Raw genomic sequence first — 112,455 nt, 5'->3', positions numbered from 1 at the left:
TCGTCGATCAGGTCTTCAGCGTCCTCCAGGCCGACAGAGAAGCGCAGCATCCCTTCATCGATCCCCATTTCCAGCCGCGCCGCTTCCGTCATGCTGGCGTGGGTGGTGGAGGCCGGATGCGTCATCAGGCTGCGGCTGTCGCCCAGGTTGTTGGAGATGTCGATGAGCGCCAGCGCATCCAGCAGGGCATGCGCCTGCTTGCGGCCGCCATCCACGTGCATGGCGATGATGGTGCCGCCGGCCTGCATCTGCGACATGGCCAGCTGGTGCTGCGGGTGTGACGCGAGGCCGGGATAGAGGACGCGCGGAACGCGGGTTTCCAGGAACTGCGCTACCTTCAGCGCGTTCTCGCAGGCGCGCCGGACGCGCAGGTCGATCGTCTCCAGGCTCTTCAGCACCACCCAGGCGTTGAAGGGGGAGAGGATCGGCCCGGTGTGGCGAGTGAAGGCGAGATAGGTTTTCTCCATCCACTCTTCGGGCCCCATCACGGCGCCTGCCAGCACGCGGCCCTGGCCGTCCATCAGCTTGGTGGCGCTGTGGGCGACGATGTCGGCGCCCATTTCCAGCGGGCGTTGCAGGATGGGGGAGGCAAAGGCGTTGTCGACGATGACGAGGGCGCCGGCATCATGGGCAATGTCGGCAACGGCGCGCAGGTCGACAATGTCGAGCGTCGGGTTGGCTGGTGTTTCCAGGAACACAGCCCTGGTGTTGGGGCGGAGCGCCCTTTTCCAGGCGTCGGTATCGCGGCCGTCGACGACGGTGGTTTCGACGCCGAAGCGCGGAAGGATCGTGTCCACCAGCACCCGGCAGCTGCCGAAGGCAGCGCGGCCGGCGATCAGATGGTCGCCGGCGGAAAGCGTGCTCATCAGCGTGGCCGACATTGCCGCCATGCCGCTGGAGGAAACACGACAGGCCTCGGCGCCTTCCATCAGGGCGAGGCGCTCCTCGAGCATTTCCACCGTAGGGTTCTGCAGGCGGGAATAGGTCATGCCCTTTTCCTCGCCGCGGAAACGGGCGGCTGCCTGCTCTGCGTTGTCGTAGCAATAGCCCGACGTCAGGAAGATGGCTTCCGACGTTTCGCCAAAGTCGCTTCGTGCCGTTCCGCCGCGCACGGCGACCGTTGCCGGCCGCCAGGTGGAGGTGATGCTTCGATCCTGTCCTGTCTTGCGCTTCATTCGGCCCCTTTAGGACGGGCGATGGCCGCTGGCAAAGTGTGGACCTGCCCTCTTCGTACAGTGGACGCGCGAATCGGATTGGGATAAGGCGCTCAGCTCAAACCTTTGGAGGGTTTTCATGCGTATCTGGCTTCCCATTCTCGGCGCCGCCACCATGCTGGCGGCCACGGGCATGATCGTTTCCGCCGTCCGTGCGCAAACCGCGAAGGCAGCGCCTGCGGCAGCCACGAAGGACGCGCACAGCTTTTATGATTTCAAGATGACGCGGATCGACGGCAAGCCGATGCCGATGAGCGCCTATAAGGGCAAGGTCGTGCTGCTGGTGAACACCGCCAGCTTCTGCGGGCTGACGCCGCAATATGAGGCCCTGCAAAAGCTGCAGACCACGCTGGGGCCGAAGGGCTTTACCGTGATCGGCGTGCCGTCTGGCGATTTCATGGGCCAGGAATATGACGACAACGGCAAGATCAAGGAATTCTGCGACACGAAATTCGGCATCACGTTCCCGCTGACCGAGAAAGCCTCGGTGAAGGGGCCGAATGCGGCGCCGGTGTACAAGTGGGCAAAGGCCGAGCTTGCGACCGACAACGAGTCCAAGTGGAACTTCCACAAGTTCCTGATCGGCAAGGACGGGCAACTGATTGCAGGCTTCGGCAGCAAGCTGACGCCGGATAGCCCGGAAGTTACCTCTGCGATCGAGAAGGCGCTGAAGGCGTGATCCGGGCGATAGCGCTTACCGCCCTGCTGCTGCTGGCGGCCTGCGGGGAGAAGAAGGCCGAGCCGGCGAAGCAACCGGATGCGGCGCCCTTGCCACTGACCAAGGCCAAGGCCATGCGTTCGGTGGCCTATGTCTGCGAGAAGGACATGCCGGTTACCGCCATCTATGGGACGGATGCCGAGGGCAAGGCCGACGTGGCGCTGATCGTGAAGGACATGGACCTGCGGCTGACCGAGGCGACGTCGGACAAGCCCAAGTCGGACAGCGGCCAGCGCTTTACCAGCACGCAGGGGCTGGAGGCCGGGAACGGCGTGATCTGGGTGACGGACGGCGAGACAGCCCTGCTGCAGCGCGCGCCGCTGGACAAGCTGGACGACCCGACGGCCGCCTCCACGGTTCGCAGCTGCAAGCTGAAGAGCGAGCCTTCGCCGGCTCCGAAGACCGGCGGCTGAGCCCACCGATTTTTTGCATAGGGATGACGTTCGGATGATTTCATCGGGACGTAACATGTTCTAGGGCTTGGCAGACTGAGCAGGCAGGAAAGCCTAGAACAATGCCGAGCATCCTGTTGGTAGATGACGATCCCGGAATTCGGGACCTGGTGTCTGATTTCCTGGGCCGACACGGCTATGACGTGACCACCGCGGAAGACGGAAGCACGATGGACCGCGCCATCGGCAAGTCCCAGAAGCCGTTCGACCTGGTGGTGCTGGACCTGATGATGCCGGGCGAACATGGGCTGGAGATTGCCCGGCGCCTTGCGAAGCCCGGCGGCCCGGCGATCATCATGCTGTCGGCCATGGGCGAGGACAGCGACCGCATCGTCGGGCTGGAAGTAGGCGCCGACGATTATCTGCCCAAACCCTGCAACCCGCGCGAGCTGCTGGCGCGCATCCGCGCCGTGTTGCGTCGCCGGCAGGAGCCTGCCGGCGATGGAGCGGGCGTCGTCGCCGAGTTTGCCGGCTGGCGGCTGGACCTGGTGCGGCGCGAGCTTACCTCGCCCGACGGGGTGCTGATCACCCTTTCCGACGGCGAATTCTCTCTGTTGCGCGTGTTCGTAGAGCGGCCGCAGCAGCCGCTGGCACGCGAGGAGCTGCTGGATCTGGCGCGCGGGCGTGAGGCAGACAGCTACGACCGGTCGATCGACGTGCAGATCAGCCGGCTGCGGCGCAAGCTGGACGGCGCCATGCAATCCCCCAGTCTCTCTGGCGCGCATGCGCACGACGAGCTGATACGTACCGTGCGCAACGAGGGATATATGTTCACGCCTGCCGTCGTCAGGCGCTGATGTCCAAGGCGCGGCCAGCGCCGCACGAAATTCCAAGCTCGCTGTTCACGCAGATCTTCGCCCTTGTGCTGGCGACGGTGGCCGTGGCGCAGGTGGTGAATCTGCTGCTGTTCGTGCTGGTACCGCCCGATCCGCCGCGCACGGTTCCGCTGAGCGCGCTGGCGCGGGCGATCGAGGAGCGCAACGAAAAGGCGCTGGTGTTCCGGACGGTTCCGGTTGCGCCTTCGGGCGCGGCGGCCGACGGGCCGGCGGCGAAGCGGCTTTCCGCGGAACTGGCGATACGACTGAATCGGTCGCCGGAGGATGTCGCCATTGCCCTGACGGACATCCAGGGGCGCAAGTTCGTGGAGGTCTATTCCGAGGACGGCGAAGCGCAGCCGGCCCTGCTGGGGCATTTCGAGGTTGGCTTGCGGCAGACGGACGGCTGGACACTGGTGGAGCCGGTTGACCGGGGCCTGTTCGACACGCGGGAGCAGCGGTTCATGCTGCTGTTCCTGGCGAGTGCCTTTGCCATGCTGCCGGTGGCCTGGATCTTTGCACGGCGGCTGGCGCGGCCATTCGAGCAGTTCGCCGACGCGGCCGAGGCGCTGGGGCGCGATCCGCGCGCGCATCCGCCGCTGGTGGAGGGTTCCGCCGAGGTGGAGCGGGCATCCGACGCCTTCCGGCAGATGCAGCAGCGGCTGCAGGCTTATGTGACCGACCGGACGCAGATGCTGGGCGCGATCGCGCATGACCTGCGAACGCCGCTGACGCGACTTGCCTTCCGGCTGGAGGCGCTGGACAGCCGCGAGCGCGACAAGCTGAGGGGGGACGTGGCCGAGATGGAAGCCATGGTGCAGGCGACGCTGGGGTTGGCCCGGACCGACAGCCAGCCGACCGAGCGGCAGCGGCTGGAGCTGGGCTCGCTGGTGGAGAAGGTGGCCGACGATCTTGCCGAAACGGGGCGCAAGGTGAGTGCAGAGGTGCTGGATACGCTGGTGGTGGAAGGCGATGCGTTGGGCCTGCGCCGGCTGGTGTCGAACCTGCTGGAAAATGGCGAAAGCTATGGCGGCAGCGCCCATGCGCGGGTGTGGCGCGATGGCGAGTTGGCGGTGATCGACGTGGAGGATGAAGGCCCCGGCATCCCGCCCGCGGAACAGGAGCGGGTGTTCGAGCCCTTCTATCGCATCGAGCGGTCGCGCAGCCGGGAAACCGGCGGCATCGGGCTGGGTCTGGCGGTGGTCCGCTCCATTGCGCGGGCACATGGCGGCGATGTGGTGATGGAGAACCGCCGATCGGGAGGCCTGAGGGCGCGGGTGACCCTGCCGCTGGCGGCACGCTGACCAACCCCGTTCAGTTTTTCCGTAGTTCAGCTTCCACAGCGGCCCAGAGGCCGGCAAAGGCACGCGCGGCCGGGCTGCGCGGCTGAACCACCGCTACCGGCGCCTGGTGAACCGCCATCGATTCTACGGCGGAAGCATAGGGTATGATCGGCCAGTCGGGGTGCAGCGCGATGCTGTCGCGGTGCAGCTTGCGCCGACCGTCGGCCATGCTCCAGAGCGGCAGGATGGGCGGCTTGCCCTCGTGCGATCTCTGCAGCTCGACGCGCAGCTGGTCCGCGGCGCGCGAGCTGAGCGGAGAAGGGATGGAAGGCATAACGATCAGGTCGACGGCGCGGAACAGCCGGTCTGCCAGCTCGGAAAGGCCGGGCGGGCAGTCGATAATGATGCGGTCATAGTCTGCCGCCAGCGCCTTCAGATGCTTGCGGAGGAGCTTCAGCTTGTCGCTCTGGGCAAGATCGCCCTCCAGCCGGCGCAGGCTCTTGTCCGCAGGCAGCACGTGCAGGTTTGGAAACTCGGTCTGCAGCACCAGTTCGCTTATGGGAACTTCGCCGGAAACGGCGGCGCGGGCCTTTACCCCGGTTTTGGGCAACAGCTTCAGCAGATAGGTAGCCGCGCCCTGGGAATCGAGATCCCAGAGCAGGGTGCGACGACCGCCGGTTGTGGCCGCGGCATGGGCCAGGTTTACGGCAGTCGCGGATTTCCCCACGCCACCCTTGATCGAGAAGACTGCAATGGATTTCACGGGAGCTGTTGTAGCCCGCCGCAGATTAGGTGCAAGTGACGCTTTGACGGCAAGGAACGCATAGCCGGCAAAACGGCGTCAGGACGCAGTTCAGGCGGCCAGCGCGGCTGCCAGCCGGTCGCGAAGGCGCACAAGATCGTCGAGCAGAGCCATGCTCGGGGCGGGCGTGAGCACCCCGCCCTCTTCGACGTCGGGGACTGCTGGGGGCTTGCCGTTGCGTGGCACGGCCGCGTCTCCCTGGGCGATGGCGACAAGGTTGGCGGCGCCATTCTCGGTGATCAGCTTGCGGACGCCTTTCACCGTGTAGCCGTCCTTGTGGAGCAGCTTGTGCAGGGCAGCGGCAAAGGCGACGTCGGCCGGGCGGTAATAGCGGCGGTTGCCGCCGCGCTGCAGCGGCTTCAGTTCCGGAAAGCGGGTTTCCCAGAATCGCAGAACGTGCTGCGGAACATCCAGCTGCTCCGAAACCTCGCGAATGGTGCGGAAGGCCGCCGGGTCCTTACCCGGAGCCTCGCTCCTTGCTGCGGGGGGCATCAGCTGTTGATCTTTTGTCGGAGCAGCTGACTGGGTCTGAAGGTGAGGACGGTGCGCGGTTGAATCGGCACCTCCACCCCGGTCTTCGGGTTGCGTCCGACACGCAGGCCCTTTTTCCGGAGCATGAAACTTCCGAACGACGACAGCTTTACGTTGCCGCCAGACAGAAGTGCCTCTGTGATATTGTCGAGAACCTGCTCCACCAGCTCTGCGGATTCTGCCCGCGAAAGCCCGATGGAACGATGAAGATCGTCAGCGAGGTCAGCCCTCGTGAGGGTGGGGACCTGATGGTTCGCCCCTGATACCGTCTTGCCCCCCGGCATTTGCGAATCGACCATAGCCCCCTCCTTCCGAAGGAACTCTAATCAAAAGCGTGGCTTGGCGAAAGCCCTTCGCATCAGGATAATAGTTAATGATAAGGGGGTTAACTATTCGGCGCCGGCTTGTGGCTTCGAAACTGGGACGAATCGCATCTGCATTCCGGCGCGGGCGGTTAAAGGCCGGCGATTTCGGCACGATTCTCGCACTATTCGGGCCGAAGTCTGCTGTTTTCGCGGCGGATCCACGATGGACCGGATAGCGGCAAACGGCCCTTCAGAAGCGCAGCAGGACTGCACCCCAGGTGAAGCCGCCGCCCATAGCCTCCAGAAGACAGATGTCACCCACCTGGATGCGGCCATCCGTCACAGCCGCGTCCAGCGCCAGCGGAACCGAGGCGGCAGAGGTGTTGGCATGGCTGCCCACCGTCATCACCACCCGCTCGATCGGCAGGTTCAGCTTGCGCGCCGTTGCCTCCAGGATGCGGGCGTTGGCCTGGTGCGGCACCAGCCAATCGACATCGGCCGGCGCAAGGCCGGCATCCTCCAGGACTTCGCCCACGACGCTGGAAAGATTGGCGACGGCGTGGCGGAAGACTTCGCGGCCCTTCATCCGAAGCTTGCCGACCGTGCCGGTGCTGCCGGGGCCGCCGTCGACATAGAGAAGGTCAGCGTGGCGGCCGTCTGCATGCAGCCGCGCCGCCAGGATGCCGCGGTCGCCCGCATCCCGGGCTTCCAGCACCACGGCGCCGGCGCCGTCGCCAAAGAGGACGGCGGTGGTGCGGTCTTCCCAATCGAGGATTCGGCTGAAGAGTTCGGCGCCGATCACCAGCGCCCGGCTGTGCCCGCCCGATTTCAACAGGGCATCGGCGACCGTCAGCGCATAGACGAAGCCCGAGCAGACGGCGGCGATGTCGAAGGCGGCGCCGCGGCGGACGCCCAGCTTTGCCTGCACGCGGGTGGCGGTGGCCGGGAAGGTATCGTCTGGCGTGGCAGTAGCGACAACGATCAGGTCTATGTCAGCCGCCGTCACACCGGCTGCTGCCATCGCCTTTTCGGCTGCCTCAACGGCGAGATCGGAGGTTTTCACCTCTGGGGCGGCGATGCGGCGCTGGTGGATGCCGGTGCGCTCGACGATCCATTCGTCGCTGGTATCCAGCCGGCCGGCCAGATCCTGATTGGTGACGACGCCTGGCGGCAGGGCACTTCCTGTGCCGGTGATGACGGATCTGCGGGGCATCTCAGGCGGCGTCGACGGCGGGGCTGGGCGACGCCGGGGGAATCGCCGGCGGATTGTCACGCCGGTGGGCCGTGAAATTGTCCATGTCGGCGTGAATGCGGGCGTGGATATCCTGTGTCACCAGATCATAGGCGACGCCGATGGCGTTGGCGAAGCCCTTGATGTTGGCGCCGCCGTGGCTTTTCACCACCACGCCGTTGAGGCCAAGGAAGACGGCGCCGTTGTGGTTGTTGGGATCGAGCTGGTCGCGCAGCGCCCGAAGTGCCGACTTGGAAAAGAGATAGCCGAGCTTGGTGAGCAGCGAAGCGCGATAGGCGTTTGCCAGCAGCCCGGTGACCAGCTTTGCCGTGCCCTCTGCGGTCTTCAGTGCGATGTTGCCGGAAAAGCCATCGGTGACGATGACGTCGGTATTGCCCTGCGCGATGCCGTTGCCCTCGACATTGCCGAGGAAATCAAGCGGCAGGTCGACAGCGGCGGTGCGAAGGAGGGCGGCCGCGTCGCGGATCGCCTCGGTCCCCTTCATGTCTTCCTCGCCGATGTTCAGGAAGGCGACCTTCGGCCGATCGAGCCCGAGCACGGTGCGGGCAAAGGCGGCGCCCATCACCGCGAACTGGACAAGGTTTTCCGCGTCGCAATCGGTATTGGCGCCCAGATCAAGCACCACCGAATCGCTTTTCAGCGTAGGCATCAGCGCCACGAGCGCGGGGCGATCGATACCTTCCATGGTGCGCAGCGCAAGCTTTGCCATCGCCATCAGCGCGCCGGTGTTGCCGGCGGAGACTGCAGCGGATGCATCCCCGGATTTCACCGACTCGATGGCAAGGCCCATGGACGTGGAGCGGGCGCGGCGGATCGCCTGGCCCGGCTTGTCGGTGCCCAGCACGACGCCTTCGACGTGGATGATTTCCGCCTCTGCCGCCACGCGGGGGGCCTTTGACAGCGCCGCGCGAACGGGGCCTTCCTGGCCATAGATACGGAACCGCACGTCGGGATAGCGCTCGCGCGCTACCTCTGCACCGGCCACCACCACTTCGGGCCCGACATCGCCGCCCATCGCATCCAGCGCGATAACGGGGTGTCGCCTGTCGGCCTTGCCGACAAGGGCTGTACTTTCTTCTGCGCTGCTCACGTCGCCTGCCTAATCCTCACATTCAGTTGCTGCAAGGAGCGGCTCGCCCAATCATCAGACAGGAGCCGGGCATCAGACACGAGCCAGGCATCAGACACGAGCCGGGCACGCGCGAAAGGCTCAGTCGGCCGAAGCGATGACTTCGCGGCCGTCGTAGAAGCCGCACGACGGGCAGATGTGGTGGGGAAGCTTCAGCTCGCCGCAGTTGCTGCATTCCTGCGGGACTACCGCGGTCAGCGCATCGTGGCTGCGCCGCATGTTGCGCCGGGAAGGCGAGGTCTTGCGCTTGGGGACGGCCATGAGGCACCTTCTTCAATCAAAAGGGCGGGAAGCGCGCACCTGACGCGCCCGAACCGCCCGGACAGTTGGGAATCGAGCGCGCGGTCTTAGCCAAAATTCCCGAAAAGGCAAGAGTGCATAAACGGCGATGGGGAGAGAATGCGATGCAAGTGACCATGATTTCGGCAGCTATCCTCGGCCTTCTGCTAGTTCTGCTGGCGTCGCGCATATCGGCCCTGCGCCGCAGTGGGCAGATTTCGCTGGGTGATGGCGGCAATGCAGAATTGCTGCTGCGTGTTCGTTCCCATGCCAATTGCACCGAATGGGCGCCGATCGGGCTGATCCTGATCTTTCTCGCGGAACAGGCCGTTGGCGCCAGCTGGTATGTGGTGGCGCTGGCAATCGCCTTTGTGGCCGGGCGGCTGATGCACCCGCTGGGCATGAAGCCCGGAATCCCCGGACCGGGTCGGATACTGGGGACGGTCCTTACCTATGTGACCGTCGCCATTCTGGCTCTTGTGGTTTTCGCACACGCGATCACGCGCTGCACGACTTGCGGCATGGTCTGATGCCCGGCATTGGCGGAACATGATTCCCGCCTTCTTCGGCCTTGCCGGCACCCAGCTCTCGCCCTCTGAAGCAGCCCTGTTTCGCGCATGCGAACCGGCGGGCTTCATCCTCTTTCGGCGCAATGTGGAAACGCCGGAACAGGTTCGGGCGCTGACCGATTCGCTGAAGGAACTGGCGGGCAACGCCAACGTGCCGATCCTGATCGACCAGGAGGGCGGACGCGTGGCCCGGTTGAGGCCACCGCACTGGCCCGAGTTTCCGCCGCCGGTGGTGTTCGGCGAGGCGTGGGAGAAGGCGCCGCTGACGGCGATGGCGGCGGCGCGCGCCAACGCACAGGGCCTGGGGGTGATGCTGGCGGAGCTGGGCATCAACGTCGATTGCCTGCCGCTGCTGGATGTGAAGGCCGACGACATGCACGAGGTGATCGGCGACCGCAGCTATGGCCGCGATCCGCACATGGTTGCCTCGCTGGGGCGGGCGACGCTGGACGGGCTGAAGGCGGGCGGCTGCGTCGGCGTAGTGAAGCATATTCCCGGGCACGGGCGCGGGACGCTGGATTCGCACCTGGCGCTGCCGACGGTGACGGCCAGTGCGGAAGAGCTGGAGACCGACCTCATTCCGTTCCGGCGGCTGGCGGACGCGCCAATGGCGATGACGGCGCATATTCTCTACACAGCGTGGGACACGGAGCTGTGCGCTTCGCTGTCGCCGACGATCATCCGCGACATCGTTCGCGGCAGCATTGGTTTCGACAATCTGCTGATGTCGGACGATCTGGGCATGCACGCGCTGGGCACCCAGCCGGGCGGCAACAGCATGGCCGGCCGTGCAAGAGGCGTCATCGAGGCGGGTTGCGACATTGCCCTGCATTGCGGCGGCGACTTTGCAGAGATGCAGGACGTGGCCGGCGCGCTGGGCGAGATCGGGGAGGCGGCGCGGGCGCGGCTGGAGCGGGCGATGGCATGGGCCGGCTCTGCAAGCGGCACGGTCGACGCGCTTGCTGCGCGGCGCGACGCGCTGCTCGCGGCTGCATGAACGAGATTTTCGCCGAGGACCCGCCACGCGCTGCTGAGGCAGCCGATACGCTGATCGTCAGTTTCGCCAGCTGGGAGGGCCCACTGGACCTGCTGCTGTCGCTGGCGCGGACGCAGAAGATCGATCTGGCCGCGATTCCGATCCTGCCGCTGGTGGAACAGTATCTGGTCTATATCCAGAAGGCGCGGGCGCTTCGGCTGGAGATTGCAGCCGATTATCTGGTGATGGCGGCCTGGCTTGCCTATCTGAAATCCGCCCTGCTGCTGCCGCGGGAGGAAAGCCCGGATCCCGATCCGCATGAGCTGGCCGACCGTTTGCGCTGGCGGCTGAAGCGGCTGGAAGCGATGCGGGCGGCTGCCGAGAAGCTGGTGAACCGAGACTTGCTGGGGCGCGATGTGTTTGCGCGCGGGATGCCCGAGGGGCTGCGCACGGTGCGCCAATCGAGCATCGACGCGAGCCTCTATGACCTGCTGTCGGCCTATGGGCAGATGCATGCGCGGCCGAAGGCAGAGCCGTGGACTCCGCATGCGAGGGGGGCGATCCTGACGCTGGAGGATGCGCTGGCGCGGCTTTCGGCGATGCTGGGGCAAGCGCTGGACTGGACCGACCTGAAGCGCTTCCTGCCGGATTCCGAAGACCCGGAGCTCACGCGCTCTACCATCGCCTCCAGCTTTGTAGCGGCGCTGGAACTGACTCGCATCGGGGCTGCGGAGCTTAGCCAGGCATCGGCCTTCGGGCCGCTGATGGTACGGGTGCGCCCGAAAGGCTAGGACGTAAGCCCGGTTAGATCATCGGCCGGCGCTGCGCCCAGGGCACCGCTGCCTCCAGCTCGGCCGCCAGTTGCAGCAAGGTCAGTTCATCAGCGAAGGGAGCCATGGCCATCACGCCGATGGGCAAGCCGTCGTGCGAGGTGCCGAGCGGCAGGCTGATTGCCGGGCAGCCGGTCATGTTGGCGAGGCTGGCATAGGGGCAGAATTGCTGGAACTCGCGGCCGAATTCGGATGGGTCGTCGGTGTCGAGATCGAGCAGGCCCAGTTCGACCGGCGGCTTGGCGAGGGTCGGCATCAGCAGGATGTCGTAAGAATCGAAGAAGCTGTCGATGGTGACCGCTGCCTGTTCGAACGTCGCCAGCGTCGCCTGCAGATCAAGCCCGGTGCGGCCGTTGCCGATGTGGCGCCACATGGCGGTGATCTTCTCGATCGATTCGGCGTCTGCCTCGTGACCTGCGGCGGCGGCGTGGGCGGTCAGCGTCCGGGTGACGCTGATGGCGATGTTGCACACATTGGCGTCGGACAGGGCCCCCATGTCGATGGTTGGGCGCGCTTCTTCGATGCTGTGACCCATCCGGCCCAACAGCAAAGCGGAATCATGCACGGTGGAGCGGACGTCGGGGTCGACGCGCTCTCCGGTGAGCGGCTCGATCATCAGGGCGATACGCAGACGGCGGGGGGCGACGGCATGTGCGGCGAGGTAACTGGCGGGGCGCGCCGGGCGCACCCGGTCTCCGGCGGCGGGAACTCCGAACAGGTCGAGGAACGCGGCAGCATCGCGGACGCTGCGGCTGATCGGTCCGATGCCGGAAAGGCCGTTCCAGTCCTCGACCTTGCCCGGCCCCAGCGGGATGCGCCCGCGCGAGGTCTTGAGGCCGAGGAGGCCGCAGCAGGAGGCCGGGACGCGCACCGATCCGCCCCCGTCGGACGCCTGCGCCATAGGCACCGCCCCGGCCGCGACGGCGCAGGCAGCGCCCCCCGAGGAGCCGCCTGTCGTGCGTTCGGTATTCCAGGGATTGCGGGTGCGGCCGGTGGCCTTGCTTTCGGTGGTGACGGTGAGGCCGAGTTCGGGCGTGGTGGTCTTGGCGAAGATGAGGAGGCCGGCGGCGTCGGCACGATCGACGAAGTTGGAATTGGTTTCGGCGATATGGTTCAGGAACAGGCTGCCGGAGCCGGTGCGGACTCCGGCTATGTCGATGCCGAGGTCTTTTACAAGGAACGGCACACCCGCGAGCGGCGACTCGGGCATCGGGCCATCGGCGAGGGCGAAGGCGCGATCCTCGCAATGCTGGGCGATATAGTTGAACTCGGCATTGGTGGCGCCGACGCGCTCGATGGCGGCCTCCAGCAGTTCGCGGGGGCTGACGTCGCCGCGCTTCACATGCTCGGCTAGACCTACGGCGTCCGTTTGGTGCAACAGTGTCGCGACGTCACTCGTCCAAGGGGCGGTCATGCAATTGCTCCATGCGCTTCAGGGCGGATGACAGGTCGTCGAGAAGATCGGCGGGGTCTTCCAGGCCGATCGAGAAGCGGAGCGACAGGCCCGCTGGCTTGTAACCCGGAAGTTTGCGCAGCTTTTCCGGGCTGGTGGGGATGCAAAGGCTTTCGTAGCCACCCCACGAGAAGCCGATACCGAAATGCTGAAGATCGTCGCAGAACAGCCCGGCGTCCGCGCGGCTGCCGACGTTGAGGACGACGCCGAACAGGCCCGAGGCGCCGCTGAAATCGCGCTTCCAGATTTCGTGGCCGGGGCAATCCGGGAAGGCCGGGTGCAGCACGCGATCGACCAGCGGATGCGCCTTCAGCCAGGAGGCGATTTCCATGGCCGACTGCTGGTGGCGCGCCATGCGCAGCGGCAGGGTGCGGAAGCCGCGCAGCGCCAGCGCCGCTTCGTCGCCGGAAACGCACTGGCCGAGCTGCCAGGCGGTTGAGCGCAGGCGGGCGAAGAAGGGCGCGGTGGCGCTGACCGAGCCCATCATCAGGTCGGAGTGGCCGCCGACATATTTGGTGATCGCCTGCATGACCATGTCGCAGCCGGCGGCGATACCCTTGAAGAAGTGGCTGGCGGCCCAGCTGTTGTCGAGGAGCGTGGGGATGCTGGCGGCGCGGGCAGCCGCCGTCATCGCTGGGATATCCTGCACCTCGAAGGTGAGCGAACCCGGCGATTCGAGGAGGAGAAGGCTGGTGTTCGGGCGGAACAGCGCGGCGATGCCGGCGCCGATCAGCGGATCATAGGGTTCTGCCTCGACGCCCAGACGCTTCAGCACGCCGGTGGAAAAGGCGGTGGTGGGATCGTAGGCGCTGTCCGGGAGGAGGATATGGTCGCCGGGGCGGGCGACGGAGAGGATGGCGCCGACGATGGCGGCAACGCCCGATGGATAGAGCATCGTACCGGCCGCGCCCGGTTCGAGCCCGGTCAGGGCTTCGCGAAGTGCCCATGTGGTGGGCGTGCCCTTGCGGCCATAGAACAGGGTATCGTCCTGTTTCGTGTTGGCCGCGTCCATGTCGGCGATGGTCGGGTAGAGAATGGTGGAGGCGCGCCAGACCGGCGGATTGACGATGCCGCCGGTCCGTTCGTGGTTATGCGTCCATTCCGGCCGCCGTCCGGCAGACGTCGACCAGGTCTCTGGCTTGTGGCTGTTGCCCACTTCCCCCGTCAGGCCCGGTCAGGGGCCGGTGACGACAGGTGTATCGGCCTGAGAGCCCCATTCTGCCCAGCTGCCGTCATAAAGCGCGGCGTCCTTCAGGCCCAGGACATGCGCTGCAAGGACAATCGAGGCCGCCGTCACGCCCGAGCCGCAGGTGGCGATCAGCGGCTTTTCCGGATCGATCCCGGCGGCTGCGAACGCAGCCTTCAGGCCGTCGGCATCCTTCAACTTGCCGGCCTCGTCATAGAGGGTGGTGGCAGGCAGGTTCTTGGCACCCGGCATGTGGCCGGGGCGGACGCCGGGGCGCGGTTCCGGCTCGGCGCCGGCAAAGCGGCCGGCGGGGCGGGCGTCGGCCACCTGCACGGCACCGGTCTTCAGATTCTCGCGCATGGCATCGAGATCGCGCACCGAAGAGGTATCGCCCCAGACGGTGAAGTGGCGGTGGCGGACGATGGGCTTGCCGCTTTCCAGCTCGCCGCCGGCCGCCTTCCAGGCTTCAAGTCCGCCATCCAACACGGCGACCTGATGCGCGCCGAAGACGCGGAACATGAACCAGGCGCGGGCGGCGGAGCGCAGCGGGCTGTTGTCATAGACTATGATGCGCGAACCGTCGCCGAGGCCCAGCGCCTGCGCGCGGCTGGCGAACTTTTCCGGGCGCGGCAGCATCAGCGGCAACCCGGAAGACGGATCGGTGACTTCCTCAAGGTCGAGGAAAACGGCGCCCGGGATGTGGGCGGCTTCGAACTCGGCCTTCGAATTCCGGTTGTGTTCTGGCAGGAACAGCGTGGCGTCGACGATGCGCACGTCGCTCTTGCTGAGTTCCGACTTCAACCACTCGGCGCTGACGATTGCGTCCATCGAAACCTCATCTCCTTAGGCCCATTCAGGCGATGTCCGACCTCTTAAACGCGGCTTTGGACGCCGACAAGCATGTCAAAAAATTGACACGCCATGGCACGCAAATGGGCACGCAAGCTTGCCGGAACCTTGCCGTTACAAGTGCGGGTCGGTCGGGTTGTTGAAGGCAGAAATCATGGAACAACTGTCGAGTAGCGCGATCAGGCAGCTTTTGCAGACGGCGCGGGAGAGCGCCGGCGGCGCGGCGCCGGGATTGCAGAAGGTGCAGCCGTGGGCAAAGCGGGAAAGCTATGAGATGGGCCGCCCGGAGCCCATTCTGGGAAGCCACGCTGCGTTGGCACCGCGCATGGGCAGCGGCCAGGTCGCGCCGGGCGGCATCGAGCGACGTCTCGTGCGCCGGGCCGAGACCATGTGGCTGGGGATGAAGCCGGAGGGCGAGCTGCCGGTCGCTTCGGCAGCGCTGCAGTTTGTCGCCGCGGCGATGGCCGGCCAGGCCCTGCTGCTGTCTTTGCCGGAGGGCGGGGATCCCGAGCTGCTGTTTGCCGGAGAGGCAATTTCCGCGCTGGCGCGGATCGAGCCCGGCCTGGCGCGCGCCGATTCCCGAAGCAATGCAACGCTTGCCGAACGACTGGTAGCGTTGGCAGTTCGCGCCGTGGCTACGGGTGCACCTGCTCTGATGGACAGCGACGGTGAAGCCGATGCAGGCGGCCGCGGGCGGGCGCATCTGCTGCTGCGGGCCATCGCCCTGCCCTTCCGGCCGGACAACGCTGCTGACGGGGCGCCGGCCGCCGTGGTGGTAGCGAGCTGGCGCAAGCTGCTGTCGGCGCGGGAGACGGCAGCGCTGCACCGCGAGCTGGCGGCCGCCATCGACTGGATGCACGGCAGCATGGAAGGTGGTGCGGGGCGCTGATTGGACTGCTACCTCTGTAACAAGCCCTTCGCTTGAAGCGCGCCGGAAGCTGGCGCATATCGGGCGAAAATGGAGGCGGGTGACCCGACCTCCGGGCGAGACACAGCGGGAATTTCCCGCACCGGAACGAGGTGGCTGATGCCGAGCACGGCGCAGAAGTCTGACGCAGAATCCAAGTCCAGCGGTGTGAAACAGGGGGCGGCAATTGATCCGACGAGCTTTCCGCCGGCGTTGCGGAGCCAGTTCCGCGAGTTGCTGTTTGCCACGGCCACCCCGGCGGAGATCGAGGGGCTTGCAGAAGCAGACCTCGACCGGATGGCGGATTTCGCCTTCCAGGCCTTTGCGGTGCGGCGAGCAGGCGCGCACAATATCCGCATCGGCGCCGGCGAGGGCGAGGTGGGGCATCGGCACATGCCGGTGGCGCTTTCCACCGACGACATGCCCTTCCTGGTGGACAGCGCGACAACGGCCATCGGCCGCAACGGGCTGGAGATCCAGCGGCTGCTGCACCCGATCCTGGGAGTCCGGCGGGACGGCGACGGCCGCGTGGTGGCGCTGGGCGAACCGGATGCACCGCGCGAGAGCCTGATCCTGATGGATGTGGAGCGGGCGCCGGCCCGGCTGCGCAGTGTCATCGCGCAAGAGCTGGACCAGGTCTATGCCGATGTGCGCAGCGCGGTGAACGACTGGCAATCGATGCTGAAGGACCTGCGTGGCGCGGCACGGACGCTGAACGACAGTCCGCCGCCGATCGCCCCGCATGTGCTGGCCGAGAATATCGCTTTCCTGGAGTGGCTGGCGGCCGACAATTTCACCCTGCTGGGGGCGGCTGATGGCGCACAGCGGCTGGGGCTGCTGCGCGACAACGCCCACTGGCCGGCGCCGGAGGAAGAAGGCGGCGCCGACGAGCCGGTGAGCATCCACAAGTCGCCGCTGCGGTCCACCGTGCATCGCTCGGTGCCGCTGGACGTGATTTCCGTGCGCCGCTTCGACAGCCACGGCAAGGTTTCGGGCGTGACGCACTTCGTCGGCCTGTTTGCCAGCGCCGCACTGCGGGAGAGTCCGCGCCGGGTGCCTCTGGTGCGGCGCAAGGTGGCGGAAGTGACCGAGCGGCTGGGCTTCACGCCACGCAGCCATGCCGGGCGAGCGCTGACGCATGTGATCGAGACCTTCCCGCGCGAAGAGCTGTTCCAGATTGACACCGAAGAGCTGCTGGGCATGGCGAAGGGCCTGCTGTCGCTGCAGGATCGGCCGCGTCCGCAGCTGTTTGCGCGCCGCGATACCCGCTCGGGCAAGGCCTCCATCCTCGTTTACATTCCGCGCGAAACCTATTCGGCCGACCTGCGCGTCCGCGTGGGCGACATGCTGGAAGCGGAATATGGGGGGAAGCTGGGCAAGTTCGACGCGGAGCTGCGCGCCGAGGGGCTGGCACGCGTGCATTATGTGGTGGAGGAGACCACACAGGATCCGGACAGCGAGCGGCTGAACCAGCGGCTGGTGCAGCTGACGCGCGGTTGGGACGACGACCTGGAGATGGCGCTTGTGGGCCGTGCGGGCGCGATCCGCGCGGCACGGCTGGCAATGACGCATGGCCGGGCCTTCTCGCCCGGCTATAGGTCGGAATTCACGCCGGCCGAGGCAGCCGACGATATTCTGCGGCTGACCGAGCTTTCGACGCCGGACGACCGGCACGTGGCGCTGTATCGGCGGGCGGGCGACCCGGATTCGACGATCCGGCTGAAAATCTATCGACTGGGGGAAATCATACCGCTGTCGGATTCGGTGCCGATGCTGGAGAATTTCGGCTTCCGGGTGATCGAAGAGGTTCCCTATGATCTGGCCGACGGCGAGATCGGCTGGATCCACGACTTCAAGCTGGAAACCTCGATCCCGCCGGCCGACCTTCCCGCATTCTGCAAGGTGGTGAACCCGGCGTTGGATGCAGTGCTGACCGGCGTTCAGGAGAACGACCCGTTCAACGCGCTGATTCCGGCCGCAGGGCTGACCGCCGAGGAAGCCAATTGGCTGCGCGCCTGGTTCCGCTACCTGCGGCAGACGGGCACCTCCTATTCGATCCAGACCGTGGTCGACGTGCTGCGGCGGAACCGGCCGGCGACGCTGGCGCTGATCGCGCTGTTCCGCGCGCGGCATTCCGCCAAGGGTACGGACGCGCAGGCGAAGGCGGCGGAGGAAGACTTCCGCGAGACGCTGGACGAGGTGCAGGCGATCGACGACGACCGTATCCTTCGGCTGTTCCACGGGCTGCTCGCCGCGATGCTGCGCACCAACGCCTTTGTGCCGGGCGGTCCGGCGGCGCTCGCCTTCAAGCTGGAGTCGGCGAAGGTTCCGGGGCTGCCGAAGCCGCTGCCCTGGCGGGAAATCTGGGTCTATTCGCCGCGCGTGGAGGGCATTCACCTGCGCGGTGGGCCGATTGCCCGGGGCGGGCTGCGCTGGTCTGACCGGCGCGACGATTTCCGCACCGAGGTGCTGGGGCTGGTGAAGGCGCAGATCGTCAAGAATTCGGTGATCGTGCCGACCGGCGCCAAGGGTGGATTCTATCCAAAGCAGTTGCCCGACCCGGCCGTGGACCGCGACGGCTGGGCGAAGGAGGGGCAGGAAGCCTACAAGATCTTCATCCGCACGCTGCTGTCGATCACCGACAATCTGGATGTCGAGGGCAAGGTGGTGCCGCCGGAGAATGTGCGGCGTCTGGATGCCGACGATCCCTATCTGGTGGTGGCAGCCGACAAGGGGACGGCGACCTTCTCCGATACCGCGAATGCGATTTCGGAGGATACCGGCTTCTGGCTGGACGACGCCTTCGCTTCGGGCGGGTCGGTTGGATATGACCACAAGGCGATGGGCATCACCGCGCGCGGTGCCTGGGTGTCGGTGACGCGGCACTTTGCCGAAATGGGCGTGGACGTGCAGACGGATCCGGTGACGGTGGCCGGCGTCGGCGACATGTCGGGCGACGTGTTCGGCAACGGCATGCTGCTGTCGAAATCGCTGAAGCTGGTGGCGGCGTTCGACCATCGCCACATCTTCCTGGACCCTTCGCCGGATGCCGCGAAGAGCTGGAAGGAGCGGGCGCGGATGTTCGCCCTGCCGCGCTCCAGCTGGGCGGACTATAATCCCAAGCTGATCTCGGCGGGCGGCGGTGTATTCCCGCGTTCGCAGAAATCGATTCCGCTGTCGGCGGAAGTGCGGGCCCTGCTGGGGGTGACGGCCGAGGCGATGGCGCCATCCGAGCTGATGACGGCGATCCTGAAGGCGAAGGTCGACCTGCTGTGGTTCGGCGGCATCGGCACCTATGTGAAGGCAGCGTCGGAAACCCATGCCGAGGTCGGCGACCGCGCCAACGATTCGCAGCGGGTGGACGGTGGCGAGATTCGTGCCCGGGTGATCGGCGAGGGCGCCAACCTGGGGGCGACACAGGCCGGGCGGATCGAATATGCGAGCCACGGTGGGCGGCTGAATACCGATTTCATCGATAATTCGGCAGGCGTCGACACCTCTGACCATGAGGTGAACATCAAGATCGCGCTGTCGTCGGCCACACGCACCGGCAAGCTGGACATGCCCAAGCGCGACGCCCTGCTGGCAAGCATGACCGACGAGGTGGCGGCGCTGGTGCTTTCCAACAACGCGGCGCAGACTCTGGTGCTGTCGGTGGCGGAATCGCACGCCGCGCCGCGGCTGGCCGACCATGTGCAGTTGATGGAGATGCTGGAAGCCTCCGGCCGGCTGGACCGGGTGGTGGAGGGTCTGCCGGGGCCGCGCGAGATCGAGGAGCGCAAGCGGCTGGGGCGTGGCCTGACGCGGCCGGAGCTGGCGGTGCTGCTCTCCTATACGAAGATGGAGCTGAAGGACACGCTGGTGCAATCGCCGGTGGTGGGCGATCCGCTGCTGGAGGAGGATCTGTTCCGCGCCTTTCCGCCTGCCATGCGCGAGGATTTCGCCGGCGAGATCCGCGGCCACCAGCTGCGGCGGGAAATCGTTTCCACCAAGCTCGCGAACCTGCTGGTGAACCGGGGCGGGCTGACGCTGGGGCATGATCTGGCGGCGGAGCTTGGCTGCCCGCTGAGCACGATCGCCGCTGCCTTCGTTTCGGCTCGGACGCTGTTTGATCTGGAGAGCCTGTGGAAGGCGATCGATTCGGCACAGGTGCCGGCGCAGGTCGCGCTGGGGCTGCATGCGGAGGCGGCCAGGATCACCCGCACGCTGGTGGGCGATCTCGCCCGCCGCAGCGGCGCTGAAAGCCCGGCGCGGCTGTCTGCCCGCCTTGCGCCAGGCCTGAAGCGGTTGCTGGGCAAGCTGGACAATCTCCTGCGGCCGGAGCCGCGGGCGCAGGTGGAGGCGGTGCGGCAGCGGCTGACGACGGCTGGTGCACCGGCCAATGTCGTCGACTGGATCGCCACGCTGAACGCGCTTTCCGGAGCGGCGGGCGTGGTGGCGCTCGCCTCTGACCTCAACCTCGACGAGGGCAAGACGGCGCAGGCCTATACGCGTTTGGGCGAGGCGCTGGGGATCGACTGGGCGCAAGGAGCCGCACAGGCCCTGAACCCGGCCGACAACTGGGAGCGGCTGCTGGCCGCGACTACGGCGCGCGGCTTTGAATCCATGCGGCTGGACCTGATCCGGCGGCTGGCGGCTGATGGCGGAGACCCGCTGGCGGATGCGGAGGCGTGGCTGAAGTCGCACGACGCCGATGTTTCCGCGCTGGCCCGGACAATCCAGGCGGCGCGGCAATCCGGTGCGCCGACCTTGCCGATGCTGGCGCATCTGGCGACGATCGCCCGCCACGCGCTTTCGGAGTGAGCGCAGGAAGGTGAACGGGGTTGAAGTCGGGGCGCGTTTCCGCTAGGGGCGCGCCTCCCGAAGAAAGCCGGAGGGGCCAGCGGAATTCGCCGCAGGCCAGCCGATCGGCAAGAGAGAAAGAGACATCATGCCGTTTTACGAGCATGTGTATCTTGCGCGTCAGGATCTGGCGCCCGCGCAGGTGGAGGCCCTTACCGAGGCCTTCAGCAAGATCATCACCGACATGGGCGGAACCGTTGCCACCACCGAATACTGGGGTCTGCGCAACATTGCCTATCGCATCGCCAAGAACCGCAAGGCGCACTATGTGCTGCTGAACATCGACGGCCCGGCGCCGGCGATCCTGGAGCTGGAGCGCCAGGTTGCGTTGAACGAAGACGTGATCCGCTATCAGACCATCCGCGTGGATGCGCTGGAAGCCGGCCCGTCGGCGATGATGAAGAAGTCCGACCGCGCCGAGCGTGGGGAACGCGGTGACCGGGGCGAGCGCGGCGAACGTGGTGATCGCGGCCCCCGTCCGGATCGTGGTGACCGGGGCGACCGCCCCGAGCGCGCCCCGCGCGAGCGCACTCAAGAAGGAGCCTGGTAAGCCATGGCACGCCCGTTTTTCCGTCGCCGCAAGAGCTGCCCCTTTTCGGGCAACAATGCGCCGAAGATCGACTACAAGGACATCCGCCTGTTGCAGGGCTTCGTCTCTGAGCGGGGCAAGATCGTCCCTTCGCGCATCACGGCGGTTTCCGCCAAGAAGCAGCGCGAACTTTCGCAAGCCATCAAGCGCGCACGCCACCTCGGCCTGCTGCCCTACCTCGTCAAGTAAGGAGCATATTCGATGGATGTGATCCTTCTCGAACGCGTCGAAAAGCTCGGCCGCATCGGCGATGTCGTTTCCGTGAAGCCCGGCTTCGCGCGGAACTTCCTGCTGCCGCGCGGCAAGGCCCTTCGCGCCACCGAAGCCAACAAGTCGAAGTTCGAAGCGCAGCGCGCAACGATCGAAGCCGACAACGCCAAGCGCCGTGAAGCCGCCGAAGCGCAGGCGAAGACGATGACCGACGTGTCGGTTGTCCTCATCCGCCAGGCCTCGAACGCTGGCGCGCTTTACGGTTCGGTCTCGGCCCGCGACGTGGCCGAAGCCATCAGCGAAGCTGGCCACAAGATCGTCAAGTCGGCCGTGGTGCTGGACAAGCCGATCAAGCTGCTGGGCATTTCCGAAGTGAAGCTGGTGCTGCACCCGGAAGTGACGCTGACCGCCAAGGTCAATGTCGCCCGCTCGCCGGAAGAAGCCGAGCTGCAGGCCAAGGGCGTCGACGTGACCGCCGACCTCTTCGAGCGCGAAGAAGCTGGCTTCACGGAAGACTTCGATCCGAACGCCGAACCCGGCGCGACGGCGGAAGTTGCAGCCGACGAAGCTGGCGAAGAAGCCGCTTCGGAAGCCTGATAGCCTCAGGTTTGCAGATTCAGGGGCGCCCACTGCGAGGTGGGCGCCCCTTTCTGTATCGGGTCCGTATCGGGAAACGGTCAGCCGCGGTTGGCGGCTTCAGCCACGATCAGCCGCGCCTCGGCAGCGTGGCCCACGGCGGTGAGCGCGGCAGCGATGCGGCGAAGATAATCTGGTGGCACGTCGCCCCAGCTTCCCTGCAGTCCGGTGGCGGCAATTACCATCACTTCACCCGTGCGGCGGGAGGCGACAGCGCGATCCAGCGCCCGCGTCCAGTCGTTGGTGATGGGGGTGATCTCGGCGCCCACGCTGCCCCGGCCGAGGCCCTGCAGTCCGGCCGCAAGCAGCTGTGCCCGGTGCGGCGAGACCTTGCCCGCCCACTTGTCGTAGAGGCCCGAATCGAGCGGCAAGGTCGAAACCGCGACCAGCTGCGCCCAGACCGCTGCGCGCACGTCGCTGTCGGCGTCCGCCGTTGCCGCCCACCAGCGGATGGCACTGGGCGTGATGCCGGCGCTGACAAGCGAGGCGACAATCGCCGGCGCATCCGGTGCGAGGCCGCTGCTGGCGGGAATCCGGGCGGCAGCAGGTGCCGTGGAGATCTGCCAGCCATAATTTTCCAGTGAGCCTGCTGGTGCGCGGCCCCAGAGCGACTTCATTGCGTCCAGCCGGTCGCCGATGTCGGCAGCCAAATTGGCCGTGCGCAACTGGCCGCCCGGGCTGTTGCCGGCTTGAGCCGGATCGAGCCCGGCGGCTTCGGCGGCAAGGATGCGGTTCAGCTCAGCGGTGCTGACGGCTCCGGTCGCGGCGGCTGCCGGTGCAAAGCCGGCGCGCTGGCCGATACTTTGTGCGGGCAGGCGGACGATCCAAGCCCGCTGTGCAACAGTGGCATTGCGCAGAAATTCTTCGGGCAGCTCAAGCCCGGCGGCGCTGGAAAGGCCGATTCGCCAGGCGGTAAGGCCGCCCTTCACTTCGCTCCACTCCGGGTTCGCTCCGCGCCGGCTGCCGCCTGTTGCAGAGGCCACCCGTTCGGCAAGCCCGATATCGAAGGCGGAGACATCCCCGTCCTTGCGCAGCCGGTCGAACATGGCTGTGGCGCCGATATCGTCGCCCAGGATCGCCAGGCACATCGCATCCATCAGCGTCCATGTCGGCGTGGCCGTCAGCACCCGGGCAGTGGGCGACAGGGGGCACAGCGCCATCGGATCGGCGGTCGCCAGCGAAGCCTGCGCGGCCGCCGCGTAGAGCCGCTCGGTGTAGCTGTCGATGGTGATGGAGGAGGCGAGCCGGTGGGCGTCGGCTGCATCGCCCATTGCCGTCAGTGCCGAGCTGCGGGCAGCAACCCAATCGGCAGGAGCCAGGGAGGCGGGTGCCGTGGTGCGGCTGACCAGCGCCCGCTGCAGCATGACCTGCGCCCAGCGGCTGGCGAGCGGTGCGTCGAGGCGGTTCAGCAGCGTGGCAAGGAAGCGTCCGTCGGCGCCGGAGAACAGATCGGCCGGATAGCCGCCGATGGCAGGCGTCAGGAAGCCGGCGAAGTCCGGCGAGACGGTGGGGCCGGCGAGAAGCGCCAGCGGATCGACCTCTTCCGTCTCCTGCGGCTTGGGAAGTTCGGCGGTCTGCTGCTGAGCCGGCAGGGGGTCGAAGCCCGGGATATCCGTTGGCCCGGCCGAGATTTCCGGCGTGTCGGCCTGAACGGTGCCGGCGGGCGGCGGCGGAGGCGTGGCTATATCATCGGGTAGCAGGGACTTCGGCGCCCCGCCCGACGTCGGTGGCGCTGCGTCCTGGGCGGCAAGAGGCGCTGCAAGGAGCAGCGAGGCAGCGAGCAGCAGGCTCGCACGCGGGTTCCGGAGAGGATTTGCACGCAAAGGCATGGCGACCCTATAGCGGCGGCGATGAAGCAAGCGGAAGCCCCCTCCCCTGCGATTGCCGCAACCGACGGCAAACGGCTGCGCCCCGACTGGCGGCGGCGGCCGATCGTGCTGGTCGGGCTGATGGGATCGGGCAAGTCCACGGTGGGCAAGCGGCTGGCGGCCCGGCTGCACTGGCCGTTCGTCGACGCCGACGCCGAGATCGAGACGGCGGCGCAGATGCCGATCTCCGACATCTTCTCGCGTTTTGGCGAGCCGCATTTCCGCGACGGCGAGCGGCGGGTGATCGCCAGGCTGATGGAGACGGGCCACAAGGTGATTGCCACGGGGGGTGGCGCCTTTGTCGATGCCGCGACGCGCGAGCTGATCCTGCGCGATGGGACGGCGGTGTGGCTGGATGCGGAGATCGATACGCTGGTGCAGCGCGTCGCCAGGCGGGGACATCGCCCCTTGCTGGTGGATCGCGATCCGAAACAGGTTCTTACCGAATTGATGGCGGTGCGTGGCCCCTGCTATGCGCAGGCGCCAATCCGCATTCTGTCGGCAAACGGTCCGCACGAGGAAACGGTGAATGCCATCCTTGACGAACTGCGCCGGCGCGACCCGAAAGCGCATACATGATCGATGTACCTGTTGCCCTGAACGACCGAAGCTACAGCATTTCCATAGGGCGGGGATTGCTGGCGCAGGCGGGGGAGCGGCTCGCGGCGTTCACCAGGCGCAAGCGTGTTGCCATCATTACGGACGAAAGCGTGGCCGCACGGCACCTCCCGGCGCTGGTCGCCGGGCTTCAGGGGTTCGAGCCGACGCCCATCGTGCTGCCGGCGGGCGAAGGAACCAAGAGCTTTGCCCAGCTGGAGCAGCTGCTGGACCGGTTGCTGGCGCTGGACCTTACGCGTTCCGACGTGGTGCTGGCGCTGGGGGGCGGCGTGATCGGCGACCTGACGGGATTTGCCGCTGCGATCCTGAAGCGCGGGACGAATTTCATCCAGATTCCCACCACCCTGCTGGCGATGGTCGACAGCTCGGTGGGTGGGAAGACCGGCATCAATACCAAGGCCGGCAAGAATCTGGTCGGCGCCTTTCACCAGCCGCTGGCGGTCTGGGCGGATCTCGATTGCCTGACCACACTGCCAGCGCGTGAAATGCGGGCAGGCTATGCCGAAATCGTGAAGTACGGGCTGATTTCCGATCCGGCATTCTATGAATGGTGCGAAGCGAATGCCCCTCGGCTGCTGGCCGGAGACGCGCAGGCGCTGGCGCATGCGGTGGCGCAAAGCTGCCGCGCGAAGGCCGCGATCGTTGCCGCCGACGAGCGGGAGACCGACGATGTTCGCGCCCTCCTGAACCTGGGGCACACCTTTGGCCATGCGCTGGAAGCGGAGACGGGTTTTTCCACCAAGCTGCTGCATGGCGAGGCCGTGGGCATCGGCATGGCGCAGGCGTTTCGTTTCTCGGCGCTGCGCGGGCTTTGCCCGCAAGCGGATGCCGAACGGCTGACGGCGCATCTGCAATCGCTGGGCATGATGGCCTGGCCGGCAGAGGCCGGAATTTCTGCCGACGCGGCCGCCCGGCTGGTAGCGCACATGGCGCACGACAAGAAAAAGACGGCGGACGGCCTGCCCTTTATCCTGGCGCGCGAGATCGGCGACGCCTTTGTTGCCAAGGGCGTGCCGCTGGAGGCAGTGACGGCCTTTCTGCAAGCCGACCTGAGCGGATCGAGCGAACGGAGGAGCGCTGCATGAGCGAATTCCCATTCCAGCTGAGCGACGGAGAATGGCGGCAGAAGCTGACGCCGGAACAATATCAGGTGATGCGCCAGCACGGCACCGAACGGCCGGGCAGCTGCGACCTGCTGCGTGAAAAGCGGGCTGGCCAGTTCGTCTGCGCCGGCTGCGGGCAGCCACTGTTCACATCGGGCACCAAGTTCGAAAGCGGAACCGGATGGCCGAGCTTTGATACGCCGGTAGAGGGTGGCATTGAAACCTCGCGCGATACCAGCCACGGCATGGTGCGGATGGAAGTGCATTGCGCCAACTGCGGCAGCCACATGGGGCATGTGTTCCCCGATGGTCCGCCGCCAACCGGCCTGCGCTATTGCATCAACGGGGTCGCGCTGGACTTCGTACCCGACGCCTAGACGGCGCACCGGCCAGCCGCGCGACCCCTGACGCGCCTCTAGACCGCCGGGGCGGACAGGAGCGCCGTTCGCCGAGACCTGCGCAGCGCGAACCCGGTTGCCCCGAAGCCGGCCAGCATCAGCGCCCAGCTCGCCGGTTCCGGAACGACCGCCGGGCCGCCGAAGCCGCCGCTGAAGCCGAAGCTGCCGAAATCGCTGTCGCAGCTGTTGGTGATGACGTTGGTATCGAGTGTCACGGCTGCGGTCGTCACCAGCGCGCGGCCGCACAGTATCTGCGCGCCCGTGTTCATCGTGATGCTGGCGGTTGCCAGGATGTTGCCGGCAAAGACCGTGGTGGTGCCCAGCGTCGCCGAGCTGCCGACATTCCAGTAGAGCTGGGTGTCGCTGTCGCCATTGATGACTGTCACCGACGATGCGCTGCTTGTGGTCAGCGTGGAGCCGATCTGGAAGACGAACAGCGCATCGGGATTGTTCTGCGCGTCCAGTACGAGGGCGCCGTCCAGGAAGGCGGAGCTTGCGAAGCTGTAGACCCCGGGCGTGAGCATCAGGACGGTGCCGCCGGACCCGAGTGTTACCCCGGTGAGGTCACCTGTGGGGGCAAGCGCCGCCAGACTGAGCTTTGCGGCGGTGAGATCGGCCTGGGCGAGCAATGCGACGGCGTCGGTCTGGTGCACCGCTCCGGTGAGCGTGATGTCGGCAAGGCCGGTGATCGACGTGCCCGGGCTCACCCCCAGATCGCCGACGATAGTGGTCGGCCCGGTGTTGGTGACGGTTTCGGCCCCGAGAACCGCAAATTCCTGCGCAGTCTGCAGAACGGTGGCGGCCTGGGCGGGGATTGCCACCACCGCCAGCGCTGCGATGGCGAAGAGAAGTCGCGCTCGGGACGGATGAGATGGACCTCGGTCGTGGGCTGGAGACAGCATAGAATTCATCCCTTTTCGATGGAGTCAGCGCATCGTATCCGGACTATTTCCGAATATTTTTGCACATATTTTTGGAAAACTTTCGTCAGTTCCGCAGCGAATTCTGAATTGCCCTTCAGTCGATTCGCAAAACTACACTTAAACAATTTTCAAAGTCATACAATCGATTATTTAATAATATTGAAATCGATATTTTAGGACAAATTCCGAACTATTGCCTTTGCTGTGCCGGTAATTTCAGAAACTGGTGCCCGAAGTGCGGATTTCCCATCGTGGCAAGGATGCCGCGGTGCTCCTCGCAGCACCTGAAACGCGCTTCGACTGCGCCGGATCGGCGGCTACGACAGTGGAGCGGTCAACGCCTGCTGGCAAAAAAGACCCTGAGCAGAGCGGCCGCCTCGGCCTCGGCAACGCCGGATACCACCTCGGGCCGGTGGCGGCTGTGGGTGAAGATGCGCGGCCCATGCTCCACACCGCCACCCTTCGGATCGGAGGCGGCATAAACCAGCCTGGCGATCCGCGCCTCCGCGATTGCGGCGGCGCACATCGGGCAGGGCTCCAGCGTCACCCACAGCGTGCAGCCGGTCAGCCGTTCGTTGCCGAGTACCCGGGCCGCCTCGCGCAGCACCAGCATTTCGGCGTGCGCTGTGGGATCGGGCAGTGTCCGGGTGAGGTTGTAGGCCTCGGCGATCAAGGCGCCGTCCGGACCGGTCAAAACCGCCCCCACCGGAACCTCGCCTTTTGCAGCCGCCTCGCGGGCGAGCGAGAGCGCCCTGCCCATCTCCGACTTGAATCTGCCTTGCATGTCGATCGACTAAACCAAACTACGGGGAGATGGTATCAGCCAGACTGTCAAAGCCTGAAATCCGGCTGCACTCCGGTTTGGCGCCAATAGTCGGCAAGCCCGATCTCGTCGCACAACAGCTCGAAACGGGAATCGCGCCGCAGCACCTCCGTTACCGGGATGAACAGCGCTTGCGTCACCTTCCGGTGCTGATCGGTTGCAGACCAGTCCTCCGAAGTGTGGTGGGGGCCCACTGTCACTGGCCCGCGACGAAGATAATAGCCGCGTGCAACATCGAAGGCTGCGTCCACTGCGCCGATTGCGCTCAGTTGCTGGAGCGCGGCCAGTGCCTGCGCTGGGCCTCGCGTTGCGCTTGAAACAACCGCGCGCACGGCATCGCCCTCCATGGCGGGCGCGATTTCACCAAGCTGTCGCTGTGCGATCACGGAAGTCGTCAGCCGAAGCGTGGTGAGCGCGGCGGGTGGGATTTCGGGCCGGGTAGCGGCCTCATCCACTTGCGCCAGTGCCGATATCGCCCGTCCGGTGCCAATCAGGCTGAAGAGTCGGGCCAACCAGATCGCCGTATGGCCGGGCCACAGCTGCATGGCGCGATCGGCAACGCGATCCATTTCATCCAGCCGACCCAGTGTCCACAGATGATAGATGCGCTTGTAGAGCAACATGGGTGCGAACGGGTCCCGTTCCAACAAGGCTTCGATGATAGGCGCCGCCGCGCTGGGCCGTCCGGTGGCCATTTCCAGCATGGCGAAATCATGCAGAGCCGCCGTGCTCTCGCGATTGAGCGCCAACGCCTGTTCCAGGCGCCGCCGTGCGTCCATCCATCCGCCGAACAGAGGTGCGAGCATGGCGCTGGCTGCCATGGCATCGGCATTGCGCTGGTCTATCCGAAGCGCGTGGGATGCCGCGCGCTCGCATTCCATGACGAACCCGGCACATTCCTCCGGGGGGGCATATTCGGCTGCCTGCCGACATAGCAGCGCAAGTATCCCCCACGCTTCCGCGCTCTCTGGATAGCGCTTTACGGCAGTGCGCAGGGTTTCGATTGCAGCCATATCGGGCGCCGCCTTGCCCATCCGCCAGGAATTGCGGCCGGCCCTGAGCGCATCCTCGAGATCCTGATCGGTCTCCATCAGCACGGCCGCATCAAGCCGATAGCCGACCCGGCTTATTGTGCTGACTCCGAATGCACCGGGAGCAACCCCGCGCGAGAGTTGGCGAAGCTGCGAAATGGCGCGATGGATTGAATCCTCGCCCACCAGGCGCCCGCTCCAGCACTGTTGGATCAGGTCTTCCCGGGAAAGGGTGGAGCCGCGCGCACGCGCCAGCGCCACCAATACCTGCATAACGCGAGGTTCCAATGTGCAACTGCCGGCCGAGCCGGCAAGCTGGCAAAGCGACGGGCGGACGGTCGCGCTACCCAGCCGAAAATCCCGTTCGTCAGACAGCTTGATTACACCAGCCATCACTGTCCTCGACATTGCCGCCCAACGGGTGGTTACCGCTGCGACTGTTCCTAACGTCGGAAAATCATCAGAATTTCATCATTTGAAGCAGATGCATCTCAAATGCAACACTGCTGAAATATCCACTAACAGGAGGATGTTATGCAAAAGCAGGTTATGGCAATCGCCATTCTGGCGCTGGGCGGAGCTGCTTCCACGGTTGATGCGCGGGTTGTGTCTTTCAGTGGCAGCATCAGCGCGATCAATTTTGCTGCGGGCCCGGTCCCGCCCTGCGGCGGGCCGTTGGGCGGCCATGTTCAGCTATGGGATGGTGCAGGCGGCGTTGGCCAGGCCAGCGGCGCATCGAACCTGGGGCTGTTCGAGCCGGTGCAAGGACACTGCGTGAGTGCCCCGGTGATGGGCGTACGAACGCTTGCGAACGGCTTTTTCGATTGGACTTTCGAAAGCGGCGACCAGCTGGAAGGCACCTACTCGGGACTGATCTATCCGACCGCCGATCCGCAAGTATATAATCCCATCATCACCGTGCTGGTGACAGGCGGAACGGGAAAGTTTTCAAGAGCATCCGGCACACTCGACGCCAACGCCCTTATCTACCAATACTCTACCCCTTTTCGGACCGAATGGACCATGAACGGCAAACTCAACCTGCCGGCCATCCCTGAACCGGGCAGCTGGGCGCTTATGCTGAGCGGGTTCGCCGCTGCAGGGGTGGCGCTCCGGAGAAGACCAATGCTCAAGCCTGCCTGACCACCGCCTTTCGACGCACCATCGACCCCACCAGCCCGTAGCCGGCGATCATCCTTGCCCAGGTCGCCGGCTCCGGAACCACTCCGTCGCCTGCTTCCACCCAGGCGAGGTTCACGCCCCGGACTGAAGGGTGTCGGGGCGTCGCTTCAGCTTGCGGCCTTCAGCGAGCGCGAGTGGCGCTTGCGCTCGTGCGGGTCGAGGTAGAGCTTGCGGATGCGGATCGACTTCGGAGTCACTTCGACCAGCTCGTCCTCATCGATGTAGGCGATCGCCTGCTCCAGCGTCAGACGCTTCGGCGGGCTCAGGCGCAGGGCATCGTCCTTGCCGCTGGCGCGGAAGTTGGTGAGCTGCTTCGACTTCAGCGGGTTCACTTCCAGATCGTCCGACTTGGCGTTTTCGCCCACGACCATGCCGGCATAGATGGGTTCGCCCGGAACGACCATCAGCTCGCCCCGCTCTTCCAGATAGCCCAGTGCATAGCCGACGGCCTCACCGGTTTCGGTGGAGATCAGAACGCCATTGGCACGGCCGGCAATCGGGCCCTTCCACGGGCCGTATTTGTCGAACAGGCGGTTCATGATGCCCGTTCCGCGCGTGTCGGAAAGGAATTCGCCATGATAGCCGATCAGGCCGCGCGACGGGGCGATGAACGAGAGGCGGACCTTGCCGCCGCCCGACGGGCGCATGTCGGTCATCTCGCCCTTGCGGCCGGCCATCTTCTCGACGACGGTGCCGGAATAGGGCTCGTCCACGTCGATGACGACGGTTTCATAGGGCTCGGTGCGGTTACCCTGCTCGTCCTTGCCGAAGATCACGCGCGGACGGCCGATGGAAAGCTCGAAGCCTTCCCGGCGCATCGTTTCGATGAGCACGCCCAGCTGCAGTTCGCCACGGCCGGCGACGTCGAACGAATCCTTGTCGTCGCTCTCGGTCACCTGGATCGCCACATTGCCCTCCGCTTCGCGCATCAGGCGATCGCGGATCATGCGGCTGGTGACCTTGGAACCTTCCTTGCCGGCAAACGGGCTGTCGTTCACGGCAAAGCGCATCGACAGGGTCGGCGGATCGATGGGCTGTGCAAACAGCGGCTCCGTCACCGAGGGATCGGCGATGGTGTTGGCGACCGTGGCGACCGTCAGGCCGGCGATGGAGACGATGTCGCCTGCCTGCGCTTCTTCAACGGGAACCCGCTCCAGGCCGCGGAAGGCCAGGATCTTGGTGGCGCGACCTTCTTCCACCGTCTTGCCGTCGCGGTCGATGGCGCGGATCGGCATGTTCAGCTTCAGCGTGCCCTGCGCGATCAGTCCCGTCAGGATTCGGCCAACGAACTGGTCGCGGTCCAGCAGGGTGACGAGGAAGGCAAACGGCAGGTCGGGATCGGCCTTGGGCGCGTGGAAATGGCTGACGATCTTCTCGAACAACGGCGTCAGCGTGCCTTGCCGCACGTCGGCGTCGGGGCCGCAATAGCCGTTGCGACCCGAAGCGAAGAGAACCGGGAAGTCCAGCTGCTCGTCGTTGGCGCCCAGTGCCACGAACAGGTCGAACACTTCGTCCAGCACTTCCTGCGGACGGCCGTCCGGACGGTCGATCTTGTTGACCACGACGATGGGGCGCAGGCCCAGCGCCAGCGCCTTGGCGGTCACGAACTTGGTCTGCGGCATGGCGCCTTCGGCGGCATCCACCAGCAGGATCACGCCATCGACCATCGAGAGGATACGCTCCACCTCGCCGCCGAAGTCTGCGTGACCCGGGGTGTCGACGATGTTGATGCGGGTGTGCTCGCCATCGGGAGCAGCCCATTCGACCGACGTGCACTTGGCAAGGATGGTGATCCCGCGCTCACGCTCGAGGTCGTTCGAATCCATGGCGCGTTCGGCGACACGCTGGTTGTCGCGGAAGGTGCCGGACTGGCGGAAAAGCTGATCCACCAATGTGGTCTTGCCATGGTCGACGTGGGCTATGATCGCCACATTGCGCAGTTGCATCTGGATTCCGTGTACGGGAGGGATAGGCGTTCTATTCGCGAACGGGCGCGCCCATAGCGCATCTGCTGCGTTGCAACAAGCTTTGTGGGCGTTGCAGGGCGCATTTGGCCCGCGTTGCCGTGCTTTTGGGAGGCGCGGTTGACTTTGCAAGGGGCCACGGCCTATCCCCCCAAGGGGATCGACAATATGGGCGCGCGAGGCCGTTCCAAGGGCCGAGCCGCTCTTGAGCAAGCAGGCCAGCATGCCGGATCGCCGGTGTCGAAGCCTGTCGCGAGGGATAGTTTTGGACGACGCGAACGGCGTGCCTCAGGATGAACCGCAACCCACCGGCCGGCGCCGCGCCGCATCGGCTGTGGCAGAACCCCAAACCATCGGCGCCGAGCTGTTGCTTGCGCGGGAAGCCGCCGGCCTGAGCCTGGAGGAAGTAGCCCAGCGCACCAAGGTACGCCCCGGAATCCTGAAGGAAATCGAGGCGGACGCGCACGACAAGCTGCCGGCGCTGACCTACTCGCTGGGATTCGTGAAGGCCTATGCGCGCACCGTAGGGCTGGATCCCGCTGCCGCTGCGGAGCGCTATCGCCGGGAATCGCAAAAGGGCGATCCGATCCCGACGATGGTCGACCTGCAGCCGCTGGAGGAAAAGCGGCTGCCTTCGCGCGGGCTGGTTTTCGGTTCGGTGGTGGCGCTGCTGCTGGCGCTGGCCGGCTTCTGGGCCTGGGGTGCCGGCTGGCTGAGCCCGGCGCCGCCTGCCTTGCCTGCCCGGGAATCGGCTGCGACCGAGGCCTTGCCGCCCGAACCCGGCGCCGTCGAAGTTACGCCGACCGCGCCGGCCGCCGACCCGGCCGCGCCGGTGACGGTGACTGCCAAGGAGGAAGTGTGGCTGCGCATTTCCGACGGGCAGGAAAGCTTTTTCATGGGCACGATGACCCCCGGACAAACCATGACCCTGCCCGCCGGACGCGCGTGGAAACTGCGCACCGGCCGCGCCGGCGCCTTGGATGTGAAGGTGGGCACCACCCAGGTTCCGCCTTTGGGGGCCGCCGCCGAGCAGGTGCGCGACCTGTCGCTGGCCCCGGCCGACCTGCTCGCCCGGCAGCAGCCGGTGACTGGCGGACTGGCGCCGACGGCGGTCATTGCCCCGCCGCCCGCTGCGGCAGCGGTAGCTCCGGCCGTCCCACCAGCGGGCTGATTCAGCTTGCGGCAAGGAGGCCGGCGCTTGATTACGCGGGTCAAATGAAGCCAAGGCCTTTTGCATGATCTCGCGCAGTCTTTTTGTTGTCGTCCTGCTTTCCTCCACCGGAATGGTTTTTGCCCAGACGCCCCCTGCCTCGCAGGCGCAGGTGAGCCAGATCGACAAGCGGGTGGGCACGCTGGAAAGCCAGATGCGCGCCGTGCAGCGGCAGGTGTTTCCGGGGGGGGACAAGCGCTTCTTCGCGCCGGAAGTGACGGTGGAGCCGCAGCCGGTGACGCCGGCGGGAACGCCCGCCACCGCTCCGCTGGTGGATCTGACGCAGCGCGTCGAGGCGCTGGAGAACCAGCAGCGCCAGCTGACAGGACAGGTGGAAACCCTGCAGTTCCAGATGCGGCAGCTGGAAGAGGCGATGAAGAAATTTCGCGGCGATACCGAGTTCCGGCTGGATGCGCTGGAGGGCAAGGGCCCTGCTGCAGCGACGACAGCTGCTTCGGCTTCGGTTCCGGCGCCTGCGGCGACGCCGGTTGTCGTGCCGACTCCGCAGAAGCCGGCTGCTGCCAAGCCGGCGCCTGCCACCGTGCCACCGGCCGCTGCAGCGCCTGCGCCGCCGACGACGGATGCCGCCGAGGCGCAGTATCGGGCCGGTTACCAGCTGTATGTCGATGGGAAATATGCCGAGGCGGCGACGGCGCTGAATCAGTTCGTGACGGAAAGCCCCAAGCACGCCCGCGCTTCCAACGCCCAGTTCTGGGCGGGACGTTCGCTGCTCGCCCAAGGGAAGACGGCGGACGCCGCCAAGGCCTTTCTGGCCGGATACCAGAAATATCCGCGCGGCGAGCGGGCACATAACAGCCTGTTGTGGCTGGGCAAATCGCTGATCGAACTGAAACAGCCGAAGGCGGCCTGCCAGGCTCTGGATCAGCTGAAGACCGCCTATCCGGACAAGCTGACCGGGCAGTTCGCGGCGGATGCGACCGCGGCCCGCGCGCAGGCGAAATGTGGCAGCTGAACGGCTGACGCCGGAACTGTTCGCCGCCGAAGTGCGGCGGTTGGCCGGGCCACAGTTCGGAAATGAGACGCCGATGGCGCTTGCCGTTTCCGGCGGGCCGGATTCGCTGGCGCTGTTGTGGCTGGCGGCGCGGGCCTTTCCACAGCAGGCGCATGTCCTGAGTGTCGACCACGGCCTGCGCGCCGAGGCTGCAGCGGAATGTGCGATGGTGGCGATGCACGCCCGATCGATGGGACTGCCGCACACCAGTTTCACGCTTGCCATGCAGAAGGGCGCGAGCCTGCAGGCTGAAGCGAGGGGTGCGCGCTATGGGGCGATGGGCAACTGGTGCCGGGCAAACGGCATCGGCCTGTTGCTGACTGCACATCATCTGGACGATCAGGCCGAGACGGTGCTCCTACGGCTGGCGCGCGGAAGCGGCCCCGGCGGGCTGGCGGGCATCCGGCGCAGCGCCTGCATCGCCGGGGTGTGCGTGCTGCGGCCGTTGCTGGGGTGGCGGCGGGCGGAGCTGGCGGAAGTGGTGCGAAAGGCCGGCTGGGAGGCCGTGAGCGACCCGTCGAACAGCGATCCCCGCTACGACCGGACGGCAGCGCGTGCGTTGCTGGCGGCAACGGACTGGCTGCATCCCGAGAGGCTCGCCGCGAGCACGGAGCATCTCGCCGAGGCCGAGGCGGCGCTTGGCTGGGCGGCGGAGCGGGCCTGGGAATCGCGGGTGGTGGAAGACGGCGATGCGCTGCTGATCGATCCGGAGGCCTTGCCTGCGGAGCTGAGGCGGCGCTTGCTGGCACGCGCTGTGGAGCAGCTTGGCGTCCCTGCCGAAGGTCCGCCACTGGCCCGGCTGCTCGCTACTCTGGACGGTGGTGGGACCGCCACCCTTTCGGGCGTGCAGGCACGCTATGTCGCCGGGCGCTGGCAGCTTTCCCGGGCCGCCCCTCGCCGGCACTGAACCCTATTTCAGCGCCGCCGCCACGTCGCGCGCGAAGTCGGTGATCTGGAACTCCTTGCCCGGGCCGTCGAAGCCGCGCCGCACCACCACCAGGCGCTGCGAGGGCACGATGATCGCATATTGCCCGCGATTGCCGAAGAAGCCGTAGCTGCCCTCGGGCAGGCCCGATGCCGGCCCCAGCAGCCAGATGGCGCGGCCATAGCCTTGCCCGCGCTCGGCCGGCGGTTGCGGGCCCAGGGGCGTGGTGGCGTCCTTCACCCAGCCTTCCGGCAGCAGCTGCTGGCCGCCCCATTGGCCGTCGTTCAGGTGCAGCAGCGCCAGCCGCGCCATGTCGCGCGCGGTCATCCACACCTGCGAGGAGAGGATCGGATTGCCCTGCCAGTCGCCCTCGATCGTGGTGCGGGTCATCCCCAGCGGCCAGAGCAGGTGCGTGTAGGCAAAGGTCGGAGCCGCTTCGCCCAGATCGAAATTGAGCGCCCTTACGGCCAGCAGCGTATCGTTGTTGGCATAGGTGAAGCGGGTAGCGGGCGGCACTTCCACCGGCGCTGTGCCGGCAGTTTCGGGGACGGTCGCGCCGCCATAGTAAAGTGCGTCGGTGCGGCTTCCGGGGCCATTGGTCCAGAGGCCGGACTGCATCCGCAGCAACTGGTCGATGGTGATTGCCGCGCGCGGATCGCCGGGCGTCTCCCATTCCGGCACATGCGCCGGTTTCATCGGATCGATCACGCCAAGCGCCGCCGCGCGGCCTATCAGGGCCGAGCTCAGCGATTTCGCCACGGAGAAGGTGCGTTGCGGGGTGTGGACGCCAACACCGCGCGCATAGCGCTCGGCAACAATCTTGCCGTCCTGCACCACCAGCAGCGCCGAGGTTCGGCTGCCCTTGCCAAAGCGGTCGCCTGTCAGGCCGTCAGCCATCACCGCTTCCAGAGCCTTTTTGCGGGCGGCCGGCAACGAAGCGGTGGCCATGCTGTCGCCCTGCGGCCAGGGTCTTGCATCCATCGCCTTGCGATCCGGCCCGCCGATCAGTTCGGCGGGCATTGGCACCTGCCCGGCCTTGCCGCCGATGGGCAGCTGCACACAGCCGCGGCCTTGCACATATTGCGCCACGCGGGCCGGCGCATCCGGCCCGGCGCTTACCTCCACGCGGCGGGCGGCGCGGTCGATCTTCGCCTCAAGACCGGCGAGAAGCGGCTGCAGATTGGTTTGCGCATCTTCCAGTTCGTTGGAAATGACGCTCTTCTCGTCCATGCCGCCGACGAAGATGTCGGAGCAGAGAAAGCTCGCCTTCCAGCCAGCCGCCAGCGCCAGCGTGCGGGCATCGGCCGCAGCGCTCTGTGCGGTAGCGGGGGCGGCGAGCAGCAGCAGCGCCGCTAGAAGATGAACTCGTCCGGCATAGGGCACGCGCCTGTCAGCCTTCGATGCTCGCGGATGGCGAAGCGATCCGTCATGCCCGCCACATAGTCCCCGATTGTCCGCCCGCGCCATATGCTGTCGTCTCCTTCATTTGCCAGCCGCTCGCGCCAGCGTTCCGGCAGTTCGCCCGGCCTGGCCTCCAGCGCCAGGAACAACTGCTCCACCACCTGTTCGGCCGGCTGCCGCAGCTGCTTGACCGAGGGGTGCGTGTACATCGCCTGCATCAGATGCGACCGGAGCGGGGCGATTTCAGCGAGCGTTGCCGGCGTGAAGCCAACCAGCGCCCGGCCGGACATGCGCACCTCGTCCGCGGATTGCGGCGCTGCTTCGGCAAGCAAGCGGCGGGTTTCGCTGAGCAGGCTTTCCACCAGCACGCCGATCAGGTCGCGGATCAATTGCGGGCGCAGCGCGCGCTTGCGCTGCTCGTTCGGCCAGCGCGCCTTCACGTCGCGCCAGATGGCATCCACCAGCGGCACGGCGGCGCAGACCTCGTCCAGATCCAGCAGGCCGGCGCGCAGTCCATCGTCGAGATCATGGGCGTTGTAGGCGATATCGTCGGACAGCGCCGCTACCTGCGCCTCGAGGCCCGGCCAGCTGAAAAGCTCCAGCGGCCAGAGCGCCTCATGCGTGGAGAGCGCCCAGCCGGGGTTAGCGACGGGTCCGTTATGCTTTGCCAGCCCTTCCAGCACTTCCCAACTGAGGTTCAGCCCGTCGTAGGCGGGTGTCCGGCTTTCCAGCAGGGTGACGATGCGGATGGCATGGCCATTGTGGTCGAAGCCGCCATAGGGGTGCATGGCGCGGCCCAGCGCGTCCTCGCCGCTGTGGCCGAAGGGTGGATGGCCGAGATCGTGGGCCAGGGCGACGACTTCCGCCAGATCCTCGTCCAGCTCCAGCACGCGGGCGATGCTGCGGGCGATCTGGGCGACTTCCAGGCTGTGGGTGAGGCGGACGCGGAAATGGTCGCCATCGGGGGCCACGAACACCTGTGTCTTGTAGCGCAGGCGGCGGAAGGCGGTGGAGTGGATCAGCCGGTCGCGATCGCGGGCGAAGGCCGTGCGCAGCGGGCTTTCGGGTTCGGCATGGAAACGGCCGCGCGACTGCGCGGGGTCGGTTGCAAATCGGGCTGCCATCAGAGGCTTTTCTGCAGGACGGTCACTTCGGACAGCGCATAGCCCTGCGCGGTGTAGAAAGCGATAACTGCCTTGTTTTCCGTGCGAACCATCAGATTCAGCTTCGGCAGGCCGCGTTCCTGCAGCCAGGCTTCCGCTGCCGCCATCAACTGCGCGCCCAGCCCGGCGCCTCGGGCAGCAGGCGCGACCGCCAGATAATAGACCCAGCCGCGATGGCCGTCCTCGCCCACCATCACCGTGCCGAGCAGTGCCGGGCCTTCACAGAACCCCAGCACAGCCGCGTTGTCCGCGGAAGCCGCGCGGTCGAAATCGGCGCGTGGATCGTTCCACGGCCGCGTCAGCCCGCACGCTTCCCACAAGGCGGCCGCCGCCTCCCGCTGCCGGGCGTCGAGCAGCCGGACTTCCATCGCTATGCGATTGCACCTGCCGACTTCAGCGCCGCGAGCTTGCCCGCATCATAGCCGAGGCCCTGCAGCAGCGCTTCGGTGTCGTTGCCGGCCTTCGGGGCGGCCGTGGGAACGGCGGTGGGGGTGCCGGAATAGCGGGGCGATGGCATCGGCTGCATCATCCCGCCGATTTCCCGGAAGGCGCCACGTGCCTTGTTGTGCGGATGCCCGGGCGCCTCGGCCATGGAGAGGATCGGCGCGAAGCAGACGTCGGTTGCCTCCATCAGCTGGCACCAGTGATCGCGCGGCTGCGATTTGAACAGCGCTGTCAGCTTGGCCTTCAACGCCGGCCACTGGCTTGAATCCATCTGCGCGTCGAAATCGGGATCGGCATCCAGACCGGTCAGCTTGCGCAGCAGGGCGTAGAATTGCGGCTCGATCGAGCCGATGGAGATGAACTTGCCGTCGGCGCATTCATAGCTGTCATAGAAGTGCGCGCCGGTATCCAGCATGTTGACGCCGCGCTCGTCCTTCCAGGCGCCCATGCCGCGGAATCCCCAGATCATGCCCATCAGCACGGCGGCGCCCTCGGTCATCGCACAGTCGATCACCTGGCCTTTGCCGGTCGTCTTTGCCGACAGCAGCGCCGAAACCATGCCGAACGCCAGCATCATGCCACCGCCGCCGAAGTCGCCGACCATATTGATCGGCGGCGTTGGCTTTTCGCCCTCGCGGCCATAGGTGTGCAGCGCACCGGCAAGGGAGATATAGTTGATGTCGTGCCCGGCGGCTGGCGCATAGGGGCCGGTCTGGCCCCAGCCGGTCATGCGGCCGTAAACCAGCTTCGGATTGTCGGCGAGGAGCGTTTCCGGGCCAAGGCCAAGGCGCTCCATCACGCCCGGGCGCAGGCCTTCGAAGAATCCGTCGGCGGATTTCACCAGGTCGCGGACGATGGATATGCCCTCGGGCGTTTTCAGGTCGACGACGATGGACTTGCGGTTCCGTCCCAGCACCGGCTCGGGCGACTGATGGCCGGGGCGATCCACCCGAATCACTTCGGCACCATGATCGGCCAACATCATGCCGGCGAACGGGCCGGGGCCGATGCCCGCCATTTCGATGATCCGGATACCTGCGAGCGGTCCTGCCATGCGTCTTGCCTTCCCTTGAGATTTGGGAGGCTTTTGCGGCCGGGTTGTGACCGGCACAACCTGCCATAGACGCGGGGGTAGGCTCAGCCCCTGCCGCGATAGGGGGGCACGCCCTGATCGGGTAGCCAAAGCCCCGCCGGCGGCGCTCCGGTCTGCCAGAAGACGTCGATGGGAATGCCGCCGCGCGGATACCAGTAGCCGCCGATGCGCAGCCAGACGGGCTTCATCTCGTCTGCCAGCCGCTTGCCGATGCCCACGGTGCAGGCCTCGTGGAAGCCGGCGTGGTTGCGGAAGGAGCCGAGGAACAGTTTCAGCGCCTTCGATTCGACGATGGTCTGATCCGGCACATAGTCGATGACGATATGGGCGAAATCCGGCTGACCGGTGACGGGGCATAGCGACGTGAACTCCGGCGCGACGAAGCGAACGAGATAGACCGTGCCGGGGTGCGGATTGGGCGGATAATCGAGCACGGCCTCTTCCGGAGAGGCGGGAAGGCCGCTGCTATGGCCAAGATGCGCGGGTGTGTAGGACATGGCACGGGCTTTAGACGGATGGGCCTTGTAGGGGAACCGTCATGCTGCTAAGGCCGCGCCCCTGCTGGTTCGCCGCTTTAGCTCAGCCGGTAGAGCACATCATTCGTAATGATGGGGTCAGGTGTTCGAGTCACCTAAGCGGCACCAGCAGTTTCAAGAGGTTACCGGTAATATCGCCCAGAACGCCAGCCCGGCAGCATGTTCTGGGCTACATTCTGGGCTACAAATGCGGCAGCTTAATCTGCTGCCGCGCTCTTGGTCGTCTCGTGGGTCAACGATTCGAGCTTGTGGCAACAGAGCAGTCGGCTTCGACCTACTTCCAGCCATCCCGCTCGGAATCTGCCGCTGCGTGAATTCTCGCAACGACCTTTGCCATTTCCAGTTCGGTCAGCAGGTTGCGCTGGAAATACCAGGAATTCATGAGGCGGTAGCCGGCGGCGAGCAGGCGCTGCGCGTGGCATATTCCTCGGGGCCATAGCCATCGGTCATGTCGTTGGAAATCCGCCCGCCAGAGCTGCTCAGCGGGCGATTGTACATCACCCGCTCGCCATTGGGTTCGTCGACCCACAGGTCGATGTCGGCGTCGGCTGCGGTCCAGGCGATCACGATCCGGGCATCCGCGTCCAGCCGGGCCACCAACCGCGGATCGAGAGACCATTTGCCGCCAACCGCCTCGATACGCGGGATGAGCGCATTGGCTTCCATAAGGGCAATCACCTCGATCCCTTCGAAAGCGCCCGATGCTGGATTGAGCGCGGTATCTGTGAGCAGGGCGAAGGCGCGTTCCAGATCGCCACGCCCGGCAGCACCGCTGTTCATGCCGCGCGCGATCAGGGCAAGGGCGAGATCGCGCCCCGGTTGCGGCCGGAAATCGGCGTTCACGGTTGCCAGCCGCTCCGCCACTTCGACCGCGCGATCAAACTGGCGGTCGCGTTCCAGCCGGAAGGCCACGATCTGGCGCGTCTCGTCGTCGGCACTGTCGAGATCAAGAGCCGAAAGCAACAATTGCGCCGCCGTTGCCGTATCACCTTTCAGGCGGAACCATTCGGCGGTGTCGAAGTAGAAAGCCGGCACCTTGCCGTAGGCCGCTTCCTGCTCGGCCAGCACGCGCAGACGATCAGCGGGGGCGGCGCTGTCGAGTGCGTCGATATAGGGGCGCTTCGCGATCATGTCGGCGAAGTCCACCTTGATCTCTGCACTGCGCTCGACAGAGGCCGGCTTTGTCGCGTGCGCGCCGGAAACGACGATGCTGTCGGCTACCATTGCCGCGGCAGCGGGGGGCGCTGGCGCGGGTGCTCCAGGAGGCGGCGGCGCGGGAGGCGGCGGAGGGGGCGGCGCGGGCGCGGGGTGAGATGGGGGGCGTGGAGGGGGTGGAGGAGCATACATCACATCCGGCGTTGAAATCATCGCTGGCACGGCACGGCGTCCATCGGCCCGACTGTCCACGCCGTCGCGCTTTCGGACCTGGGCTGTTGTCAGCGGCGTAAATTTCTTCTCCCACCACGTCTTTCGTTCGTTCCATTCCCAAAGGACATAGTCGAACCGCTCCTGTTTCTCGCTGGCTCTAGAACCGGCTTGTTGTTCTCGCGCCTCTTTATACTGCGCCTGCCATTCCGCGTTGAAGCCGGGCGGCGGCGTCAGATCGGCTTCCAGATACTGGTCCGGGCTTTCCAGCACCAGAAACGCCATGCCCGGCGCCGCCACCTGATATCTGTTGGCCAGCCGCACCATTTCTGCATGGCGGACGGGATCGTCCGACAGGGCGCCCAGCCGGTCCGCCGCCCAGAGTGCGCCGGGGGCGTCGCTGGCCACGGCAACAGCCTCTGGCCGATAGCGCCGTTCGCCCCCGTCGCTGAGCCGCAGCACGATCTCGCGCGCATTGCCCTGCGGCCCTGTCAGCAGCCATTCGCCACGGGGGGCTAGAAGCGCGCGGAAAGCCAGCCGCCGCCCGACTTCGTCGCGCACATCCCGCACGCGGACGCCCGGCGTGGCCAGCGCCACGGCCGCCTCGGCCTCGCCGCCCGCAACGGCCCGGATCAGCACGCCGCCATTCCCATGGGCCATCCGACCCAGCCGTGCACCGTCGGCATCGGGCGCGGCGGTCAGTGCGCTGAGGGCGCAATCGGGCGAAAATGCCTCGCTCCGGTCGATCGTAATCCTGCCGTCGGACACCAGAACGCAATGCGTTGCCGGCGGCAAGGTCAGGCCGTCCAGGCCGGCAAAGGAGGTTGCGCCGCGATAGCTCATCTTGCCAAGGGCAGCGCGCAGCGCAGCGGCATCGCGTATTTCGCTGACCTGCGGCTGGTCGCTGGCAAAGGTCACGAGATCGATTGTCGCAGGCGCCAGCTTGTCCGCCAGTCGTGTCAGCACCTCTGTCTCGATGGCAACCCCGGTTTCCGCGCGCGACCGCGACCGGTCCCAATAGATGCGCAGCCGGGGGCGTTGTGCCGTCGCCATGGATTGTCCGACCGCTTCCTTATTGTCACGGTCGGCGATCACGAAAAACGCCTCGCCATTGTTGTGCTGGGCAATGGCAACGGGGGCTGCCTGTCCGCCGGAGATCGACAATCCGTCGCGCAGCTGCAAATCCCTGAAGTCGGCGGATGCGCTCCACCCGGCGCTGTTGTCGACGAAATCAAGCGCCCGACCCGCGAAAACCACCTTCGGCTTCTTGGTATAGCCAGCGGCCGTTACGCGGAGAGACACGTTTCCGATCGTGCCATCGCGCGCCAGCGGCAGCAGGAAGCCTTGGGCGGTGTCCAGCGGCGCGACAAAGCTGACCCGGAAGCGCCGCGGGTTTTTCGCGTCGATTGGGAAAATGCGGGTGGTGAAGCGGTTCCCGCTGATTTCGGCAAGGCCGGGATCGATGCCGTGCCGCAGCTGGTTTTCATACAGCTCTCGCGCCTTTGGCTGCTCGATCAACAGGCCAGGGATCATCGCATCTCCGACATTGAGCGCATAGCCTGTGACGACGGCGTCAGCGGGGAGGCGCAACGTCAGATCCGCTTCGTGCGGGGCCCTCGAGTCAGCGGCGATCTGCATCTCCAGCGTCACTGCAGCCGTGGGCCCTGCCAGCACGGCCTCGATCGACAAGGTTTCGATCTTCAGCGTGGCTGCTTCCGAACCTTCATCACTTCGAATGCCGCGCTCGTTCTCTACAAGGGTGGGGTTGAGCGTGTTGGCGACATTGCGAGCGGCAGCAGGGAGGGCCAATGCAAAGGTCAGCAGGAAAACGATCAAACGCAACAGCAACTCCCCAAGCTGGCCGCATATCACTGCGGAATTTGCAAACGACCTTTTCCTGCAACAGAGCGTGTTTGGCTGAATGTGTCCAGCGGCTGACGCACCCTCATCTGAGCCTGCAGACGATCAAAGCCGCGCCAAGGTTCCGCTAAACGATGTAACTGGGTCGCACCCGCTCTCCGTTTTCTCCGTTTTGTCATAACCGCCAACTTTCCTGACGTTCCCGCTTGGCTATGGTCGACCTAGACCTGCCGTTCGTTGAGATAACTTCTTACGGGAGCGAGGAACCCAGTTACCGGATTTCTGTGCGTTCCGAACCCATCGGTGCGTCGTGGACCTCGATACCAAGATGGCGAACGCTATTCGTGGACCTGCTGTGGCCAAGCGCAATCTGCACAGCGCGTTGGCTTTTCCTCATGCCTGTAGAGACCAAGCGGCAAATGCAGGAGGCCAATCACCAACGTGCATTCGGATCTGTCACATCAGGCTCGTGAGAGTGTCGTCATTTTTGGCTGCATATCCTTGCCACATTTCGAATATCATGCGATATCTGAAATATGATGATTGCAATCCGTGTACCGAATTTGTGAAGGGTGACTCCATGCGGCCGACGCGAAAAGACGCGCAGCGCCAGACCCGCGACCGGCTGATCGCGGCCGCCCATGCCTCGATCGTCGAGGAGGGCGTTGCCGCCATGTCGATCCGCAACATCTGCAGTGCAGCGGGCCATTCACAGGGGGCCTTCTATTCGAATTTTGCAAGCAAGGATGACCTTCTCGTCGATATCCTTCACGCCCATATCCGGGATGAGGTCGCGCTGTTGCGCAATCTGGTCACGCACACGGCCAGCGACGACATCGAAAACATCCTGCGGATGCTGGTCGACCGGCTGGCGATGCTGGCCGATGAACCGCAATGGTCGCTGCTATCGATCGAACTCCAATTGCACGCGCGGCGGAATCCCGATTTCGCTGCGCGGCATCGCGAGGGCAAGGCCGCCTGCTACCGCGCGTTCGCCGACCTGATCGCAGATCTCGTGCAGCGCTTCGGACTCACCCCCGCGCTGCCGCCGATGCAGGCGGGCATCGCGCTTTATGCGCTATGGGCGGGCCTTTCCGTGCAGGGATATACGGCGGATGCCGTTCCGCGCGAACAGATGCTGACGGTTTTCTTCCGCGCGCTGTCCGGCCTTCCGGCCCCGCAAGCGGGACGAGACAGGTTGTGAACGCGGCGTTCGGACATTGCCGGCGTATCGGCTGCGACGAGAATGGCGAGCCCTGGGCCGGGCATATCGATGACAATCGTCGGTTTCACGCCCGCTTCCGTGCCCAGGACGAGGACATCGACGAACTCGGACATGTCAACAATGCGGTCTGGGTGAAATGGATTCAGGAGGTTTCCGTCGCGCACTGGCTGGTTGCGGCGCGAGTGCAGGATCGCGACCGTTTCGTTGCCGTCGTGATGCGGCACGAAATCGACTACCGCGGAAATATCGCAGCCGGAGACGAAATCAGCGCAATCACCTGGTTGGATGGGGCTCCGCGCGGCGCCCGTTATCAGCGCAGCGTGGCGTTTCTTGCGGCAGACAGTCGGGTCATTGTCTCCGCGCACTCTCGCTGGGCGCTGCTCGACCGGGCAAGTCTGAAGCCGGTCCGCATTCTTCCGGAGGTGTCTGCCCCCTTTCTCAATCACGACGAAATAAGGGACTGTTCCTGAATGACAAACATCCGCAATGTTACCGTGCTTGGCACCGGTGTGCTGGGAAGCCAGATCGCGTTCCAGACAGCCTATAGTGGTTTCAACGTGACCGCCTATGACATCGGCGAGGCCGCGCTGGCACAGGCCCGCGGGCGGTTCGGTGCGTTGGTCGAAACCTACAGCCGGGAGGTCGAAGGTGCGCCCGACGGCAAGGCCGCCGATGCCGTGTCGCGCATCCTGCTGACCTCCGATCTGGCGGCGGCTGTGGTGGACGCGGATCTCGTGATCGAGGCGGTTCCAGAAGTTACGGCGATCAAGCAGCAGACTTACCAGAAGCTGGCCTCACTCGCCCCGGCGAAGACCATCTTCGCCACCAATTCCTCCACCCTTCTGCCCAGCGACCTGAAAGCCTTCACCGGCCGTCCCGACCGCTTTCTGGCGCTGCATTTCGCCAACAATATCTGGAAGTTCAACACGGCCGAGGTGATGGGCACGGATGAGACCGCCGCGGCGGTGTTTGATGCGGTGGTGGCATTTGCCGCCGCCATCGGCATGGTGCCCATCCCGATACACAGGGAAAAGGCGGGCTATGTCCTCAATTCCCTGCTGGTTCCGTTCCTGAACGCCGCTGCCGGTCTCGCGGCGGGCGGCTATGCCGAGCCGGAGGATATCGACAAGGTCTGGCGGATCGCGACGGGAGCGCCGATGGGGCCGTTCCAAATCTACGACATCATCGGGCTTACCACCCCTTACAATATCCTTTCGCAGGGGGATGAGAGCGCCCGCGCACTCGCGGCCTGGCTGAAGGAAAATTACATCGACAAAGGCAAACTCGGCATCGCCTCCGGTGAGGGCTTCTACCATTACAAGCCCGCAAACTGATCCTGAGCACAGGGAGAAACGGCATGGACTATACCAGTGGAAATTTTGCGGCCTTCGCCCGCCCGCGCAAACCCGAAGGCGTGGAGGGAAAGACGGCCTGGTTTGTCGGTTCCGGTCTTGCCGCCCTCGCCGGGGCGGCGTTCCTGATCCGCGATGGGCAAATGGCTGGCGATAGGATCACCATTCTGGAGCAGCAACTGTTGCCCGGCGGCGCCCTCGACGGCATCGAAGAGCCGGAGAAAGGGTTCGTCATCCGCGGCGGCCGCGAGATGGAAAACCATTTTGAGTGCCTGTGGGATCTCTATCGGTCGATCCCTTCGCTGGAAATCGAGGGCGCCAGCGTGCTCGACGAATTCTTCTGGCTGAACAAGGATGATCCCAACTATTCCCTGTGCCGCGCGACGGTGGAGCAAGGCAAGGATGCCGAGACCAACGGTCTGTTCACGCTGACAGACACTGCCCAGAAAGAGATTATCGCGATCTTCCTCGCCACGCGCGAGGAGATGGAGAACAAGCGGATCAACGAGGTTTTCGGCGCCGATTTCCTGAAGAGCAATTTCTGGCTCTACTGGCGCACGATGTTTGCCTTCGAGGAATGGCATTCCGCGCTGGAGATGAAGCTGTACCTGCACCGCTTCATCCACCATATTGGTGGGCTGCCGGATTTCTCCGCGCTGATGTTCACGAAGTATAACCAGTATGAATCACTGGTTTTGCCGCTGGTGAAATGGCTGGAGGACCATGGCGTTCAATTCCGCTATGGCGTCGAGGTGACGGATGTCGATTTCGATATCCGTCCCGGCGCCCGGCAGGCAACGCGGATTCACTGGATCGAGAATGGTGCCGAAGGCGGAGTCGATCTGACCCGGAACGATCTTGTTTTCATGACGATCGGATCATTGACGGAAAATTCGGACAATGGCGACCACAAGACGCCGGCTAAGCTGAACGAAGGCCCGGCGCCGGCCTGGGATCTGTGGCGGCGGATCGCGGCAAAGGCCGATGATTTCGGCCGTCCCGATGTGTTCGGCGCGCATATTCCCGAGACCAAGTGGGAATCTGCGACGGTCACGACGCTGGATGCCCGTATCCCCGAATATATTCACAGAATCGCAAAGCGCGACCCGCTGAGCGGCAAGGTCGTGACGGGCGGTATCGTGACGGCGAAAGATTCCAGCTGGCTGATGAGCTGGACCGTGAACCGCCAACCGCATTTCAAGAAGCAGCCGAAGGATCAGGTTGTCGTCTGGGTCTACGCGCTGTTCGTGGACACGCCCGGAAACTATGTGAAGAAATCGATGCAGGCGTGCACGGGTGAAGAAATCACACAAGAATGGCTCTACCACATGGGCGTTCCGGTGGAGGATATCCCCGATATGGCTGCGACCGGCGCAAAGACGGTGCCGGTCATGATGCCTTATATCACCTCTTTCTTCATGCCGCGCCAGGCCGGTGACCGGCCGGATGTGGTGCCAAGGGACGCGCTGAACTTCGCCTTCATTGGCCAGTTCGCGGAATCGAAGCAGAGGGACTGCATCTTTACCACTGAATATTCCGTGCGCACCCCGATGGAGGCGGTCTATACCCTGCTGAACGTGGAGCGTGGTGTCCCCGAAGTGTTCAATTCCACCTACGACATCCGTAGTCTGCTGGCCGCGACCGGCCGGCTGCGCGACGGCAAGGCGATCGACATTCCCGGCCCGTCCTTCGTGCGCAAGATGCTGATGAAGAAGCTGGAGGGAACCCAGATCGCCGAACTGCTCGGAGAGTTTGGGCTGGTTGCGAAATAGCATTCGCCCGGTGATCCCGTCTGTGCTGGAAGAAAGCGCGGACGGCATCACCCGGGGTGGAGCCCGCGATTGCGAAGATGGTGCTGGCGACTTTACGATTCTGCGAGAATCATCGCCGGATGGAATTTACCCTCAATCTCGATTTTCGGACCAAATCCGGACCACCTTTCGCCTGAATAGCCGCCGTTCAACGGCTTAAAGTGGCGCTCTAAAACCGGCCTTTCGGCCACAGTGCCATTGCCGGCCAGCGGGCGGATCAACCTAGCAGCAATACGCGGCGGCATTGGTAACATACCGATCGTCTTGCCTTCAGGCCACTTCGATACCCCATTTCTCGTAGAGGATTCTGAGCAGGCGGTGCTGGCGGGCCTCGACGATCTCGGGCGTCCATTCATCCTCCGCCATGACTTGGCTGGTCAGCGCGTAAGAGGACACGTTCTTGGTGCCCGAGAAGTAGATGTCGCACTTTGGGCCGAAATCGTAATTCTGCGCCGACGAATTCTTCTTCTTGTTGAGCGGCACGAGGTTGGCGAGCCGGTGCACCCAGGCCTTGCGCTCCGATGCGTCGGACCACCAAGTCATCCATTCGCTGTTCGCCGGGACGGTCTGCGGCAGGACATGCTCGATCGTAAGGATCGAGGGATCATAGCTCGCCGCGCCATCGGAGATGAAGGAATCCAGCCTTAGGATGAGATAATTGCGCCGACGCGGCGTCAGCTCATAGATGTCGCCGTCCAGCGCGTCGCGGAACGCTTCGTGATCGTCATCCCTGAACTCGAACTGCGTCATGTCGTCCGGTTCGGCGCCCGACTGGATATCGTTGATCAGCTTAGCATAGGCATCGATACGATCATTCACGTTCCAGCGGCAAATGTGCATGTAAGCGGCGAGACGCTCGAGCAACTCGAAGAAGCGCGCGACCCGTTCCGGCTTGTTCCGCTGTTCCTTGAGGTACAGCATCGCTGGCGGGATCCAGTCGGAATTATCGATCCGATGAAGCCATCGGATGTAATAGTTGACCGTCTCGGCGTGTGAGGTCGCGGAATAGGATGCGTTGCGGATCGCATCCAGCGCATCCGCAAACGGCTCGAGCACATCGTCGATGAAGATCTTCGGATCGGGGTTTTTCGGAAGGACGTGGGTCCGAAACTCCTCGAGCAGTATGCGCTTAGCTTTCTCCTTGGCATAGACCATGCGGATATAGGTGAAGAGATCCCGGAAGCCGTCGCGCGTTAGCTCGACCTCCATCTCCTCCCATCTGTCGTTATAGAGCTGCCGATCGTTCTCGCTCTTGAGCTTGCCGATCGTGTCGGCCTTAATGATATCGGTCGGCTGAAGGTCGAGGCCGCGACTATTCATCACCGAGAAGACGCGGAAAGCTGAGTCCTGGCTGGCTGTGGAGACAGCCACCAAATAGCAGCGCGTCAATAGAAAGGTGACGAATTCCTGAAGCTTCTCCGGCGTTGGCAGCGCCTCGGCGACGGCCTGCACGAAATGCTTTGCATTGGCTCGGATATTGACCTGGGATTCGTTGTCGAGCGACGCGGGGTCGAGATCGATCAGGGCTTCAAGCTTCAGGTTCTGGACGTATTTCGCGAAAAAGCCCTTGTCGCGTTCGCGCAGCGCAAGCCGAGGCTTGGTGAAACGCATGCTGTTGTTGCCGGCAGCGTCAATCAACCGACGGCCTTCACTCAGATCGCTGCCGACGACCTCGAGCGCCAAGTCGCTCCCGGGGACAAGGTGGAGGTCATGCTTGGCTTTGGCCAATGCCCGGTGGGAAAGTTTGGCAAGCGCTTCGGCGCAAAACTGAAGCAGCATATGGCAGCCGCAGGCATCTGGCATCCGGGCCAGCTGGTCAGGATTTCCTACTCAGACCGCTACCTCAATGCCCCGCTGCCGATGCTTCTGTTCCTTCGGACCTGCGAGACTCTTGCCGCAGAGCTGAAGGCCGGCGACACTATCGAAGTCGACATTGTTGTACAGCCGTTGAAGAAAGACCGTGTGCCGTATCGGATCTTCAACGACTGGGATCATGAGGTAGACCGGGAGGACGTGGCGCAGTTTCTTGGCGAAAAGTTTGGTCTCGATGTCGCACTCGAGGTTACCGATAGCGCCATTCACGGGCGGAAGCTTGAGTTGGAGTACGCAGACGGGCGCAAGGCCCTCGTCCTCCTCGATCAGGGGTTCGGCTACTGGCGCATCATAGGCACCCCACCGAGGCACGACTTCCGCGCTGCACCGGCTGCACAGGCGAGTGACCTATATCGGTCAAGCGCCGCAGTGTCGGGGACTGGAGAAAGCTATTTTGCTGTGACCAAGCAAGGAGGCTGAACGACTGGCGGCTCCAACGGGTTGCCGACCGCAAGCGGACAGACCGGACTGCCCGACTTAACGGACGATCGTCTGTCCGATTGCCTCCAACATCCAAACTTTGCGGCCGGTCGCTGGGGGAAGCATGGCTCCCGGACGCTAAGTGGCTATCGCGGCAAGGGCGTATCTCGGGTCGGTATTCACTCGTGTTTCTCGACAATGCGGCGGACCTTCCGGGCAAGCCTTCTCAATGCATTTGCCCTGTGCGGCCGATAGGTAAACTGGTCATAGATGCCCTCAACTCCGGGTATCGAATGGCCTAAGACGCGTTCGGAAATATCTGGCCGAACGCCGGTGGATGACATCAGGGTTTTGGCCGTCCGCCTCAAGTCGTGAATGGTCCAAGGCTGGATCTCATGCCCCAAGTGTTTGACCATCGCTTTGTCGAAAGCCGTCTTATATTTTGAGAATCCCGCGATATGAGCGCCGCTTTTTCCTGCAAACACGTATGGATTTTCCGAAATCACCGGCTGATTTCTAATTACGTCGAGCGCGAATGTGGGCAGCAGAATATCGCGAGGAACTCCTTTCTCTCTTGGTTCACAGGGAATTTCCCAGTTGCCGTTCTCATCGACATCCACCCACTTCATGGACGCAACTTTTGCCCGACGCTGGGCCGTCAGAAGTGCAATCTTGATGAATGCGCCAAATGTGCCTGACGTCCCCGCAACCTGCCACAATGCCCATATCTCTTCGTCATTCAGATTCCGTTTGCGAACCCTGTCCTTGGGTCGTGTCCGATTCATTCCGCGCACAATCGGTGAACTGAAATCGTCTTCACGGGTCTCGTGCCAGTTGAAGATTTTTGACAGAAAAGCGAGCAGCTTGTCGGCTGCCACCGGACCCGAATCCTCGGCAACTCCGTCCAGCAATCGCGTAACATCCCGGCGGCGAATTGTGTCTATTTCCTTATCTCCCCACTCCGGCCTGACCTTCTTATCGATGGCCCGCCGGATCTCCTTTGCAGATCTAAGCTGCAGCTCCTCCACATGCATCGCAAGAAACTGATCCGCCACCGCGTTGAAGGTATGAAGCTTTGGTTGGGATTTAGCTTCGGCCTTCGATACCGCTTCGGCAGCCATTCGAGCCTTTGGATCTACTCCACGCTCAATCTCTGACTTCCAGTCGCGAGCTATCTCCCGGGCGTCGGCAAGTGAAATGGCGGGATAAGATCCCAGCGTTCGCCTGGTTGGCTTCGTAGAAGGTGGAAACCGATCATAGAGCACGAATGAAATGCTGCCAGCTCGTCCATTCTCACGGGTTCGATCAGACACGCGAATCCTAAGGCCAGGCAGACGCGCATCGGCAATTTCGTACCGCGTGGAGACCGGTGCTGGCGCAAGGCCGCGCAAATGCTTGTCTGTCAAATCCACTCGGGCAGCTGTCATAGCGTCACATTCCTTGCCGTTCCTGGGCTACGTCTGGGCTACAAAATAGCCAAACTTAAGGAAACGCTGAATATCAGATATCAACCTCAGATTCAAATACATGTATATTTTTCTGATAGTTAAGAAACATGTATGGACCTCAGGCAACAACCGGAAACCTTGAAATCTGTCATTCGTAATGATGGGGTCAGGTGTTCGAGTCACCTAAGCGGCACCAGCTTTCCTCCTTGGTGGGCCCGGATGTGGCCACCAGGCGCCCGGCGCTGCGGCGCACAAAAATCTGTCAAGAAATTAACGCTTTCTGCATAAGCCTAGTGTTGCTAACAAGGTCCGTCGGCCCTGTTGGGCTGCCTGCCTTGATCGGAAGGGGTCGATGCAGGGCGGACTGAAATTGTTCTCGGTCCGTTCATGCTGTTGCGTTGAATGTCTGCTTCACATCGTGGCGGGGCCCTGGAATGCTGGGACGTGCACATATCTGGCAAGGCCTTCCTCAGCTGGCGGCGCGGGGCCGGGACACGCTTGCCCAGACCGGCTGGCTGGCATCCACCCCGGCGGATTTTCGCGAGGCCATGCTGGCGGCGACGATCTTCCGTACCGCCGATCCAGGCGTGGAATTCATGCATGGCGGCGATGCATATGGCGGGCTGGAAGGCATTGCCGAAGGATCGGCCGAACTTTCCTTTTTAAGCGGCCATCCCGATACCCGCGCTATCCACCTGGCCCATGCCGGCTTCTGGGCCGGCTACAAGACGCTGCTGGGCAGGCAGAAGTTCCTGTCGTTGATAGCAAAGACGCCGGTTGTGTGGGCCCTGATACCGCAGCATTCCCTGGAGCGGCTATTGTGCGAGAACCCGCGCTGGTGGCGGGAAATCTCCCTGCTGGCCGACATGATGAACGATGTGGCCGGCCAGATCATTTCCGACCTGTCGCGGCAGAACAGCGAGATTCGCGCCGTCGCCGCCATTCTCCGGCTTGCCGGCTGTCGCCTGGATTACCTGCCGGATCCCTTGCCGCCGGCCGAACTGCATATCAGCCAGAATGAGCTGGCGTCTATGGCGGTGATGTCGCGCAACACGCTGAACGGGATCGTCGGTCGGCTGGTCGATCGCGGCCATGTGGAGCTGGGCTATCGCTGCATTCGCATCCGCAACGCGGCTGCGCTGCGGGCAATGGTGAACGCCGACGAATGACCCGCTGCCTGGTGCGTCCAGGCGCTCAGACGTCCTTCACGCAGCGGAATCCGATATGGCTGGTTGAGCTGTCGATCGCTTGCGCATGGCGCGCGGCCGGGCGATAGCGCCGGCAATAGCTGAGAGCACAAAGGTGTGAGCCGCCCTTCAGCACGCGGCGGGGAATGCGAATGTCCGGCATTGCCGGGTCATAGCTTGTTTCCAGTGCGGCGCCGCGCGGATTTTGCGGAACGCAGCAGGCCTTGCCCGGATTGGCGGCGTGGCGGTCGGCATACCAGCTGCTGGTCCATTCCCACACATTGCCGATCATATCCGACAAGCCGAAACCGTTCGGGGGAAAATGGCCGACCGGAGAGGTGCGGAAGTAGCCATCCGCAACCGTATTGCCGTGCGGGAATTCGCCCTGCCAGATATTCGCCATGTGCCGGCCTCCGGGTTCCAGATCGTCACCCCAGGCGAATTCATGGGCGGAATTGCCACCCCAGCCAGCATATTCCCATTCGGCCTCGGTCGGCAGCCGCTTGCCGGCCCATGCAGCATATGCTTCCGCATCCGAAGGGGTCACCTGCACCACCGGATGATCCTCCAGCCCGTCGATGCTGCTGCCGGGGCCTGTCGGATGGCGCCAGTTGGCACCCGCTGTCCACACCCACCACTGGCTCCAGTCATTCAGCCGCACTGGGCCGGTTGTGGGCTGGAATACAAGGCTTGCCGCGACCAGCATTTCGGGCAGTGCGCCGGGATAGTCGGCTGCGTTCGGCGCCTGTTCCGCCAGGGTCAGGTGGCCGGTTTCAGCGACGAAGGCGGCGAACTCGCGGTTGGTGACGGGGGTCCGGTCTATCCAGAAGCCCGAGACATCTACCTCGTGCGCGGGCGCTTCTTCGCGATAGTGGACATCGGAGCCCATGCGGAACCGTCCTCCCGGAAGCAGGATCATCCCCTCGCTCTTGGTCTCCGCCGTCAAAACACCCATCGTTACCTCACTTGCAGCGTGCCGATTTCACTCCCCGCATCGACCCTGTCCAGCCCTGACAATGGGCGGCTTTTCAGCCGCGCAAGCCCTGGTCGAAAGCATGCTAGCCGCACACGGCATGGCGCACTGCGCAGTTTCGGACAATGCACGAGGCCATCCGTTGCTGCCTGGTCGATCCTGAAGGCCGCCTTGAGCTCTCCGTATTCGGATGATGTTGGGACGTGAACCCCGGAAACTGTGGCGCACTCGGCGCTCAGACGGCGATGTGCCAGTGGCGCATTGCCATTCCGACTGGCAATCGCCGCGGACCGACCGGATGAAATCCCTTCGCGGTCAGCCCACCTTGTCCTTTTCGGTGCGGCCTTCGTTGTAGGATTCGATGTCGCGGACGAGGAAGAAGTTCAGGAACGTGCGGATTGCGGCAATGGCGGCCAGCTGCCCGATCGATTCCCACGTAGGCGCAATGGCGGAGCGGATGATGTCGGCCGCAAGCGCGAACTCCAGCGCCAGGATGATCCAGAGAGCAAAGCGGAACCAGACTTCCCGGCGAGCGCCGGTGGAGATGCCGCGGTGCCCTATCGCCTTTACCATGCCCAATATGGCTTCCCCGGCCGCATACAGCAGCACGATCACGACGACGGCCTCGATGCCGAGGGCAACATAGGATGCAATCTCCTGGAAATTCTCCTCCAGCATGCTCACTCCCTCTCTTGTGAAGTCGGCTTTGGCCCGTCGCAGGCGACATAGGCTAGATCGGCAGCTCGGTCAGCATTGCCTCAAACTGGGACGATCGCCTTTCGATCGGTCGCCTTTGGAATGAAAAATGGCCGGGCGGATTGCTCCGCCCGGCCAAATCCGGTCAGTTCGCCAACTCAGGCGCCGCCAGTGGCACCCTGGGTCATGCTGTCCATCACCTTCTCGAGGTTGAAGCTGCCGGCCTTCTGGCTCGGCGGGAACTCCCTCAGCGTCTCGAGGAACTCGCCGATGATGCCTTGCATCGGAACGAGGATGAACGCGCGGTCGAGATACCAGTCCCAATAGGAGTTCGACGTGATGTCCGCGAACTCATAGGGGTCGGTACGCAGGTTGAACAGCTTGGGAATGCGTCCGGTAACGAATGGCTCGCCCCAGATCTGCAGGGTGCCCTGGCAGCGCTGCTCCATGAACACCGCCTTCCAGTTGTCCACCCGCAGCGCGGCCACCTCGCCCTCGTCGGTCCAGTAGATGAAGCCCTGGCGCGGCGACTTCTCGCCCTTGGTGATGTGGCCGACCATGCTGTGACCGTCGAGATGGACCTTGAACTTCTCGCCGTTGAGCGTGGCCCCCTTCTTGAGCTTGCCGGAGATGTCGTCGATCCCCGCCATCTCGGCAAACGTCGGCAGCCAGTCGAGGTGCGAGACAATGTCGTTCGACACGCTGCCCGGCTTGATGTGACCTGGCCACTTGACCATGGCGGGCACGCGATAGGCGCCTTCCCAGCTGGTGTTCTTTTCCGAACGGAACGGCGTGGTGCCGGCATCGGGCCAGCTGTTGCAGTGCGGGCCGTTGTCGGTGGAGTACATGACGAAGGTGTTGTCGGTGACGCCCAGCTCCTCGAGCAGGGCCAGCATCTGGCCGATCGCCTTGTCATGGTCGATCATCACATCGTGATATTCCGACTGCCAGCGTCCGGCCTGGCCGCGGCTTTCCGGCTTCACATGGGTGCGGAAGTGCATATGCGTGGTGTTGAACCAGACGAAGAACGGCTCGCCCGATGCGACCGTCTTGCGGATGAAGGCGCTGGCCTTGTCGACTACCTCGTCGTCGATCGTCTCCATGCGCTTGCGGGTCAGCGGGCCCGTATCCTCGATCTTCTGGCCGCCCTTGCCGTCGGCATGGCAGTGCAGCACGCCGCGCGGACCGAACTTCTTGCGGAAGTTGGGGAAGTCCTCCGGCTTGGGATAGTCGACGTTCTCAGGCTCTTCCTCGGCGTTCAAGTGATAGAGATTGCCGAAGAACTCGTCGAAGCCGTGCATCGTGGGCAGATGCTCGTCGCGGTCGCCCAGGTGATTCTTGCCAAACTGGCCTGTGGCATAGCCGGCCGATTTGAGCACGGTGGCGATGGTCGGGTTGACCTTGAGCATACCCTCCTTGGCGCCCGGCATACCCACCTTGGTGAGGCCGGTGCGCACACCGTTCTGGCCCATGATGAAGCTGGCGCGGCCTGCGGTGCAGCTCTGCTCGGCGTAATAGTCGGTGAACAGCATGCCCTGCTCGGCGATGCTGTCGATGTTGGGCGTGCGATAGCCCATCATGCCCTTGGTGAAGATCGAGAGGTTCGACTGCCCGATGTCATCGCCCCACAAGATCAGGATATTTGGTTTGCTGTTTGGCATGTTGGTCTCGCCTCCTGCGTTTAGGAGGCGCAAGGCTAATGTCAGATTTCGGTTCACCTAGCCCATATTTGGGCAATTGCGTGGCTGGCGAGCGCCGCAATCCGATATTGCCCCGACGGCGCAGCACCAAGCCTGCGGTCGAGTTCAAGCTGCGCCATCTCTCCGCAGCCCGGAGCGCACCTCCGCGCTGTGTTGCCCCAGATTCGGCGCCAATCGCCCCGGCTCGGGCGCGAAGTCGGAAAAGCGGACGGGTGGGCGCATGTCGAGAACGCCGCCCTCGGTCGGATGTTCCCGGCGACGGAAGAAGCCGACTGCCTGCAGGTGCGGGTCCTCCGTCACATCCTCCAGGTCGCGGACGGGCTGCGCCGGGATATCGGACGCCTTGCAGCGGACTACCAGTTCCTCAGTTGTAAAGTTCGGCGTCAGTCGGCCGATCTGGCGATACATGTCCGCCATGTTCTCCGCCCGGAGCTTGCGCGTCTCGAAGCGCGGATCATCGAGGAACTCCGGCGCTTCCAGCAGCTTGAAGACACGGGCCCAGCTGTCGTCGGTGTAGGGGACGATGCTGATATAGCCATTCTTCGTCGGGAAGGGCTGACGGTCGGGATCGAGCTGGCGGGAATAACCGGCCGGGGCATTCGGCGGATCGAATGTCTTGCCGGCCAGATGCTCCACCATCATGAAGTGGGTGAAGGTTTCCAGCATCGGCACCTCAACCTTCTGGCCGCGCCCGGTCTTCAGCTTGTGGACGATGGCCGCCAGCACGGCATAGGCGGCATGCAGCCCGGCGACCTTGTCGGCGATCAGCGACGGCAGGTAGCGGGCGCGCGGATCGCCATCGACCCGGCTGAGCAACGAGGCCGTGCCGCTGGCCGCCTGAATCACATCGTCATAGGCCTGCAAGTCGGCATAGGGGCCATCCTGCCCAAAGCCGACACAATGGACATAGATGATTTCGGGATTGATCGCCTTCACGCTCTCGAAATCCAGCCCCAGCCGCTCCACCGCCTTGCCGCGCACGTTCAGGATGAAGACGTCGGCGTCCTTCAACAGCTCGTGAATCACCTGCAGGTCGTCCGGTTTCTTCAGGTCGAGCGCAATCGAACGCTTGCCGCGATTGAGCGACATGTAGCCCGGGCTCATGCCCGGCGTGCGCGCAGCTTTTGCCGACCAGCGATAGAAATCACCTGCTTCCGGCGATTCCACCTTGATGACGTCGGCGCCCAGGTCGGCGAGAGTCTGCGTGGCATATGGTCCGAATACCACGCTCGTCAGGTCGACGATGCGGACGCCCTCCAGCATGGGCCGCGCTTCCTGTTCACTGCTCGTCATTTCGCAACTGCTCCAAGCTTGACTGGCGGTTTGGCCGGCGTCAGCGCCGGCCCTGCAATCGTTCAGGCCGCCATCCGATGCAGCGCACACAGCTTGTTGCCTGCCGGATCGCGTAGATAGGCGAGATAGAGGTCGCCCATGCCGCCCTGGCGCACGCCCGGCGGATCTTCGCAGGTGGTTCCACCATTGGCGACACCGGCCGCATGCCAGGCGTCCGCCACTTCCGGCGAGGAAGCCGCAAAGCCGACGGTGGAGCCATTGCCCCTTGAGGCCGGCTTGCCGTCGATCGGAACGGAAATCGAAAAGATGCCGGTGGGGGTGATCCAGAACACCCGGCCCTTGTCGTCCTGAACGCCGGCTGGAGCGCCCAATGTGCCCAAAATCGCGTCGTAGAATTTCTTGGAGGCTGCCAGATCGTCGGCGCCCACCATGATATGACTGAACATGTCGCTCCTCCCGCAAAGGTAGCGGCCGCGTTCCTGCAGCTCGCCCGGCGCATCGATGCCGCTGCCGGCCAACGCCGGCAACTGTTCGTTCGGCCAAGGTGCGCAGAAAATTGCAGCCCGCAACGCCACGGTTGCGGCGTTCTGAAATGCCGGTTGACACCGGTTACCAAATCTTCGAAAACCGCCGCGAAGAAGGGCTGGCATCAAGCCGATCGCCCCGGGGAGATAGCGTGAGCAACCGAAATTTCTGCCGCAGCATCGCGTTCGCCCGCCTGTCGTCCCTGGCGGGAGAGCTTGCCTGATGTCTGCCCACCGTTCCGCTGCAACCGCCGCGCAACTTGATGCCATTGCCGAGCGTTTCGTCGGCGCGCGTCGCGGACGCACGGCGATCGTCGCCTATCCCGGCCTGCCACCCGTCACCGAGGCTGATGCCTATGCCATCCAGCGCCACGCCATTTCATTGTGGCCGGATCGCGTCGCCGGCTGGAAGGTTGGGCTGATCCCGCCACCGTTCAGCCAGCAGCTGGGCCGCACCCGGCTGTTCGGGCCGGTGTTTTCGAAGTCCGTGCAGACCGCCGGCGAAGACATTATCGAATTTGTAGGTATTGCCGGAGGATTCACGGCGTTCGAGGCGGAATATGTTCTGGCGCTGGGAACCAATGTCCAGCCCGCCACTGGCTGGACGGCCGAGCGCGCAGCGACCGTTGTCGGGGCCGTTCATGTCGGCGTGGAGATCGCCGGCAGCCCCTTCGCCGGCATCAACGAGCATGGTCCGCTGGTGACCATCTCCGATTTCGGGAACAACGCCGGACTGTTGCTGGGCGCGGAAATCTCCGGCGGGATAGCCGCCCTTGCCCATGAGGCCTGCACCGTCCGCATCGATGGTGCCGAGGTCGGGCGCGGCACGCCGGCCAGCGTTCCCGGCACACCGCTTGAATCGCTTGCCGAATTGCTGAACCACATGGGCAGGTCGGGGCAGACGCTGGTGGCCGGCACTCTCGTTTCGACCGGCGCCGCCACCGGTGTCCATCAGGTTTTCAACGGGCAGTCGGCGGTTGCCGATTTCGGCCCGCAGGGCAAGATTTCCGTCCGCATCGTGGAGGCCTGACGATGTTCGATCGCCGCATGCTTCTGTTTGGCGGGATGGCGGCTGGTGTTGCCACCATGCTGAGGGGGGCGGACGGTACGATTCGGCTGGATGCAGTCGATGTGCACCCGCCCGGCTATCCCACGGTCGAGGCCGTCAAGTGGATGGGCGAGGAGCTGCAGCGGGAGACAGGCGGCCGCATTCACATTCGGCAGTTTCCGTCGGGCCAGCTTGGCGCCGAGGACGACTCGCTTGGCTTTGCCCGCTACAAGGCGGTTGCCTTTTGCCGGGTGGCGGTTGCAGCGTTGAACAATGCGTTTCCCGAGACCCGCCTCCTCTCGCTTCCCTATTCCTTCCGATCCGTCGATCACATGCGTCGCGCGATCGATGGCAAGGTCGGCGATGATCTGCTGAATGTATTTGATCGTCGAGGGTTGGTGGGGCTCGCCTATTATGACGCCGCGCCGCGCAGCATCTACAACATCCGCCGCCCGATCAACGTGCCGGCCGACCTGCACGGGCTGAAAATCCGCGCGCCACAATCCGACATCTTTCTTGAGACGCTGATGGCCATGGGCGCGAACCCCACCCCTCTAAGCTATGGCGGGGTGTTTTCGGCGCTGGAAACGCATCTGATCGACGGCGCCGAAAACAATATGCCCAGCTTCGAATCCAGCCGCCATTTCGAGACCGCGCGCTTCTGGTCCGAGACGGACCACAGCCTTAGCCCCGACGCACTGCTTATGTCGAAAGCGATTCACGACCGGCTCGCCCCGCGCGACCAGGAGCTGATCCGCGATATTGCCCGGCGGTCGGTGCAGGTGATGCGCGAGAGCTGGGACAAGCGCGTCGCCGACGCGCGGGCGGAAGTGCTGAAGGCCGGCGTGCAGGTGAACCAGCCGGATGTTGCGGCCTTCATCGCCGCGACACAGCCTGTTCGCGACCGGTATCTGCAGGATCCGCGTCTGGCCGCGCTCTATCGCCGTATCGAGGAGGTTGCCTGATGCTGCGTCCCGCTTTCAGTCGCCTGCTCGATCCCGTCGAGCGCGCCAGCCTGCTTGGAGCTGCCGGCACGCTGATAGCGATGGCGCTGGTGCAATTCTGGCAGGTGTTCGCGCGCTATGTGCTCAATGCCTCGCCCGGTTGGACCGAGCCTGTCGCGCTGGTGTTGATGAGCCTTGCCGTTATGCTGGGCTCTGCCGTTGCGGTCCGCCAGGAAATGCATTTCCGCTTCGCCATGGTGGCAGAGGGCGGCACGCCGGCGCGCCAGCGATTGCTGGCGCAGTTTGCCCGGCTGGTGGCGGCCGGTTCCGGGCTGTTGATGGCTCTGTTGGGCGGGCGGCTGATGCTGGATGACTGGCATGTGCAGATGGCCGGCGCGCCGCTGCCGCTGGGGATGCGCTTCCTGGGGCTGACGGTCGGCGGTGTGCTGATCCTGCTGTTTGCTGCCGAGCGTCTTTTGGGCGGTGCGCCGCTGCCGGTTTCCGAAGAAGAGGTCGACTGATGGCACTTGCCCTGCTCTTCGGCGTGTTCGCCCTGTTGCTGTTGATGGGCGTGCCGGTCGGCTTTTCGTTGCTGGCGGCCTGCGTCGCCACCGCCCTCTCGCTGGGCCTGCCGCTCATCAATGTGTTCCTGAAAATGGGTTCGGACGTCAGCTCCATCGCGCTGCTGGCGATTCCGCTGTTCATCTTCACCGGCGAACTGATGCTGCGCGGCGGTCTCTCTGACCGGATGATCGCGCTTGCCTCGTCGCTTGTCGGGCATGTGCGCGGCGGGCTGGGGCAGGTGACGGTCGTCGGCTCCACGTTGTTCGGCGGCGTCTCCGGTTCGGCCATCGCCGACGTCTCGGCCATCGGCGGGACGATGATCCCGCAGATGCAGAAGCGCGGCTATGGATCGGATTTCGCCGTCAATGTCACCATTTCGGTGGCGCTGGTGGCCCTGCTGGTTCCGCCCTCGCATAATATGATCCTCTATTCCGCGGCCGCCGGCGGGCGGATTTCCATCACCGATCTGTTTGCGGCAGGCCTGATCCCGGCGTTGCTGCTGGCGCTGGTGCTGATGGTAACGACCTATCTGGTGGCCCGCCGTCGCGGCTACGCGAAGGAGGCCTTCCCCGGCCTTCGCACCGTTGCCCGCACTGCCGTGGCGGCCATTCCGGGGCTTATGCTCGTCATCCTCATCTTCGTCGGCATTCGGGCCGGCATCTTCACGGCAGTGGAAAGCGCCTCCATCGCCGTCGTCTATGCCAGCCTCATCACCGGGCTCGTCTATCGCCAGCTTTCCGGCAAGGCGTTTCTGCAGGCGGCAACGGGGGCGGCCCGAACCGCCGCGCGCGTGCTGTTCGTGATCGGCGCCGCAGGTGCGTTCGGCTGGCTGATGGCCTTCCTGGAGGTGCCCGCCGCGATGGTGGAAATGTTGCAGGGGCTTACCGACCAGCCGGTCGTGGTGCTGCTGCTCATCATCCTGGTGCTGCTGCTGCTGGGCACCTTCATGGACATGGCGCCGCTCATCATCATCGGCACACCGATCTTCCTGCCGGTGGTAAAGGCCTATGGCGTGGATCCCGTCCATTTCGGGGTGATCCTGCTGCTGGCCTGCGGCATCGGCCTGATCACGCCGCCGGTCGGATCGGTGCTGTTCGTCGGCACCGGCATTGCCCGGGTGCCGGTGGAAACAGCGATGAAGAGCATCTGGCCCTTCTATGCTGCCTGCATGTTCGTGCTGATGCTCGTGACCTTCATTCCGGCCCTGTCGCTTGCGCTACCGTCTCTCCTCTAGCTTCGCCCTTGCGCTGATGCTTGTGGGCGCCGCCTGGGCAGCGCCGGTCACGCTGGGCGCTGCGGGCGGCCTGCAGGCGACACTGGTGGGGGATGGGCCTGCCGATTCGCGCCTCGCAGCCGCCGGAAGCAACCCTCCGGGCCATTTCCTGCATCCCCTGCAGACCGCTTCAGGGAAGATCCTGACCGAGCTCTATCCGGCCGACCATATCCACCACCGGGGGCTTTTCTGGGGCTGGCGGCAGGTGCTGCTGAACGGCAAGCCGATTGCCAACAACTGGCTGATGCAGGGCATGCGCATCCACCAGACCTCCGCGGTGACCTCGGCGGACGGCGGCGTTACCTCTACGGCGATGTGGCGGGTGGACGGCAAGGACATATTGGAAGAGCGGCTGACTGCACGGATCGAAAGCAACCGACTGGATATGCAGGTGGAGCTGCGCCCGAAGGTTCCCGGCCTTTCGCTGGGCGGAAGCTCCGACGCCAAGGAATATGGCGGCGTCTCGTTGCGGCTGGTGCAGTCAGACCGGCTGAACTTCGAAAGCGGCGGCAAGCAGGTTCTGGCGACCGTTGGCCCCGTCGATGCGGGCCGCAGCATGCGGATGACATGGGACGCAGGCGTCGATGCCCCGGCCACGTCTGTCACCCTTTCCTGCACAGTCGACGGCAAGCCCATCACCCGCTGGATCCTTCGGCGTGAGACTTCGATGCAGAATTGCGTCTGGCCGGGACGCTCCCCCATGCTGCTCTCCATGCGCGAGCCGGTGAAGCTGGGCGCGACGCTGCTCGTCGAACCGTAACGCGCGGATTGGCGCGAGTCCGCAGGAACCGCTATGCCCCCGCAGATGAGGAAAACCCAGCAGCCCACGATCAATGATGTGGCGCGCGAATCGGGCGTCTCGAAGAAGACGGTCAGCCGCGTCATCAACCAGTCGCCGCTCCTGAACGAGGAGACGCGGCAGAAGGTGCAGAATGTGATCGCGGAGCTTGGCTATGTGCCGAACCCGCAGGCCCGCGCGCTGGCGCTGCGCCGAAATTTCCTGATCGGGTTGGTGCATGACAACCCGAACGCGCAGACCGTGCTTTCGGTGCAGAGCGGCATCCTGGAGGCGCTGCGCGGCACCGATTTCGAGCTGGTGGTGCGGCCGGTGAACCGGGGATCGCCGACCATGCTGGAGGATATCCGCGCCTTTCTGGAACGGCAGCGGCTGTTCGGCGTTGTGCTGTTGCCGCCCATTTCCGAGAATGATGCGTTGGCGAAGCTGTGCGACAGCATCGGCTGTCGCTATGTGCGGATGGGTTCGGCCGCGCTCGACGACGATCAGCACATGGTCGCCTCCAACGACCGCGAGGCGGTTCGCGAGGCGGTGAGCTATCTGATCGAGATGGGACACCGGCGGATCGGGCTGGTGGCCGGGCCGCACGGCTTCCGTTCGGCGCATGAAAGGCGCCTGGGCTTCGAAGATGCGCTACGGGAAGCCGATATCACCGTGCCGCGCAGCTATTTCACCGATGGCACCTATCGCTTCAATTCGGGCCAGCAGGCGGGCGAGCGGCTGCTGGATCTGCTGCCCCGCCCGACGGCGATCTTCTGTTCGAACGATGAAATGGCCGCCGGCGTGCTGCACATCGCGCGGCAGCGCGGGCTGGACGTGCCGGGCGATCTCTCCATTGTCGGCTTCGACGATACCACCATCGCCTCGCATATCTGGCCGCCGTTGACGACGGTGCGCTGGCCGATCGCCTCGATGGCGCATTCGGCGGCACTTAAGCTGGTCAGCGCTGACGAGGGAACGAGCGCCCGGGAGCCTTCGATGTTCCTTTCGACGCTTATCCGCCGCGCCTCTGCAAGCCCGCCGAAAAACGGAGCTGCTTAAGACTTGAGTATGTAACTGACACCGGTTACCTGATGTGCAATCAAATCATCCACCGGGAGGTTTCCATGTTCGAGAAAGTCTATCACGCCACCCATCCCGACATGATGGAGATGGTCGACAACGACGAACTGCGCGACCGCTATCTGGTCGGCGGCATGTTCGTCGATGGCGAGATCAACCTGAACTACGCGCACAACGAGCGGTTCGTGATCGGCGGCGCCGTGCCCAACGGCGGCACGCTGAAACTGCCCGACCAGACCGAGCCGAAGTCGGCAGCGGGTCACCCCTTCCTGGAGCGGCGCGAACTGGCAGCCGTGAACATCGGCGGCAGCGGCGCCATCACGGTCGACGGCCAGCGCTTCGAGATGCAGAACAAGGAGTGCCTTTATATCCCGATGGGATCGAAGGATGTGACCTTCGAGGGCGCGACGGCACGCTTCTATCTGGCCTCGCTTCCGGCGCACAAGGTCTGCCCGCTGAAGCATATCACGCTGGCGCAGGCGAACCCGCTGGCGCGCGGCGACCTCGCCAATTCGAACCAGCGCACCATCTATCAGCTGGTGATTCCCGGCGTCTGCGACAGCGCGCAGCTTCTGCTGGGGCTGACCGTCCTGGAGGAAGGCAGCGTCTGGAACACGATGCCGCCGCACCTCCACGACCGCCGCAGCGAGATCTACCTCTATTTCGACCTGCCGGAACCGAATGACCGGGTGTTCCACTATATGGGCGAGCCGGACAACATGCGGCATATCCTGATCGCCAACGAGGAAGCGGTGATTTCACCGCCCTGGTCGATCCACATGGGCTCTGGCACCAAGAAATATGCCTTCATCTGGGCGATGGGCGGGGAAAATCTCGACTATACCGACATGAGCGTGCTCGACATCTGCCAGCTGAAGTAGGAGCCTGAAACCATGGCGATTTCCTTCAGCCTGGAAGGCAAGGCCGCGCTTGTGACCGGCGCCAACACCGGCATCGGGCAGGCCATTGCCGTGGCGCTGGCCGAAGCCGGCGCGGATGTCGCGCTGGCGGGCCGTTCGGAGCCGACGGAGACGCTGGCGCTGGTCTCGGCAACCGGACGCAAGGCCGTGAACATCAAGGCCGATCTGTCCAGCACCGAGCCGGTGCAGCGCGTCGTCGACGAAGCGCTGGCCGGGTTGGGCCGGATAGACGTTCTGGTGAACAACGCCGGCATCATCCGCCGCGACGATCTGCTGAACTTCAGCGAGGCCGACTGGGACGCGGTGATGGACACCAACCTGAAGACCCTGTTCTTCCTGAGCCAGGCAGCGGCCCGGCACATGGCAGAGCGCGGATCGGGCAAGATCGTCAACATCGCCTCGCTGCTCACCTTTCAGGGCGGCATCCGCGTACCCAGCTATGCGGCGGCCAAATCGGGCGTTGGCGGCGTGACCAAGGCGATGGCGAACGAGCTGGCGCCGAAGGGCGTGCAGGTGAACGCGATTGCGCCGGGCTATATCAGCACCAACAACACCGCCGCCCTGCAAGGCGACGAGACGCGGAACCGGCAGATACTGGAGCGTATCCCGACCGGCCGCTGGGGTGATCCGAAGGACATCGCCGGCGCCGCGGTGTTCCTCGCTTCGCCGGCTTCGGACTATGTGACCGGCCACGTGCTGGCCGTTGACGGCGGCTGGCTCGCGCGATGACCGCGCGGAACGCTGGAGCTTCGCGGTGAGAACTGTCTTCCTCGGCGAGCTGCTGGTTCGGCTGTCGGCGCAGGGCAGGCAGCTGCTGGCGACCACCCCTGCCCTCGATGTGCATGTGGGCGGGGCCGAGGCAAATGTCGCTGTCGGCATGGCGATGCTCGGCTGCGAGACGTCCATGGTTTCCGCCGTTCCCGACAATGATTTCGGGCGCCGGGCGATCGCGCATCTGGCTGCAGCCGGTGTCGACGCCACCGGTGTGCTGACCACGCCCGGGCGGATGGGCCTCTATATCCTGACGCCCGGAGCCGGGGTTCGCGCCTCCGATATCGTCTATGATCGCGCCGCCAGCAGTTTTGCGCTCCTGGGGCCGGGGACGTTCGATTGGGATGTTCTGCTGGCAGGCGCTGGCCGTCTGCATCTGTCGGGCATCACCCCGGCGCTGGGCCCGAACAGCGCCGCTCTGGCGCTGGAGGCGGCCACTGCCGCCGAGCGGCGGGACGTGCCGATCAGCTTTGACGGCAACTACCGCGCCCGGCTGTGGGAAGCGTGGGACAGCAATCCGCGCGCCATCCTGAGCGAGCTGGTGGGCAAGGCGGACATATTGTTCGGCAACCATCAGGACATCGGCCTGCTGTTGGGCAAGCCCATTGCCGGCGATGGCGAAGCGCGGCGGCGGGCTGCGGCAGACGCGGCCTTTGCTGCGTTCCCCAAGCTGAAGCTGATGGCCTCCACGGCACGGCGGGTGATCGATGCCGATGCCAACGCCATCGCTGCCCGGCTGGATAGCCGAGACGGCGTGGTGCAGACCGAAGACGTGCTGATCGCCGGTATCGTCGACCGGATCGGCGGCGGAGATGCCTTTGCCGCAGGGGTTATGGCGGCGCTCGGCAAGGGCTTGCCCGTTGCCGAGGCGGCGGAATGGGGGCTGGCGCTGACGGCGCTGAAACACAGCCTGCCCGGCGACGCGAGCCTGTTCCGCGAGGCCGATATCACCGCCTTTCGGGCCGGCGCCCGCGATGTCCGTCGCTGAGATCAGCCGCCGCGCGGCGCTGGGCCTGCTGGCGGCCGCACCTGCCATATTGCATGCAAGGACGGGGGCAGTGGCAGCCCCTGCGGGACGTTTCACCGGTGTTTCCGAGGCTGGCGTGCACGCCTTCAAGGGCATTCGCTATGGCCTGAAGCCGGAGCGATTCCAGCCGCCGACAGCAGCCCCCACGTCGGGTGAAACGGTGAGGGCCGAGAGCTTTGCGCCATCCGCTCCGCAGGCGGGCAAGCTGACGCCCACGTCCGAAGACTGCCTGTTCCTGAACCTGTGGACGCCGTCCGCCGATGCAGCCAGGCGGCCAGTGCTCGTCTATTTTCACGGCGGCGCCTATTCGGGTGGCACCGTTGCCGAAGCGCAGGTGGAAGGCGCGCAGCTGGCATCGCGTGGCGATGTGGTTGTGGTGACAGTGAATCACCGCCTGAACGCACTCGGCTATCTGTATCTGGCGCGGCTGGATCCGCGCTTCCCCACCAGCGGCAACAATGGCCAGCTGGACCTGATTCTGGCGCTGCAGTGGGTACAGTCGAACATCTCGGCCTTTGGCGGTGATCCAGCGAACGTCACCGTTTTCGGGCAGTCGGGTGGCGGCGCCAAGATCGCCACGCTGCTCTCCATGCCAAGGGCACGCGGCCTGTTCCACAAGGGGCTGACGATGAGCGGCCAGCAGGTGACGGCTTCGGGGCCGTTGAATGCGACCCGCCGGGCGCAGGCCTTTCTGGATCGGCTGAACGCCACACCCGCCGAAGCCGCGAGGCTTCCCGTCGAGTTGTTGACGGAGGCGCTAGCCGCTACCGATCCTGTCCTTGGTGGTGGCGTCTATTTCGGCCCGGTGCTGGATATGGAGGCGCTGCCCCGCCATCCCTTCTATCCGGATGCCGACGCGGCCGGGCTCGGCATTCCGCTCATGCTGGGCAATACCGTCGCTGAAACGCGCGCCTTCTTCCCGCCGTCGCATCCAAAGCTGCAGGGGCTGAACTGGGACAATCTCGCCCAGCGGATGGGGCCTGAGCTGCGAATCGACATCAAGCCGGAATGGGTGGTGCAGCAATTCCGCGCGCATGACCCGTCGCTGACGCCCGAGCAGCTGTTCATCCGCGCCACCACAACAGGGCGTAGCTGGCGCGGGCAGCTGATCGAGGCGGAGGAGCGCGCCGCTGCTTCCGCACCCGCGTTCGTCTATCAACTCGACTATCGCAATGCCGCACACATGGACGACATCCCGCTGATGTTCGGCACGTTCGGCGATCCTGCCGACCGCTCGATGAGCGAGCGGATGATGGATGCGCTGCTGCGCTTTGCCCGTACCGGCAATCCGGGTTGGCCAGCCTATACCCTTCCCGGGCGCGAGACGATGATCTTCGACGCGGAAAGCCGGGTCGAACAAAACCCGCGCGCCTTCGAGCGCGAGCTGTTCGCCCGGGTCCCTTATATTCAACCGGGAAGCTAGGACGTGAACCGGCGCGTATCGGAAACTGCGTCGTCGGCCGCAAGCTGCTGCATCTGCAGGACGGCAATCGCCGTGCGGCCGCCCGGCAGGTTGATCGGATGCGTCAATACAAGTTCAGAGGCCGATGCCGTGGGCTTCGACCGCCCCGCGGGCCGCGCGAACTGACGCTGTCGGCGGCGAGGCCTGGTGCGCAGCGATTGCCTTTCGCCACGCAAAACGATGGTCACGCCCGTCAGGATCAGCATCGCGATGCCCAACGCAGCCAATTGTTCCAACATCTCAAGACTGCCTTCCTATCGGCCGACATATCTGACCGGGGGCAAACCCCGTTCGGCCTGCCCCTGATATAGGCTGGAAGGGAATTAGGATTCGAGACGGAAGACGCCTCCGTTCCGTTGAGATTTCATATGTTTCGCGTCCCCGGTCAGCGGTTCTGCTGCTCTCGCATCGCCCGGTCACGGGCGGAAAGCGACTCCTGGATCGGCGCCTTCTGGCCCGGATACAGGCCCGATTTCGGCTCCATCGTATCGAGGTTCCAGTCGGCCTCGACGAACATCGCGCGGGTTTCCGGCAGCTTCGGGAAGCCGCCGACCTGCTTTTCGCTGTCGATGATCTCGCCCCGCCCTTCGGCGACGAAGAACAGCACGCGGATATCGTTGGCGTCGCGGTCCCACGGCCGGGCGCCGGCATTGCTCAGCAGATGCGTTTCGACGTCGCGGGCGGGAAGGATCGGCAGGTCCGCGGGCCAGGCGACCGGCGTTGCCGATTCGATGAGCTTCGCCCGCGTTTCGCCATAGCGGCCGAACATCGGCAGCGGCGCCCCCGTCCAGTCCACGGCGATGTTGTCGCGGGCATGATAGCGCAGGTCGCCATCCCCGCCGAGCATCAGGAACGGCAGGCCTGCTGCGGTTGAGGGGCCTCCCCGCAGGACGTTGCCGACCGCCGACAATTCGCCCGTCTGGTAAGCCTCGCCCACCCATTCCAGCGCCATCAGATTGTAGTGGAGTGCGCGCCGGCCCGGATCATAGATCAGGTTATTGGCCACAGCCGCGTGCACGCCACCCTTCAGCAGCGGATTGCGTTCCACATTGTGCGCATAGATGTTGCGCCAGATCACGATGCCGGTGGCATTGTCGTGGATCAGCGTGCCCTTGCTATGCTCGCCTTTGGGGTGGCTGGAATTGGCCAGCCCCTCTGCCAGCAAATTGTAGCTGAAGGTGATGTTGTTCGATGTCGCCCTGCGCCATTCCTCAGGTGTCTTGCCGTTGAAGCGCGGACCGGATGCGGAGAGATTCTCGTCCACCGCCCAGGTCATCGTGCAGTGATCGACGATCACGTTGCGGGCCGCGACCGTGGAGAGGGAATCGGCTTCCCAGCCCGATTCAGGCCCCTGGCCGTCGGCGCCGGAGCGGATGCGGATGTGGCGCACGATCACGTCGTGGGTGCGAACATCGATCCCCGTGCGAATGAGGGTGATGCCCGGCGAGGGCGCCGTCTGGCCGGCGATGGTCAGGAACGGTTCCTTGATGTCGAAGGCCTTGAAACCGAAGTCGATCACGCCGCCAACTTCGAAAACCACGATGCGCGGACCCTTGGCCTCGATCGCGGCCTTCAGGCTGCCTGGGCCGTCGGGGGCGAGGGTGGTGACGCGGATGATGCGTCCGCCGCGTCCTCCCGGGGTTTCCGAAGCCGGGCCCACCGCGCCGGGGAACGCCACCGAAAGGGCAGGAGTCGCGATCAGCTGCGCTCCGGCCAGCAGGCATGCGGACAACAGCAAAGACACAGTTCGCATCAAAAACCTCCCCGGCCATTCCGGCCCATTCATGTTGTCGTCATCTGCCTTGACAGCAGCGGCGAGCTGTAACAAGGTTCTTATGACACCGGTTACTTCAAGACAATCGGCGATGGTAAACAACTCGTCGCAAGTGCCGGAAAGACCGCCAGCCAAGGCGGCGCGAGGGAGGAAATCGGGCAAGCCGGGTCACACCGGCAGGCCGAATCGGCAGGAACGACGCGTGAAATCGCGCCAGTTCCCTTTCCCTCGCAGCTTTGGCAGGTCGGTTTTGGTTACCGGTGTCATGCCCTGTTTCAACAGGGTTCGGGTTCATGGGGAGAATGAGAATGACACGTCCCGCCACCTTCCGCGCTGCCGCCCGCTGGAGCACTGCGCTTGCCTTGGTTCTGTCTGCCAGCGCCGCCTTCGCCCAGACCGCGGGCGAACCCGCTGACACACAGGCGGCCGAAGACATCATCGTCACTGGCTTCCGCGCCTCGTTGGGCGCTGCGCTGGACATCAAGCGGGATTCGGTGACCGCCGTCGACGCCATCGTTGCCGAAGATATTGCCAAGTTCCCCGACCAGAACCTTGCAGAATCCCTGCAGCGGATTCCCGGCATCACCATCCAGCGTGACGGTGGCGAAGGCCGCGCCATCACCGTGCGCGGCCTCGGCCCGCAGTTCACCCGCGTCCGCGTGAACGGCATGGAGACCATCGCCACCTCGAACGACGGCGCCTCGTCCAACCGCGACCGCTCGTTCGACTTCAATGTCTTTGCCTCGGAACTGTTCAGCTCCATCGTTGTGCACAAGACGGCTGAGGCCTCGCTCGATGAAGGCTCACTGGGCGCCATCATCGACCTCAACACCGGCAATCCGATGGGCGGCAAGGACGGGATCACCGTCGTCGGCGCTGTACAAGGCGCCTATAACGACCTCTCCAAGAACGTCAGCCCGCGCCTCTCCGGCCTGCTCTCGTGGAAGTCGCCCGACGGCACCTTCGGCGCCTCGGTTTCGGCTGCCTACCAGAAGTCCGACACCCTCGAGCTCGGCAACAACACCGTCCGCTGGGCGCAGGCCCGCTTCGACAGCGTCAACGGCCAACCCTGCTTCTTCAACTCGAACACAGGAACCACACCGGTCCGCAACTCCGGCGGTTTCTATCAGCCGAGCGCCATCTGCGATCAGGCAGCACTCGCCTTCCACCCGCGTATTCCGCGCTATGGCGAAGTGCGCCACGAACGCGAGCGGCTGGGGATGACCGGCAGCCTGCAATGGTCGCCCACGGAAGCAACCAAGGTCTCGATCGACGGCCTCTTCTCCAGCTTCAAGGAAACCCGCACCGAGAAGTGGGGTGAAGTGCTGCTTCGATCCAACGAACGCTCGATCGACGTGGTGAACTTCAAGGTCGACGACAACAACAACATGATCGCGGCGACGCTGAACGACGCCTGGGTCCGAACCGAGCATTTCCAGAAGGTCAGCAAGACGAAGTTCTACCAGGTGGGCGTAACCTGGGACCAGGACCTGAGCGATACCTTCCGCTTCACGGCGATGGGCGGGATTTCGCAGTCCGACGCCGACGTGCCGAAGGAAACCACTTTCGTCTTCGATGATCGCGACGCCCAGAACTACCAGTATGATTACACCGACATGCGCCGGCCGCGCCTGACGTTTGGCACCAGCGTCACCGACGCCTCCAACTTCCAGCTGGCGGAAATCCGCGACCGTCCTTCCAACGTCACCAACAAGTTCCGCACGGCGCAGCTGCGCACCGAGTGGGATCTGGCGGAAGACTTCACCGTGAAGACCGGCGTCGTCTGGCGGAAGTTCACCTTCGACAGCACCGCCTTCACGCGGGACACGGTGGTCTGCCCAACCGGCGGTGGCAAGGATCTGGTGCTCGGTACCCTCACCTGCACGGCATCTTCGGTGTTCGGCCCAACGGCCGTCTACGGCTTTGCAGCTAGCGGGCTTGAGGAAAGCTTCAAGCTCGGCAACGCCGGCCAGCCTTCTGGCACCACGAACGAGTGGCTGATCCCGAACCTCGACAAATCTGCCGACTTCACCAAGCTCTATGATCGCACCCCGGTCGTCGACGCGGGCAACACCCGCAGCGTCAGCGAGGAGGTCTCCGGCGGCTATCTGCAGTTCGACATGAAGGGCTCGATCTTCGGGCTGGAGTATCGGGCGAACGCCGGCATCCGCTATGTGAAGACGTCACAAACCTCGACCGGTCTTTCCAGCGGCACGCCCGTCACCGTCGACCGCACCTACGAGGATTGGCTGCCGTCGATGAACGTCGCACTGTTCCCGGCTGAAGACCTTATCATCCGCGGCTCCATTGCAAATGTCATGACACGCCCGACCCTCGCCAACCTCACGCCCGGCGGCTCGGTCGACGGCTTCAACTATCGGGTGAACTTCGGTAACCCGTTCCTTGATCCGTTCCGCGCCACTGCCTATGACCTTGCGGTCGAATGGTATTTCGCGCCGGACTCGATCTTCTCGGTCGCGTGGTTCCGCAAGGATATCTCCAGCTTCCCGATTGCCGATGTGCGCAGCGGCACGTTTGCTTCCACCGGTCTTCCGACATCGATCATTCCCCCCGGATCGCCTGCGGCGCAAAATCCCGAGGGTCAGCTCTGGACCATCAATTCTATCGTCAACGGCACGGGCGGTTGGTTGCAGGGTGTCGAGCTTTCCGCACAGGCACCTTTCACATTCCTTCCTGGCTTCCTCAGCCGCTTCGGTGGGATCGTCAACGCCACCTTCATCGGTTCTAGCGCGACTTACAGCGTAGCTGGGCCAACCATTGTTCCTTGCGTACGCAATCCTACCAATCCCAACGCAGCCTGCACATTCGGGGCGAACGTGAACGACCCGGCGAAGAAGGGCGATCTGTTCAACCTGTCCCAAGTGGCCTGGAACGCCACGCTCTATTACGAAGATGCCAAGTTCAGCGCCCGCGCCAGCCTCGCAAAGCGCGGCGGCTACAACGACGCGAACAGCGGCACCGGCAACATCTTCGAAGGCTATGCCAGCCAGATCAACGTCGATGCCTCGATGCGCTACAAGGTCACGGAGAACATTGAGCTGTCGCTGGAAGGCAATAACCTGACAGACGCCTATCGCAACCGCATCAGCGATGCGGAAGCGCAGCGCAACTACGAGAGCAACCACTTCGGCCGCACGATCACCTTCGGCGCCCGCTTCAACATGTAGCCTTGCCGTTCGACAAGCTTCAACCCTGGCGCCGGCAACCCTGTTGCCGGCGCCATTTTGCTGGGCGATGAAAGCATATGCAGATGGAACTGGATCGCAGGGGCGCCATCGGCCTCGCGCTTGCACTTTCCGCCAGCGGCGCCAGCGCTTTTTCCGAACCTGCCGACACCATCCGGCTCTGGCCCAATGGCGCTCCGGATGCACCGGCCAAACTGCCGGTGGAAGTGGTAACGGAGCGCGGCAAGGCCGATTTCCGCGACCGGGCGGTAAGCGGTATTTCCGATCCACGCCTCGTCGTCTTCCGCGCTGCAAATCCAACCGGTGCGGCCATGCTCATCTGCCCCGGCGGCGGCTACAAACATGTCGTCGTCGACAAGGAGGGCTTCGAGCTGGGCAATTGGCTGGCGGCGCGTGGCATCACTGCCTTCGTGCTCTTCTACCGGCTTCCCGCAGACGGCTGGAGCCGCCGATCCGACACGCCGCTGATCGATGCACAGCGGGCGATGCGGCTGATCCGCTCCCGCGCGGCAGAATTCGGCGTCGATCCTGTCCGGCTCGGGGTGATGGGCTTCTCTGCCGGCGGACACCTGGCAGCAGATCTCGCCGCGCGCTTTGCCTTTGCCGCGCGCCCCATATCGGATACCGTTGACAGACTTTCTGCAAGGCCTTTCCTGGCCGCGCCCATCTATCCGGTGATTTCGATGACCGCGCCGATGGCGCACGCCGGCTCGCGCGACCTGTTGATCGGCAAGGAGGCCGGGCCAGAGCTGGAACGCGCGCACAACCCCGCCGCCCATATCCCGGCCGACGCTCCGCCGCACTTCCTCTGCCATGCGGAGGACGACGGCGCCGTTCCGGTAGCCAACACACTGCTGTTGCGCGAGGCGCTGGTGGCGCGCGGCATCGTCACCGAAACGCATCTGTTCCCCACCGGCGGCCACGGCTTCGGCCTGCGGCAGGTGGTGGGAACGCCCACCGCCGAATGGCCGAACCTGTTTCTTGCCTTTGCGCGCGCCAGAGGGTTGTTCGGCAGCAGCTGACGCGGTCAGGCGGCGATCCCTTGCCCCATCGACAAGGCACGTCAGCGACATCGGGGGCTGCAGGCACTGCTTCGGCGCGAACTTTCCGCCGCGCCGGAGCCTGCAACGCTCGCGCTTGCGCCGGAACTCGCCCGCCGAAGCCGCCGCCGTCGCGCGCGGGTGCTGACGATGCCCACCGCACATTCCGCTGACGGCCTCTATGGATCGGCTCTACTCGGCGCCCTCTCCTTCGGAGAACATGCACTGGCGGACCCCTGCATCAAGTGGCTCGAATTATTTCTGCTGGGCGAGCCTGCCCCCTGGGTGGCCGCCATGCTGGAGTTCGGCCGGACTTTCCTTGCACTTTCAAAGGGTGACGCCAGGGTGATCCCGGCGGCCGCGCGATTCCACGCGCGGGCGCCGCACGAACCTGCGTTGAACTGGCTCAGACCGACCATGCGGGCAGTTGAAAAACGTGCGCTCTCCAGACAGGGATAGAACCAACGAGTCCGGAAAGGGTACGTCTTGCCTTCAACCTGCCGCCGCCTGAGATCCGCCATCTGCACGGAAGCCATTCGGTGAAAGACCGCTGGACCCTTGCGATCCACGGCGGCGCCGGGGTGAAGCCCGGGCGGGACTATTCCGAAGTGGTGGCCCACATGACGCAACTGGTCGCGACCGGCGAGGCCCGGCTGGCCGGTGGGGCCAGCGCCCTCGATACCGTCGAGCAGGCGGTTGCAGACATGGAAGCGTCGGGGCTCTACGTTGCCGGCCGGGGATCGCCGCCAGGGCTTGACGGTTCGGTGGAGATGGATGCCGCCATCATGGACGGCGCCTTGATGCGCGCCGGGGCGGTGGCCGTGATCCGCGATGTGGAAAGCCCGGTGGCGGCTGCACGCGCCGTGCTGGAGAGAACACCGCATGTGCTGCTCGCGGGCGAAGGCGCCATTCGCTTTGCGCACCAAGCAGGCGTTCCGCCGATCGGCAAGCGGCCGGATTTCTTCCGCCTGCCGGTGGGCGTGCAGCAATCCGAAGTCGATGTCGGCCCCGATCGGCTGGGCCACGGCACGGTCGGCGCCGTAGCGCTGGACCGCGAGGGGCGGCTGGCGGCGGCCACCTCGACCGGTGGCATCTATGGCAAGCGGCCTGGCCGCGTCGGCGATGCGCCGGTGCTCGGCGCCGGAACCTGGGCGGACGACATCCTCGCCGCCAGCTGCACCGGCATCGGCGAGATGTTCATCCTGTCCGGCGGCGCTCGCGATGTGTCGGCCCGCATGCGTTACGGCGGCCAGCCGCTGGTGGAGGCCTGCGAGGCCATGCTGGCCGAGGTGGCGCGGCTGGGCGGCGATGGCGGCATCATCGCGATGGGGGCCGACGGTATCCCCGCCTTTGCCTGGAACTCGGCCGGTCTGAAGCGCGCAGCCGCCGGATCCCACCTCCAGCCCATGGCCGCGATCTGATGCCGAACTCGCTGCTTCCAGCTGTTCCCGATCCCACGGCGCTGTCCGGAAACGAGCTGGCAAAAAGCCGGAGCACCCGGCGGCGGATCCTGGAGGCAGCTCGGGACATATTGGCCGAACAAGGCTACCAGCGCTTTTCAACCGGCGCCGTCGCGGCGCGGGCCGGCCTCACCCGGCCGGCGATGCTCTACCATTTCGGCAGCCGCCGAGAGCTGCTGACCGCCGTTATCCACCACCTCGCCCGTCGGCGCATGGAGATGCTTCAGAAATCGGTGGCGGAGGCAAGCTTTTCGGGCGGCTTCACCACGCCCCAATTCCGTTCGGTTGTGGCGGAGATCAGCTGGAAGCAGCTGGAGACACCCGAATTCGCAGCCTTTTCGGAACTTGCGATGGCGGCGCGCACCGACCCCGAGCTGGCAGAGGTGATCCGCCCGGCACTGGAAGCATTCGACCGCGGCCGCAGCCGGCTGGCAGAGCAGTCGCTTCCCCCGGAGCTGTTCGCATCGATGGATTCTCAGCTGGCGAGTGATGTCGTGCGTTTTCTTACGGAAGGCGCCATGCAGATGGGCAATATCGTGGACAATCGCGAGGAACGGCTGGCCGATCTCCGGCACTTCGTAGCCAGCCTCGTTGCCACGCCCGAGGGCCACGCCTTTCTCGCCAGCACGCTCGCCGGGCGCAAGAAGGAGGCCGGCGCGGAAAAACAGGCGGCCGAATAAGCTTAGGACGTCCTAGTCTGCCCGGGTGACCCGCAGCACCTTGCCGGCCGCATCGTCCGTCGTCAGCCAGACACTGCCGTCAGGCGCCACCCGCACATCCCGAATCCGCTCGCCCACCTGCTTGAACAGGCTTTCCTGCCCCAGCACCTTCGCATCGGGCGACAGGTGCACGCGCCGCACTTCCCGGTCGACCAGCGCCCCCACCAGCAAGTCGCCCTGCCATTCGGGGAACATGGCGCCGCGATAGACCGCCAGCCCCGAAGGCGCGATCGACGGTACCCAATGGACGATCGGCTGTGTCATCCCCTTATACTCGGTGTAGGGAGAGATCGTCGCGCCGGAATAGTCCATGCCAAAGGTGGCGACCGGCCAGCCGTAATTGGCCCCCGGCTTCAGGATGTTCACCTCGTCGCCGCCCTTGGGCCCATGCTCATGTTCGAACACGATGCCGCGCACGGGATCGAACGCCAGCCCCTGCGGGTTGCGGTGGCCGCGGGTGAAGATGCTGCCCTGCGCCCCCGGATTGCTGACAAAGGGGTTGTCCGGCGGGACCTTGCCGTCAATTGTCAGCCGCATCACCTTGCCAAGCGGGCTGTCCAGCTTCTGCGCCCGCTCGCGCCAGTCGAAGCCGTCGCCGGTCGCCAGCAGGAAGGTGCCATCCGGCAGGAAGGCCATGCGCGCACCGAAATGCACCGGACCGCTCTTCAGCGGCAGCGCGGTGTAGATGGGCGTCACCTCGATCAGGCTGTTGCCCACCAGCTTGGCGCGGGCCACGCGGGTGCCGTTCGCCTGCTTGGCTCCATGCGCATAGCTGAGGAAAATCAGCCCGTTGTTGTTGAAATCCGGGTGCGCCACCACGTCGAACAGGCCACCCTGCCCTTCGTTATAGACAGCGGGAACCCCGGTCACGGGAAAGACCTTGCCGCCTTCGATCCGCTTCAGCTTGCCGTTACGTTCCGTCACCAGCACGCTGCCGCCGGGCAGGAAGGCCAGGCTCCACGGATGGTCCAGCCCGCTTGCCACCACTTCCACGCGCGTTGGCACCGGCGCGGCGATTGCAGCCGTCCCAAGCGCGACAGACGCCAGAAGTGCCAGAGTGCGCAACATATTCTCTCTCCCCGAACCGGCAATTGCCCGCTAGGCTAGCAGGAACAAAGGCGGGAGGAACAGGCAAATGCACAATTGGGGCAGGCGGATAGTGGCTCTCCTCGCGGCGGCGCTTGTCACCACTGCGCTCGCCAGCCTGTCGCACAGCCTGTTCGTGCAATCTGCACTGGCGGAACTGGGCACCGAGCTGCCGTTCGGCATCCGGCTGAAGACCATCTTCCGCGATTTCTTCGGCCTGTTCCCCACCCTGGGGCCGGTGATGCTCGGCTCGCTGCTCATCGCCTTTCTCGTCGCGGCCGTGTTGAAGCGCCGTGCCGGCATGCTGGCACCCTTCGCCTATGCGTTGGCCGGCTGGGCCGCCGTCTTCCTTGCCCTCTTCACCATGCGCCTCGTCTATGGTTTCTCGCCGCTCGCCGGCGCGCGGACGGGAATGGGGATGTTCGTGATGACGCTGTCGGGCCTGATCGGCGGCTTCGTCTTCCAGTGGCTGACGCGGAAAACCAGAGCTTAGGAGTTCACGTCCTAGACCGCCCGCACCGGCCACAGCTCCGGAAGCGCCGTCGCCATCCACTGCACCAGCGCCGCGCTCACCTCGCGCGGGCGCTCCTGCGCCAGAAAATGTCCTGCCGAGATCACTCGCTCGGTCAGCTGCGCACAATTGGCCCGCATTGGCTCCGTCAGGCGCGACTGCAGCGTTTCGCACACGGCGTCATATTCGGCGTGCAGGAACAGCACCGGCATCTGCAGCTTCCACTGTCCCTTCGCCCGTGCGGCAAAGGCGGCATTCGCCTCCCTGTTCATGTACCAGCTGTCCGGCCCGAAGAAGCCGTTGCGCTGCAGCCCCTCCACATAGCGATCCTCGTCTGCTTGCGTCAGCACGGCTTCGTCGCGCGGCAGCAGCGGCGCGGCCATCCCCGGCCCGAACCAGCCGCCCCGCGCCCGGACGCCTGCGGTGATGGCAGGCTGCCCCTTTGACGATGGATCGGCCGTGCGGAAGCACAGCCGCACCATCGCCCGCGGATCGGCATCGAAGGCCGCGCAGGCGGCGGCGAAATTTTCGCGGTAGAACAGATGATAATCCCACTGCGCCGCAGGGTGCTCGCCTTCCGGATAGAGCGCCCTGTCGGCAAGTGGCAGCGCCGCCTCGATGCTGAAACCCTCTGGCAGATACGGCAGGCACATGGCCGCTATCCCATGGCAGCGGTCCGGATGCTGCTGCGCGATGGACCAGACCACGGGCGCGCCCCAGTCATGCCCCACCCAGATCGCGCGCTCTGCCCCCAGATGCTCCAGCAGCTCGATCATGTCGGCGACAATCGCCTCCAGCGCATAGTCGGAATGCGCCGGATAGACGCCGGACCGGCCATAGCCCCGCATGTCCGGCGCCACGGCATGAAAGCCAAGGCCTGCAACCAGCGGCAGCTGATGCCGCCACGAGATCGACAACTCCGGCCACCCATGCACGAAGATCACCGGCACACCCTCAGGATCGCCACAGCTCAGGTAGAAGCTGCTGTGGCGCTCGGTCTTGCAGATCAGCTCGCGGATTTCGTGCATGTTGCTCTCCCGCCTCAGAACGCCGGCAGTGCGGCAACCGTCTGCCGATACTCGGCCATGATCCCGTCGAGAATATCCTTCACCGGCCGCACCTCGTCGATCCGTCCGGCCACCTGCCCGGTGAGCGCCAGCGCCGCCTCCATATCGCCGCCGAAATACAGCTCCTTCGCCCCCGCCATCTCTCCGAAGATATTGTCCGAAGGCTCCACTTCCAGCCGCGTCGAGCGCGCCGTGCGCAGCGCCCTGAGCGCCGGCCCCGGCCCCTGCCGGTTCAGGAACACCGTATCGGTTTCCTTCGCGGCAACGATGGCGTCCTTCCAGTTGCGGTGCACCGGGCTTTCCGCCGCGCTCACCATCCGCGTGCCCAGCTGGATGCCATCGGCCCCCAGCGCAAAGGCGGCCGCCATCGTCCGCCCGCAGAGCATGCCCCCCGCCGCGACGATCGGCTTGTCGGTAACGCTGCGCACCAGCGGCAGCAGCACCATCGACGCGACATCGCGCGCGTTCTTGAAGCCGCCGCCCTCGCCGCCTTCCACCACCAGCCCGTCGACGCCCGCCTCCAGCGCCTTCAGCGCCCCGGCGAGGTTCGGCACCACATGGAACACGGTCAGCCCGGCCGCCTTCAGGTCGGCGCAATAGCGGTTGGGATCGCCCGCCGAGGTGGTCACGAAGCGCACGCCCTGGTCGATGATGAAGCGGACGATGTCGGGGTCGCGCACAAACGCCTGGGCGATATTCACGCCAAAGGGCTTGTCCGTCAGCTCGCGCATGCGGGCGATCTCGATGCGGATATTGTCCAGTTCGCCCGAACTCGTTTCGATAATACCCAGCCCGCCGGCATTGCTCACGGCAGATGCCAGTTGCGAGCGCGCGATCCAGCCCATCGGCGCCTGGATGATCGGCCGTTCGATCCCCAGCATGTCGCAAAGCCGGTTGCCACCCATCCGCATTCTCCCCATCTTGTGGCCACCATCAAAGACCTGACCCGCCCGCCGCCGCCAGCTGTGTTTTTTTGGGAGCGGGGGGTTTTGTGGCAAAAATGTCACACTACATGTCAGGGCAAGAAGTGGAAAACTGGGCATGAACATCGAAAAGTTTACCGACCGCGCAAAGGGCTTCCTGCAGGCAGCCCAGACCATCGCCATGCGGGAAAATCACCAGCGCGTGACCTCCGGGCACCTGCTGAAGGCGCTGCTCGACGACGAGCAGGGCATGGCCTCCGGCCTCATCCGCAACGCCGGCGGCGACGCCAACCGCGCCAAGCTGGCGGTCGATGCCGCCATCGCCCGCCTGCCCAAGGTGTCGGGCAGCGGCGCGCAGCTGCAATGGGATCAGGATGTCGCCCGCCTGCTGGATCAGGCGGAACAGATTGCGGAAAAAGCCGGCGACAGCTTCGTCACCGTCGAACGGCTGCTGCTGGCACTGGCCCTTTCCGGCGAGACCGAGGCCGGTCGGGCGCTGAAGGACGCCGGTGTCACCGCACAGAGCCTGAACGAAGCCATCGAAGCCCTGCGCAAGGGCCGCAACGCCCACTCGGCGTCGGCCGAGGAAAGCTATGACGCGTTGAAGAAATATGGCCGCGACCTGACGGAAGTGGCGCGCAGCGGCAAGCTCGACCCGGTGATCGGCCGCGACGAGGAAATCCGTCGCACCATTCAGGTGCTCGCCCGCCGCACCAAGAACAATCCCGTCCTCATCGGCGAACCCGGCGTCGGCAAGACCGCGATCGCCGAGGGCCTCGCGCTGCGCATCGCCAATGGCGACGTGCCGGATGGCCTGAAGGACAAGGTGCTGTTCGCGCTCGACATGGGCGCGCTGATCGCCGGCGCCAAATATCGCGGCGAATTCGAAGAGCGCCTGAAGGCCGTTGTCGACGAGATCAAGGCCTCCGACGGGCAGATCATCCTCTTCATCGACGAAATGCATACGCTTGTCGGCGCCGGGAAATCCGAAGGCGCGATGGATGCCTCGAACCTGCTGAAGCCCGCCCTTTCGCGCGGCGAAATGCATGTGATCGGCGCCACCACGCTGGATGAATATCGCAAGCATGTGGAGAAGGACGCCGCGCTGGAGCGGCGCTTCCAGCCGGTGTTCGTGGGCGAGCCAGGCGTGGAGGACACCATTTCCATCCTGCGCGGGCTCAAGGAAAAATATGAACTGCACCACGGCGTGCGCATCACCGATGGCGCGCTGGTGTCGGCGGCGACGCTATCCAACCGCTACATCACCGACCGTTTCCTCCCCGACAAGGCCATCGACCTGATGGACGAGGCGGCGTCGCGGCTGCGCATGGAGGTGGAATCCAAGCCCGAGGAAATCGAGGCGCTGGACCGCCGTATCGTGCAGATGAAGATCGAGCGCGAGGCGCTGAAAAAGGAATCCGATGCGGCATCGCGCGATCGGCTGGCGACGCTGGAAACCGAGCTCTCCCGGCTGGAGGGCGAGGCGGCCGAGCTGACCTCCCGCTGGTCTGCCGAAAAGGAGAAGCTCGCAGGCGCCACGCGCATCAAGGAGCAACTGGATCAGGCGCGCGTAGAGGTCGAACAGGCGCAGCGGCGCGGCGATTTCGCCCGTGCCGGCGAGCTGACCTATGGCGTGCTGCCCGATCTGGAAGCGAAGCTGGCCGAAGCGGAAAAGGCGTCGGGCGAAGCGATGGTGCGCGAGGAAGTGACCTCGGAGGACATCGCCGCCGTCGTCTCCCGCTGGACCGGAATCCCTGTGACCAAGATGATGGAGGGCGAGCGCGAGAAGCTGCTGCACATGGAGGACGACCTCGGCAAACGGGTTATCGGCCAGGCCGATGCCGTGCACGCCGTTTCAAAGGCCGTCCGCCGCGCGCGAGCCGGGCTGCAGGATCCTGGCAAGCCCTTGGGTTCGTTTCTGTTCCTGGGGCCGACGGGCGTCGGAAAGACAGAGCTGACCAAGGCGCTGGCCGATTTCCTGTTCGACTCGTCGGAGGCAATGGTTCGCATCGACATGTCGGAGTTCATGGAGAAGCATTCGGTCGCCCGCCTCATCGGCGCGCCTCCGGGCTATGTCGGCTATGACGAAGGCGGCGTCCTCACCGAGGCTGTCCGTCGCCGCCCGTATCAGGTGGTGCTGTTCGACGAGGTGGAAAAGGCCCACCCCGACGTCTTCAACGTGCTGCTGCAGGTGCTGGACGATGGCCGCCTGACCGACGGGCAGGGCCGCACGGTGGACTTTTCCAACACCCTCATCATCCTTACCTCGAACCTCGGCAGTCAATTCATTGCCGCGCTGCCCGACGGCGCTGACGTGAAGCAGGCCGAGCCGCAGGTGATGGAAGTGGTGCGCGCGCATTTCCGCCCCGAGTTCCTGAACCGCCTGGACGAGATCATCCTGTTCCACAGGCTGGCGCTGGAGCATATGGGCGCGATCGTCGACATCCAGGTGGCGCATGTCGGCAAGCTGCTGAAGGACCGCAAGATCACGCTCGATCTCAGCGACGGCGCCCGCCAATGGCTGGCCCGCGTCGGCTACGATCCGGTCTATGGCGCCCGGCCGCTGAAGCGCGCGATCCAGAAGCATCTGGTCGATCCGCTGGCTGACAAGCTGCTCGCCGGCGAAGTGCCCGACGGTTCCACCGTCGAGGTCAGGGACGGCGATGGGGCGCTTGCCATAAGCGTCGCCTGACGCAGAATCCCCGCCGTCCGGATGCCCGGGCGGCGGGGGGCTGCAATTCGAAAAATCAGTTGCTGGGGTTCATGCCCGCGCGCGACCGATCGATGAGGTCGGCGCCGTCACGCCGCTGCTGATCGGAGATCTTGTTCCACTCCGCGTTTGTCTTGCAGACTTTTTCCTTCTTCACCAGGCTGCCCGTCACCTGAATGCGGCGGCAGCGGATGGCATCAGGATCCTTGGCATCGGGGTTCGCCGCAGGCGCGGGCGAAGTCGTATCAGCGGCGGCCGCGGGCGCGGCCACCAGAAGCCCGAAGGCCAGCAGAGGAAGTATCGTCTTCATTGCCATCTCCAATGGTACGACACGCCACCCAATCCCGGTACTTCCGTGCCTACGCACGTCCCGCAGGATTGTGGCCACTCGCGTCCGCCAGAGCATAGAATTGCCCTATCAATTGCTGCTCTGCAACAGAGAGATGTGGATTCCACATGTCAAAAATCAGCACCACGCGCAGTTCGTCGCTATTGTTCCAGGCTTCGTGCTCGATGGTATCGTCAAAGGCAAAGATTTGCCCCGGAATCCACGGCCGCGTTTCGCCCCCCACACGAAACCCGCAGCCCGGCGGTACCACCAGCGGCAGGTGAACGGTGCAACGTGTATTGGTAACCCCCGTGTGCGGCGGAATCCGCGTATGCGGCTTCAGCAACGAGAAAAAGGCTGAAGGCGAGCGGCCTGGAACCTCGCTGCGCGGCAACGCCTGCAAGGCTGCAGCGGTGATCGGGCAGCGATCGAGCACACTCGGATTCGGCACCCCATATTCCCACATGAAATAGGCGCCCCAATCGAGACGGTTGTCCAGCGGCGTCCACTTGTTGGCAGGCGTCCCCAATTCCTGCCGCACATAGGGGCGAATGCTGGTGTCGGGATCTGCATGCAGGGCCAGAAACTCGTCTCGTATCGCCTCCCAGCGGTCCTCCAGCCCGTCCATCCACGGGAACAGCGAACGTTCGAAAAACTCGTCGGCCGGAAGGAACGGGACATGCAGTCCGGAGCATTCATTGGTGAATACCCGGCTGCGCCTCCCCAGTACAACATCTACCGCAGCGTCGAAGCGGCGCGTCTCGACCGCTCCGAAACCGGCACGCGCTGCCTTGAGGCCGGTGTCGAGGAAGTCGGAAACCTCGCGCGACTGCGCCGCGAGATAGCTGCGCGCCTGCTCGAGCTGCTGGGCCAGCGCTGGCGGCAACTGCTGGTCTGATGGAACAAGCGCAAGCGCCGCCCGCCAGTGACTTGTAGCCGAAGCAACCCGGCCATTGCGCTCGTGCAGCTCGGCAATGCGGAACTGGCCCATGAAATAGGTCTGGTCGATGGCCAGCGCGCCTTCCAGCGCCAGCTGTTCACCTGCATCGTCGCCGCGTGCCCGATGCGCCGACGCCAGGTTCATCCACAAGCCGATCTCGCGCGAATCCGCATGCACCGCCGCTTCGAAATTGCGGGCGGCCGCATCGGCATTGCCCGCCGCCAGTTCCTGCATGCCCAGCGCATTCAACACCAGCGGATCGCCCGGCGCCGCGCGACGCGCCTGTTCCAGAAGGCGCCCTGCTTCCGGCAAATTCCCCTGCTGGCGCGCATGGGCAGCGCGCCCTACCAGTTCGTCAATCTCCATCCTTGGTTCTTGCCGCAAGCAATGGAGACATGCAATCAGACCCCATGTCTTCCCCTGTCCACAACCCGGCCAAGGATCCGATCTGGCTGGCCCACCGCTATGACGAGCAGGCCGATCTGATCCATTTCCTGCGGGTGGAGCGGGACGAGCATCGAAGCGTTCCCTTCTTGACGGATGAATATCTCCCCGGGCGCCAGGTCCGCTCGATGCCGCGCGCCGAAGCCTTGCACCATTTGCCGCCGGCAGCGCCCGTTCACTTCATTTTCCATTCCGCTTTCTGTTGTTCCACTCTGCTTGTGCGGGCGCTGGACGTTCCGGGCCATGCAATGGGCCTTTCGGAGCCTGTGCTGCTGAACGACATCATAGGCTGGCGCCACCGGACGAAGCCGGACGGCCGGCGGGTCGCCGGGCTGATCGATCAATCCCTCAACCTGCTCGGACGTCCGTTTGGACCCGGCGAGGCCGTGGTCCTGAAGCCCTCGAACCTGCTCAATCCTCTTGCCCCGGCAATGATTGCGCTCAGGCCCCAGGCCCGCGCGCTGCTGTTGCATGCACCGCTTGAAACCCATCTCGGTTCCATCGCCCGCAAGGGCATGTGGGGTCGCCTGTGGGGTCGCGACCTGCTCAGCAAGTTCCTGCGGGAAGGTGGAGTGATCGAATTCGGCCTTTCAATCGAGGACCTGCTGCGACTGACCGACCTGCAGGCAGCAGCGCTTGGATGGCTGGCCCAGCACAGACTCTTCACGGACCTGGCCAGGCGCTTCCCTGACCGCGTTTCCACGCTGAACAGCGATATCCTGATGCGCGATCCGCGTACGGCCATTTCGGCGCTTTCAAGCCAGATGGGGTTAGGGCTGGAGACGCAGATAGACATGATCGTCAACGGGCCCGCCTTCACCCGACACTCGAAGTCGGGCGGCTCCTTCGATGCCGGCTCCAGGGATGCCGAGCGGGCGCACGGCCTGGAAGTGCATGCCGAGGAAATCGGAATGGTCGCGAAATGGGCGGCCGAGCTGGCACGCGTCCACGGCATAGAGATGGATCTGCCCCGCCCGCTCTTCTGAAGCATCCGCCGTTCTTTTGAAGCGCTGCGCGCCGCAACTCTATCGCGGTTCTTCCGGATAGGCAGACATGAAAAAGGGGGCGACCTTTCGGCCGCCCCCAATTCTCAGTCGATCGTTTCGGATCAGAAGCGCAGGCGCGCCGTGATCGCGAAGCGACGGCCCAGAGCGTCGTAGGTCGACGGATAGACGTTGCCGCTGTTGTACGAGGTCGAGCCAACAGACGCACCAACCACCTTCGGCTGCTTGTCGAAGATGTTGAAGGCCGAGAACGTCATGATCAGGTTCTCGTTGATGTTGGCGCGGAGCGAGAAGTCGAAGTAGCTCGCCGCACCAATGTTGCGGAAGCGTTCGTCAACCATGCAGCCGTCAGGATCGGTGCCTGACGGATCCGGGCATCCCAATTCGGTAGCAGCTTCCAGATCGTCCGCCAGTTGCTGCGGCTCGAATTTGACACTGCTGATGTAGCGCCAGTTCAGAGAAAAGTCCAAGTCACTTACAGACAGCGTGGTCCGCTGGTTGAAGGAGAACTCGGGCTGGATGGAAGCGCAGTTGACGCTGAAATATCCAACACATTCGCGGTCGAGACCAGTCGGTATCGATTTAAACTTAGAGCTATTAGTCCAGTTACCCTGGAAGCCAAGGGCGAGGCCCACAGTATCCGAGAATTGGGTAGAATAGTTCATCGTGAGATCGATGCCGTCCGTCTTTAGCTGGCCGCTGTTGGTGATCGGCAAGTACAGACCAGCTGCGTCGCCATCGAAGCTGCCCGAACCCGGGTTTCGCCGAATGACTGTGCAAGCGGTATCGGTGGCGCTGGATGCCGTAATATTGCCGAAGCAAGCCGAGATGGCATCGCCCGGCGTCGGAGCGGTGATCGCATTCTTAATTTTGATATTATAGTAGTCCAGCGTTGCGCTGAAGCCCGGCAGGAAGTCAGGCTGTGCAACAAGGCCTACTGTCCAGCTGTCCGAACTCTCGGGCTTCATATCCACGCTACCCAAGGTGGTTGCGTTGGCCTGAGCGGCGCTCGGCTGGCCAATATTTCCGATAACTTCAGCAGATGCCCCTTGTGCAAGGCAGACAGCATACAAGTTAGCATTGTTTAGCGGGGCTTCTCCCGCGCACGGATCGAGCGACAGGCTGGTAAGGCCAGTCGTAAGTGGGTAGAACAGTTCGTAGATATTTGGCGCGCGGACAGCATGGGCGTAGTTGCCGCGAACCTTGAACCCGGCGGCGATATCCCAGGTTGCTTCGCCCTTCCAAGTAAAGGTATTGTAGGACGGGTTACCGGGAGCATCGACCGAGTAGCTGGAGTAGCGAATACCACCACCAACGGTCAAGCTCTGCACGCCGGGCAGATCCTGGATCACGGGAACCAGAATTTCACCGATGCCTTCCACAACTTCATAGGCGCCGAAGACATTCGGAGCTGCGCCACCGGCGCCTCCGAGATCGTTTGCCTGGGACAGCAAATCCGATTCCTGCTTGGCTGTATACTTGCGATACTCGGTTCCGACGGCGAACGAAACGCCATCAGCCGCCCACGGCAAGCCGAAACCGGAATCGCCGGTGATCATGCCCTTTGCCTGAAGCAGTGAAGTTCCAGTGGAGACGGTCGAGTTCCCCGTCAACTGCTGGTTCATGGCGTCGGTAATCGAACCCTCCGGACCGAAGAAGTTTACCGAACCATCCAGCAAGGCTGAGCGGACCCGGGAGTTCAACCAGTATCCATATTGGGTCTGGCGGTTCTCGCTTTCCCCATAAGCGATGCTTACATCCCAATCGATGTTGTCGGTAATGCCGCCGCGGGCACCGCCGGTGTAATCGAAGTAGGTTGTGATAAACTCGGAAACACGGGGACCGAACTCAGTTGCCCGGCGCCACATGGTGCTGGAGGCCTGACGATAGTTGGGATCGTTCGAACCTGTTGCCGTTGCGGCAGCAGTACACTCTGCAGGTGTGAGTGACTGGATACCCGACACGTTGGGATTGAAGTCAGAGTTGACACAGAAAGCATTGCGCTGCGCAGCGGTCAGATAGGGGTTGTTCATGGGCACCTGAACGGAAAGCGCAAAGGCGCCCGACGGAGCGATGATCGTGCTGACCGAGTTCCGCGAGAAAAGGCCGCGGGCGTAAACTTCAACTGCGTCATTAATTTCATACCGACCGGCGCTGTAGATGTTGAAGCGCTTGAAGGGCGTTTGGAAGATGTTCCAGGGGTTGAAGTTGTACGGCGCATACAGGCTGGAACCGGAGAAATCCGTGCCGGCCTGGTTCATCTGGCGGGTTCCGATACGCGCCAACGTGAAACGCGTAGGAACCGACGTGCCAGAACCGCCTACGATACCGGAGTAGGAATCAAGGTTGAACACCGAGAAATCGCGGGCACCCTGATAAACCGGATCGACTTCCTGGTAACCCAGCGAAATCACCACATTGCCGCGACCATCGTCGAGGTTGGTGCCGATGGTAAGGTCGGCGCGGAAGTTGGAGCCGTCACCCTTTTGCGTGATGCCGGTGTTGGCCGAAAGTTCGACGCCCGAGAAATCGCGGCGGGTGATGAAGTTGACAACGCCCGAGATGGCGTCGGCGCCGTAGGTGGTGGAAGCACCGCCGGTCAGCACGTCGACGCGCTCCAGCAGGGCAACCGGAATGTTGTTCAGATCGAACTGGCCACGCAGATCGGCGGGCACCAGGCGATTGCCGTCCAGCAAAACCAGGTTGCGGTTCGAACCGAGGCCGCGAAGGTTGACGAACGACGAACCGCCGTTGCCGTTGTTAACCGCCGAACCGATCGACGGCACAACGCCCGGGATTTCCCGCAGGATCGCTTCGGCGTTGTTGGTGGCGCGAAGTTCGATGTCCGAAGCCGTCGTCACGGAGACCGGCATCGCCCGCTCGAGGTTCGGGTTCTTGATGAGCGAACCGGTAACGACGATGGTTTCCGTATCGGCCGCGCCAGCAGCCGCCGCCGAATCCTGGGCATAGGCCGCAGGGCCAGCAAGCAGGGCGATGGTGAGAGCAGCGGTAGCAGCCGATCCCTTCAAGGCTGCACGCCTTTGCCAGTTGAAATTTGTCACGGTTGTCAGTCCTTCCTTGATCAGGCTCTGCATGGCCCGGCTTGGCTGCCGGTTTATCCCCCCATGCAAAACCCTCGGTGTTTTCGGATTGTTGCCCAAACGATACAACGACCCTTCCGCAGAAGGTCGCCTAACCGGACAGGGCAGCAATCTGATCGCCTTGTGGCTTGGTTCAAACATTCACCAAAAAGCCGTCAAGCTGTAAAGCCAAGGTTCACCCCCGTGACATCTTGCTTAGATGTTGTTGCCTTGCAGCAACAGAATCTGCCGTTCAGCGGCCAAGGACGATCCCAACCGTTCGTCCTTCGCCGCGCAGGGGCTGTTCTCGCCGGCCGGCAACTTCGCTGGCGCCGGTGCCGGCAACGGCGCCCTCAAGCCGACGACAAACACTTTCACCTTTGGCACGGGCAATGTGCTGAAGGCCTATGAAACGGCGAATATCGACGGCTACAACCGCAACGCCGACCGCTATCTCAGCGTCCCTGTCCGCCGTTACCTCGGTGCCGCCAGCGCCCACTATGACGTGAGCGATGCCCTGACCTTCTATGCCGAGGGCCAGTATGCGCGTACGGAGTCGCGCTCCAGCCTGGAGCCGCAGGCGGTTGCCAACACCGACCTCACCAACGAAAACGGGACGGGCTACGCAGGCATCCCGATCACCAACCCGTTCATGCCGCAGCAGATCCGCGATGCGGCCATTGCTGCCGGCAAGACTTCGGTCGCCTTCCGCCGCCGCTCGAACGACATCTTCGATCGTTCGAACGTCGCCGAGCGCGACACCTGGCGGATCGTCGGCGGTGCCCGCGGCGAGTTCGGCGGCGGCTTCAAGTACGACATCTATTACACCCATGGCGAAACCAAGGATCACACCCAATCGGAAACGATCCTCGGCCCGAACTATCGTAACGCCCTGAATGCGGTTGCCGGACCCAACGGTCCGGTCTGCTCGATCAACGTCGACGCCGATCCCAACAACAACGACCCGAACTGCGTTCCGTTGAACATCTTCGGCGCCGGCACGGCGAGTGCCGCGGCTGCAAATTATGTCACCAACGGGGGTCAGCTTTCCACCTATGACGCGCATCTGAAGCAGGATGTGATCTCGGGCTCCGTTTCCGGCGATCTCTTCCAGCTCCCCGGCGGGGCGCTGGCAATGGCCGTCGGCGCGGAATACCGCAAGGAACAGTCGACGGAAGATTTCGACGAAGCCACCAACCTCGGACTGACGCTGGGCAACATGCTCTCCGACACCCGCGGCAGCTTCGACGTGAAGGAAATCTTCGCCGAAGTTAACGCGCCGATCCTGTCGGGCGTGCCGTTCGCTGAATCGCTGTCGGTCGGCGCTGCCGCCCGCTATGCCGATTACTCGACGGTGGGTGGGGTCTGGAGCTGGAAGATCAGCGGCGAATATGCCCCGATCCGCGACATCCGCTTCCGCGCAGCCTATGCCGAAGCGACCCGCGCTCCGAACATCTCCGAGCTGTTCTCGGCCCAGTCCGAGACCTTCCCGGCGGTGGTCGATCCCTGCGACCAGAAGCTTGGCGGCGGCGACACCGGCGCCATCAAGCAGACGACGCTGTCGGCCGCCTGCATGGCCATCCCGGCAATCGCCGCTGCAATGGCTTCGAGCGGTTTCAGCTACACCACGGCGGACATCCAGACGATCAACGGCTTCCTCGGCGGCAACCCCGACCTCAAGGAAGAAACCGCCAAGACGTTGACGATCGGCGGCGTGTTCCAGCCAAGCTTCGTTCCGCGTCTGTCGCTGTCCGTCGACTATTATAACATCAAGGTCGAGAACGCGATCGGCATCATCGGCCAGCAAACCTCGCTGGACGAATGCATGACCGGCAGCGGCGAAGCGATCTTCTGCGACAACATCATCCGCCTCGCCAACGGCAAGGTGGAGACCGTCAACGCGATCAACCTGAACACCGGTTCGTTCGAAGTCGAGGGTATCGATGTCGCCGGCCGCTACAGCTATCCCTGGGGCGACCGGAACTCGGTCGATCTCTCGGTGCTGTGGAACCACCGCCTGAAGCAGCAGCAGACCAGCTATCCGGGCGGCCCCGTCCAGGACGAACTGGGGCAGCTGGATTGCTACAGCTGCGGCCGTCTGGGCACGGGCTTCAAGGACCGTGTGAACGTCTCCACGACCCTTAACCTTGGCTCGTTCATGGTGAACTGGCGGATCAACTACATGGGTCCGGTGGTCGATACACTGGGTGAAGGCTCCATCCGCGTGGGCGCCTACACCTACCATGACCTGCAGTTCCGCTATAATCTGGGCGAAAACCAGAGGTTCAGCTTCTATGCCGGTATCGACAATGTCGGCGACAAGAAGCCCCCGGTCTTCGGTGACACCAACCTCGTCACCTTCCCGGGTACGCAGACGTCGGCCACCACCTACGATCTGTATGGCCGGATGATGTACGTGGGTGCCCAGTTCAAGTTCTGAACCTGAGCCAACCTACGGAAAAAGGAAGGGCGGCCCGGCAACGGGCCGCCCTTTCCTTTTGGGCCGTCCAATCGAAAGCGACTCAGCCCACAGGGCTGCTCAGGCGCTACAGCAACCCCTTCGCCTTCGCCTCTGCATAGCGCTTCCCGGCCACCTCTGCCGAGGCATAGGGCTCCTGCAGCTCGTGGCTCCAGTAGCGCAGCGCCGGAAGTGGGATCTTCTGCCCGCTCACCGCGCAGATCACATGGTCGCCGTCGGCGATCAGCTTGTAGCTTCCGGAAAGATAGCGGATGCGGGCCGGTCGCCCGGCGGAAAAGTTCAGCATGACTTGTCCCTTACAACAATGTGCCCTGGGATGCAGCCGGCGCGGAAGCAGGGCCGGCTTCCCGGCGTGGCGGCCTGGCGCCGGTGTTTGCAGCAGTGGGCTGAACCGCAACTTCGCCATCGACGAACACAAGATCAAGCCTTGGCGCACCGGCTGCGTCCGCTGACCGTCGCACCAGCTTGCCGTCGGCATTCTTCACCAGCACGAACCCGCGCGCCAATACCGCCTGCGGCGACAGGCTTTCGGCCAGCCGGAAAGTCGCGGCAAGGGCAGCGCGGGCAGAGCCTATGCGCGCCTTCAGCAATGCCGGGTTGGGCGTCGCGCGTGGAGAGCCCAGCAGCGCCCGCTCCCGCGCTACATGATGCGTCAGCAGTCTCGGCGTAAGCCGGTCGCCACTTGCCGACAAGCGCGCCCTGAGCAGGCGTGCACGCCCGCCAAGCGCCCTCGGCAGCCGCTCCCCCGCTTCGTCGAGCCGTTGTCGCGCCAGTCCGGCGAGCGCGGCCGGCCGCGGCAACCGGCTTGCCAGCGCCGCCAGCCGCTCCCGACGCAGTTCCCGGGCCCGCCGCTCACCCCGCTGCGCCCGCAGGGACAATTCCGCCAGCGTATCCAGCAGGTCCGCCCGCACCGGCACCGCCAGCTCGGCAGCAGCGGTCGGCGTCGGCGCCCGCAGCGCCGAGGCATAGTCGATCAACGTCGTATCTGTTTCATGCCCCACAGCGGAAATCAGCGGGATGGCACTCGCCGCCGCCGCACGCACTACCACTTCCTCGTTGAAAGCCATCAGGTCCTCGATGGAGCCGCCGCCGCGCGCCACGATCAGCAGATCGGGCCGACGCCCTTCGGGCATGGCGTTGAAGCCGGCAATGGCGGCCGCGATCTTCGCCGCAGCCCCGTCTCCCTGCACCGGCACCGGCCACAAGGTGACCCGGCGTGGAAAGCGATCCGACAGGCGATGCAGGATATCGCGGATCACCGCCCCGGATGGCGAGGTGACGACGCCGATGTGCCGGGGCAGAAACGGCCGCGCCGGCTTGCGCGCCCTGTCAAACAGGCCCTCCGCCTCCAGCCGCCGCCGCCGTTCCTCGATCTGCTTCAGCAGCGCGCCGACCCCGGCCACTTCCATCCGCTCGACGACCAGCTGATATTTCGAGCTCTTGGGATAGGAAGAGAGCTTGCCGGTCGCCACAACCTCCAGCCCATCCTCCGGCCGGAAGTTCAGCCGCGCCAGATTGCCCTTCCACATCACCGCCGCGACATTGGCGTCGGCATCCTTCAGATCGAAATAGCCGTGGCCAGAGGCATAGGCCTTGAAGCCGGAAATCTCGCCCCGCACCCGCACCAACCCAAAGGCATTCTCCAACGTGCGGCGGACGCTCCCGGCCAGTTCGGAAACCGAATATTCGGGGATGTTGGGCGCAGTGGAAGCCATGCCCGCCAGATAGCCCTGGCGTGTGCCGGATTCAAACCCCGCTGGCGGCGGAAGGCCTGCAAGGCTATGCCGCCGGCATGAATCCCTTCCCCATCCTCCTCCTTGGTTCCGGCGGGCGCGAACATGCGCTGGCGTGGAAACTCGCCCAGTCGCCCCTGTGCGCCCAGCTGTTCGTGGCGCCCGGCAACCCCGGCATCGCTGCCTCTGCCACGCTGCTGCCCGGCATCGACATCCTGGACGGCGTGGCCGTCGCCGACTGGGCGCTGGGCAACGGGATCGGTCTGGTCGTTGTCGGCCCCGAAGCGCCGCTGGCCGCAGGCGTCGCCGATGCCGTGCGCGCGGCCGGAATCCCGGTTTTCGGCCCCTCCGCCGCCGCCGCCCGGCTGGAAGCCTCCAAGGGGTTCACCAAAGAGCTGTGCGACGATGCGAACATCCCGACCGCCGCCTACGCCCGCTTCTCCGCCTTGCAACCGGCGCTCGCCTATCTTGCCACACAGCCCGTCCCGATCGTCGTCAAGGCCGACGGACTGGCGGCCGGCAAGGGCGTGACTGTCGCAACCACCCGCGCCGAAGCCGAGGAAGCGCTGCGCGCGCTGTTCGCGGAACCCGGCGCAGAGGTCGTCATCGAGGCGTTCCTCGAAGGCGAGGAAGTCAGTTTCTTCGTGCTCGCCGATGGTGCAACCGCCCTCCCCCTGCTGGCGGCGCAGGATCACAAGCGCGTCGGCGACGGCGACACCGGCCCCAACACGGGCGGCATGGGCGCCTATGCCCCGGCCCGCGTCTTCACGCCCGAGCTGCAGGCCCGCACCCTGCGCGAAATCGTCGAGCCGACGCTGGAGGCGATGGCCCGGCGCGGAACGCCCTTCACCGGCGTGCTGTTCACCGGCCTGATGCTCACCGCCTCCGGCCCCTCCCTCATCGAATACAACGTCCGCTTTGGCGATCCCGAGTGCCAGGTACTGATGAGCCTGTTCGACGGCGATCTTGCCGCCCTGCTGCTGGCGGCCGCGAAGGGTCAGCTGTCGGGCGAGGAAGCGCGCTGGAAGCCGGGCGCGGCAGCGACGGTGGTCGTGGCAGCCCGCGGCTATCCCGGGACGCCGGCCAGGGGCGGCGAAATTTCGGGGCTGGATGCGGCGCAGGCGGATGGCGCCATCGTCTTCCATGCCGGCACCGCGCACAACGCGGCAGGCGCCCTTGTCGCCAGCGGTGGACGGGTCCTTGCTGTCACCGCAACCGGCTCGACGGTGGGCGAAGCTGTCGAAAAAGCGAATGCCGCCGTCGAAAAGGTCAGCTTTGCCGATGGGTTCCATCGCGCCGATATCGGCTGGCGTGAAATAGCCCGGGAACGGGCTGAGAGCTGAACCCCGGGAACGGGCTGAGAGCTGGATCCCGGGAACGGGCTGAAAGCTGAGTATCGGAAGGACGAGTAAATGAGCGCCGAGGCAAGCCGACAGGAACAGTTTTCCGGCACAAGCGAGGTGCGCGACGCCCACAAGTTCGACGAAGCGAAACTGGAAGCGTGGATGCACGAGAATGTGCGCGACTTCGCGGGACCGCTGGAGGTGCGCCAGTTCAAGGGGGGCCAATCCAACCCCACCTACAAGCTGATCACGCCGAAGCGCTCCTATGTGATGCGCCGCAAACCGCCCGGCCTGCTGCTGAAATCCGCCCACGCCGTCGACCGCGAATACAAGGTGATCACCGCGCTCCACGCGCAGGGCTTCCCGGCTGCGGAGACCTTCGGCCTTTGCACCGACGAAAGCGTCATCGGCACCTGGTTCTACATCATGGACTGCGTGGAGGGTCGCGTCATCTGGGACGGCACCTTCCCCGACGTCCCGACCGCGGATCGCCGCGCCTATTTCAACGCCATGAACGACACCATGGCGCAGCTGCACATGTACGATCCGGCCGCCATCGGGCTCGGCGACTTCGGCAAGCCGGGCAATTATTTCGCCCGTCAGATCGGCCGCTGGTCGCAACAATATCTGGATGACGAGGCCGCCGGCCGCGTGCCCGAAATGGACAGGCTGGTGGAGTGGCTGCCCAACAACATCCCCCCCGGCGACGAAGTGGCGATCGTGCACGGGGACTATCGCTGCGACAACATGATCTTCCACGCCACCGAGCCAAGGGTGCTCGCCGTGCTCGACTGGGAACTGTCGACGCTGGGGCACCCGCTCGCGGATTTCTCCTACCACCTGATGATGTACCGCATGCCGCCCACGGGGATTGTCGGCCTCGCAGACGCCAATCTGTCCGAGCTGAACATCCCCAGCGAACGCGAATATGTGGACCGCTATTGCAACACCGTCGGACGCAACCCGGACGACGTCAACGCGAACATGGATTTCTATGTTTCCTACAACATGTTCCGCCTCGCCGCGATCGTCCACGGCATCCGCGGCCGGGTGATCCGGGGCACGGCCTCCAACGCCCATGCCAAGGCATCGGCCGCCACCGTAGAGCCGCTGGCGAAGCTGGCGTGGGAGCAGGCGCTGAAAGCCGGCGCCCGCTGACCTGTCAGGCCGGCCCGTCGCCTTCGGGGCGGGCCGTCCGCGTTGCGCCGTCGGCGCGGGTAACAGTCTTCGAGCGGAATTCGCCCTCCAGCACCGGCCCTGCCCCATAGCCGCGCTCGCGGTTCACTTGCCGCGCCGCCTCCTCGGCAGAATCGATCGCGCGTCCGCTCATCCAGCCGATCAGCAGCAGCACGACAGCGCCCAGCAACCACACCGCGACAACGAGCCACTGGGCAAGTCCGCCGGCCATGGAAAGCCCATCCGCCAGCCACTGCGTGCTGGAAGGCTCCAGGTCGAACCATCGCGTCAGGGTAACGACCAGCGGCCCGCCGGCCCCCGCCAGCCCGTGCAACAGCCACGCCAGCCCGGACCAGGCCAGACCCAGCACCCCCAGCACCGCCCAGATCAAGTTCTTCATTTGTCCTCCACCCGCGACACGATCAGCTTGTCGATCTTGCGGCCATCCATGTCCACCACCTCAAAGCGGAAGCCCCATGCAACAAATCCCTCGCCTGTGGAGGGGATGTGCCGCAGTTCCGCCAGCACCAGCCCGGCCACCGTCTGGAAATCGCGTTCCTCGTCCAGCGGAAAGCCCAGCCGGTCGGCCAGCTCGTCGGCAGGCAATCCGCCGGAGACCAGCAGCGAGCCATCCTCGCGTTCCACTACCGCCGGGTCGTGGCCGTCGTCCATATCCGATCGGAACTCGCCGGCAATGGCTGCCAGCAGGTCGGCCGGCGTCACCACGCCTTCGAAATGGCCATATTCGTCGATGACGACCGCCATCGGCACAGCGGCGTCGCGAAGCGCCGCAAGCGCCACCGTCGCGTCCGCCACGTCCTGCACCACGGGCGCCTTCCGCACCAGTCCCGGCAGGTCCAGCGCACGGCCTTCCAGCAACGCCGCCAGCGCATCGCGCGCCTGCAGCACGCCCACGACCTTGTCGATCGAGCCCTCCCCCACCAGCAGCCGGGTATGCGGTGTGGAAACCAGCCGCGCCCGCACATCCTCGGCAGAGGCGCCAATATCCAGCCAGTCCACCTCGGGCCGGGGCGTCATCACGCCGCGCACCTGCCGGTCCGCCAGCCGCATGATGCCAGAGATCAGCTCGCGCTCCTTCCCTTCGATGACTCCGGCTTCCTCGGCCTCCTGCACCACGTGACGCAGCTCTTCTTCTGTCACCGTGCTGTCGCCTTCGCGGCTCACCCGCAGCAGCCTGAAGATCACCGCCGTCGAGGCATCCAGCACCGTCACGAACGGGCTGGTCACGCGGGTCACGATATCCATAACCGGCGCCACCACCACGGCGATCCGCTCCGGCGCCCGCAGCGCCAGCTGCTTCGGCACCAGCTCGCCGATGATCAGCGAGAGATAGGTGACGGCGACGATCACCAGCGCAAAGCCCGCCTGCGGCGCCCAGTTTGCCGGAACCCCAAGGCTCAAGAGCCATGCCGAAGCCGGCCCGGCCAAGCTCGCGCCCGAAAAGGCGCCATTGGCAACCCCCACCAGCGTAATGCCGATCTGCACGGCGGAAAGGAACCGGCCCTGCTCGGCCTGCAGCTTCAGGGCCGTCCGGGCGCCCCGCACATGCGCACGCTCCATCACCGCAAGCCGAGGCTTCCGAGCGGAAACGATGGCGAGTTCGGCACCGGCGAAAAAGCCGTTGAGCGCAATCAACGCGACGATGATCGCGACGTCCATCCAGGGAAAGTCCATGATTGCCGTCCTTATGCAGGGAACGTCAGCTCTTCTCAAGTGTTGGAAATGGCGCTGCTTGTGGCTTTCAACGCCGACAATCCCGGTCTAAGCTCGCGGCGCAGGGGCGAGCATCAACCGGCCCGGACAAAGGAGGACTGAACCGATGCACAGAAATTCCAGGATCGTTATGGCGGGCGCCATGACCGCGCTGCTTCTCACCAGCGCGTGCACAACCGACCCGGTAACCGGACAACAGACGATGACGCGCGGCGGCAAGGGCGCCCTTGCCGGCGGCGTAGGCGGCGCTCTTCTGGGCGGCCTGATCGGCGGCAACACCGGCGCCCTTATCGGCGCGGGCGTCGGCTCCATCGCCGGCGGCGGTATCGGCAGCTATATGGACAAGCAGGAACGCGAGCTGCGCCAGGCGACGCAAGGCACCGACATCCAGGTCGAGCGTCATGGCGACGAGATCAAGCTTACCTTCCCGGACACCATCACCTTCGATTTCAACTCCTACACGGTGAAGCCGGAAATGCGCGGCTCGCTGCAGGAAGTGGCGAAGGTGCTGAACCAGTATCCCTCGTCGGTCATCGGCGTGTTCGGCCACACCGACAATGTCGGCTCGGCCGCCGCCAACCAGACGCTTTCGGAGCGCCGGGCAGAAGCCGTCGCCGGAAGCCTCGAAAGCTTCGGCGTGCAGCGCGCGCGCATGCAGACGCGCGGCTTCGGCTTCACCCAGCCGGTCGCCAGCAACGATACGCCGGAAGGCCGCGCGCAGAACCGCCGCGTGGAAATCCGCATCGTGCCGGTCTCGCAAGAGCAGATGCAGCAACAGCCACGCTAAGGGCAAGCCAAGGGAGAGTGCGGCGGGCCACCCGGCCCGCCGCGCCCCGATCATCCGCGCAGCACCGCGCCCAGCTTGGCCGCAGCCGCCACGACAGCCTTGCCCACGGCCTCGATCTCGGCGTCGGTCAGCGTCTTTGCCAGTGGCTGCAGAGTCACCGCCACCGCCAGGCTAAGCTGTCCTTCCGGCACCCCCGCACCCTCAAAGCGGTCGAACAGCGCCACCTCGGCTATCAGCACCTTGTCTGCGCCCCTCACCGCGCGCAGCAGCGCGTCCGCCTGCACCGTCACCGGCACCAGGAAGGCAAAATCGCGCCGAACCGGCTGCAATGCCGGCGGACTGAACGCCGGCCGTGCCCGCTTCGCCTTCACCGGCGGCAGCGCATCGAGGAAGATCTCCGCCGCAACCGCCCGGTCCAGATCCCCCAGCACATCGGGGTGCAGCTCGCCGAACTCGGCCAGCACGGCCTTGCCCAGCACCAGCTTCGCCGACCGGCCCGGATGATAGTGGGCGCTAGCCGGCTGCACCGTCTGCACGCGATCGACAGGGGCATTCGCCGCCGCCAGCGCCGCCACGACTTCCGCCTTCACATCGAAGGCGTCGAACCCGCGCGCCTTGCCGGTGCGCCAGTCGCGCGGGGTCGCATCGCCCGCCAGCAGAACCGCCAGCGTCGGCCTTTCACCGTCCGCCAGATAGCGCCGGCCATGCTGAAACAGCCGCACCGACTGGCTGCCACGCGCCATGTTCCGCTCGGCCGCTGCAACCAGCCCCGACAGCAGCGACGTCCGCATGACCGCCAGCTCGGCCGAGATAGGGTTCTCAATCCGCCAGTAATGGCCGCCGAACCGCGCGGCTTCCTCTTCCGCAACAAAGCTCCAGGTCACTGCTTCGTCCAGCCCGCGCGCCGCCATCATCCGCTTCAGCTTGCGTTCCAGCTTCTGCGCAGGCGTCGCCGTCGGCTTCGCAACCCCCTCTGCCCGCGGCAGCGCCACCGATCGCACCTTGTCGATGCCGACCAGCCGCACGACTTCCTCGACCAGATCGGCCGGGCCGTCCACGTCGCGCCGCCAGCTCGGCACGCTGACCTTCCAGGGAATATCGCCCGTCACGACAAAGCCCAGCCGTTCCAGGATCAGCCGTTGCTCGTCGGCCACCACGTCGATGCCGCCAAGCCCCAGCGTCAGCGCCGGATCGAAGACGACAGTCTTGTCGGCAACAGGCGGCGAGCCGCTCTTCGCGATCTGCGAAACCTGCCCGCCGCACAGATCCACCACCATTGCCGCGGCCAGATCGAGCCCGGCGGCAACGAAGGCCGGATCGACCCCCCGCTCGAACCGCGCTCGCGCGTCGGAGGTCAGCCCCAGAGCGCGCCCCGTGGCCCCGATGCGCGCCGGATCGAAATAGGCCGCCTCGATCAGCACATCGGTGGTGTTCTCGGAAACGCCTGAAGCCATGCCGCCCATGATGCCGGCGATATCGTGCACATGTGCGTCGTCGGCGATCACCGTCATGCTGGAGTCCAGCGTGTAGGTCTTGCCGTTCAGCGCCTCGATCGACTCGCCGTACACTGCCCGGCGCGCCACCAGCCCCCCTTGCAGCTTCGCCACATCATAGACGTGCAACGGCCGGCCGAAGCCGATGGAGAAATAGTTGGTGATGTCCACCAGCGCCGAAATCGGCCGCAGCCCTGCCTTCGTCAGCAGGGCCTGCATCCACTCCGGCGAAGCGCCGTTCGAAACGCCCGAAACCGAGCGCGCGAAGAATGCCGGGCAGCCCTCCCTATCGTCAGTGCGGACGGAGACGATGGGCGCCCCCGCCTCGGTCAGCACGGATTCGACCGGCGCGATCAGGCGCCCCAGCCCCGCCGCCGCCAGATCGCGGGCAATCCCATAGACGCCCATGCAATCCTGCCGGTTCGGCGTGATCGCGACTTCGATAACCGGGTCATCCAGACCCTTCCAATCGGCATAGCGCGTGCCCACCGGCGCGTCGGCGGAAAGGTCGAGGATGCCGTCATGCTCCTCGCCCAGCTGCAGTTCGCGCGCCGAGCACATCATGCCGTTGGATTCGACCCCGCGGATGGCGGCCACCTTCAGCGTAACGTCCAGCCCCGGCACATAAGCGCCGGCCGGCCCGAACACACCCAGCAGGCCGGCGCGCGCGTTCGGCGCGCCGCAAACCACCTGCAGCGGCTGGCCGTCGCCCTTGTCCACCGTCAAGACCTGCAGCTTGTCCGCCTGCGGGTGCGGCGCGGCGGTCAGCACACGCGCAATCACGAACGGTGCCAGCACGGCGGCGGGGTTCTCGATCCCCTCCACCTCCAGCCCCAGCCGGGTCAGCGTTTCCGCCACCTCGTCTGCAGTCGCAGTCGTCTCCAGATAGCGCTTCAGCCAGCTCAGCGGGAACTTCATGCGCCCACTCCTGCCGAGAGCGTCGGCACGTCCAGCGCGCCGAATCCGAAATGGCGGGTCCAGCGCAGGTCGGCGTCAAAGAAGGCGCGCAAGTCGGTCATCCCATATTTCAGCATCGCCAGCCGGTCGATGCCGCAGCCAAAGGCAAATCCCTGCCATTCGGCGGGATCGAGGCCGCAATTCTCCAGCACCTTCCGGTGCACCATCCCGGCGCCCAGGATTTCCATCCAGGAGCTATTGCCGCCGATCTTCAGCGTGCCATTCTCCCACGAGCAGCCGACGTCCACCTCGACACCCGGCTCGGTGAAGGGGAAGAAGCTGGGGCGCAGCCGCAGCGTCACATCGTCCACCTCGAAGAAGGCCTTCACGAAGGTCTCCAGCGTCCACTTCAGATGCCCCAGCGTGATGCCGCGATCGATCACGAGACCCTCCACCTGGTGGAACATCGGCGTGTGCGTGGCATCCGAATCCGAGCGATAGACGCGCCCCGGCGCAATGATGCGGATGGGAGGCTTCTCGCTCATCATCGTGCGGATCTGCACCGGCGACGTATGGGTGCGCAGCACCATGCGCGAGGCTTCGTCACCGCCTTCCGGACGCGCATAGAAGGTATCGTGCATCGCCCGCGCCGGATGCTCGGGCGGGATGTTCAGCGCAGTGAAATTATACCAGTCCGTCTCGATCTCCGGCCCCTCGGCAACAGCGAAGCCGAGATCGGCGAAAATCTCCGAAAGCTCGTCCATCACCTGCGAAATCGGATGGATGCTGCCGGGGGCCGAAGGCGAGACCGGCAGCGACAAGTCCAGCCGCTCGGAGGCCAGCCGCGCTTCCAGCACGGCACGGCCAAGACTCGCCTTTTTCGCTTCGATGGCAGACGAGACTTCCTCGCGCAGCGCCTGAAAGGCGGGAGCCACTTTCAGCCGCTCGTCCGGGGCCATGCCGCCCAGGCTCTTCATCAGCTGGGTGATGCCGCCGGCCTTGCCCAGCGCGGCCACGCGAACGGCTTCCACCGCATCGGGGGTAGAGGCCGCATCGAGGGCCGCCAGATATTCGCCCCGCAAGGCGTCGGTATTCATCGGTCACATCCCCAGGGAAAGCTTGTCGGGCCGGGCGTTAGCCGGGCGCGGCCCAAAACGAAAGGGGCGCGGAAGGCATCGCCCTCCGCGCCCCTGATCGGTCACGCACGAAAGCGAGGGCTTGGGCCCCCGTCTTCTTAGGCTCGGCCGGCCATCACCTGCTCGACGATCGCCTTAAACGCTGCCGGCTCGTTCATCGCGAGATCGGCCAGCACTTTGCGGTCGAGCTGCAGGCCCGTTTCCGTCGCGGCGTGCATGAACACGCTATAGGTATAGCCCATTTCCCGGACGCCGGCGTTGATGCGCTGGATCCAGAGAGCCCGGAACGACCTCTTCTTAACCTTGCGGTCGCGATAGGCGTATTGGCCGGCCTTCTCGACGGCCTGCCGCGCAACGCGGATGGTGTTCTTGCGACGGCCATAATAGCCCTTCGCCTGTTCCAGAACGCGCTTGTGACGCGCACGGGCGGTTACGCCCCTCTTAACACGTGCCATGTATCCGCGCTCCTTACTTCAGGCCGTAGGGGGCCCACGCCACAACCCGCGCCGTATCGGCTTCGGAGAGGACGCTGGTTCCGCGGTTCTGGCGAATATATTTGCCGTTATGGCTGATCAGGCGGTGGCGCTTGCCGGCCACGCCGTGCTTCAGCTTTCCGGTTGCGGTCATGGTGAAACGCTTTTTCACCCCGCTCTTGGTCTTCAGCTTGGGCATTTCGGTCCTTTCGTCCCCACTCAAGGGGATTGGGGCGAGTTCATGACCAGCCACGGCAGCCCTGGTTCGCCGGGCGGGTCGTTCACGATCTCGCGATTGAAGCGCGGGCCTCTATTTGTTTTCGCGGCCTTTGGCAAGGCCGCCCCTCAAACGCCGGACGCTCCGCATCCGCTCCGCTTGGCTTCCTCCGCTACGCTCCGGGCGGCCGGTCGGCCTTGCGGCGCTTCGCGCCGGAGTGCCAAGACGCGGAGTTCAGTCCTTCTCAAGCGTACACTGCAAAGGATGCTGGTGTTCTTTCGCGAAATCCATCACCTGGCTTACCTTGGTCTCCGCCACTTCATAGGTGAAGATGCCGCAGATCCCGACGCCGCGCTGATGCACATGCAGCATCACCCGTGTCGCGTCCTCGATGCTCATCCGGAAGAATCGCTGCAGCACATGCACCACGAATTCCATCGGCGTATAATCGTCGTTCAGCATCAGCACCTTGTAGAGCGCCGGCTTCTTCGTTTCGGTCTTGCTCTTGGTAGCGACACCGGCGCCCGTGCCGTTGCCTCCGGCACCGGCGCCGTCGTCGTCCCCAACGGGCCCGTTACCCATAGGCCGGGCGCCGGCAGGCCCGCTCACGCCCAAGTGCTCCTGAACCATTGCCATCCCGGCACACCATCCAACCTGTTGCTAACACCGCCGGAGCACAAAGGCAGTCCGGCCATCTGAACGTGAATATAATATGCGAAACATGCGGTCAAAGGGGTAGACCGAACGTTGCGTCCGTGAACCGCACCATGCCCGCGATATTTCGCCGCCCATTGCCCTCGGCCTGAAAGATGTTCATCAGCCAGCCATCTTCGTCTCCGATAGAAGCTAGCATCCACACCTCCATCTATACGTCCCGGGAGCCGCGCGCTTGATCCGCCTTGCAACTGTCCTTGCCCTGTCTCTTGCCATGCTGTCGCTTCCGGCCTGTTCGCTGCTGGGCGATTCGGCGGGTAAGGGCAGCAGCAGCAGCGCAAAGGGCTCGGAAAAGGGCGGCGCCGGAGGCCCTCCGCCCAGCGTCGTCGTCAGTGGCGTGGAAAGCACGCAACTCGTCGACTCCATCGAAGCCGTCGGCACCGCCCGCGCCAACGAGCAGGCCGATCTCAATTCCACCGTGACCGAGCGCATCGAGCGCATCAACTTCGCCGACGGCCAGCATGTTCCGCGCGGCGCCGTGATCGCCGAACTGGTCCGTTCGGAACAGGGCGCCACGCTGAGGGAAGGCGAGGCCCGCCTGCGCGAGGCGCAGCTGCAGCTCGCCCGCCTGAAGCAGCTCCAGGAACGCGGCTTTGCCACCCGCGCCCGCATCGATGAGCAGCAGGCGCTGGTCGACATCGCCCGCGCCGAAACCCAGCAGTCCAGCTCGCAGATCGCGGATCGGGTGATCCGCGCCCCGTTCGCGGGCTGGCTGTCGCTGCGCCGCATTTCGCCGGGCACGGTCGTGAACTCCGGCACCACCATCGTCACCATCGTCGATCATTCGAAGATCAAGCTCGATTTCACCGTTCCGTAGACCTTCCTCTCCTCGATGCGCGTCGGCAGCGAGATTTCCGCCAGCGCCGCAGCCTTCCCCGGCGAATCCTTCCGCGGCAGGATCGCCACCATCGATCCGGTGGTCGACCCGGTCACCCGCTCCATCACCGCGCGCGCCATCCTCCCCAACCCGGATCTGCGCCTGCGCCCCGGCATGCTGATGACGGTGAACGTCAATGCCGCCCCCCGTCAGGCACTCACCGTGCCGGAACTGGCGGTCATCGGCGAAGGCTCCGGCGCCTTCGTCTGGAAGCTGGACGCAGAAAATTCCGCCACCCGCGTGCCGGTCAAGGCCGGCGCCCGTCGCGACGGCCGGGTGGAAATACTTTCCGGCCTTGCCGAAGGCGACCGTATCGTCGCCGAAGGCACAGTGAAACTGCGCGGGCCCGGCCCGGTCAAACCCGTCGAGCGCACAGCATCCCGGACGCCGGCGGCAACGCCTGCTGAGGCGCCAGCGGCATGATCCTGTCCGACATCTCCGTCCGCCGCCCCGTCTTTGCGGCGGTCCTGTCGCTGCTGCTCCTCCTGGTCGGTGCGGTCTCCTTCACCCGTCTCCCCGTCCGCGACCTCCCCGCCATCGAGCCGCCCATCGTTTCGGTCGACACCGTCTATCGAGGCGCAAACGCGCAGGTGATCGAAAACCGCATCACCCAGATCATCGAGGACCGCATTTCGGGCATCGAGGGCATCGACAACATCTCCTCCCGCTCGCGCGACGGCCGCTCCGACATCACCATCGAATTTTCCGCCACCCGAGACATAGACGATGCCGCCAACGACGTGCGAGACCGCGTATCGGGCGTCGTCAACCAGCTCCCCGAAGAGGCCGACCCGCCGCAGATCAGCAAGGTCGATGTCGACGCCCAGCCGATCCTCTGGATGAACGTGATCCAGCCCAACTGGACACCGATGCAGCTCACCGACTATGCGGACCGCGTCCTTGTCGACCGCTTCGCCTCGGTGAACGGCGTCAGCCGCGTGCAGATCGGCGGCGAGGCGCGGCAGGCCATGCGCGTCTGGCTCTCGCGCTCCCAGCTCGTCGCCATGGGCCTCACCACCACCGACGTCGAAAATGCCCTCCGGCGGCAGAATGTCGAGCTTCCCGCCGGCCGCATCGAAGGCCCCAACACCAACCTCACCGTCCGCGTCACCCGGCAGTTCTCCACGCAGGAGCAGTTCGAGCGGCTGATCGTGGGGCGAGGTGCCGACGGCTATCTGATCCGGCTGGGCGATGTCGCCCGCGTCAGCCTGGAGCCGGAAAACCGCTACAACTTCTTCCGCTCGAACGGCGAGCAGGCGATCGGCCTCGGCATCGTCCGCCAGTCGGGCGCCAACACGCTGCAGGTCGCCAACGACGTCAAGGCGCAACTGGCCGAGGTGCAGAAAACGCTCCCCGAAGGCATGCAGCTCGCCGTCAGCTTCGACAGCTCGCTCTTCATCGAGCGCGCCATCGGCAATGTGTGGCACACGCTGATCGAGGCGGCGATCCTCGTCATTGCCGTCATCTTCATCTTCCTCGGCTCGCTGCGGGCGACCCTGATCCCGGCGATCACCGTACCGATCTGCCTGATCGCCACCTTCGCCGTCCTCTATGTGCTCGGCTATTCGCTGAACCTGCTGACCCTGCTGGCGTTCGTGCTCGCCATCGGCATCGTCGTCGACGACGCCATCGTCGTCCTCGAGAACATCTATTACCGGATCGAGAAGGGCGAGCCGCCGCTGGCTGCCGCCTACAACGGGGCGCGGCAGGTGGGTTTTGCCGTCATGGCCACCACAATCGTCGTCTGCGCCGTGTTCGTGCCGCTCTATTTCATCGCCGGCAACACCGGCCTTCTCTTCCGCGAGCTGGCGGGCGCCATGATCGGCGCCATCGCCTTCTCCGGCTTCGTGGCGCTCTCGCTCACGCCCATGCTCTGCTCCAAGCTGCTGAAGCGCGAAACCGGCCATAACCGCTTCACCCAATGGTTCGATCGCCAGTTCGATCGGGTGCAAGGCGCCTATTCGCGTGCGCTGGAACGCGTGCTCGACCGGACCTGGTTGGTGGCGGGCGTTTCCGTCGCCTTCGTGGCGGGCTGCGTATTCCTCGGCTCGACCCTCGCCTCCGAACTCGCACCCGAGGAAGATACCGGCAACTTCCAGGTCACCATCCAGGCGGCCGAAGGCACCGGCTTCGACCGCATGGTGGTCTACATGGAAGAGCTGCAGGCCAAGCTGCTGCCGATGGTGGGCGACGACCAGCCCGTGCGAAGGCTGCTGGTCCGCGCGCCGGGGAATTTCGGCTCGACGGAAAGCTTTTCCAGCGGCGGCATGACCGTGTTCCTGGTGCCCTGGGAAGACCGCACCGAAACCACCCGCGACGTGATGGAGCAGGTGCAGAAGCAGATCGGGCAGGACCCGCGGGTGCGCGGCAACACCTCCACCGGCAACAGCCTCAGCCGGGGCCGCGGCCAGCCCATCCAGCTGGTGATCGCCGGCAACAGCTTCGAGGAACTGGCCAAGGCGCGCGACGCCATCTTCAAGGCGGCAGAAGCCAACCCCGGCATCATAAACCTCGACAGCGACTATAAGGAAACCGTCCCGCAGCTGATCGTCGACATCGACACCACCCGCGCCGGCGACCTCGGCGTCAGCGTGGCAGATATCGGCAGCACGCTGGAAACGATGATGGGCAGCCGCCGGGCGACCACCTTCATCGATCGCGGCGAGGAATATTATGTGGTGCTGCAGGCCGAGGACGCCGATCGCGCCACCCCCGACAACCTCGCCAACATCTATGTACGCTCCAGCACCACGAACGACATGATCCCGCTCTCCAACCTGGTGAAGCTGCGCGAGAATGCGCAAGCCGGAGAGCTGGGCCGCTTCAACAAGCAGCGCGCCATCACCCTCCAGGGCAGCGTCGCGCCCGGCACGACGCTGGGGCAGGCGCTCGACTATCTGGAGCCGATCGCGCTGGAACAGCCGCAGGTGACCTCCATCGGCCACAAGGGCGAAAGCCGCCAGCTGCGGCAAACCGGCTCCTCGCTCTGGGTCGTTCTCGGCCTCACCGTGGTGCTGATCTTCCTGATCCTCGCCGCCCAGTTCGAAAGCTTCGTGCACCCGGCCGTCATCATCCTCACCGTGCCGCTGGCGGTGGGCGGCGGACTCTTCGGGCTCTGGGCGATGGGCGGCACCATCAATCTCTACTCGCAGGTGGGGATCGTGATGCTGGTGGGTCTGGCGGCAAAGAACGGCATCCTGATCGTCGAATTCGCCAACCAGCTGCGCGACGAAGGCGTGGAGTTCCGAAACGCCATCCTCGAGGCCGCGCAACGCCGTCTGCGCCCGGTGCTGATGACGTCGGTGGCTACAGTCGCCGGCGCCGTGCCTCTGATGATTGCCAGCGGCGCCGGCGCCGGCTCGCGCCGGGCCATCGGCATCGTCATCGTCTGGGGCGTCAGCCTGGCGACGCTGCTCACCCTGTTCGTGATCCCGGTTTTCTATGCTGCCTTCGCCCGCCGCACCAAGTCGCCGGAAACCATCTCGCGCGAACTTGCCAGGGAGCTGAAGGAAGTCGAGGGAATGGCGGAACCCGCCGAATAGCGGCGGCCCTTCCATTTCGACCGCGGCATCCTATCTGGGTTCTGGCGCGGCAGGGTTCGCAACGGCGCAAAATTGCGCTAACGGCCGCGGTGGCGGCACCAATCCTTTTGGGGATTTGCAACCATACCCCTCATTTGTCCAAGCGGAAGGCTCCATTCGATGCAGAACCAGAATCAACTGTTCGAGGATTTTGCACGCATGATGTCTTCGATCGCCGGCACCATGGCCGGAGCGGGGCGGGAAGCCGAAGCGAAGATGAAGGACAAGTTCCGCGAAGCCATGGGCGGCATGGACTTCGTTTCGCGCGACGAGTTCGAGGCGGTGAAGCAGATGGCCTCCGAGACCAAGGCCGAGCTGGAAGCGCTGAAAGCGCAGATGGGGGTGGCTGCAGCCCCGAAGGCCGCGAAGCCGAAGACCCGCAAGATCGACATCAACTGAGCGGCACATATCCACAGCCAATTCGGCACCGCTGCTGAAGCGGCTTGCCAAGCGCTTGCAGGCCACGCAATATCTTGTGGCCTGGAATTGCCGCTGACCCAGCATTTGGGAAACCACAAAGGGTCACAAGAATTTGAGGAACATGCGATGACCAGCCTTCAGTTCGACATCGGAGCCGACGCATCGGCCCCCATCGACATGCTGGAACATTATTTCTCCAGCCATAACTGGGCCTTCGAACGCGACGGCGACGAGGAAATCGTCACCACCGTAAAGGGCAGCTGGTCGGACTATGAGCTTCGCGCGCTGTGGCGCGAGGAAGACCGGGTGCTGCAGTTCATCGCGCTGACCGGGATCAACGCCTCGGCGGTGAACGGCGAGGCGGAGACGCGCGCCAACCTGTTCGAGACGCTGGCGCTGGTGAACGAACAGCTGTGGATTGGCCATTTCGAGAAATGGTCGGCCGATGGCGCCCTCTTGTTCCGTCACGCTGTCCTGCTGGACGGCCCGGAAGATGCCGCGCTCAGCATGCCGCAGGCACATGCGCTGGTGGATGCCGCCATCGACGAATGCGAGCGCTATTACCCGGTGTTCCAGTTCGTTCTCTGGGGCGGAAAATCGCCACGCGACGCCCTCGCTGCCGCCATGGTGGAGACCGAAGGCGAAGCCTGAAGTCGGGCTTCCCAGTCCCGTTCGATTGCCCGTCGGAGTCCTGCAGCAGTTTCGAGTCGCGCTCGAACTTTCCGAGTCTCACTCATATTTCCGATCTGCAACGCGCGATTTCGGCCGCGCAAGCCATGCGTCCAGCGCATTTCAGCCCCCATCTTTGCTGCATGGCAGTATAGATAGGACACGTCATGCAACTTGAAATCCATGTATTTTGGCGCCAGTTCAGATCAATGATGTTGCGCTGCAGCACAGATTGTGCAAAACATTTGGGCGTCGCTCAATTTTCCCGTTGACGGAAACTGAGCGAAACTTTAATTCAGCGTTCATCGAATTGAGTGCCACTCGGATCGACCCCCCGGAAAGGCCGGGAACAGCGGACGAGAGGCACCGGCAGAGCGAAGACCCCGCGGTTGGGGCCATCTGCTGAACTGATGCGAAAGGATTTGCCATGCGCGCCATTCTCCTCTCCGTCGCCGTCGCTTTCTCGGCTTCGACCCTGGCTCTCTCCGCTCCGGCCTTTGCCGCCGGCGCCGAAACCTGCTCGGTCGCTCCCGCCAAGCTGCGTGCGCTTTCGGCCAACGCCGAAGCCGATGCTGCCAAGAAGGCCGAGCGCAACATCGCCCTGGGTGAAGCCCTGTGCGATGCCCGCAACCGGTCGGAAGCCGCCAAGAAGTTCAACCTGGCCGCCAAGGCGCTGGGCACCGAACTGGCAGCCGTTCTCGGCACCGAGACCGCTTCGGCTCAATAAGGAACAAGCCCGACCGGCCGCATCCTCCCCCCTCCCAGCGGCCCGTCAGGTATGAGGCGGCGACCCAAGATCCCGGGTCGCCGCCTTTTCCTTGTTCCGGACGCTTGAGAAGCACATAGGGTGCTGCCAATGCTGACCCTGAAAGGTCAGGGATTTGCAGCCGATTTCCACCATCCATCTGAAGATCGAGGGGCCGGTCGCCCGGCTGCTGCTGGATCGCGCCGACAAGCGGAACGCGATGAATCAGCAGATGTGGGAAGCCGTCCCGCAGCTGGTCGGCGAGGCGATGGCAAACCCCGACGTGCGGCTGTTGCTGCTGGGCTCGGCGACGCCGGGGCTGTTCTGTGCCGGGGCCGATATCGGCGAATTCGCGCGAGAGACCGCGAGCCCCGAATGGCGGGCGCGCAACCAGTCCGCCATTCGCGGCGCGCAGCTGGCGCTTTCCCGCTGCGAGAAGCCGGTGATTGCCATCGTCGACGGCGATTGCATTGGCGGCGGGTGCGGGCTGGCGCTGGCGGCAGACATCCGCATTGCCAGCCCGCGCGCACGGCTGGGCATCACGCCGGCCAAGCTGGGCCTCGTCTATCCGCTGCACGATACCAAGCTGCTGGTCGATCTGGTGGGCCCGGGGCAGGCGAAGCGGCTGCTCTATACCGGGATGCTGCTGTCTGCCGACGAAGCGCTGGCGATCGGGCTGGTGGAGGAGGTGGCCGTGGATGCAGAGGCGGCAGCAATGGCGCTGGCCGAGCGGATGCTGGCCGTTTCTCCCTTCACCCAGCGGCAGACGCGGCTGGTCGTCCGGCGTATCCTGGATGGCACCACGGACGACGATGCGAGGAGCGCCGCCGTGTTCGACGAAGCCTTCACGGGGGCGGATTTCAGGGAAGGCGTCAGCGCCTTCCTGGGCAAGCGCGCGCCGGAGTTTCGCGGATGAGGCTGATCGACGGCAACGACCCCCGCGTGCTGCTGGTGTGCGATCACGCCTCCAACGCGGTGCCCGACGGGCTGGTGCTGGGCGTTCCCGCGGAGGCAATGCAGCAGCATGTGGCCTGGGATATCGGCGCTGCTGCCGTGACGGAAGCAGTGGCGGCAGCTCTGGATTGCCGGGCCTGGCTGGCCACGGTTTCGCGGCTGGTTGTGGACTGCAACCGCCCACCCGAACATGCCGTGCCCGAACGCAGCGACGGGATCGTCATTCCGGGCAATGTCGGCCTTTCGCCGGCGGCTATGGCGGCACGGCTGGCGCTGCACGCGCAGTTCCACGATGGGCTGGCGGCGCTGGTGGCGGAGCGGCGCCCGGAGCTGATCTGTTCGGTGCACAGCTTCACGCCCGCGCTTGCCGAAGCGCCGGCGCCGCGGCCGTGGCCGATTGCATTGCTTTGGAACAAGGATTTCCGCGCCACCGAGCTTGGGCTGGCAGCGCTGGAGGCAGAGGATCTGGGCGGGCCGGTCGGCGCAAACGAGCCCTATTCGGGGAAGGTGCTGAACTATACGGTGGATGTGCATGCCGAAGCGCACGGCATACCGGCGCTGGGCTTCGAGATCCGGCAGGATCTGATAGGTGACGAGGCCGGCGTGGCGCGTTTTGCGGCTGTGGTGGAACGCACCATCCGAACGACATTGGAGGGTCTGTGCCAACCTTGTTAGCACTCGTCCTGAAATTCATCCTGAAGGCCTTTGCCTTTCTGGTCGCCTTCAGCCTGGTCTGGGTGGTGGCGACGCGCTGGATCAATCCGCCAACGACCTTCCTGATGGCGCGCGACCATTTCAACGGCGTGATCGTCTATCAGGACTGGGTGGGGCTGGATGAAATGTCCCGCCATATTCCGCGTGCGGTTATTGCGGCGGAGGACGCCAATTTCTGTTCGCATCGCGGCTTCGATATCGAAGCGATCGAGAAGGCGATGGAGCGCAACAAGCAGGGCAAGAAGCTGCGCGGCGGCTCCACCATCAGCCAGCAGACCGCCAAGAATGCCTTTCTGTGGCCGGGGCGGACGATGGTTCGGAAGGGCATCGAGGCCTGGTTCACCGTGCTGATCGAGTTCATCTGGGGCAAGCCCCGGATCATGGAAGTCTATCTGAACGTGGCCGAATTCGGCCGCGGCGTGTTTGGCGTCGAGGCGGCGAGCCAGCATTATTTCAAGAAACCGGCCAGCAAGCTGACGCGACAGGAAGCAGCGCGGCTGGCCGCCATCCTGCCGCAGCCGATCAAGCGCGATGCCGCCAGCCCCGGCCGTTACACCAAGCGCTATGCCAACCGGATCGCGGGCCGCACGCGGGTGGTGGCAAACGAGGGGCTGGACAGCTGCGTCTGGGGTTAGACCTTTGTTGGTCAGCATGGGTTTCCGGGGTTTCGCCCCGGAACATGCTTCAAGCCGTCCAGCCTCCGTCGATCACCAGCTCGCTTCCGGTCATGTAGCCGCTTTCGTCTGAAGCCAGGAACAGGATGCCGTTGGCGATGTCGTCCGGGGAGCCGGCGCGGGCCATCGGCGAGCCCATCTGGGCGATCATATCCGGGTTGGGGGCGTTGGCGCCGGGTTGGCTGATGGCTTGCAGCTCCTGCAGGCCGCCTTCGTCTATCTTGGTCCAGATCGGCGTGTCGATGATGCCGGGGTGGACCGAGTTGCAGCGGATGCGGTCTGCGGCATATTCCTTGGCGACGGCCTTGGTGAAGAGGCGGACGCCGCCCTTGGTGGCGCAGTAGCCGGCGAGGCCTGCCGAGCCTTCGAGGCCGGCCACCGACGAAATGTTGATGATCGAGCCGCCGGAGCCTGTCTTGCGCATGGCGGGAATGGCGTGCTTGCAGCCGAGGAAGACTCCGGTGAGGTTGATGGCGACCTGGTTGTTCCAGGCTTCGAGCGACATTTCGGTGACCAGCTGGCCGGAGCCGATGCCGGCGTTGTTGACAAGGATGTGCAGGTTGCCGAACGCCGCGACGGTGGCGGCGACGGTGGCGATCCATTGCTCTTCGGATCTTACATCCTGTTGAAGATACCTGGCTTTTCCGCCTGCCGCGGTGATGGCGGCGAGGGTTTCGGCGCCGCCCCTGTCGTCGATGTCGGTGGCCATGACGGCGGCGCCCTCGCGCGCCAGCGTGATGGCGGTGCTGCGGCCGATGCCGCTCGATGCTCCGGTGACGATGGCCACCCTGCCCTTCAGTCTCATGCAATTCCTCCCGGCTTTTCCCGGCATCCTGGGCCGGATCCCGCCGGGAGGATATTGGCGTTTAGCGCAGGATTCCCCGCGCCAGCGCCCGGCGGGCATACCAGACAAAGAACAGGCAGCTGGCGAAGATGACCGCCTGCATGACATAGACGCCCTGCCCGCCCATGACGGCGGCGCCGTTGGAGAGCAGGTAGGTGTAGATCAGGCTGACGACGAAGGCGATAAGCGAGAGGATGAGCGCCGGCACGGCATGGCGGCTGCGGAACAGCAGCAGGACGCCGCCGAGCACGCCGCCCCAGACGCCGATGGCCCAGACGGCCATCGCCCAGCTTGGCATGGTGTGGAAATAGGCGATCTGCGCCTCGGTCATTTCCATCTGGCGAAGCCAGGCATCGCCTTTCATCTGCGTCATCGTATAGTCCATGGCGCCAAAGCCGTTCCAGGCGATGGCGATCAGCGCGACAAGCCAGTGATACCAGGGCGTGGCACGATCGGATGCAGTTGCCATTTCGCTATCCTCCCTGACGAATACTGTAGCCTGATTTGGCAGGCGGGGGAATCCCGGGGCCTGTTGGAGATTCACCTGGGACAAGTTCACGATTTTCGCACTGACTCCTGTGGGGGCGTGCGCGAGCTTTCGGGGCTTGGCATCTCTTCGAGATTTGACGGGATGTCGGTGAGGTTGGCGATGGCGGCCTGAAGGTCGAGCGCCAGTGTGTGGGTGCAATAGGAGCGTGTGGGCGAGGCTGCACGATTGCCGTGATAGGATAGCGCCCACATCAAGCGGCGATCGGGGAGCGCCAGCTCGGCATCTGGATGCGGGACGAAGGGTGGGCGGCCGCAGGCGATATCGATGGCCCGGCTCCATGCGGCGCAGAAGCTGGCGGCATCGGGGCGGGTACCGAGCTTGTAGGCTGAGCGGGCGGTCATGCCGACGAAGGCCGCCGCTTGCGCGACAGAACCGGTGGCGGCGAGATGGCCGAGGAAATAGGCCTGTTTGTCGGCGGTCCAGCCGTTGCTGCGGTTACCGGTGGCGACTGGGTGGAACTGCATGGTGGCTTGCCCTCTTGGGTTGAGGGCGAGGATTTAACCGTTTTGGTTTGTGTAGGACAGCCGAAGGCGGCCAAGCTTTGCGCGGAACGCGCAAACGCTGGACACGCCGCAGGCTCGGCCGGCGGGGCGGAGGCCATCAGGCCGACCAACCCGTCCGACGGGGGCGGGCTTTGCCCGCTCTTTCTTGCTTGTTCTTGTTTGGATCGGCGGACTCGTGCGGCTTTGCCGCGCGGCCGCAAAATATAACTCTCAACTAAATACGTTCAATCTGATCCCTAGCAGCATCATGCATTTTGTTCCTGTGCTCAATCAAATCAATGTGTGCCTGCCCGGCCCTCATTGCTGAGGAAATGTCGGTCGTTTGCTCGAACAATG

Annotated in this window: 105 protein-coding genes, 1 tRNA gene and 2 pseudogenes (2 of these 108 running past the window's edge); 56 read left to right on the top strand and 52 right to left on the bottom strand. The window is 64.8% G+C overall.

What is annotated here, in order from left to right:
* Window positions 1–1,175, bottom strand: partial view of an O-succinylhomoserine sulfhydrylase gene (metZ, locus tag IM784_RS12050; RefSeq protein WP_199555582.1) — the 5' portion only. The gene continues 34 nt to the left of window position 1, outside the view; 1,175 of the gene's 1,209 nt are visible here — the first part of the coding sequence; its start codon is at window positions 1,173–1,175; its stop codon lies beyond the left edge, outside the window.
* A gap of 118 nt (window positions 1,176–1,293) precedes the next feature.
* Between metZ and IM784_RS12045 the strand changes: the two genes are divergently transcribed.
* The 4 genes from IM784_RS12045 to IM784_RS12030 all read left to right on the top strand — a co-directional run bounded on the left by IM784_RS12045 (window position 1,294) and on the right by IM784_RS12030 (window position 4,503).
* On the top strand, window positions 1,294–1,893 hold the full coding sequence (locus IM784_RS12045; protein ID WP_235977140.1) for a glutathione peroxidase: 600 nt from the start codon (window positions 1,294–1,296) through the stop codon (window positions 1,891–1,893).
* Entirely contained in the window at window positions 1,890–2,345 is a 456-nt protein-coding gene (locus tag IM784_RS12040) for an MliC family protein (RefSeq protein WP_199555581.1), read from the top strand. Before IM784_RS12045 ends, IM784_RS12040 begins: the two co-directional genes overlap by 4 nt.
* Before the next feature lie 101 nt (window positions 2,346–2,446).
* Entirely contained in the window at window positions 2,447–3,181 is a 735-nt protein-coding gene (locus IM784_RS12035; RefSeq protein ID WP_199555580.1) for a response regulator, read from the top strand.
* Window positions 3,181–4,503 carry an ATP-binding protein gene (locus tag IM784_RS12030; protein ID WP_199555579.1) on the top strand — a complete coding sequence of 441 codons (1,323 nt, stop codon included), beginning with the start codon at window positions 3,181–3,183 and terminating at the stop codon, window positions 4,501–4,503. The genes IM784_RS12035 and IM784_RS12030 overlap by 1 nt, the downstream gene beginning before the upstream one ends.
* Window positions 4,504–4,513: 10 nt before the next feature.
* On the opposite strand, the gene IM784_RS12025 is transcribed toward IM784_RS12030, so the two are convergent.
* From IM784_RS12025 to rpmF, 6 genes are all read right to left on the bottom strand, one after another.
* Window positions 4,514–5,245, bottom strand: coding sequence for a ParA family protein (locus tag IM784_RS12025; protein ID WP_199555577.1), 732 nt, complete (start codon window positions 5,243–5,245; stop codon window positions 4,514–4,516).
* Window positions 5,246–5,335: 90 nt separating this feature from the next.
* Window positions 5,336–5,776: a MerR family transcriptional regulator gene (locus IM784_RS12020; RefSeq protein WP_199555576.1), complete on the bottom strand. Its 441-nt coding sequence runs from the start codon at window positions 5,774–5,776 to the stop codon at window positions 5,336–5,338.
* Window positions 5,776–6,114, bottom strand: coding sequence for an integration host factor subunit alpha (locus IM784_RS12015; protein WP_235977138.1), 339 nt, complete (start codon window positions 6,112–6,114; stop codon window positions 5,776–5,778). Before IM784_RS12015 ends, IM784_RS12020 begins: the two co-directional genes overlap by 1 nt.
* A 256-nt stretch (window positions 6,115–6,370) precedes the next feature.
* Entirely contained in the window at window positions 6,371–7,333 is a 963-nt protein-coding gene (locus tag IM784_RS12010; RefSeq protein WP_199555575.1) for a beta-ketoacyl-ACP synthase III, read from the bottom strand.
* A 1-nt stretch (window position 7,334) separates the two neighbouring features.
* Window positions 7,335–8,462 (bottom strand): phosphate acyltransferase PlsX, encoded by a 1,128-nt coding sequence (gene plsX / locus IM784_RS12005; protein ID WP_328799523.1) that lies wholly within the window; start codon window positions 8,460–8,462, stop codon window positions 7,335–7,337.
* Between the two features lie 120 nt (window positions 8,463–8,582).
* Entirely contained in the window at window positions 8,583–8,762 is a 180-nt protein-coding gene (rpmF, locus tag IM784_RS12000) for a 50S ribosomal protein L32 (protein WP_199555573.1), read from the bottom strand.
* Between the two features lie 65 nt (window positions 8,763–8,827).
* Here rpmF and IM784_RS11995 point away from each other — a divergent pair, with 65 nt between their 5' ends.
* The 3 genes from IM784_RS11995 to IM784_RS11985 are packed head-to-tail and all read left to right on the top strand — an operon-like array spanning window position 8,828 to window position 11,116.
* Window positions 8,828–9,310 carry an MAPEG family protein gene (locus IM784_RS11995; protein WP_199555572.1) on the top strand — a complete coding sequence of 161 codons (483 nt, stop codon included), beginning with the start codon at window positions 8,828–8,830 and terminating at the stop codon, window positions 9,308–9,310.
* 19 nt (window positions 9,311–9,329) lie between these two features.
* A complete protein-coding gene (nagZ, locus tag IM784_RS11990) occupies window positions 9,330–10,346 on the top strand; it encodes a beta-N-acetylhexosaminidase (protein WP_199555571.1) in 1,017 nt (338 codons plus the stop codon).
* Entirely contained in the window at window positions 10,343–11,116 is a 774-nt protein-coding gene (locus IM784_RS11985; RefSeq protein ID WP_199555570.1) for a segregation and condensation protein A, read from the top strand. Before nagZ ends, IM784_RS11985 begins: the two co-directional genes overlap by 4 nt.
* A 13-nt stretch (window positions 11,117–11,129) precedes the next feature.
* On the opposite strand, the gene IM784_RS11980 is transcribed toward IM784_RS11985, so the two are convergent.
* From IM784_RS11980 to sseA, 3 genes are read right to left on the bottom strand one after another with little or no spacing between them, the layout of a single operon-like run.
* Window positions 11,130–12,569 (bottom strand): amidase, encoded by a 1,440-nt coding sequence (locus tag IM784_RS11980; RefSeq protein WP_199555568.1) that lies wholly within the window; start codon window positions 12,567–12,569, stop codon window positions 11,130–11,132.
* Window positions 12,547–13,764: a cystathionine beta-lyase gene (gene metC, locus IM784_RS11975; RefSeq protein ID WP_328799522.1), complete on the bottom strand. Its 1,218-nt coding sequence runs from the start codon at window positions 13,762–13,764 to the stop codon at window positions 12,547–12,549. The genes IM784_RS11980 and metC overlap by 23 nt, the downstream gene beginning before the upstream one ends.
* 18 nt (window positions 13,765–13,782) lie before the next feature.
* Window positions 13,783–14,622: a 3-mercaptopyruvate sulfurtransferase gene (sseA, locus tag IM784_RS11970; RefSeq protein ID WP_199555567.1), complete on the bottom strand. Its 840-nt coding sequence runs from the start codon at window positions 14,620–14,622 to the stop codon at window positions 13,783–13,785.
* A 175-nt stretch (window positions 14,623–14,797) separates the two neighbouring features.
* Here sseA and IM784_RS11965 point away from each other — a divergent pair, with 175 nt between their 5' ends.
* The 5 genes from IM784_RS11965 (at window position 14,798) to rplI (ending at window position 21,788) form a co-directional block, all read left to right on the top strand.
* A complete protein-coding gene (locus IM784_RS11965; protein ID WP_199555566.1) occupies window positions 14,798–15,532 on the top strand; it encodes a hypothetical protein in 735 nt (244 codons plus the stop codon).
* A gap of 138 nt (window positions 15,533–15,670) precedes the next feature.
* Complete coding sequence (locus tag IM784_RS11960; protein WP_199555565.1) at window positions 15,671–20,353, top strand: NAD-glutamate dehydrogenase; 4,683 nt, start codon at window positions 15,671–15,673, stop codon at window positions 20,351–20,353.
* A gap of 127 nt (window positions 20,354–20,480) precedes the next feature.
* Complete coding sequence (gene rpsF, locus IM784_RS11955; protein ID WP_199555564.1) at window positions 20,481–20,942, top strand: 30S ribosomal protein S6; 462 nt, start codon at window positions 20,481–20,483, stop codon at window positions 20,940–20,942.
* 3 nt (window positions 20,943–20,945) lie between these two features.
* A complete protein-coding gene (gene rpsR, locus IM784_RS11950) occupies window positions 20,946–21,170 on the top strand; it encodes a 30S ribosomal protein S18 (protein ID WP_140929080.1) in 225 nt (74 codons plus the stop codon).
* Between the two features lie 12 nt (window positions 21,171–21,182).
* The gene (rplI, locus tag IM784_RS11945) at window positions 21,183–21,788 is read left to right on the top strand and encodes a 50S ribosomal protein L9 (RefSeq protein ID WP_199555563.1); all 606 of its coding nucleotides are present in this window, start codon (window positions 21,183–21,185) and stop codon (window positions 21,786–21,788) included.
* A gap of 80 nt (window positions 21,789–21,868) precedes the next feature.
* Here the strand turns inward: rplI and IM784_RS11940 are convergent, their stop codons facing one another.
* Window positions 21,869–23,656: a hypothetical protein gene (locus IM784_RS11940; protein WP_199555562.1), complete on the bottom strand. Its 1,788-nt coding sequence runs from the start codon at window positions 23,654–23,656 to the stop codon at window positions 21,869–21,871.
* Between the two features lie 21 nt (window positions 23,657–23,677).
* Here IM784_RS11940 and IM784_RS11935 point away from each other — a divergent pair, with 21 nt between their 5' ends.
* From IM784_RS11935 to msrB, 3 genes are read left to right on the top strand one after another with little or no spacing between them, the layout of a single operon-like run.
* Entirely contained in the window at window positions 23,678–24,274 is a 597-nt protein-coding gene (locus tag IM784_RS11935; protein ID WP_199555561.1) for a shikimate kinase, read from the top strand.
* Window positions 24,271–25,398, top strand: a complete 1,128-nt coding sequence (aroB, locus tag IM784_RS11930; protein ID WP_199555560.1) for a 3-dehydroquinate synthase — start codon at window positions 24,271–24,273, stop codon at window positions 25,396–25,398. The genes IM784_RS11935 and aroB overlap by 4 nt, the downstream gene beginning before the upstream one ends.
* On the top strand, window positions 25,395–25,793 hold the full coding sequence (gene msrB / locus IM784_RS11925; protein WP_199555559.1) for a peptide-methionine (R)-S-oxide reductase MsrB: 399 nt from the start codon (window positions 25,395–25,397) through the stop codon (window positions 25,791–25,793). Before aroB ends, msrB begins: the two co-directional genes overlap by 4 nt.
* A gap of 38 nt (window positions 25,794–25,831) precedes the next feature.
* Here the strand turns inward: msrB and IM784_RS11920 are convergent, their stop codons facing one another.
* The 3 genes from IM784_RS11920 to IM784_RS11910 form a co-directional block, all read right to left on the bottom strand.
* Window positions 25,832–26,716 (bottom strand): ice-binding family protein, encoded by an 885-nt coding sequence (locus IM784_RS11920; RefSeq protein ID WP_199555558.1) that lies wholly within the window; start codon window positions 26,714–26,716, stop codon window positions 25,832–25,834.
* 355 nt (window positions 26,717–27,071) lie between these two features.
* Entirely contained in the window at window positions 27,072–27,521 is a 450-nt protein-coding gene (locus IM784_RS11915; protein ID WP_235977136.1) for a nucleoside deaminase, read from the bottom strand.
* A 47-nt stretch (window positions 27,522–27,568) separates the two neighbouring features.
* Window positions 27,569–28,984: a tetratricopeptide repeat protein gene (locus IM784_RS11910; RefSeq protein WP_268920847.1), complete on the bottom strand. Its 1,416-nt coding sequence runs from the start codon at window positions 28,982–28,984 to the stop codon at window positions 27,569–27,571.
* Window positions 28,985–29,140: 156 nt separating this feature from the next.
* On the opposite strand from IM784_RS11910, the gene IM784_RS11905 reads away from it, so the two are divergent.
* Entirely contained in the window at window positions 29,141–29,734 is a 594-nt protein-coding gene (locus IM784_RS11905) for a PEPxxWA-CTERM sorting domain-containing protein (protein ID WP_199555556.1), read from the top strand.
* Here IM784_RS11905 and IM784_RS17260 read toward each other — a convergent pair.
* Window positions 29,721–29,816, bottom strand: a complete 96-nt coding sequence (locus IM784_RS17260) for a PEPxxWA-CTERM sorting domain-containing protein (protein ID WP_328799531.1) — start codon at window positions 29,814–29,816, stop codon at window positions 29,721–29,723. The genes IM784_RS11905 and IM784_RS17260 overlap by 14 nt on opposite strands.
* A gap of 64 nt (window positions 29,817–29,880) precedes the next feature.
* Complete coding sequence (gene typA / locus IM784_RS11895) at window positions 29,881–31,719, bottom strand: translational GTPase TypA (protein WP_199555554.1); 1,839 nt, start codon at window positions 31,717–31,719, stop codon at window positions 29,881–29,883.
* A gap of 283 nt (window positions 31,720–32,002) precedes the next feature.
* On the opposite strand from typA, the gene IM784_RS11890 reads away from it, so the two are divergent.
* The 3 genes from IM784_RS11890 (at window position 32,003) to tilS (ending at window position 34,866) form a co-directional block, all read left to right on the top strand.
* Window positions 32,003–32,908 carry a helix-turn-helix domain-containing protein gene (locus tag IM784_RS11890; RefSeq protein WP_199555553.1) on the top strand — a complete coding sequence of 302 codons (906 nt, stop codon included), beginning with the start codon at window positions 32,003–32,005 and terminating at the stop codon, window positions 32,906–32,908.
* Between the two features lie 64 nt (window positions 32,909–32,972).
* The gene (locus tag IM784_RS11885) at window positions 32,973–33,920 is read left to right on the top strand and encodes a tetratricopeptide repeat protein (protein WP_199555552.1); all 948 of its coding nucleotides are present in this window, start codon (window positions 32,973–32,975) and stop codon (window positions 33,918–33,920) included.
* On the top strand, window positions 33,910–34,866 hold the full coding sequence (gene tilS, locus IM784_RS11880) for a tRNA lysidine(34) synthetase TilS (protein WP_199555551.1): 957 nt from the start codon (window positions 33,910–33,912) through the stop codon (window positions 34,864–34,866). The genes IM784_RS11885 and tilS overlap by 11 nt, the downstream gene beginning before the upstream one ends.
* 3 nt (window positions 34,867–34,869) lie before the next feature.
* Here tilS and IM784_RS11875 read toward each other — a convergent pair whose 3' ends face one another.
* The 5 genes from IM784_RS11875 to queF form a co-directional block, all read right to left on the bottom strand.
* Window positions 34,870–36,267, bottom strand: a complete 1,398-nt coding sequence (locus tag IM784_RS11875; RefSeq protein ID WP_199555550.1) for a serine hydrolase domain-containing protein — start codon at window positions 36,265–36,267, stop codon at window positions 34,870–34,872.
* On the bottom strand, window positions 36,237–37,409 hold the full coding sequence (locus tag IM784_RS11870; RefSeq protein WP_199555549.1) for a deoxyguanosinetriphosphate triphosphohydrolase: 1,173 nt from the start codon (window positions 37,407–37,409) through the stop codon (window positions 36,237–36,239). The genes IM784_RS11875 and IM784_RS11870 overlap by 31 nt, the downstream gene beginning before the upstream one ends.
* Window positions 37,409–37,816 (bottom strand): GNAT family acetyltransferase, encoded by a 408-nt coding sequence (locus IM784_RS11865; RefSeq protein WP_199555548.1) that lies wholly within the window; start codon window positions 37,814–37,816, stop codon window positions 37,409–37,411. Before IM784_RS11865 ends, IM784_RS11870 begins: the two co-directional genes overlap by 1 nt.
* Before the next feature lie 2 nt (window positions 37,817–37,818).
* Complete coding sequence (locus IM784_RS11860; RefSeq protein WP_199555547.1) at window positions 37,819–38,946, bottom strand: CaiB/BaiF CoA transferase family protein; 1,128 nt, start codon at window positions 38,944–38,946, stop codon at window positions 37,819–37,821.
* Window positions 38,947–39,029: 83 nt separating this feature from the next.
* A complete protein-coding gene (gene queF / locus IM784_RS11855) occupies window positions 39,030–39,482 on the bottom strand; it encodes a preQ(1) synthase (protein WP_199555546.1) in 453 nt (150 codons plus the stop codon).
* Between the two features lie 71 nt (window positions 39,483–39,553).
* On the opposite strand from queF, the gene IM784_RS11850 reads away from it, so the two are divergent.
* A tRNA-Thr gene (locus tag IM784_RS11850) sits at window positions 39,554–39,629 on the top strand.
* Window positions 39,630–39,899: 270 nt separating this feature from the next.
* Here IM784_RS11850 and IM784_RS11845 read toward each other — a convergent pair.
* Complete coding sequence (locus IM784_RS11845; protein WP_199555545.1) at window positions 39,900–42,728, bottom strand: VIT domain-containing protein; 2,829 nt, start codon at window positions 42,726–42,728, stop codon at window positions 39,900–39,902.
* 328 nt (window positions 42,729–43,056) lie between these two features.
* Between IM784_RS11845 and IM784_RS11840 the strand changes: the two genes are divergently transcribed.
* The 4 genes from IM784_RS11840 to IM784_RS11825 are packed head-to-tail and all read left to right on the top strand — an operon-like array spanning window position 43,057 to window position 47,095.
* Window positions 43,057–43,950, top strand: coding sequence for a TetR/AcrR family transcriptional regulator (locus tag IM784_RS11840; protein ID WP_328799521.1), 894 nt, complete (start codon window positions 43,057–43,059; stop codon window positions 43,948–43,950).
* Window positions 43,947–44,441 carry an acyl-CoA thioesterase gene (locus tag IM784_RS17650; RefSeq protein ID WP_199555721.1) on the top strand — a complete coding sequence of 165 codons (495 nt, stop codon included), beginning with the start codon at window positions 43,947–43,949 and terminating at the stop codon, window positions 44,439–44,441. The genes IM784_RS11840 and IM784_RS17650 overlap by 4 nt, the downstream gene beginning before the upstream one ends.
* Window positions 44,442–45,305 (top strand): 3-hydroxyacyl-CoA dehydrogenase, encoded by an 864-nt coding sequence (locus tag IM784_RS11830; protein ID WP_199555544.1) that lies wholly within the window; start codon window positions 44,442–44,444, stop codon window positions 45,303–45,305.
* 23 nt (window positions 45,306–45,328) lie between these two features.
* Entirely contained in the window at window positions 45,329–47,095 is a 1,767-nt protein-coding gene (locus tag IM784_RS11825; RefSeq protein ID WP_199555543.1) for an oleate hydratase, read from the top strand.
* A 92-nt stretch (window positions 47,096–47,187) separates the two neighbouring features.
* Here the strand turns inward: IM784_RS11825 and IM784_RS11820 are convergent, their stop codons facing one another.
* Window positions 47,188–47,355 (bottom strand): hypothetical protein, encoded by a 168-nt coding sequence (locus tag IM784_RS11820; RefSeq protein WP_199555542.1) that lies wholly within the window; start codon window positions 47,353–47,355, stop codon window positions 47,188–47,190.
* A 49-nt stretch (window positions 47,356–47,404) separates the two neighbouring features.
* Window positions 47,405–48,862, bottom strand: a complete 1,458-nt coding sequence (locus IM784_RS11815; protein WP_235977133.1) for an HNH endonuclease family protein — start codon at window positions 48,860–48,862, stop codon at window positions 47,405–47,407.
* Between IM784_RS11815 and IM784_RS11810 the strand changes: the two genes are divergently transcribed.
* On the top strand, window positions 48,845–49,426 hold the full coding sequence (locus IM784_RS11810; RefSeq protein WP_235977131.1) for a hypothetical protein: 582 nt from the start codon (window positions 48,845–48,847) through the stop codon (window positions 49,424–49,426). The genes IM784_RS11815 and IM784_RS11810 overlap by 18 nt on opposite strands.
* A 179-nt stretch (window positions 49,427–49,605) precedes the next feature.
* Here the strand turns inward: IM784_RS11810 and IM784_RS11805 are convergent, their stop codons facing one another.
* On the bottom strand, window positions 49,606–50,547 hold the full coding sequence (locus IM784_RS11805; protein WP_235977129.1) for a tyrosine-type recombinase/integrase: 942 nt from the start codon (window positions 50,545–50,547) through the stop codon (window positions 49,606–49,608).
* A gap of 9 nt (window positions 50,548–50,556) precedes the next feature.
* A pseudogene (locus IM784_RS17760) lies at window positions 50,557–50,853 on the bottom strand (Arm DNA-binding domain-containing protein); the annotation flags it as partial.
* Between the two features lie 455 nt (window positions 50,854–51,308).
* Here IM784_RS17760 and IM784_RS11800 point away from each other — a divergent pair.
* Entirely contained in the window at window positions 51,309–52,043 is a 735-nt protein-coding gene (locus IM784_RS11800) for a Crp/Fnr family transcriptional regulator (protein ID WP_199555540.1), read from the top strand.
* A 25-nt stretch (window positions 52,044–52,068) separates the two neighbouring features.
* Here the strand turns inward: IM784_RS11800 and IM784_RS11795 are convergent, their stop codons facing one another.
* The 5 genes from IM784_RS11795 to IM784_RS11775 form a co-directional block, all read right to left on the bottom strand.
* The gene (locus IM784_RS11795) at window positions 52,069–52,980 is read right to left on the bottom strand and encodes a formylglycine-generating enzyme family protein (RefSeq protein ID WP_199555697.1); all 912 of its coding nucleotides are present in this window, start codon (window positions 52,978–52,980) and stop codon (window positions 52,069–52,071) included.
* Window positions 52,981–53,349: 369 nt separating this feature from the next.
* Window positions 53,350–53,712 (bottom strand): DUF1622 domain-containing protein, encoded by a 363-nt coding sequence (locus IM784_RS11790; RefSeq protein ID WP_199555696.1) that lies wholly within the window; start codon window positions 53,710–53,712, stop codon window positions 53,350–53,352.
* Window positions 53,713–53,888: 176 nt separating this feature from the next.
* Window positions 53,889–55,391, bottom strand: a complete 1,503-nt coding sequence (locus IM784_RS11785) for an arylsulfatase (protein WP_199555539.1) — start codon at window positions 55,389–55,391, stop codon at window positions 53,889–53,891.
* A 144-nt stretch (window positions 55,392–55,535) separates the two neighbouring features.
* A complete protein-coding gene (locus tag IM784_RS11780; RefSeq protein ID WP_199555538.1) occupies window positions 55,536–56,723 on the bottom strand; it encodes a CaiB/BaiF CoA transferase family protein in 1,188 nt (395 codons plus the stop codon).
* Window positions 56,724–56,785: 62 nt separating this feature from the next.
* Window positions 56,786–57,169, bottom strand: coding sequence for a VOC family protein (locus IM784_RS11775; RefSeq protein WP_199555695.1), 384 nt, complete (start codon window positions 57,167–57,169; stop codon window positions 56,786–56,788).
* A 301-nt stretch (window positions 57,170–57,470) separates the two neighbouring features.
* Here IM784_RS11775 and IM784_RS11770 point away from each other — a divergent pair, with 301 nt between their 5' ends.
* The 10 genes from IM784_RS11770 to IM784_RS11725 all read left to right on the top strand — a co-directional run bounded on the left by IM784_RS11770 (window position 57,471) and on the right by IM784_RS11725 (window position 67,075).
* Complete coding sequence (locus tag IM784_RS11770) at window positions 57,471–58,277, top strand: 2-keto-4-pentenoate hydratase (RefSeq protein ID WP_199555537.1); 807 nt, start codon at window positions 57,471–57,473, stop codon at window positions 58,275–58,277.
* 2 nt (window positions 58,278–58,279) lie between these two features.
* A complete protein-coding gene (locus IM784_RS11765; RefSeq protein WP_199555536.1) occupies window positions 58,280–59,260 on the top strand; it encodes a TRAP transporter substrate-binding protein in 981 nt (326 codons plus the stop codon).
* Window positions 59,260–59,760, top strand: coding sequence for a TRAP transporter small permease (locus tag IM784_RS11760; protein ID WP_199555535.1), 501 nt, complete (start codon window positions 59,260–59,262; stop codon window positions 59,758–59,760). Before IM784_RS11765 ends, IM784_RS11760 begins: the two co-directional genes overlap by 1 nt.
* Window positions 59,760–61,037, top strand: a complete 1,278-nt coding sequence (locus tag IM784_RS11755; RefSeq protein ID WP_199555534.1) for a TRAP transporter large permease — start codon at window positions 59,760–59,762, stop codon at window positions 61,035–61,037. Before IM784_RS11760 ends, IM784_RS11755 begins: the two co-directional genes overlap by 1 nt.
* Before the next feature lie 16 nt (window positions 61,038–61,053).
* A complete protein-coding gene (locus tag IM784_RS11750; RefSeq protein WP_199555533.1) occupies window positions 61,054–61,836 on the top strand; it encodes a DUF6807 family protein in 783 nt (260 codons plus the stop codon).
* Window positions 61,837–61,881: 45 nt separating this feature from the next.
* Window positions 61,882–62,913, top strand: a complete 1,032-nt coding sequence (locus IM784_RS11745; protein WP_199555532.1) for a LacI family DNA-binding transcriptional regulator — start codon at window positions 61,882–61,884, stop codon at window positions 62,911–62,913.
* Window positions 62,914–62,978: 65 nt separating this feature from the next.
* A complete protein-coding gene (gene kduI, locus IM784_RS11740; protein WP_199555531.1) occupies window positions 62,979–63,815 on the top strand; it encodes a 5-dehydro-4-deoxy-D-glucuronate isomerase in 837 nt (278 codons plus the stop codon).
* A 12-nt stretch (window positions 63,816–63,827) separates the two neighbouring features.
* Window positions 63,828–64,583, top strand: a complete 756-nt coding sequence (gene kduD, locus IM784_RS11735) for a 2-dehydro-3-deoxy-D-gluconate 5-dehydrogenase KduD (RefSeq protein ID WP_199555530.1) — start codon at window positions 63,828–63,830, stop codon at window positions 64,581–64,583.
* A gap of 25 nt (window positions 64,584–64,608) precedes the next feature.
* A complete protein-coding gene (locus IM784_RS11730; protein WP_199555529.1) occupies window positions 64,609–65,613 on the top strand; it encodes a sugar kinase in 1,005 nt (334 codons plus the stop codon).
* Entirely contained in the window at window positions 65,600–67,075 is a 1,476-nt protein-coding gene (locus IM784_RS11725; RefSeq protein ID WP_199555528.1) for a carboxylesterase/lipase family protein, read from the top strand. The genes IM784_RS11730 and IM784_RS11725 overlap by 14 nt, the downstream gene beginning before the upstream one ends.
* On the opposite strand, the gene IM784_RS11720 is transcribed toward IM784_RS11725, so the two are convergent.
* Both IM784_RS11720 and IM784_RS11715 read right to left on the bottom strand, forming a co-directional pair.
* The gene (locus IM784_RS11720; protein WP_199555527.1) at window positions 67,072–67,320 is read right to left on the bottom strand and encodes a hypothetical protein; all 249 of its coding nucleotides are present in this window, start codon (window positions 67,318–67,320) and stop codon (window positions 67,072–67,074) included. The two genes, IM784_RS11725 and IM784_RS11720, sit on opposite strands and share 4 nt — an antisense overlap.
* A gap of 179 nt (window positions 67,321–67,499) precedes the next feature.
* A complete protein-coding gene (locus tag IM784_RS11715) occupies window positions 67,500–68,867 on the bottom strand; it encodes a pectate lyase family protein (protein ID WP_199555526.1) in 1,368 nt (455 codons plus the stop codon).
* Window positions 68,868–69,196: 329 nt separating this feature from the next.
* Here IM784_RS11715 and IM784_RS11710 point away from each other — a divergent pair, with 329 nt between their 5' ends.
* From IM784_RS11710 to IM784_RS11690, 5 genes are all read left to right on the top strand, one after another.
* Window positions 69,197–72,076 (top strand): TonB-dependent receptor, encoded by a 2,880-nt coding sequence (locus tag IM784_RS11710; protein WP_235977121.1) that lies wholly within the window; start codon window positions 69,197–69,199, stop codon window positions 72,074–72,076.
* A 77-nt stretch (window positions 72,077–72,153) separates the two neighbouring features.
* Complete coding sequence (locus IM784_RS11705) at window positions 72,154–73,116, top strand: alpha/beta hydrolase (RefSeq protein ID WP_235977120.1); 963 nt, start codon at window positions 72,154–72,156, stop codon at window positions 73,114–73,116.
* Between the two features lie 168 nt (window positions 73,117–73,284).
* Window positions 73,285–73,593 (top strand): hypothetical protein, encoded by a 309-nt coding sequence (locus IM784_RS11700; RefSeq protein WP_199555524.1) that lies wholly within the window; start codon window positions 73,285–73,287, stop codon window positions 73,591–73,593.
* Between the two features lie 80 nt (window positions 73,594–73,673).
* On the top strand, window positions 73,674–74,555 hold the full coding sequence (locus IM784_RS11695; RefSeq protein WP_199555523.1) for an isoaspartyl peptidase/L-asparaginase family protein: 882 nt from the start codon (window positions 73,674–73,676) through the stop codon (window positions 74,553–74,555).
* On the top strand, window positions 74,555–75,274 hold the full coding sequence (locus tag IM784_RS11690; RefSeq protein WP_199555522.1) for a TetR/AcrR family transcriptional regulator: 720 nt from the start codon (window positions 74,555–74,557) through the stop codon (window positions 75,272–75,274). Before IM784_RS11695 ends, IM784_RS11690 begins: the two co-directional genes overlap by 1 nt.
* Before the next feature lie 12 nt (window positions 75,275–75,286).
* Here IM784_RS11690 and IM784_RS11685 read toward each other — a convergent pair whose 3' ends face one another.
* Window positions 75,287–76,381: a PQQ-dependent sugar dehydrogenase gene (locus tag IM784_RS11685; protein ID WP_199555521.1), complete on the bottom strand. Its 1,095-nt coding sequence runs from the start codon at window positions 76,379–76,381 to the stop codon at window positions 75,287–75,289.
* A 91-nt stretch (window positions 76,382–76,472) separates the two neighbouring features.
* On the opposite strand from IM784_RS11685, the gene IM784_RS11680 reads away from it, so the two are divergent.
* On the top strand, window positions 76,473–76,892 hold the full coding sequence (locus tag IM784_RS11680; protein WP_199555520.1) for a hypothetical protein: 420 nt from the start codon (window positions 76,473–76,475) through the stop codon (window positions 76,890–76,892).
* Between the two features lie 11 nt (window positions 76,893–76,903).
* Here the strand turns inward: IM784_RS11680 and IM784_RS11675 are convergent, their stop codons facing one another.
* Together IM784_RS11675 and IM784_RS11670 are read right to left on the bottom strand one after the other, a co-directional pair.
* The gene (locus IM784_RS11675) at window positions 76,904–77,938 is read right to left on the bottom strand and encodes an alpha/beta fold hydrolase (RefSeq protein ID WP_199555519.1); all 1,035 of its coding nucleotides are present in this window, start codon (window positions 77,936–77,938) and stop codon (window positions 76,904–76,906) included.
* Between the two features lie 14 nt (window positions 77,939–77,952).
* Window positions 77,953–78,882: an NAD(P)H-dependent flavin oxidoreductase gene (locus IM784_RS11670; protein ID WP_199555518.1), complete on the bottom strand. Its 930-nt coding sequence runs from the start codon at window positions 78,880–78,882 to the stop codon at window positions 77,953–77,955.
* 136 nt (window positions 78,883–79,018) lie between these two features.
* On the opposite strand from IM784_RS11670, the gene clpB reads away from it, so the two are divergent.
* Window positions 79,019–81,592 (top strand): ATP-dependent chaperone ClpB, encoded by a 2,574-nt coding sequence (gene clpB / locus IM784_RS11665; protein WP_199555517.1) that lies wholly within the window; start codon window positions 79,019–79,021, stop codon window positions 81,590–81,592.
* Window positions 81,593–81,647: 55 nt separating this feature from the next.
* Here the strand turns inward: clpB and IM784_RS11660 are convergent, their stop codons facing one another.
* Window positions 81,648–81,920, bottom strand: a complete 273-nt coding sequence (locus tag IM784_RS11660; RefSeq protein WP_199555720.1) for a hypothetical protein — start codon at window positions 81,918–81,920, stop codon at window positions 81,648–81,650.
* 49 nt (window positions 81,921–81,969) lie between these two features.
* Complete coding sequence (locus tag IM784_RS11655; protein ID WP_199555516.1) at window positions 81,970–83,244, bottom strand: aspartyl/asparaginyl beta-hydroxylase domain-containing protein; 1,275 nt, start codon at window positions 83,242–83,244, stop codon at window positions 81,970–81,972.
* Between the two features lie 44 nt (window positions 83,245–83,288).
* Between IM784_RS11655 and IM784_RS11650 the strand changes: the two genes are divergently transcribed.
* Window positions 83,289–84,308 (top strand): hypothetical protein, encoded by a 1,020-nt coding sequence (locus IM784_RS11650; RefSeq protein ID WP_199555515.1) that lies wholly within the window; start codon window positions 83,289–83,291, stop codon window positions 84,306–84,308.
* Window positions 84,309–84,430: 122 nt separating this feature from the next.
* Here the strand turns inward: IM784_RS11650 and IM784_RS11645 are convergent, their stop codons facing one another.
* Window positions 84,431–87,421: a TonB-dependent receptor domain-containing protein gene (locus IM784_RS11645; RefSeq protein ID WP_199555514.1), complete on the bottom strand. Its 2,991-nt coding sequence runs from the start codon at window positions 87,419–87,421 to the stop codon at window positions 84,431–84,433.
* A gap of 205 nt (window positions 87,422–87,626) precedes the next feature.
* Here IM784_RS11645 and IM784_RS11640 point away from each other — a divergent pair, with 205 nt between their 5' ends.
* A complete protein-coding gene (locus IM784_RS11640; protein ID WP_199555513.1) occupies window positions 87,627–89,846 on the top strand; it encodes a TonB-dependent receptor domain-containing protein in 2,220 nt (739 codons plus the stop codon).
* A 106-nt stretch (window positions 89,847–89,952) separates the two neighbouring features.
* Here the strand turns inward: IM784_RS11640 and IM784_RS11635 are convergent, their stop codons facing one another.
* A complete protein-coding gene (locus IM784_RS11635) occupies window positions 89,953–90,171 on the bottom strand; it encodes a DUF2093 domain-containing protein (protein ID WP_199555512.1) in 219 nt (72 codons plus the stop codon).
* A gap of 10 nt (window positions 90,172–90,181) precedes the next feature.
* Window positions 90,182–91,600 (bottom strand): exodeoxyribonuclease VII large subunit, encoded by a 1,419-nt coding sequence (gene xseA, locus IM784_RS11630; RefSeq protein ID WP_199555511.1) that lies wholly within the window; start codon window positions 91,598–91,600, stop codon window positions 90,182–90,184.
* Between the two features lie 77 nt (window positions 91,601–91,677).
* On the opposite strand from xseA, the gene purD reads away from it, so the two are divergent.
* A complete protein-coding gene (gene purD / locus IM784_RS11625; RefSeq protein ID WP_199555693.1) occupies window positions 91,678–92,961 on the top strand; it encodes a phosphoribosylamine--glycine ligase in 1,284 nt (427 codons plus the stop codon).
* A gap of 69 nt (window positions 92,962–93,030) precedes the next feature.
* The gene (locus tag IM784_RS11620; RefSeq protein ID WP_199555510.1) at window positions 93,031–94,119 is read left to right on the top strand and encodes a phosphotransferase family protein; all 1,089 of its coding nucleotides are present in this window, start codon (window positions 93,031–93,033) and stop codon (window positions 94,117–94,119) included.
* Window positions 94,120–94,123: 4 nt separating this feature from the next.
* On the opposite strand, the gene IM784_RS11615 is transcribed toward IM784_RS11620, so the two are convergent.
* Together IM784_RS11615 and IM784_RS11610 are read right to left on the bottom strand one after the other, a co-directional pair.
* A complete protein-coding gene (locus IM784_RS11615; protein WP_199555509.1) occupies window positions 94,124–94,537 on the bottom strand; it encodes a hypothetical protein in 414 nt (137 codons plus the stop codon).
* Complete coding sequence (locus tag IM784_RS11610) at window positions 94,534–95,832, bottom strand: hemolysin family protein (RefSeq protein ID WP_199555508.1); 1,299 nt, start codon at window positions 95,830–95,832, stop codon at window positions 94,534–94,536. Before IM784_RS11610 ends, IM784_RS11615 begins: the two co-directional genes overlap by 4 nt.
* A 181-nt stretch (window positions 95,833–96,013) precedes the next feature.
* Between IM784_RS11610 and IM784_RS11605 the strand changes: the two genes are divergently transcribed.
* Entirely contained in the window at window positions 96,014–96,658 is a 645-nt protein-coding gene (locus tag IM784_RS11605; RefSeq protein WP_235977111.1) for an OmpA family protein, read from the top strand.
* Between the two features lie 50 nt (window positions 96,659–96,708).
* Here the strand turns inward: IM784_RS11605 and pheT are convergent, their stop codons facing one another.
* The 5 genes from pheT to clpS all read right to left on the bottom strand — a co-directional run bounded on the left by pheT (window position 96,709) and on the right by clpS (window position 101,456).
* Window positions 96,709–99,069, bottom strand: coding sequence for a phenylalanine--tRNA ligase subunit beta (gene pheT / locus IM784_RS11600; RefSeq protein ID WP_199555506.1), 2,361 nt, complete (start codon window positions 99,067–99,069; stop codon window positions 96,709–96,711).
* Window positions 99,066–100,145, bottom strand: coding sequence for a phenylalanine--tRNA ligase subunit alpha (gene pheS, locus IM784_RS11595; protein ID WP_199555505.1), 1,080 nt, complete (start codon window positions 100,143–100,145; stop codon window positions 99,066–99,068). Before pheS ends, pheT begins: the two co-directional genes overlap by 4 nt.
* 137 nt (window positions 100,146–100,282) lie before the next feature.
* Window positions 100,283–100,639: a 50S ribosomal protein L20 gene (rplT, locus tag IM784_RS11590; protein ID WP_199555504.1), complete on the bottom strand. Its 357-nt coding sequence runs from the start codon at window positions 100,637–100,639 to the stop codon at window positions 100,283–100,285.
* A 13-nt stretch (window positions 100,640–100,652) separates the two neighbouring features.
* Window positions 100,653–100,856, bottom strand: coding sequence for a 50S ribosomal protein L35 (rpmI, locus tag IM784_RS11585; RefSeq protein ID WP_199555503.1), 204 nt, complete (start codon window positions 100,854–100,856; stop codon window positions 100,653–100,655).
* A 252-nt stretch (window positions 100,857–101,108) separates the two neighbouring features.
* On the bottom strand, window positions 101,109–101,456 hold the full coding sequence (gene clpS / locus IM784_RS11580) for an ATP-dependent Clp protease adapter ClpS (protein ID WP_199555502.1): 348 nt from the start codon (window positions 101,454–101,456) through the stop codon (window positions 101,109–101,111).
* A gap of 346 nt (window positions 101,457–101,802) precedes the next feature.
* Here clpS and IM784_RS17250 point away from each other — a divergent pair.
* The 8 genes and pseudogenes from IM784_RS17250 to mtgA all read left to right on the top strand — a co-directional run bounded on the left by IM784_RS17250 (window position 101,803) and on the right by mtgA (window position 110,183).
* Window positions 101,803–102,888, top strand: a pseudogene (locus IM784_RS17250) (efflux RND transporter periplasmic adaptor subunit).
* Complete coding sequence (locus IM784_RS11565; RefSeq protein ID WP_199555499.1) at window positions 102,885–106,007, top strand: efflux RND transporter permease subunit; 3,123 nt, start codon at window positions 102,885–102,887, stop codon at window positions 106,005–106,007. Before IM784_RS17250 ends, IM784_RS11565 begins: the two are co-directional and overlap by 4 nt.
* A gap of 159 nt (window positions 106,008–106,166) precedes the next feature.
* A complete protein-coding gene (locus tag IM784_RS11560; protein ID WP_199555498.1) occupies window positions 106,167–106,445 on the top strand; it encodes an accessory factor UbiK family protein in 279 nt (92 codons plus the stop codon).
* A gap of 147 nt (window positions 106,446–106,592) precedes the next feature.
* Window positions 106,593–107,117 (top strand): type III secretion system chaperone family protein, encoded by a 525-nt coding sequence (locus IM784_RS11555; protein ID WP_199555497.1) that lies wholly within the window; start codon window positions 106,593–106,595, stop codon window positions 107,115–107,117.
* A gap of 445 nt (window positions 107,118–107,562) precedes the next feature.
* Entirely contained in the window at window positions 107,563–107,862 is a 300-nt protein-coding gene (locus tag IM784_RS11550; protein WP_199555496.1) for a hypothetical protein, read from the top strand.
* A gap of 154 nt (window positions 107,863–108,016) precedes the next feature.
* Window positions 108,017–108,796 (top strand): enoyl-CoA hydratase/isomerase family protein, encoded by a 780-nt coding sequence (locus tag IM784_RS11545; protein ID WP_207791749.1) that lies wholly within the window; start codon window positions 108,017–108,019, stop codon window positions 108,794–108,796.
* Window positions 108,793–109,509: an N-formylglutamate amidohydrolase gene (locus IM784_RS11540; protein WP_199555495.1), complete on the top strand. Its 717-nt coding sequence runs from the start codon at window positions 108,793–108,795 to the stop codon at window positions 109,507–109,509. Before IM784_RS11545 ends, IM784_RS11540 begins: the two co-directional genes overlap by 4 nt.
* A complete protein-coding gene (gene mtgA / locus IM784_RS11535) occupies window positions 109,494–110,183 on the top strand; it encodes a monofunctional biosynthetic peptidoglycan transglycosylase (RefSeq protein ID WP_328799520.1) in 690 nt (229 codons plus the stop codon). The genes IM784_RS11540 and mtgA overlap by 16 nt, the downstream gene beginning before the upstream one ends.
* Before the next feature lie 49 nt (window positions 110,184–110,232).
* On the opposite strand, the gene IM784_RS11530 is transcribed toward mtgA, so the two are convergent.
* The 4 genes from IM784_RS11530 to IM784_RS11515 form a co-directional block, all read right to left on the bottom strand.
* On the bottom strand, window positions 110,233–111,027 hold the full coding sequence (locus tag IM784_RS11530; RefSeq protein ID WP_199555494.1) for an SDR family NAD(P)-dependent oxidoreductase: 795 nt from the start codon (window positions 111,025–111,027) through the stop codon (window positions 110,233–110,235).
* 61 nt (window positions 111,028–111,088) lie between these two features.
* Window positions 111,089–111,535, bottom strand: a complete 447-nt coding sequence (locus IM784_RS11525) for a hypothetical protein (RefSeq protein WP_199555493.1) — start codon at window positions 111,533–111,535, stop codon at window positions 111,089–111,091.
* Window positions 111,536–111,621: 86 nt separating this feature from the next.
* Window positions 111,622–112,080, bottom strand: a complete 459-nt coding sequence (locus IM784_RS11520) for a hypothetical protein (RefSeq protein ID WP_199555492.1) — start codon at window positions 112,078–112,080, stop codon at window positions 111,622–111,624.
* A 253-nt stretch (window positions 112,081–112,333) separates the two neighbouring features.
* Window positions 112,334–112,455, bottom strand: the 3' end of a protein-coding gene (locus tag IM784_RS11515; RefSeq protein ID WP_199555491.1) for a hypothetical protein. Its footprint extends 388 nt past the window's final position; 122 of the gene's 510 nt are visible here — the last part of the coding sequence; its start codon lies off the right edge, out of view; its stop codon occupies window positions 112,334–112,336.

Origin of the sequence: Sandaracinobacteroides hominis (assembly GCF_016464365.1) — a bacterium.
In the GTDB taxonomy this organism is placed as follows: Bacteria; Pseudomonadota; Alphaproteobacteria; order Sphingomonadales; family Sphingomonadaceae; genus Sandaracinobacteroides; species Sandaracinobacteroides hominis.
This window is presented reverse-complemented; position numbering and strand designations above follow the sequence as displayed.

Bases quoted from the DNA above. Each gene is read 5' to 3' on its own strand.
- IM784_RS12045 (WP_235977140.1), top strand. From the start codon at position 1,294: ATGCGTATCTGGCTTCCCATTCTCGGCGCCGCCACCATGCTGGCGGCC.
- IM784_RS12035 (WP_199555580.1), top strand. From the start codon at position 2,447: ATGCCGAGCATCCTGTTGGTAGATGACGATCCCGGAATTCGGGACCTG.
- IM784_RS12030 (WP_199555579.1), top strand. From the start codon at position 3,181: ATGTCCAAGGCGCGGCCAGCGCCGCACGAAATTCCAAGCTCGCTGTTC.
- IM784_RS12020 (WP_199555576.1), bottom strand. From the start codon at position 5,776: ATGCCCCCCGCAGCAAGGAGCGAGGCTCCGGGTAAGGACCCGGCGGCC.
- IM784_RS12015 (WP_235977138.1), bottom strand. From the start codon at position 6,114: ATGGTCGATTCGCAAATGCCGGGGGGCAAGACGGTATCAGGGGCGAAC.
- IM784_RS12010 (WP_199555575.1), bottom strand. From the start codon at position 7,333: ATGCCCCGCAGATCCGTCATCACCGGCACAGGAAGTGCCCTGCCGCCA.
- rpmF (WP_199555573.1), bottom strand. From the start codon at position 8,762: ATGGCCGTCCCCAAGCGCAAGACCTCGCCTTCCCGGCGCAACATGCGG.
- nagZ (WP_199555571.1), top strand. From the start codon at position 9,330: ATGATTCCCGCCTTCTTCGGCCTTGCCGGCACCCAGCTCTCGCCCTCT.
- IM784_RS11985 (WP_199555570.1), top strand. From the start codon at position 10,343: ATGAACGAGATTTTCGCCGAGGACCCGCCACGCGCTGCTGAGGCAGCC.
- IM784_RS11980 (WP_199555568.1), bottom strand. From the start codon at position 12,569: ATGACCGCCCCTTGGACGAGTGACGTCGCGACACTGTTGCACCAAACG.
- sseA (WP_199555567.1), bottom strand. From the start codon at position 14,622: ATGGACGCAATCGTCAGCGCCGAGTGGTTGAAGTCGGAACTCAGCAAG.
- IM784_RS11965 (WP_199555566.1), top strand. From the start codon at position 14,798: ATGGAACAACTGTCGAGTAGCGCGATCAGGCAGCTTTTGCAGACGGCG.
- IM784_RS11960 (WP_199555565.1), top strand. From the start codon at position 15,671: ATGCCGAGCACGGCGCAGAAGTCTGACGCAGAATCCAAGTCCAGCGGT.
- rpsF (WP_199555564.1), top strand. From the start codon at position 20,481: ATGCCGTTTTACGAGCATGTGTATCTTGCGCGTCAGGATCTGGCGCCC.
- rpsR (WP_140929080.1), top strand. From the start codon at position 20,946: ATGGCACGCCCGTTTTTCCGTCGCCGCAAGAGCTGCCCCTTTTCGGGC.
- rplI (WP_199555563.1), top strand. From the start codon at position 21,183: ATGGATGTGATCCTTCTCGAACGCGTCGAAAAGCTCGGCCGCATCGGC.
- IM784_RS11940 (WP_199555562.1), bottom strand. From the start codon at position 23,656: ATGCCTTTGCGTGCAAATCCTCTCCGGAACCCGCGTGCGAGCCTGCTG.
- IM784_RS11935 (WP_199555561.1), top strand. From the start codon at position 23,678: ATGAAGCAAGCGGAAGCCCCCTCCCCTGCGATTGCCGCAACCGACGGC.
- aroB (WP_199555560.1), top strand. From the start codon at position 24,271: ATGATCGATGTACCTGTTGCCCTGAACGACCGAAGCTACAGCATTTCC.
- msrB (WP_199555559.1), top strand. From the start codon at position 25,395: ATGAGCGAATTCCCATTCCAGCTGAGCGACGGAGAATGGCGGCAGAAG.
- IM784_RS11920 (WP_199555558.1), bottom strand. From the start codon at position 26,716: ATGCTGTCTCCAGCCCACGACCGAGGTCCATCTCATCCGTCCCGAGCG.
- IM784_RS11915 (WP_235977136.1), bottom strand. From the start codon at position 27,521: ATGCAAGGCAGATTCAAGTCGGAGATGGGCAGGGCGCTCTCGCTCGCC.
- IM784_RS11910 (WP_268920847.1), bottom strand. From the start codon at position 28,984: ATGGCTGGTGTAATCAAGCTGTCTGACGAACGGGATTTTCGGCTGGGT.
- IM784_RS11905 (WP_199555556.1), top strand. From the start codon at position 29,141: ATGGCAATCGCCATTCTGGCGCTGGGCGGAGCTGCTTCCACGGTTGAT.
- typA (WP_199555554.1), bottom strand. From the start codon at position 31,719: ATGCAACTGCGCAATGTGGCGATCATAGCCCACGTCGACCATGGCAAG.
- IM784_RS11885 (WP_199555552.1), top strand. From the start codon at position 32,973: ATGATCTCGCGCAGTCTTTTTGTTGTCGTCCTGCTTTCCTCCACCGGA.
- IM784_RS11870 (WP_199555549.1), bottom strand. From the start codon at position 37,409: ATGGCAGCCCGATTTGCAACCGACCCCGCGCAGTCGCGCGGCCGTTTC.
- IM784_RS11865 (WP_199555548.1), bottom strand. From the start codon at position 37,816: ATGGAAGTCCGGCTGCTCGACGCCCGGCAGCGGGAGGCGGCGGCCGCC.
- IM784_RS11860 (WP_199555547.1), bottom strand. From the start codon at position 38,946: ATGGCAGGACCGCTCGCAGGTATCCGGATCATCGAAATGGCGGGCATC.
- queF (WP_199555546.1), bottom strand. From the start codon at position 39,482: ATGTCCTACACACCCGCGCATCTTGGCCATAGCAGCGGCCTTCCCGCC.
- IM784_RS11830 (WP_199555544.1), top strand. From the start codon at position 44,442: ATGACAAACATCCGCAATGTTACCGTGCTTGGCACCGGTGTGCTGGGA.
- IM784_RS11825 (WP_199555543.1), top strand. From the start codon at position 45,329: ATGGACTATACCAGTGGAAATTTTGCGGCCTTCGCCCGCCCGCGCAAA.
- IM784_RS11810 (WP_235977131.1), top strand. From the start codon at position 48,845: ATGCTTGGCTTTGGCCAATGCCCGGTGGGAAAGTTTGGCAAGCGCTTC.
- IM784_RS11805 (WP_235977129.1), bottom strand. From the start codon at position 50,547: ATGGCTGCCGAAGCGGTATCGAAGGCCGAAGCTAAATCCCAACCAAAG.
- IM784_RS11800 (WP_199555540.1), top strand. From the start codon at position 51,309: ATGCTGGGACGTGCACATATCTGGCAAGGCCTTCCTCAGCTGGCGGCG.
- IM784_RS11795 (WP_199555697.1), bottom strand. From the start codon at position 52,980: ATGATCCTGCTTCCGGGAGGACGGTTCCGCATGGGCTCCGATGTCCAC.
- IM784_RS11790 (WP_199555696.1), bottom strand. From the start codon at position 53,712: ATGCTGGAGGAGAATTTCCAGGAGATTGCATCCTATGTTGCCCTCGGC.
- IM784_RS11785 (WP_199555539.1), bottom strand. From the start codon at position 55,391: ATGCCAAACAGCAAACCAAATATCCTGATCTTGTGGGGCGATGACATC.
- IM784_RS11780 (WP_199555538.1), bottom strand. From the start codon at position 56,723: ATGACGAGCAGTGAACAGGAAGCGCGGCCCATGCTGGAGGGCGTCCGC.
- IM784_RS11775 (WP_199555695.1), bottom strand. From the start codon at position 57,169: ATGTTCAGTCATATCATGGTGGGCGCCGACGATCTGGCAGCCTCCAAG.
- IM784_RS11770 (WP_199555537.1), top strand. From the start codon at position 57,471: ATGTCTGCCCACCGTTCCGCTGCAACCGCCGCGCAACTTGATGCCATT.
- IM784_RS11765 (WP_199555536.1), top strand. From the start codon at position 58,280: ATGTTCGATCGCCGCATGCTTCTGTTTGGCGGGATGGCGGCTGGTGTT.
- IM784_RS11760 (WP_199555535.1), top strand. From the start codon at position 59,260: ATGCTGCGTCCCGCTTTCAGTCGCCTGCTCGATCCCGTCGAGCGCGCC.
- IM784_RS11755 (WP_199555534.1), top strand. From the start codon at position 59,760: ATGGCACTTGCCCTGCTCTTCGGCGTGTTCGCCCTGTTGCTGTTGATG.
- IM784_RS11750 (WP_199555533.1), top strand. From the start codon at position 61,054: ATGCTTGTGGGCGCCGCCTGGGCAGCGCCGGTCACGCTGGGCGCTGCG.
- IM784_RS11745 (WP_199555532.1), top strand. From the start codon at position 61,882: ATGAGGAAAACCCAGCAGCCCACGATCAATGATGTGGCGCGCGAATCG.
- kduI (WP_199555531.1), top strand. From the start codon at position 62,979: ATGTTCGAGAAAGTCTATCACGCCACCCATCCCGACATGATGGAGATG.
- kduD (WP_199555530.1), top strand. From the start codon at position 63,828: ATGGCGATTTCCTTCAGCCTGGAAGGCAAGGCCGCGCTTGTGACCGGC.
- IM784_RS11725 (WP_199555528.1), top strand. From the start codon at position 65,600: ATGTCCGTCGCTGAGATCAGCCGCCGCGCGGCGCTGGGCCTGCTGGCG.
- IM784_RS11720 (WP_199555527.1), bottom strand. From the start codon at position 67,320: ATGCTGATCCTGACGGGCGTGACCATCGTTTTGCGTGGCGAAAGGCAA.
- IM784_RS11715 (WP_199555526.1), bottom strand. From the start codon at position 68,867: ATGCGAACTGTGTCTTTGCTGTTGTCCGCATGCCTGCTGGCCGGAGCG.
- IM784_RS11710 (WP_235977121.1), top strand. From the start codon at position 69,197: ATGACACGTCCCGCCACCTTCCGCGCTGCCGCCCGCTGGAGCACTGCG.
- IM784_RS11705 (WP_235977120.1), top strand. From the start codon at position 72,154: ATGCAGATGGAACTGGATCGCAGGGGCGCCATCGGCCTCGCGCTTGCA.
- IM784_RS11700 (WP_199555524.1), top strand. From the start codon at position 73,285: ATGCCCACCGCACATTCCGCTGACGGCCTCTATGGATCGGCTCTACTC.
- IM784_RS11690 (WP_199555522.1), top strand. From the start codon at position 74,555: ATGCCGAACTCGCTGCTTCCAGCTGTTCCCGATCCCACGGCGCTGTCC.
- IM784_RS11685 (WP_199555521.1), bottom strand. From the start codon at position 76,381: ATGTTGCGCACTCTGGCACTTCTGGCGTCTGTCGCGCTTGGGACGGCT.
- IM784_RS11675 (WP_199555519.1), bottom strand. From the start codon at position 77,938: ATGCACGAAATCCGCGAGCTGATCTGCAAGACCGAGCGCCACAGCAGC.
- IM784_RS11670 (WP_199555518.1), bottom strand. From the start codon at position 78,882: ATGGGTGGCAACCGGCTTTGCGACATGCTGGGGATCGAACGGCCGATC.
- clpB (WP_199555517.1), top strand. From the start codon at position 79,019: ATGAACATCGAAAAGTTTACCGACCGCGCAAAGGGCTTCCTGCAGGCA.
- IM784_RS11660 (WP_199555720.1), bottom strand. From the start codon at position 81,920: ATGAAGACGATACTTCCTCTGCTGGCCTTCGGGCTTCTGGTGGCCGCG.
- IM784_RS11655 (WP_199555516.1), bottom strand. From the start codon at position 83,244: ATGGAGATTGACGAACTGGTAGGGCGCGCTGCCCATGCGCGCCAGCAG.
- IM784_RS11650 (WP_199555515.1), top strand. From the start codon at position 83,289: ATGTCTTCCCCTGTCCACAACCCGGCCAAGGATCCGATCTGGCTGGCC.
- IM784_RS11645 (WP_199555514.1), bottom strand. From the start codon at position 87,421: ATGCAGAGCCTGATCAAGGAAGGACTGACAACCGTGACAAATTTCAAC.
- IM784_RS11640 (WP_199555513.1), top strand. From the start codon at position 87,627: ATGTTGTTGCCTTGCAGCAACAGAATCTGCCGTTCAGCGGCCAAGGAC.
- IM784_RS11635 (WP_199555512.1), bottom strand. From the start codon at position 90,171: ATGCTGAACTTTTCCGCCGGGCGACCGGCCCGCATCCGCTATCTTTCC.
- xseA (WP_199555511.1), bottom strand. From the start codon at position 91,600: ATGGCTTCCACTGCGCCCAACATCCCCGAATATTCGGTTTCCGAACTG.
- purD (WP_199555693.1), top strand. From the start codon at position 91,678: ATGAATCCCTTCCCCATCCTCCTCCTTGGTTCCGGCGGGCGCGAACAT.
- IM784_RS11620 (WP_199555510.1), top strand. From the start codon at position 93,031: ATGAGCGCCGAGGCAAGCCGACAGGAACAGTTTTCCGGCACAAGCGAG.
- IM784_RS11615 (WP_199555509.1), bottom strand. From the start codon at position 94,537: ATGAAGAACTTGATCTGGGCGGTGCTGGGGGTGCTGGGTCTGGCCTGG.
- IM784_RS11610 (WP_199555508.1), bottom strand. From the start codon at position 95,832: ATGGACTTTCCCTGGATGGACGTCGCGATCATCGTCGCGTTGATTGCG.
- IM784_RS11605 (WP_235977111.1), top strand. From the start codon at position 96,014: ATGACCGCGCTGCTTCTCACCAGCGCGTGCACAACCGACCCGGTAACC.
- pheT (WP_199555506.1), bottom strand. From the start codon at position 99,069: ATGAAGTTCCCGCTGAGCTGGCTGAAGCGCTATCTGGAGACGACTGCG.
- pheS (WP_199555505.1), bottom strand. From the start codon at position 100,145: ATGAATACCGACGCCTTGCGGGGCGAATATCTGGCGGCCCTCGATGCG.
- rplT (WP_199555504.1), bottom strand. From the start codon at position 100,639: ATGGCACGTGTTAAGAGGGGCGTAACCGCCCGTGCGCGTCACAAGCGC.
- rpmI (WP_199555503.1), bottom strand. From the start codon at position 100,856: ATGCCCAAGCTGAAGACCAAGAGCGGGGTGAAAAAGCGTTTCACCATG.
- clpS (WP_199555502.1), bottom strand. From the start codon at position 101,456: ATGGGTAACGGGCCCGTTGGGGACGACGACGGCGCCGGTGCCGGAGGC.
- IM784_RS11565 (WP_199555499.1), top strand. From the start codon at position 102,885: ATGATCCTGTCCGACATCTCCGTCCGCCGCCCCGTCTTTGCGGCGGTC.
- IM784_RS11560 (WP_199555498.1), top strand. From the start codon at position 106,167: ATGCAGAACCAGAATCAACTGTTCGAGGATTTTGCACGCATGATGTCT.
- IM784_RS11555 (WP_199555497.1), top strand. From the start codon at position 106,593: ATGACCAGCCTTCAGTTCGACATCGGAGCCGACGCATCGGCCCCCATC.
- IM784_RS11550 (WP_199555496.1), top strand. From the start codon at position 107,563: ATGCGCGCCATTCTCCTCTCCGTCGCCGTCGCTTTCTCGGCTTCGACC.
- IM784_RS11540 (WP_199555495.1), top strand. From the start codon at position 108,793: ATGAGGCTGATCGACGGCAACGACCCCCGCGTGCTGCTGGTGTGCGAT.
- IM784_RS11530 (WP_199555494.1), bottom strand. From the start codon at position 111,027: ATGAGACTGAAGGGCAGGGTGGCCATCGTCACCGGAGCATCGAGCGGC.
- IM784_RS11525 (WP_199555493.1), bottom strand. From the start codon at position 111,535: ATGGCAACTGCATCCGATCGTGCCACGCCCTGGTATCACTGGCTTGTC.
- IM784_RS11520 (WP_199555492.1), bottom strand. From the start codon at position 112,080: ATGCAGTTCCACCCAGTCGCCACCGGTAACCGCAGCAACGGCTGGACC.